Source organism: Vibrio sp. Vb1554, assembly GCF_033344235.1.
Window position 1 is genome coordinate 57,672 of record NZ_JAWPOJ010000003.1, and the last position, 115,343, is coordinate 173,014.

General features: G+C 45.5%; 92 protein-coding genes and 1 riboswitch (1 of these 93 only partly in view). Of the genes, 38 read left to right on the plus strand and 54 right to left on the minus strand.

Annotated elements, in window-relative coordinates; all coding sequences use genetic code 11:
- Positions 1 to 112 precede the first annotated feature (112 nt).
- Positions 113 to 2,863 carry a M16 family metallopeptidase gene (locus tag R8N28_RS03825; protein WP_065275530.1) on the plus strand — a complete coding sequence of 917 codons (2,751 nt, stop codon included), beginning with the start codon at positions 113 to 115 and terminating at the stop codon, positions 2,861 to 2,863.
- A gap of 87 nt (positions 2,864 to 2,950) precedes the next feature.
- Here R8N28_RS03825 and R8N28_RS03830 read toward each other — a convergent pair whose 3' ends face one another.
- Positions 2,951 to 3,403 carry a bactofilin family protein gene (locus tag R8N28_RS03830; RefSeq protein WP_080659230.1) on the minus strand — a complete coding sequence of 151 codons (453 nt, stop codon included), beginning with the start codon at positions 3,401 to 3,403 and terminating at the stop codon, positions 2,951 to 2,953.
- On the minus strand, positions 3,307 to 4,260 hold the full coding sequence (locus tag R8N28_RS03835; protein WP_005374721.1) for a M23 family metallopeptidase: 954 nt from the start codon (positions 4,258 to 4,260) through the stop codon (positions 3,307 to 3,309). The genes R8N28_RS03830 and R8N28_RS03835 overlap by 97 nt, the downstream gene beginning before the upstream one ends.
- A 427-nt stretch (positions 4,261 to 4,687) precedes the next feature.
- Here R8N28_RS03835 and R8N28_RS03840 point away from each other — a divergent pair, with 427 nt between their 5' ends.
- Positions 4,688 to 6,442 (plus strand): hypothetical protein, encoded by a 1,755-nt coding sequence (locus R8N28_RS03840; RefSeq protein WP_017634495.1) that lies wholly within the window; start codon positions 4,688 to 4,690, stop codon positions 6,440 to 6,442.
- 83 nt (positions 6,443 to 6,525) lie between these two features.
- On the opposite strand, the gene R8N28_RS03845 is transcribed toward R8N28_RS03840, so the two are convergent.
- From R8N28_RS03845 to R8N28_RS03900, 12 genes are all read right to left on the minus strand, one after another.
- On the minus strand, positions 6,526 to 7,170 hold the full coding sequence (locus R8N28_RS03845) for an START domain-containing protein (protein WP_114139543.1): 645 nt from the start codon (positions 7,168 to 7,170) through the stop codon (positions 6,526 to 6,528).
- 77 nt (positions 7,171 to 7,247) lie between these two features.
- On the minus strand, positions 7,248 to 8,432 hold the full coding sequence (locus tag R8N28_RS03850; protein WP_065275529.1) for a multidrug effflux MFS transporter: 1,185 nt from the start codon (positions 8,430 to 8,432) through the stop codon (positions 7,248 to 7,250).
- Positions 8,429 to 9,073, minus strand: coding sequence for a recombinase family protein (locus R8N28_RS03855; RefSeq protein ID WP_262635274.1), 645 nt, complete (start codon positions 9,071 to 9,073; stop codon positions 8,429 to 8,431). The genes R8N28_RS03850 and R8N28_RS03855 overlap by 4 nt, the downstream gene beginning before the upstream one ends.
- A gap of 146 nt (positions 9,074 to 9,219) precedes the next feature.
- Positions 9,220 to 10,227, minus strand: coding sequence for a LacI family DNA-binding transcriptional regulator (locus tag R8N28_RS03860; RefSeq protein ID WP_005374731.1), 1,008 nt, complete (start codon positions 10,225 to 10,227; stop codon positions 9,220 to 9,222).
- Between the two features lie 216 nt (positions 10,228 to 10,443).
- On the minus strand, positions 10,444 to 12,177 hold the full coding sequence (locus R8N28_RS03865) for a sodium:solute symporter family transporter (RefSeq protein WP_005383442.1): 1,734 nt from the start codon (positions 12,175 to 12,177) through the stop codon (positions 10,444 to 10,446).
- Entirely contained in the window at positions 12,170 to 13,165 is a 996-nt protein-coding gene (locus R8N28_RS03870; protein WP_065275527.1) for an ester cyclase, read from the minus strand. The genes R8N28_RS03865 and R8N28_RS03870 overlap by 8 nt, the downstream gene beginning before the upstream one ends.
- Before the next feature lie 49 nt (positions 13,166 to 13,214).
- Entirely contained in the window at positions 13,215 to 14,189 is a 975-nt protein-coding gene (locus R8N28_RS03875; RefSeq protein ID WP_017820104.1) for an ester cyclase, read from the minus strand.
- A 513-nt stretch (positions 14,190 to 14,702) separates the two neighbouring features.
- Positions 14,703 to 15,983, minus strand: a complete 1,281-nt coding sequence (locus tag R8N28_RS03880; RefSeq protein ID WP_065275526.1) for a TRAP transporter large permease — start codon at positions 15,981 to 15,983, stop codon at positions 14,703 to 14,705.
- A complete protein-coding gene (locus R8N28_RS03885; protein WP_065275525.1) occupies positions 15,980 to 16,543 on the minus strand; it encodes a TRAP transporter small permease in 564 nt (187 codons plus the stop codon). Before R8N28_RS03885 ends, R8N28_RS03880 begins: the two co-directional genes overlap by 4 nt.
- Before the next feature lie 58 nt (positions 16,544 to 16,601).
- A complete protein-coding gene (locus R8N28_RS03890) occupies positions 16,602 to 17,597 on the minus strand; it encodes a TRAP transporter substrate-binding protein (RefSeq protein ID WP_065275524.1) in 996 nt (331 codons plus the stop codon).
- A gap of 267 nt (positions 17,598 to 17,864) precedes the next feature.
- Positions 17,865 to 18,821, minus strand: coding sequence for a LacI family DNA-binding transcriptional regulator (locus R8N28_RS03895; RefSeq protein WP_025768661.1), 957 nt, complete (start codon positions 18,819 to 18,821; stop codon positions 17,865 to 17,867).
- A gap of 150 nt (positions 18,822 to 18,971) precedes the next feature.
- A complete protein-coding gene (locus tag R8N28_RS03900; protein ID WP_005374748.1) occupies positions 18,972 to 19,721 on the minus strand; it encodes an HpcH/HpaI aldolase family protein in 750 nt (249 codons plus the stop codon).
- A 289-nt stretch (positions 19,722 to 20,010) separates the two neighbouring features.
- On the opposite strand from R8N28_RS03900, the gene hisD reads away from it, so the two are divergent.
- The 4 genes from hisD to R8N28_RS03920 all read left to right on the plus strand — a co-directional run bounded on the left by hisD (position 20,011) and on the right by R8N28_RS03920 (position 23,847).
- A complete protein-coding gene (hisD, locus tag R8N28_RS03905) occupies positions 20,011 to 21,303 on the plus strand; it encodes a histidinol dehydrogenase (protein WP_065275523.1) in 1,293 nt (430 codons plus the stop codon).
- Position 21,304: 1 nt separating this feature from the next.
- Positions 21,305 to 22,039: an SDR family NAD(P)-dependent oxidoreductase gene (locus R8N28_RS03910; RefSeq protein WP_065275522.1), complete on the plus strand. Its 735-nt coding sequence runs from the start codon at positions 21,305 to 21,307 to the stop codon at positions 22,037 to 22,039.
- Positions 22,040 to 22,121: 82 nt separating this feature from the next.
- Positions 22,122 to 23,126, plus strand: a complete 1,005-nt coding sequence (locus R8N28_RS03915) for a cupin domain-containing protein (RefSeq protein ID WP_262635275.1) — start codon at positions 22,122 to 22,124, stop codon at positions 23,124 to 23,126.
- A gap of 1 nt (position 23,127) precedes the next feature.
- A complete protein-coding gene (locus R8N28_RS03920) occupies positions 23,128 to 23,847 on the plus strand; it encodes an alpha/beta hydrolase (protein WP_318183324.1) in 720 nt (239 codons plus the stop codon).
- A 63-nt stretch (positions 23,848 to 23,910) separates the two neighbouring features.
- On the opposite strand, the gene R8N28_RS03925 is transcribed toward R8N28_RS03920, so the two are convergent.
- The 3 genes from R8N28_RS03925 to R8N28_RS03935 all read right to left on the minus strand — a co-directional run bounded on the left by R8N28_RS03925 (position 23,911) and on the right by R8N28_RS03935 (position 27,587).
- On the minus strand, positions 23,911 to 24,996 hold the full coding sequence (locus R8N28_RS03925) for a porin (RefSeq protein WP_009706550.1): 1,086 nt from the start codon (positions 24,994 to 24,996) through the stop codon (positions 23,911 to 23,913).
- A gap of 177 nt (positions 24,997 to 25,173) precedes the next feature.
- The gene (locus tag R8N28_RS03930) at positions 25,174 to 26,190 is read right to left on the minus strand and encodes a nuclear transport factor 2 family protein (RefSeq protein WP_005374772.1); all 1,017 of its coding nucleotides are present in this window, start codon (positions 26,188 to 26,190) and stop codon (positions 25,174 to 25,176) included.
- A gap of 101 nt (positions 26,191 to 26,291) precedes the next feature.
- Positions 26,292 to 27,587, minus strand: a complete 1,296-nt coding sequence (locus tag R8N28_RS03935; protein WP_017634479.1) for an MFS transporter — start codon at positions 27,585 to 27,587, stop codon at positions 26,292 to 26,294.
- A 339-nt stretch (positions 27,588 to 27,926) separates the two neighbouring features.
- Between R8N28_RS03935 and R8N28_RS03940 the strand changes: the two genes are divergently transcribed.
- Together R8N28_RS03940 and R8N28_RS03945 are read left to right on the plus strand one after the other, a co-directional pair.
- A complete protein-coding gene (locus tag R8N28_RS03940; protein ID WP_005374777.1) occupies positions 27,927 to 29,468 on the plus strand; it encodes a sodium:solute symporter in 1,542 nt (513 codons plus the stop codon).
- An 11-nt stretch (positions 29,469 to 29,479) separates the two neighbouring features.
- Positions 29,480 to 30,850, plus strand: a complete 1,371-nt coding sequence (locus tag R8N28_RS03945; protein WP_005383410.1) for an L-serine ammonia-lyase — start codon at positions 29,480 to 29,482, stop codon at positions 30,848 to 30,850.
- Positions 30,851 to 30,928: 78 nt separating this feature from the next.
- On the opposite strand, the gene glgX is transcribed toward R8N28_RS03945, so the two are convergent.
- Positions 30,929 to 32,920 carry a glycogen debranching protein GlgX gene (gene glgX, locus R8N28_RS03950; protein WP_065275519.1) on the minus strand — a complete coding sequence of 664 codons (1,992 nt, stop codon included), beginning with the start codon at positions 32,918 to 32,920 and terminating at the stop codon, positions 30,929 to 30,931.
- A gap of 446 nt (positions 32,921 to 33,366) precedes the next feature.
- Between glgX and R8N28_RS03955 the strand changes: the two genes are divergently transcribed.
- From R8N28_RS03955 to R8N28_RS03975, 5 genes are all read left to right on the plus strand, one after another.
- Positions 33,367 to 34,638, plus strand: coding sequence for a maltoporin (locus tag R8N28_RS03955; RefSeq protein WP_005374784.1), 1,272 nt, complete (start codon positions 33,367 to 33,369; stop codon positions 34,636 to 34,638).
- Between the two features lie 101 nt (positions 34,639 to 34,739).
- Positions 34,740 to 35,549 (plus strand): MalM family protein, encoded by an 810-nt coding sequence (locus tag R8N28_RS03960; RefSeq protein ID WP_005374786.1) that lies wholly within the window; start codon positions 34,740 to 34,742, stop codon positions 35,547 to 35,549.
- 316 nt (positions 35,550 to 35,865) lie between these two features.
- Positions 35,866 to 36,372, plus strand: a complete 507-nt coding sequence (locus tag R8N28_RS03965; RefSeq protein WP_017634473.1) for a hypothetical protein — start codon at positions 35,866 to 35,868, stop codon at positions 36,370 to 36,372.
- 120 nt (positions 36,373 to 36,492) lie between these two features.
- Positions 36,493 to 38,106, plus strand: a complete 1,614-nt coding sequence (locus tag R8N28_RS03970; RefSeq protein ID WP_064354974.1) for an alpha-amylase family glycosyl hydrolase — start codon at positions 36,493 to 36,495, stop codon at positions 38,104 to 38,106.
- A gap of 331 nt (positions 38,107 to 38,437) precedes the next feature.
- A complete protein-coding gene (locus tag R8N28_RS03975; protein WP_065275518.1) occupies positions 38,438 to 40,054 on the plus strand; it encodes an endonuclease in 1,617 nt (538 codons plus the stop codon).
- A 99-nt stretch (positions 40,055 to 40,153) separates the two neighbouring features.
- Here the strand turns inward: R8N28_RS03975 and pulA are convergent, their stop codons facing one another.
- On the minus strand, positions 40,154 to 44,143 hold the full coding sequence (gene pulA, locus R8N28_RS03980) for a pullulanase-type alpha-1,6-glucosidase (protein ID WP_065275517.1): 3,990 nt from the start codon (positions 44,141 to 44,143) through the stop codon (positions 40,154 to 40,156).
- A 546-nt stretch (positions 44,144 to 44,689) separates the two neighbouring features.
- Between pulA and R8N28_RS03985 the strand changes: the two genes are divergently transcribed.
- From R8N28_RS03985 to pdxY, 3 genes are all read left to right on the plus strand, one after another.
- Complete coding sequence (locus tag R8N28_RS03985) at positions 44,690 to 45,886, plus strand: tetratricopeptide repeat protein (protein WP_065275516.1); 1,197 nt, start codon at positions 44,690 to 44,692, stop codon at positions 45,884 to 45,886.
- 140 nt (positions 45,887 to 46,026) lie between these two features.
- Complete coding sequence (locus tag R8N28_RS03990; RefSeq protein ID WP_005374817.1) at positions 46,027 to 46,215, plus strand: AbrB/MazE/SpoVT family DNA-binding domain-containing protein; 189 nt, start codon at positions 46,027 to 46,029, stop codon at positions 46,213 to 46,215.
- A 101-nt stretch (positions 46,216 to 46,316) separates the two neighbouring features.
- The gene (gene pdxY, locus R8N28_RS03995; RefSeq protein WP_042522192.1) at positions 46,317 to 47,186 is read left to right on the plus strand and encodes a pyridoxal kinase PdxY; all 870 of its coding nucleotides are present in this window, start codon (positions 46,317 to 46,319) and stop codon (positions 47,184 to 47,186) included.
- Between the two features lie 65 nt (positions 47,187 to 47,251).
- On the opposite strand, the gene sstT is transcribed toward pdxY, so the two are convergent.
- The 7 genes from sstT to malT all read right to left on the minus strand — a co-directional run bounded on the left by sstT (position 47,252) and on the right by malT (position 55,974).
- A complete protein-coding gene (gene sstT / locus R8N28_RS04000) occupies positions 47,252 to 48,469 on the minus strand; it encodes a serine/threonine transporter SstT (protein ID WP_005374821.1) in 1,218 nt (405 codons plus the stop codon).
- Between the two features lie 356 nt (positions 48,470 to 48,825).
- Positions 48,826 to 49,902, minus strand: a complete 1,077-nt coding sequence (gene rsgA, locus R8N28_RS04005) for a ribosome small subunit-dependent GTPase A (protein ID WP_005374823.1) — start codon at positions 49,900 to 49,902, stop codon at positions 48,826 to 48,828.
- 276 nt (positions 49,903 to 50,178) lie between these two features.
- Positions 50,179 to 50,487 carry a glucose PTS transporter subunit EIIB gene (locus tag R8N28_RS04010; protein ID WP_005374825.1) on the minus strand — a complete coding sequence of 103 codons (309 nt, stop codon included), beginning with the start codon at positions 50,485 to 50,487 and terminating at the stop codon, positions 50,179 to 50,181.
- Positions 50,477 to 51,091 carry an SCO family protein gene (locus R8N28_RS04015; RefSeq protein ID WP_065275515.1) on the minus strand — a complete coding sequence of 205 codons (615 nt, stop codon included), beginning with the start codon at positions 51,089 to 51,091 and terminating at the stop codon, positions 50,477 to 50,479. The genes R8N28_RS04010 and R8N28_RS04015 overlap by 11 nt, the downstream gene beginning before the upstream one ends.
- A gap of 9 nt (positions 51,092 to 51,100) precedes the next feature.
- Positions 51,101 to 51,526, minus strand: a complete 426-nt coding sequence (locus R8N28_RS04020) for a hypothetical protein (protein WP_031778871.1) — start codon at positions 51,524 to 51,526, stop codon at positions 51,101 to 51,103.
- A 243-nt stretch (positions 51,527 to 51,769) separates the two neighbouring features.
- Entirely contained in the window at positions 51,770 to 52,687 is a 918-nt protein-coding gene (locus R8N28_RS04025) for a DUF368 domain-containing protein (RefSeq protein WP_031778872.1), read from the minus strand.
- Between the two features lie 578 nt (positions 52,688 to 53,265).
- Positions 53,266 to 55,974: an HTH-type transcriptional regulator MalT gene (malT, locus tag R8N28_RS04030; protein ID WP_005374834.1), complete on the minus strand. Its 2,709-nt coding sequence runs from the start codon at positions 55,972 to 55,974 to the stop codon at positions 53,266 to 53,268.
- A 734-nt stretch (positions 55,975 to 56,708) separates the two neighbouring features.
- On the opposite strand from malT, the gene R8N28_RS04035 reads away from it, so the two are divergent.
- The 5 genes from R8N28_RS04035 (at position 56,709) to R8N28_RS04055 (ending at position 66,975) form a co-directional block, all read left to right on the plus strand.
- Positions 56,709 to 59,162, plus strand: coding sequence for a glycogen/starch/alpha-glucan phosphorylase (locus tag R8N28_RS04035; protein WP_053307964.1), 2,454 nt, complete (start codon positions 56,709 to 56,711; stop codon positions 59,160 to 59,162).
- A gap of 117 nt (positions 59,163 to 59,279) precedes the next feature.
- On the plus strand, positions 59,280 to 61,460 hold the full coding sequence (gene malQ, locus R8N28_RS04040; protein WP_017634461.1) for a 4-alpha-glucanotransferase: 2,181 nt from the start codon (positions 59,280 to 59,282) through the stop codon (positions 61,458 to 61,460).
- Positions 61,461 to 61,727: 267 nt separating this feature from the next.
- Positions 61,728 to 63,923, plus strand: a complete 2,196-nt coding sequence (gene glgB / locus R8N28_RS04045; RefSeq protein ID WP_412079904.1) for a 1,4-alpha-glucan branching protein GlgB — start codon at positions 61,728 to 61,730, stop codon at positions 63,921 to 63,923.
- A 136-nt stretch (positions 63,924 to 64,059) separates the two neighbouring features.
- A complete protein-coding gene (gene mtgA / locus R8N28_RS04050) occupies positions 64,060 to 64,734 on the plus strand; it encodes a monofunctional biosynthetic peptidoglycan transglycosylase (RefSeq protein ID WP_017820127.1) in 675 nt (224 codons plus the stop codon).
- 180 nt (positions 64,735 to 64,914) lie between these two features.
- Complete coding sequence (locus tag R8N28_RS04055; protein ID WP_065275514.1) at positions 64,915 to 66,975, plus strand: alpha-amylase; 2,061 nt, start codon at positions 64,915 to 64,917, stop codon at positions 66,973 to 66,975.
- Positions 66,976 to 67,042: 67 nt separating this feature from the next.
- Here R8N28_RS04055 and R8N28_RS04060 read toward each other — a convergent pair whose 3' ends face one another.
- Entirely contained in the window at positions 67,043 to 67,759 is a 717-nt protein-coding gene (locus R8N28_RS04060) for a DsbA family protein (RefSeq protein WP_017820129.1), read from the minus strand.
- Positions 67,760 to 67,855: 96 nt separating this feature from the next.
- Positions 67,856 to 68,143 (minus strand): hypothetical protein, encoded by a 288-nt coding sequence (locus R8N28_RS04065; RefSeq protein WP_005484669.1) that lies wholly within the window; start codon positions 68,141 to 68,143, stop codon positions 67,856 to 67,858.
- Positions 68,144 to 68,591: 448 nt separating this feature from the next.
- On the opposite strand from R8N28_RS04065, the gene R8N28_RS04070 reads away from it, so the two are divergent.
- From R8N28_RS04070 to R8N28_RS04090, 5 genes are all read left to right on the plus strand, one after another.
- The gene (locus tag R8N28_RS04070; protein ID WP_025612621.1) at positions 68,592 to 69,329 is read left to right on the plus strand and encodes a nucleoside recognition domain-containing protein; all 738 of its coding nucleotides are present in this window, start codon (positions 68,592 to 68,594) and stop codon (positions 69,327 to 69,329) included.
- Positions 69,329 to 69,796: a YjiG family protein gene (locus R8N28_RS04075; protein ID WP_005458317.1), complete on the plus strand. Its 468-nt coding sequence runs from the start codon at positions 69,329 to 69,331 to the stop codon at positions 69,794 to 69,796. The genes R8N28_RS04070 and R8N28_RS04075 overlap by 1 nt, the downstream gene beginning before the upstream one ends.
- Positions 69,797 to 69,805: 9 nt before the next feature.
- On the plus strand, positions 69,806 to 70,930 hold the full coding sequence (locus R8N28_RS04080) for a M20 family metallopeptidase (protein ID WP_017820131.1): 1,125 nt from the start codon (positions 69,806 to 69,808) through the stop codon (positions 70,928 to 70,930).
- A 237-nt stretch (positions 70,931 to 71,167) separates the two neighbouring features.
- Positions 71,168 to 71,542, plus strand: a complete 375-nt coding sequence (locus tag R8N28_RS04085; RefSeq protein WP_065275513.1) for a YkvA family protein — start codon at positions 71,168 to 71,170, stop codon at positions 71,540 to 71,542.
- A 170-nt stretch (positions 71,543 to 71,712) separates the two neighbouring features.
- Entirely contained in the window at positions 71,713 to 71,976 is a 264-nt protein-coding gene (locus R8N28_RS04090) for a DUF6795 domain-containing protein (protein ID WP_082240197.1), read from the plus strand.
- 313 nt (positions 71,977 to 72,289) lie between these two features.
- Here the strand turns inward: R8N28_RS04090 and R8N28_RS04095 are convergent, their stop codons facing one another.
- From R8N28_RS04095 to R8N28_RS04110, 4 genes are all read right to left on the minus strand, one after another.
- Positions 72,290 to 72,754, minus strand: a complete 465-nt coding sequence (locus tag R8N28_RS04095; RefSeq protein WP_237289121.1) for a DUF6795 domain-containing protein — start codon at positions 72,752 to 72,754, stop codon at positions 72,290 to 72,292.
- Positions 72,755 to 73,167: 413 nt separating this feature from the next.
- A complete protein-coding gene (locus R8N28_RS04100) occupies positions 73,168 to 74,472 on the minus strand; it encodes a dicarboxylate/amino acid:cation symporter (protein WP_054576578.1) in 1,305 nt (434 codons plus the stop codon).
- 389 nt (positions 74,473 to 74,861) lie between these two features.
- Positions 74,862 to 76,127, minus strand: a complete 1,266-nt coding sequence (locus R8N28_RS04105) for a DUF1835 domain-containing protein (protein WP_065275511.1) — start codon at positions 76,125 to 76,127, stop codon at positions 74,862 to 74,864.
- A gap of 280 nt (positions 76,128 to 76,407) precedes the next feature.
- Positions 76,408 to 77,298, minus strand: a complete 891-nt coding sequence (locus R8N28_RS04110) for a LysR family transcriptional regulator (protein WP_065275510.1) — start codon at positions 77,296 to 77,298, stop codon at positions 76,408 to 76,410.
- 109 nt (positions 77,299 to 77,407) lie between these two features.
- Between R8N28_RS04110 and R8N28_RS04115 the strand changes: the two genes are divergently transcribed.
- Both R8N28_RS04115 and R8N28_RS04120 read left to right on the plus strand, forming a co-directional pair.
- Positions 77,408 to 77,716: a monooxygenase gene (locus R8N28_RS04115; RefSeq protein ID WP_005374871.1), complete on the plus strand. Its 309-nt coding sequence runs from the start codon at positions 77,408 to 77,410 to the stop codon at positions 77,714 to 77,716.
- 7 nt (positions 77,717 to 77,723) lie between these two features.
- Entirely contained in the window at positions 77,724 to 78,095 is a 372-nt protein-coding gene (locus tag R8N28_RS04120) for a hypothetical protein (protein ID WP_065275509.1), read from the plus strand.
- A 65-nt stretch (positions 78,096 to 78,160) separates the two neighbouring features.
- Here the strand turns inward: R8N28_RS04120 and R8N28_RS04125 are convergent, their stop codons facing one another.
- The 3 genes from R8N28_RS04125 to R8N28_RS04135 form a co-directional block, all read right to left on the minus strand.
- The gene (locus R8N28_RS04125) at positions 78,161 to 80,329 is read right to left on the minus strand and encodes a polysaccharide biosynthesis tyrosine autokinase (RefSeq protein ID WP_005374875.1); all 2,169 of its coding nucleotides are present in this window, start codon (positions 80,327 to 80,329) and stop codon (positions 78,161 to 78,163) included.
- A gap of 51 nt (positions 80,330 to 80,380) precedes the next feature.
- The gene (locus tag R8N28_RS04130) at positions 80,381 to 80,821 is read right to left on the minus strand and encodes a phosphotyrosine protein phosphatase (RefSeq protein ID WP_031780905.1); all 441 of its coding nucleotides are present in this window, start codon (positions 80,819 to 80,821) and stop codon (positions 80,381 to 80,383) included.
- A 129-nt stretch (positions 80,822 to 80,950) separates the two neighbouring features.
- Positions 80,951 to 82,069, minus strand: a complete 1,119-nt coding sequence (locus R8N28_RS04135) for a polysaccharide export protein (protein WP_017820139.1) — start codon at positions 82,067 to 82,069, stop codon at positions 80,951 to 80,953.
- Between the two features lie 458 nt (positions 82,070 to 82,527).
- On the opposite strand from R8N28_RS04135, the gene R8N28_RS04140 reads away from it, so the two are divergent.
- Entirely contained in the window at positions 82,528 to 83,421 is an 894-nt protein-coding gene (locus R8N28_RS04140; RefSeq protein ID WP_065275508.1) for a hypothetical protein, read from the plus strand.
- Positions 83,422 to 83,490: 69 nt separating this feature from the next.
- Here the strand turns inward: R8N28_RS04140 and nfsA are convergent, their stop codons facing one another.
- Positions 83,491 to 84,213 (minus strand): oxygen-insensitive NADPH nitroreductase, encoded by a 723-nt coding sequence (nfsA, locus tag R8N28_RS04145; protein WP_065275507.1) that lies wholly within the window; start codon positions 84,211 to 84,213, stop codon positions 83,491 to 83,493.
- A 194-nt stretch (positions 84,214 to 84,407) separates the two neighbouring features.
- Here nfsA and R8N28_RS04150 point away from each other — a divergent pair, with 194 nt between their 5' ends.
- Both R8N28_RS04150 and R8N28_RS04155 read left to right on the plus strand, forming a co-directional pair.
- On the plus strand, positions 84,408 to 85,049 hold the full coding sequence (locus R8N28_RS04150) for a MarC family protein (RefSeq protein WP_005374889.1): 642 nt from the start codon (positions 84,408 to 84,410) through the stop codon (positions 85,047 to 85,049).
- Positions 85,050 to 85,239: 190 nt separating this feature from the next.
- On the plus strand, positions 85,240 to 86,112 hold the full coding sequence (locus tag R8N28_RS04155; protein WP_017634445.1) for a patatin family protein: 873 nt from the start codon (positions 85,240 to 85,242) through the stop codon (positions 86,110 to 86,112).
- 52 nt (positions 86,113 to 86,164) lie between these two features.
- On the opposite strand, the gene gbpA is transcribed toward R8N28_RS04155, so the two are convergent.
- The 3 genes from gbpA to R8N28_RS04170 form a co-directional block, all read right to left on the minus strand.
- Entirely contained in the window at positions 86,165 to 87,628 is a 1,464-nt protein-coding gene (gene gbpA, locus R8N28_RS04160; RefSeq protein WP_065275506.1) for an N-acetylglucosamine-binding protein GbpA, read from the minus strand.
- Positions 87,629 to 87,726: 98 nt separating this feature from the next.
- A riboswitch (cyclic di-GMP riboswitch) is annotated at positions 87,727 to 87,827 on the minus strand.
- A gap of 267 nt (positions 87,828 to 88,094) precedes the next feature.
- Complete coding sequence (locus R8N28_RS04165) at positions 88,095 to 88,595, minus strand: fasciclin domain-containing protein (protein ID WP_005384595.1); 501 nt, start codon at positions 88,593 to 88,595, stop codon at positions 88,095 to 88,097.
- 80 nt (positions 88,596 to 88,675) lie between these two features.
- Positions 88,676 to 90,157, minus strand: coding sequence for a cryptochrome/deoxyribodipyrimidine photo-lyase family protein (locus R8N28_RS04170; protein ID WP_065275505.1), 1,482 nt, complete (start codon positions 90,155 to 90,157; stop codon positions 88,676 to 88,678).
- Between the two features lie 108 nt (positions 90,158 to 90,265).
- Here R8N28_RS04170 and R8N28_RS04175 point away from each other — a divergent pair, with 108 nt between their 5' ends.
- A complete protein-coding gene (locus R8N28_RS04175; protein WP_017634442.1) occupies positions 90,266 to 90,571 on the plus strand; it encodes a DUF6482 family protein in 306 nt (101 codons plus the stop codon).
- A 68-nt stretch (positions 90,572 to 90,639) separates the two neighbouring features.
- Here the strand turns inward: R8N28_RS04175 and R8N28_RS04180 are convergent, their stop codons facing one another.
- Both R8N28_RS04180 and R8N28_RS04185 read right to left on the minus strand, forming a co-directional pair.
- The gene (locus R8N28_RS04180; protein WP_017820145.1) at positions 90,640 to 91,620 is read right to left on the minus strand and encodes a rhodanese-related sulfurtransferase; all 981 of its coding nucleotides are present in this window, start codon (positions 91,618 to 91,620) and stop codon (positions 90,640 to 90,642) included.
- Positions 91,621 to 92,075: 455 nt separating this feature from the next.
- Positions 92,076 to 93,371: an alpha/beta fold hydrolase gene (locus tag R8N28_RS04185; protein ID WP_065275504.1), complete on the minus strand. Its 1,296-nt coding sequence runs from the start codon at positions 93,369 to 93,371 to the stop codon at positions 92,076 to 92,078.
- A 210-nt stretch (positions 93,372 to 93,581) separates the two neighbouring features.
- Between R8N28_RS04185 and R8N28_RS04190 the strand changes: the two genes are divergently transcribed.
- Positions 93,582 to 94,739 carry a D-alanyl-D-alanine carboxypeptidase family protein gene (locus tag R8N28_RS04190; protein WP_029803147.1) on the plus strand — a complete coding sequence of 386 codons (1,158 nt, stop codon included), beginning with the start codon at positions 93,582 to 93,584 and terminating at the stop codon, positions 94,737 to 94,739.
- 84 nt (positions 94,740 to 94,823) lie between these two features.
- Here R8N28_RS04190 and R8N28_RS04195 read toward each other — a convergent pair whose 3' ends face one another.
- Both R8N28_RS04195 and R8N28_RS04200 read right to left on the minus strand, forming a co-directional pair.
- Positions 94,824 to 97,481 carry an alpha-amylase family glycosyl hydrolase gene (locus R8N28_RS04195; RefSeq protein ID WP_065275503.1) on the minus strand — a complete coding sequence of 886 codons (2,658 nt, stop codon included), beginning with the start codon at positions 97,479 to 97,481 and terminating at the stop codon, positions 94,824 to 94,826.
- Positions 97,482 to 97,610: 129 nt separating this feature from the next.
- A complete protein-coding gene (locus R8N28_RS04200; RefSeq protein ID WP_170960398.1) occupies positions 97,611 to 99,074 on the minus strand; it encodes a helix-turn-helix transcriptional regulator in 1,464 nt (487 codons plus the stop codon).
- A 167-nt stretch (positions 99,075 to 99,241) separates the two neighbouring features.
- On the opposite strand from R8N28_RS04200, the gene R8N28_RS04205 reads away from it, so the two are divergent.
- Both R8N28_RS04205 and R8N28_RS04210 read left to right on the plus strand, forming a co-directional pair.
- Complete coding sequence (locus tag R8N28_RS04205) at positions 99,242 to 99,895, plus strand: oxygen-insensitive NAD(P)H-dependent nitroreductase NfsB (protein WP_005384588.1); 654 nt, start codon at positions 99,242 to 99,244, stop codon at positions 99,893 to 99,895.
- A gap of 69 nt (positions 99,896 to 99,964) precedes the next feature.
- Entirely contained in the window at positions 99,965 to 100,255 is a 291-nt protein-coding gene (locus R8N28_RS04210) for a putative quinol monooxygenase (RefSeq protein ID WP_005374925.1), read from the plus strand.
- Here R8N28_RS04210 and R8N28_RS04215 read toward each other — a convergent pair.
- Positions 100,252 to 101,175 (minus strand): LysR family transcriptional regulator, encoded by a 924-nt coding sequence (locus tag R8N28_RS04215; RefSeq protein WP_005374928.1) that lies wholly within the window; start codon positions 101,173 to 101,175, stop codon positions 100,252 to 100,254. The two genes, R8N28_RS04210 and R8N28_RS04215, sit on opposite strands and share 4 nt — an antisense overlap.
- A 132-nt stretch (positions 101,176 to 101,307) precedes the next feature.
- On the opposite strand from R8N28_RS04215, the gene R8N28_RS04220 reads away from it, so the two are divergent.
- Entirely contained in the window at positions 101,308 to 101,526 is a 219-nt protein-coding gene (locus tag R8N28_RS04220; protein ID WP_005374929.1) for a VF530 family DNA-binding protein, read from the plus strand.
- A 1,861-nt stretch (positions 101,527 to 103,387) separates the two neighbouring features.
- Here R8N28_RS04220 and R8N28_RS04225 read toward each other — a convergent pair.
- The gene (locus R8N28_RS04225; protein ID WP_065275502.1) at positions 103,388 to 103,840 is read right to left on the minus strand and encodes an acyl-CoA thioesterase; all 453 of its coding nucleotides are present in this window, start codon (positions 103,838 to 103,840) and stop codon (positions 103,388 to 103,390) included.
- A 210-nt stretch (positions 103,841 to 104,050) separates the two neighbouring features.
- Here R8N28_RS04225 and R8N28_RS04230 point away from each other — a divergent pair, with 210 nt between their 5' ends.
- Together R8N28_RS04230 and R8N28_RS04235 are read left to right on the plus strand one after the other, a co-directional pair.
- Complete coding sequence (locus R8N28_RS04230) at positions 104,051 to 104,815, plus strand: ferredoxin--NADP reductase (RefSeq protein ID WP_062730902.1); 765 nt, start codon at positions 104,051 to 104,053, stop codon at positions 104,813 to 104,815.
- Between the two features lie 180 nt (positions 104,816 to 104,995).
- A complete protein-coding gene (locus R8N28_RS04235) occupies positions 104,996 to 105,442 on the plus strand; it encodes an RDD family protein (protein WP_017634410.1) in 447 nt (148 codons plus the stop codon).
- Positions 105,443 to 105,501: 59 nt separating this feature from the next.
- Here R8N28_RS04235 and R8N28_RS04240 read toward each other — a convergent pair whose 3' ends face one another.
- From R8N28_RS04240 to yidZ, 9 genes are all read right to left on the minus strand, one after another.
- A complete protein-coding gene (locus tag R8N28_RS04240) occupies positions 105,502 to 106,173 on the minus strand; it encodes a DUF2057 domain-containing protein (RefSeq protein ID WP_017634411.1) in 672 nt (223 codons plus the stop codon).
- A 216-nt stretch (positions 106,174 to 106,389) separates the two neighbouring features.
- A complete protein-coding gene (locus R8N28_RS04245) occupies positions 106,390 to 107,538 on the minus strand; it encodes an AI-2E family transporter (protein ID WP_017634412.1) in 1,149 nt (382 codons plus the stop codon).
- A complete protein-coding gene (locus R8N28_RS04250; RefSeq protein WP_017634413.1) occupies positions 107,531 to 108,217 on the minus strand; it encodes a potassium channel family protein in 687 nt (228 codons plus the stop codon). The genes R8N28_RS04245 and R8N28_RS04250 overlap by 8 nt, the downstream gene beginning before the upstream one ends.
- Positions 108,218 to 108,233: 16 nt before the next feature.
- Positions 108,234 to 109,124, minus strand: a complete 891-nt coding sequence (locus R8N28_RS04255) for an HlyD family secretion protein (RefSeq protein ID WP_065275501.1) — start codon at positions 109,122 to 109,124, stop codon at positions 108,234 to 108,236.
- Between the two features lie 12 nt (positions 109,125 to 109,136).
- On the minus strand, positions 109,137 to 109,340 hold the full coding sequence (locus R8N28_RS04260; protein ID WP_005374946.1) for a DUF1656 domain-containing protein: 204 nt from the start codon (positions 109,338 to 109,340) through the stop codon (positions 109,137 to 109,139).
- The gene (locus R8N28_RS04265) at positions 109,340 to 110,983 is read right to left on the minus strand and encodes a TolC family protein (protein ID WP_054574892.1); all 1,644 of its coding nucleotides are present in this window, start codon (positions 110,981 to 110,983) and stop codon (positions 109,340 to 109,342) included. Before R8N28_RS04265 ends, R8N28_RS04260 begins: the two co-directional genes overlap by 1 nt.
- Positions 110,984 to 110,993: 10 nt before the next feature.
- Positions 110,994 to 113,171: an FUSC family protein gene (locus tag R8N28_RS04270; RefSeq protein WP_065275500.1), complete on the minus strand. Its 2,178-nt coding sequence runs from the start codon at positions 113,169 to 113,171 to the stop codon at positions 110,994 to 110,996.
- 388 nt (positions 113,172 to 113,559) lie between these two features.
- Positions 113,560 to 114,429, minus strand: coding sequence for a DMT family transporter (locus R8N28_RS04275; RefSeq protein WP_065275499.1), 870 nt, complete (start codon positions 114,427 to 114,429; stop codon positions 113,560 to 113,562).
- A 141-nt stretch (positions 114,430 to 114,570) separates the two neighbouring features.
- On the minus strand, positions 114,571 to 115,343 hold the 3' portion of the coding sequence (gene yidZ / locus R8N28_RS04280) for an HTH-type transcriptional regulator YidZ (protein WP_065275498.1). 196 nt of this gene lie beyond the right edge of the window; only the last 773 of its 969 coding nucleotides appear in the window; its start codon lies off the right edge, out of view; its stop codon occupies positions 114,571 to 114,573.

Here is a 115,343-nt window from a genome sequence, read left to right on the forward strand (position 1 = left end):
CAATAAATGGTGATCTTTATCACATTTGCGTATTTGATAATCCATTAAAAATGTGAAGGTTATAGCACCGGATATATATTGATTAGCTTAATCATTGTTATGGGCAATCGTTATGCGCAGTATATTGTTAGTCCCCGCGTTATTAGTGTCAGGGTGTGCTCTGATACAACAGTCGACGCCGATTCAACCTGACGCCAACTGGCACGTGGACCAGTTATCGAACGGTATGAAATACCATCTTTATCCAACAGAAGACCAAGAAGTCTCGGTCCGTTTGGTGATGAATATCGGCTCATTCCAAGAAACATCCTCTCAAAAGGGTTACGCTCACTTTGTTGAGCATATGGCGTTTAATGGTAGTGAGCATTTTACCGGTAACGACGTTGTCAAACTTTTCGAGCAATCTGGTGGTAGCTTTGGCGCTGATATCAACGCTTTTACCAGTTATCAGCAAACGTCTTACCAACTTGACCTTGCGAATAATACGAAGCTAGAAGATGCCCTAAAGTGGATGAGAGATATCGGTAACGGGCTTGAGTTTGCTCCTGAGCAAGTAGAGAAAGAAAAAGGGGTGATTCTCGGGGAATGGCGACGTGCTAATCCGGATGATAAGTCCTTTTCTATGCATGCTTACCAAGCCTCGATTGAAGGCACTATGTATGGTGAGCATGACCCAATTGGTACTCGCGAAGCGATTCAAAATGCTTCCTCAAGTAAGTTAAAGGCGTTTTACGACAAATGGTACCAGCCACAAAATGCCGAGTTGATTGTGACTGGTAATATCGACGTAGATTCACTGTCCAAGATTATCAAAAGCAAGTTCTCGAACTGGGAAAGTACCTCGGATACGGTAATAGAGAAGCGCCGTGATATTCGAGTGAACAACGAAAACAGAATCTTGCCAAGTAACACGATGGAATCACCAAGTCTTCATTTAGTGATTGAACGTGGTCTAAGTGGCAGCGCGACGATTGAGCAACAACATGAAGTGTGGCGCGATGAAGTCGCAACACAACTCATTCAACAGCGTTTGATCCGTGTACTCAGTGATGCCGCTGAACCTTTTCAATACGCTTATGCAGAGCCCTATTACTCTAACTATCAGCGTATGATGTCGGCAGGGATTTCGTTTGCACCAGATCGCCGCGAACAAATGCACCAGACTTTCATTCGTACCTTGGCGTCGTTAAGAGATTATGGTGCGACTCAATCCGAGTTAGATAGCGTTATGTCAAATTGGCAAGGTGAACTTGCAAATATTGATTCAGATTGGAGTCAGCGCAAGCCAAACAGTTACGCAGAAGCACGTGTTTTTCAAATTGGACAAGACAGTGTCAGCCAATCAAAAGAGAATTACGCCCAGAGTTTGGCAGAATTCATCAACAACGAGAATTTAGAGAGCATTAACACACAATTGACGGCTTTATTATCTCAGCAGCCAAGCTTTTTTATTGGTTTGGGGAAAAGCGAAACGTCAGAGCAGTTCAACGGTGTATTTGCCGCTCTAAACAGTGCCTATCTTCAAACTGGCGAAAAACCGCTAGAGATGTATGACAAAGTGGATGGATTCTTAAAGCCTACCCAGGAAGGCAGCATCACGAGCATGCGTCAGGAAGCGGGTGGTTTTCAAGTCTATACGCTATCAAACGGTATCGAAGTGTGGTTCCAAAAAGATACTAAAGCGGGTGGTCGAGCGTATATTTACTATGCGAGCCAAGGTGGTAAAGCCGCTGTTGATCCGACGTTGTATGCCGCTTATGAAATCGCAGCAACAACGGCAATACGCAGTGGGTTAGGGGCATTTTCTGGTTCAGAGCTAGATAGCTACTTACGCAAAAACAACATTGCGCTTGGCGCGATGCTTGATGCGACCAGTCACGGAGCACAAATTACGGCGCCAAATACGCATCTAACCGATGCTTTGAATGGACTATACAACCTAGCGACGGAGATTAAAGTCGACGAGCGCCAGATGGCAGCAGCGAAGCAAGAGTTTAAACAGCAGAGCGGCGCTTTTTTTGAATCACCGATGGGAAAACTGATTCAAAAAGCAAACGGCAATTCTTATTTGCCGGGTAGTCGTCATCGTATAGTGTCCAGTGATGATGTTGAACAAGTGACTTCCGAGCAGATACTAGCGGTGCATGAGCAACTTTTCAAAACCAATGATGGTTTTAAGATGGTTATTGTTGCAAACGTAGAGCCGGAAGAAATTACACCACTTTTGCGTAAATATGTGGCCTCTATCGAAATGAAACCGAGTCGTTCGATTGATTATCACGTTGCGTTTAACCCGGAAGTGCCGGAGCGAACTGTGGTTGCGGATGGGCATGAACCTTCATCGTTGTATGTAATGCGTTTGACTAATACGAGCGATTACCAACGTACGGCAAGAGACACGGTTATCGAAGATATTTTGCAACGTATTAGTAATGCACGTGTTTTGGATATTGTGCGAGAAGAGTCTAGCCTTGATTACAGCCCGAGCATTTACACCATGACACAAGATCGCGAACCCATCTCTGATTGGCTCTTGGAGTCTCAAGTTGAGCCCGAAGACGTGGCACTTTTAGAGAGTAAACTAGGCAAAGTGTTTGATGGTTTAGCGTCAAATATTACCCAAAAAGAAGTGGATACGGCCGCGAAACAACTGGCAGTCGCGATGCAAGGATTGGATGACAACCCAGCACAGAGATCATGGGCATATACTCGTTATTTGGTGCATGATTACGGCGTCGATGTGTTACTTGACGTTGAGAAAGTGGCTAAAAGTGTGACGTTAGATGAAGTGAAAGCGCATGCAAAATCAGCTTTTGGTCCACAGGCAAAACGCTCGGTGATGGTTTTAAATCCGGCCGAATAATCACGTAGTTTCTGACGAAAATCGTGGCAATAGTAATAAAAAAGACGGCGTGAAAGCCGTCTTTTTAAGCACTTTAATCAGAGCGTTTTATGCTGATTTACGCGCAAGTCGCTTTTCATTGTTGGTGTTGTTTTCTTTTGTGTTCGCACTGTCTTGAGCCTTACCCTTTAACGTTACCACTTCCTTTTCAGGTAATTCGGCTGCTTCACCAAAGAATTTGCCACCAGGTTCAATGCTGAGGTTATTGCTCCAGATCCTACCGCTTACGCGTCCCTTGGCAAGCACTTGAATGTGTTCTGCGTGACAGTTTCCGTCCATCATGCCGTTAATGATCAGCTGTTTAGCGTAGATTTCACCGTTTACTCGCCCGCTTTCTGCGACAACGAGAGTGCCTTCCACGTTAATTTGACCATCGACGATGCCATCAATCTGGACATCGTTTTCTACTTTGAGTTCTCCGCTAAGAGAACAGCCTTTGGCGATGAGAGTTGAAGCTGCTGAGCTACTCGTTGTTCCACTGTTTTGATTAAAGATTCCCATCGTATTCTTCGCTCCTTAGTAAAAATGTCTTCGAAATCATTAAGGCTCCAATCGACAAATGGTTTCGGATTCAGTGCTCGCCCAACAAATCGCACCTCGTAATGCAGGTGAGGGCCAGAAGAGAGCCCACTGTTGCCGGAAATTGCAATCAGCTGCCCTTTTTTGACGAACTGACCACTTTTTACTTTGAACGCTTTCAAGTGCGAATAAGAACTCGAAAAACCGAAAGAATGTTGTAGCCTGAGGAAGTTACCAGAGCCTTTATTACTGCGGCGGGTAACTTCCACTACCCCATCGGCAGGGGCATAAATTTTGGTACCGATATTTACGGCAAAATCGAGCCCACGATGCATTTTGGCAACTTTTGTCACCGGATGGATACGCTTACCGAATCCGGAAGATAGCCGTACGTTGCCGACTGGAGAGCCACTTGGTATTTGGTTTAATAACACCATGCGAACGTTTGAGGTTATCGCCGCTGCATCGAGCCTAGCATCCAAGTTATTTGTCGAGGTATGTTCTCCAACCCCAAGCACTTTCTCTAATTCACCCAAACGTTCCGAAACAAGTTGTACCCGTTCTTCCCGTTCTGAAAGGTCATTTTCTAGCTCTGATTTAAGTGTTTTCAGTGTGCTGAGCTCTTCACCCATGGTGCGTGAATGCTCTGTCAATTCAGCTTGTTTTAACGCTGCATTATCAACGCGAGTGTACAAGTGATGAATTAAGATTACGGTCGCGGCCAGAGCAACAACAAAAAAAACGAAAAACGTTTTTATGTTGCGTTGCATCCTTTTACTGAAGTACCAATGTCTTGAGCCATTGATAGTTGATATAGAGATCGTCAACTGGTCTTTCATCGTCTTCTATTGCTCGTATTTGGTATACGTCTCGTCACTGAGTTAGTAGGAATGTAAGGAAAACGAGTAGGGACCGCCAGAGGCAAATTGGAAAGAAGTGTCAGGTCGTGAGGCGTTTTCAGATATTAGATAAAAGACTCAATAAAGATTTAATATTCTGCTGATTTTGGTCGTAATTACTCCAAATCGCTTCATTTAACTGAATATTATGATTTTTAAGGCGGTTATCCGAGAAATTGGATTGTGAATATTGCCAATAGCATCCGCACGCAATTCAACTTACTTCACGGTTTGCCTTATAAATGTTGGATAATTTATCAAACCGACATTCATTACATCGATAACTTGTTTATGATAGCGGTTGATATAAAGCACTATTCATTGGCTTTAAACCTAAGCGTTACATTTCGTTTAGGAACACATAACTATGACAACGGAGTTGGTCGTGAAAAAACTACTATTGGCTACAGCAGTGGTCGCAGCAGCAGGGGGCGCTGGCTACCTGTACCAAAACAATACTACCGCGAGTGATGCAGGCTCACTGTTAACGCAAGTTCCTGCAGATTCACTTATGGTGACGTATCAGACAGAACCTTTTAACCATTATAAATACATGAACGCATTCGGTACGGCGAATCAAGGCTCGATTGCAGAACTTTTTGCCGATGAACCACTGTCTCCACAACAGCAGTTTGCAGTTAACTTATTCGATGGATACCTAGAGAGTGCTGCGTCGCCAGAAACATTAAAAGCTTATTTGGGCACCGGGGAAAACATTAATCCTGTGTTGTACACAATTGGTATGGTACCGGTGTACAAAGTGGATATTGAAGACCCTGCCGCGTTATGGAAAACACTGGATCATGAAGAGCAGATGAGCGGCGCTAAGCATGAGTTGGTTAAGCTTGGTGAAGTCGAGTATCGTCGTTACGAGATGACTGATTCAATTGACCCGCAGGACGGTATTGGCTTGGTTGTAGCCGTGGTTGATAACGTGCTTACGTTAACGGTTGATGTTCCGCAACTGGGCGTTCAAAACCCGATTAAAATGGCATTAGGGCTTGAAGCACCAAGTCAAAATATTGCTGACAGTGGACGCCTTGAGGCGTTGCAAGCCAAATACGGTGAAAACAACAACTCTTTTGGTTACTTTGATCATCGCGAAGTGATTAAAGGTTTGACGACGAAAGATGGCAATATGTTTGCTCGTCAAATCAGCACGTTGGATGCAATAGATCCTGAACCAACGATTGAGGAAATGCGTTCACCAGCCTGCCATACTGAGCTTACTCAAGTTGCAGAAAACTGGCCTCAGTCCGTCGCGTTTGCAGAATACAAGATGAAAGGCGATCAGGCGTTCATTAAAGGTTCTTTTGTTGTTGAGTCCAACAATAAAGTGATTCTAGATGCGCTCAAGTCGATTCGTGGTGTATTGGCTGAGTCTAAAAGTGATAAGAGTTTCTTTAGTATGGCGCTTGGTTTAGACATTAATACTCTAGCGCCATCGATTGGTCAGATTTGGGCTGACTTGACCCAGCCTCAATATCAATGCTCTTTATTGACACAAATGCAGCAAGAGATGGGCGGCCAGAATCCAGCAGCCGCTGTAAGCATGGGGTCAGGCATGGTTAATGGCCTTAAAGGGTTAAGCCTGCAAATGTTTGATATCAAAGTAGATACTAATGCTCAGCATGGTGAAGTATTTAGCCAGCTAGATGGTATGTTGTCTCTTTCTGCCAATGATCCAATGATGCTTATTCAAACTGCGCAAATGTTCGTTCCTGAACTTGCTCAATTGCAAATTCAACCGGATAACCAACCTGTTAATGTCAGTGACCTATTAGAAATGCATACTGGCATGAAGGTGGACGTGTTTGCTCGTCTAAACGAAAACCATTTCACCCTTTACAGTGGTGATAGTGCTGCGGAAGCAAGCAAAGAAGTGATGGCGCAATCACTTTCTCCAAATGGCTTGTTCAGCTTTGATTTTGATTCAGAGCGTATTTTGGAAGTGTTAGAGAGTGCGTCGTCAATCACAGGGGAGCCGGTTCCGGATGATGTTGTCAAAAGCTTACAAGGCGAGCTTGTTGGTGGTATGACGATGGACGTGACAGACCAAGGTATTGGTTTTGAGTTTGATTACCGTGGTGCAACTAAACCTGTAACGGTTGCACAGCAGTAGCACATTGAGTAGAAAAGGCGGCGCAATGCCGCCTTTTGTTATTATTATGTACCGTATTAAAAAGCGAGTGGGAAGAACGACGCTTACTCATCTATTTGAGGATGAGAGTATTGCTGATATTCAGGTAACTCTTTTCTTAAGTTACTAAATGTCGCCCATGCACTTTCTTTTGAAAGTTTGTTGATCAGCCAGTTTGGCAATAGACCTCCGGGGTCAGCAAACGCCTTGTATTCCACGAGTGTTGTATCGTTTGTGAGTTTTTGTAACTCCCAAGTCGCATCAACCGAGCGAATTCGAACATAACCATTTTGTTCAGCAATATATGAGTCAGGTGCGCTTTTGATTTCTATCGTGAATCCCAGCTCATCGACCCAGTACTTTGAGTAGGTGACCATATCCCGATTTTTGGCAGGCCATGGTGCTTTAAACTGGGTGTAAACGATGTTCTCGGTGGCCGATATCTGATTTAAAACCCGGCTATGACTGGCATTGTCAATCCAGTTCGGGATATTGTCACTGTCTTCCAGTAGCGTTAAAAATGCACCATAGCTGGTGGGTGTGAACATCCGGGCACGGATCTCAACTAAACCGTCACTATGTTCTCGGGAGTAAATTGTGATTCCATTCTTGTCACTCTCGAACTGCCAGTTCTCGTTGGCGCTCGCATCAGTACCAGCGGATATCAATGTGGCGAGTGTTAAGGCGCCAATTATTAAATGCAACATCATGTTAGTATCCGCCAACTTTTCCTAAATTTAAGTTTATACGATTTGTTGTAACTATAAGGACAATAGTATGTTTTTTGTTATTGTTCTGAAGGTTGCTCTGCACTGAAGCCACGTTGAATGTTGGTGAAGGTAAGCGATGCAAATATTACGATAACGATCGCTAGATGCCATGCTTGACTCAATCCAAGCTGTACCAGAGTTAAGCTGACCAATGAGGAGACGACCATTTGTCCACCACCAGACATTGCCGCTGCGGCACCTGCTTGCTTTTTATAAGGTTGCATTACCATCGCTTGTGCACAAGGTAGGGCAATACCATTACCCAAGATCATTAATAGCTGTCCTAGCATCAGAAATAGAGGCTCAACAGGACAGAAAAATAGCCATATTGCGGCAGCGAGGTGAAGAAATGGGGTGCAGAGCAGCATTTTTTTATTGCCAATAATTGGCCTTACTCGGTTACAAATCGTGGTACCACATAACATACCCAAAGCGGGAATGAGCGCCCACATCGCGTATTGAGCGGAGGTCATACCAATTTGATCTTGCATGATAAATGGCATCACAGAGACTGTTGTAATCATTAAGCTGAAGTTTAACCAACTGATACTGGCGAAACTCATAAAGTAACGAGACGTAAGTAAGTTCTTGTATTGGAACAACATTTTTCGGGGTGACGGAATGACAGAACGTTTTGCGATGGTTTCTGTGAACTTAAAGGCGATGATTACCCAGGCCAGCGAGACATAGCCCAACAGAGAAATAAACACCATACTCCAACCGAAGTGGAAGTTGATAAAGCCGCCAATCACAGGTGCAATAAGTGGCGTGATTGAAGCCGCCATGGCGATGTAAGACATTGCCACTGGGAGTTCATCCCCGCTAAATCTATCTCGAGTCGACGCCCTCGCGAGTACCGCGCAGCATCCTGTACCTAACCCTTGTAAAAAGCGCCCCATCACCATCCCTGTATATGTGTCACTGAAGAAAATAATCATCAGCAGACCAGACATCGCGATGAGTAAACCGGTAAGTAATACTCTTTTTCGTCCTAAAGCATCTGACACTGGCCCGTAGATAAATTGAGAGGGGCCAAAGCCGAGCAAATAAATACTCACAAGTAGTTGAGCTTGGTCGAGGGAGATGGAAAAGTCTTTTGCTATCCATGGCAAAGAGGGCATGACTAGCCCCATGCTCAACTGGCCAACGCTAATAATAAGACAGGCGAGTAGTATAGTATGAAAGTTGATTGGGCGACTCATGACTGGTCTCCATTCAAACAACCTTTTTGGCGTCGTGATCTTAAGCCGCCTTCGTCATCCACTTCATTTAGCTTTGCTTTGACCCGCTTCACAGTCGATAGACTGACTTCGCATTTCTCTGCTACGTTTTGCAATGTGTAGCCTTCTAGCAGTAACGTTGCGATCTGTTGGTGTTTGGTTTTGTTTGCGGGGCGGCCGCGAAACTTCTGTTTCCATAATTCTGGCTGCTCTTTAATGGCCTGTCGCCCTTGCTCTGCGGCAAACAGGCGATGTTCAGTCTGCACTTTCCCATATCCAGATAACACTGTGAGTAGTGTTTGAGTTTGAACAGAACCTGGCTCAAAAGTTAGTGATTCACATACGGTTTTCAATGTTACCCCTTTATCGAGTAGCATTTTTATCGTGTTCAATGCTTGACTAAAGTCGCGACCAAATGCGGTCAGCCACCAGAGCACAATCGTATCCCCAGCTCTGACGGAATCGAACAGTTGTAAGAATGCCTCTCTCTCGGTTGGAGGCATGCAACCACGAACCTTATCCTCAAAATGCTGAGCTTCGGGCGCAAAAGCTTTTAGAGTATTAAGGTGCTCTTGGTAAGCTCGATTTTTTGGCGAATAACGAGTGTAAAAATACGTGGTCATAAGGATTATGAGCCTTTTTTTGTTTGGTTCATATAGTGTAATGGCTCATAAATATACATGGGTTCATTAATGCTTACAACACTAAATGAGCCGTTTGGGAGTCAGAGGCAAATAAAAAAGCCAACCGAATGGCTGGCTATAGCTATTTAAGCTTTTGTTGTCTGTCGCTCGATTAACTTCACTGGCACCATCATTTTTACTAGGCTGCCGTTTTTCGTATTAATTTGATCAACAATGATCTTCACGCACTCGCGAGCGAGGCGACGGAAATCCTGGCGGAATGTGGTTAGTTGATAGCTCAACCATTCAGTCTGAGGAATATTATCAAAGCCAATGACTTGTAAGTCCTGAGGAATGCTCAACCCGCATTCTATACGAGCGATATCCATGACCGCCATCGCAAGGTTATCGGTTGCACAGAACACTGCTTCAGGCCGATTTTTGTCTGCCAGTATGGCACGGACTTTATCAAGTGAGCTCGCGTAGTCATAGCTGGCTTCAATGATGCGTGGCGTCTTGCCGGTTAGGTCTTCAAATTCAGAGCAGAAGCCGCTTTGGCGTTCGTCATTCGTAAAGGTTGGCACTTCTCCCGTCAAATAAACCGCGTTCTTCACGCCACTTTTGTGCAGAAGTTGCGCGGCTTGTTGGCCTGCTTCGTAGTTGTCACTGATAACGTAGCTACTCCTAGTACCTTCAACAACTCGTGCGTATTGAACAATTGGGATATTAAACTCTTCACATTCTTCATAAAGGGACTTATTGAAGGTTGCGGAAGCAGCAATGACACCATCGACGCGATACTGGAAGATATTTGGGATTGAGTGGCCCTCTTCTTCATCCACTTGCCATGGAATCAATACGGCAGAATAACCTTTTTTCTGTAACTCACTGGAAATTAACTGCAGTGTTTTCATATGGATAGGGTAATCCGCATCAGGAAACACCAAACCTATCAATTTCGATTCGTTTGTGGTCAGGCTACGTGCAAAGGCGTTAGGGCGGTAGTTAAGGGCTTTAGCCGCTTCAAAGACTTTTTGCTTGGTCTTTTCGGATACTGAGCTACCCGGAACAAACACGCGCGATACAGTAGATTGAGAGACGCCTGCCATCTTTGCCACATCTTTTGATGTGACTACGTGTTTAATTGATTTCATGAATAAAACTTAGTTGCCAGTAATTGAGGTCATAAGACTAGCATAAATAGGTACGTATTCATAAATGTTCTAACGGGTATCCTAAGTAGAATAATGGCTTTGGAGTATTAAAAAGCAAAATGTGGGTTAACCCATTCGATTTGCTTTGAGCTAGCACTAGAGCTAGAGCGTAGATACTGTCCGTTTGTTGGACGTACAGTATCTACGTAAAGAACATTAATTTGCTTGTTTGACTGCAACTTTACGTTTCGGGGAGAGGAGTGAATACCCCATGTATCCGATGCAAGCGGTAGCGACAAGAATAGAGCAGCCACGCATAAAGTTAATCAGCATAGGAGCGTTGTCGGTAAACGCGTTGATCCCCCAAAGCATCACGAGAGAGAATACAAACATCACTAGTAAGCCATAACATGGAGCATCGATTTTGCCGGGAACGACATACCAACCATCTTCCTTGATTGGTTTATTTAGACGAGCATATTCCGCTTGCTGGCCTTTCACTGTGTAAAGATGCATTTCATCTTGTTTACCCGTCAGGAGAAGGCTAGCAATGTAAGCGACAACGGCATTCACAAGGACGCCAATCACGCAATACCAAGGCCACGCAATATCGGTCGCAACGGCTACATACCAGATCACCAAGAAGCTAGCAGCAACGCCAATTAACAAGCCTTTTTCCGTAATGTGTTTTGAGTAGAAACCAAGGACGAACATACAGAAGCTTGCACCGACAAAGTAAGAGCCTGCCTTACTCAGCACTTCCAGTACCGAGCCTGTGCTGGTGGCAAACATGATCGCTGGAATGATGACCAAAATTGCCCATGCAACTGTAAAGAAGCGCGATACCTTCAAGTAATGCTCTTCCGACTCGTTTTGCTTGTAGAAGCGTTTGTAAAAGTCAGCCACAGAAACGGTCGCCATTGAGTTAAATGCGGAATCGAGACTCGACATACTTGCCGCCAGAATCGCAGCGGCAATGATGCCCATCAAGCCTGGCATTCCATATTCACTCGCATAATGAAGAATGATGGTATTGCCGTTTTCAAACTCTTTACCGTCGTAATAAGCGTTGAACAGGACGCCAAGCAAGATAAAGACAAAGTAAATAAAGAAGGCCACGTAGCCCATCATCAACATTGCCTTTTTCGCATCGCCCATGTTTTTCGCGGCCATACAGCGTTGTACCATCATCTGGTTACCGCCATACACGGTGGTGTGGAACATCGTCATTGCGATAACGCCGGCCCATACCGTCGTTACTTGGCTTAGGTCAAAACTTGTTTGTAGGGCATCGGTCATTCCTTTCGCTTTGAGTTCTGCCATGACCTCCGTCATTGGAGCAGGCATGCCATTCCAAACGGCTTCAATGATGATGAATGCGCCAATAAATAAGATTACTGCTTGAATCACATCGGTCCAAATGACAGCCGCGATACCGCCCATTACGGTGTAGATAAGGGCAATTGCAGTGACGATCATGATGCAGTACATCACGTCGATACCAGTAATGAACTCTAAAATCATTGCTGTCGCGTAGAGTACGGCTGCCGAACTCAATGCTTGTTTGATAAGGAAGATAAACGACAAAGTCAGTCGTGAAGCCTTGCCGAAGCGTCGTTCTTGATACTCGTAGATAGAGGTTAAACCGTTGTTGTAGAAAAATGGCATAAATACAGCCACGATGAAGAAGATCACCAGCGGATAATTGAGGTGAATCGCGATAACCGACAGGCCTTCTTTGTAAGACCAAGCTGGCCCGCCAAGGAACGACATGGCACTCACGTAAGTACAAACGACAGAAATACCGATCGCCCACCAAGGGATGCTCTTATCACCCAAGGCGAATTGGCTAGCTGAAGTGACTCGCTTTCCAATTACCGCCCCCAGTACTAGCGTGAGGGCGATGTATCCCCCAAGGATGCTCCAGTTAAGTGCGCCAAACTCATGCATAATTAGGTCCTTCTAACTGTTCTTTCATTTGTGCAAACACGTCATAGCCAAGTTGCAGCAGGATATGAACGATGTCGATCGCCACCCAGTTTTCCTTCAGTAAATCGCCTTCGCGTCGCCAAATGTCCATAACGCGAAGTTCGATGTGTTTTCCTGTCGGGGCGAGACCGAGCCAGCCACTGTGACCAGTGTGAGTACCATGCATATGTGGCCAACCACCTGTGGATACGTAGTCATTTTTGGCCAAAAAATTGACCTCAATATCGACACTTCGATCTGGGAACGCAAACACAAATGGCGCTTGGTGGTGGTTACGGAAACCTTTGACACCGCGCGTCGTGCCAATACCTGCTGGGCCGTACCACATGAAGTCATTGTGCCAGTAGTTTTCTAAATCCATCGAGAAAAGATCTTTGCCATCAAAACGACCCAAGCAAGACAGCATATCTTCAACCAGCTGGGCGCTCTTTTCACTTTCTTTCAAAGACACAACAGATTGTTGAATACCGTTAGAAGTTGCAGGAGAAGGAACTAAGCCATCGTGACCTAAGCTTTTACGAAGAGGGTTGCAGCCTGCTTGATTCATCGCGTCGATGAAGTCTGGGATCATGTAAGATTCGGTGATTTGGTCGTTCTCCACACACACCATTTCGGTGTAACGCAAGTAGAGTGTTTTCCCTGTTGCTGGGATGCCAAACAGTGGTTGTTCAAATGTACCGATAAAGTAGCCGGTAGAGTTGTACCAAGTGCGGCCTTCGTATTCGCCGTGCATAACAATTATTGGTCGGCGCTCGGCGTCAGGCAAAGCATTAACAAGTGGTGAGAGGAAAGATTCGTGGGTTGCATCTGGGCCATTAAGATCGTTCACAGGGTGCGCCACGCACCATTTTACGTCAGGGTTCAAAGTTTGCAGAGCGGCCTGTTTTTGCTCGATGTCTGCGGCTTTGAAGTAGTTCTGGTAGAACTGTTCGATGATGTTGAGTGACATGTTGCTTCCTTACTGTCCGTGATTTTAATAAATAGTGTTTAGTCAGCCGTTAGCCTTGCTGAAGCAGGATTTGCTTCCAGATTGCGGTCTCGTCAAACAAAGTGAATTCGCGACGAAGACCCCAAGGGCCAAACTCAGCGTGGCTGATCCCCATGATGTAAACCTCTTTTCCTGAAGGTTTACCAAACATCCCGTATCCCTCATGCTTACCGTGCAAAGACCATCGAATTGCAGCGCGTGGTGACATCATGTCGTCATCTCGGCCAATACGATGGTGAACGGTAAATTGAGCATTTGGGAAAGACGCACGAAGTGCCATCCAAAAATGATCGACTTCCGAGTGTGATAGGGCAGTTTGACCGCCAGTGTATTCGCCGATGCAAGCGCGGTCGTACTCTTTCGGTACTATAGAGAACTCGGCATTCATAAGGCTTCTGAGAATTGCTTCATAACGCTGACCATATTCGTTGTCGTTGCCTACGCCCAAATAAGGTCCAGGAATGTCGACTTCAGGTGTGAACGGAAATGGGCTTGATTCCACGCCACCTTCAAATTCGATTTGTTGGCGTGCAAACTCTTCTGACGTCATACCCAGTTGTTTCGCGATATCGGCTTGATCGCGAACCAACCATTCGTCATTGATTTGGTTATTGATAGCGTGGCAATCTGCGATAATACGGAAACGAAGTTTGCGGTTCGAGGCTTGCCCGTAGAAGCCGTTGCCACTGTGTGTTGCAGTAGAGATGATTCGATGAGAAGAAAGCATGCCTTGCTCTGGGGTGCCTGACCAAATGACGTCTTCGCCATATAGCGTGCGATCGGGAAACTCGGCCAGTGTCGCCATTGTTGCACTGATCACCCCTTCGTTTCCTTGAACGATAGAGAGTGGAGTACGCACAACAATGTCGGGAGAGTAGTAGTGTTCTAAGGTGTTTAAACCTCGGTCTTCCCAAATCTCTTTTGTGATACCAAGAATGTAGTCGGGAAAATCACGCCACTTTTCATCGAAGCCAACCATGGCCATAAATCACCTCCGTAATTGAATAATTATGTTTTGATTACGTATTCAAAATATATCATGTTGCCATTTTGTCAACGGATTGTTTTTCGATTGTTTAAATAGCGTGCTGATGATCAGATTTTTAACAATTGAGCGGAAAATAAACTAAAAAAGTACAGGAGAGATGGAAGCTATCTCTTATCGAGACGTGTTAATAAGAAAGGAGGTCAAAGTTTTTTGTATGAATTTCCTAATATCTTATTGTTTTTTAATCGCTTAATTTATTTTTATCTGTTTGAATGGAAACAAATGATTAAGCCAAAACTGATAATCATGCAGATCAAGGCACCCAAATAGACTTTATCGCTAATATTCAGCTATTTTGGTGTCAATTATCCTTATATCTTTCAAATTTTCCTTTTGCATACGAATGCTTAAAGGCTTTTTTATTAAATCGGAAGTAAATAACGAATAAGCCACTAGAAAGGTGTTTATCTAGTGGCTATAACAGTCATAAGCGCTCTATGAGTGCAACGATCAGGATAAAAGCGCAGGTAACGATAGCGAGATGGCAGGGATGAAGGTAATCAACATCAACGCCACTATCATTGCACCAATCCAACCCATGATGGCTTTAGAGAGCGACTCTATCGGTACTTTGCCTACCTGACTTGCCATAAACAGGTTGGCACCCAGAGGAGGCGTAACAAAGCCAATGGCCAAGTTCACGATCATCACGATACCAAAATGAACGGGATCCATGCCGAGTGCTGACGTAATGGGTAACAGAATTGGCGTGAGAATAACAATGGCCGCCAGCGTTTCCATAAAGGTACCGACGAGCAACAACAGAACATTGATGCAAAGCAGTATCAGAAGTTTGTTTTCGGTAATCGATAGAATGAACTGAGCAATTTCAGTCGGCAGACGTTCTAGGGTCAATATGCGGCCAAACGTCACGGACGCACCCACAATGACGAGCACAGCGCCAACTAACAGTGACGACTCTAGAATGATTTTCACCACTTGCGCTGGTTTGAGCTCTTTATAAACAAACATGCCAAAGAATAAGCCATAGAGCACACCAATGGCGGCTGATTCGGTAGGTGTGAAGATACCAGAATAGATACCGCCGAGAATGATCACGGGTAGTAGCATTGCCCAACTGGCTTCTTTTAACGCATCAAGACGCTCTGTCCAGGTCGCTTTGCGCTCGTTACCTGTGTAGCCCCGCATTTTTGACACAATTAGACAATAGCCGATCAATACCATACCGACGACCAAGCCAGGAATGATTCCCGCCATGAACATCTTAGTGACGGAGACTTCAGCAGTGATCGCGTAGACGATCATCACCACAGAGGGTGGAATAATGACGCCAATTCCGCCGGAGGACGCGATTAAAGCACCTGCAAAGCTGCGGTCGTAGCCTTTCTTCACCATCGAAGGAATCATCGTCAGGCCGATAGCGGCAACAGTGGCAGACCCTGTACCAGAGATGGATGCGAAGAACATACACGCCACAATGGCCACGATACCAAGCCCGCCAGTAAAGTGGCCAAAGAAGACCTCCGCCACATGCAATAATCGTTTTGAGATCCCTCCTTGGCTCATAAGGTTACCTGCTAAGGTAAAAAGAACGACGGCGAGGAGAGGGAAGGAGTCGAGCCCTGTCACCAAGCCTTGTACTAAAAACTCGATGTTAAGGAATGGCAGGCTTAATATCGCGACCATACTGGCTGCCGCCAGAGCAATACCGACCGGAACGCCAATGAGCAGAAGCAGACCAAAGCTGCCAAACAAAAGTGCAGACGTCATGCGTTAAACTCCAATAGTCGGTTAGAAGTACGATACTTTGCTTTGATATGGCGATAGCGTTGGCGAGAAAAGCGAACTCGTTCATTGTTGGTGGAGCACGCGTTCACACGTTGATAAATGCTTGTCACTAGGCGCGCGCAGCTTAATAGTGCGCAAACTAAAACAGAGGCATACAAACACGCAATAGGAATTTCCATTGCGGGTGCAATCTGACCGAGTTGCAGGCTGCGGTTTATAACCTTAAATCCAAACCAGGCGACAGTGGCACTAAAGGCAAGGTAGATAAGATCAGAGACAATCAAACTGAATTGCGTCCAATTGCCCGGAAGTTTATCGATGAACACACGAATGCGGATGTGTCGATCATCTCGGATACAGTAGCTGATGCTCAGGTACATCGCCCATACGAATAAATAACGAGCCAGCTCTTCAGCCCACGCGATCGTTGCATCGAACAGGCGTAGGGCGATTTGCAAGCACAGTAAAGTTGTCATCGTTGAGATCGCGATAACGATAAGGGTAGGTTCTAGGTATTTGTCTAGTAAGCGAAACCACTTCATGTTCACCTCCAAAACGAGAAAGCACGACCTGTTGCCAGATCGTGCAAAAGAGTGGGAGTTATAGGCGTTCTATCTCGGCCATCACGTTGTCAAACAAGTCTTTACCCGTTTTACTGCGCAAGTCCTGGTACACGGCCGCATTCATTTTCTCTTTCATGATGCTGCGTACCTCGTCTGGGACGATGTTAACCGTCATGCCTCTTGCTTCGAGCTCTTTGATTACTTCTTGGTTTTGCTGCGCGGCGAGCTCACGCTGTTTTGCGATGGTTTCTTTGCTTACTTCACTGATCAGCGCTTGTTGTTCGGCCGGCAGTGAATCCCAAAACGATTTGTTCATGAACAACACGTAGTTGGTGTATATATGGTTAGTTAAAGAGAGGTACTTTTGTGCCTCGTAAAAACGTTCGGCATAAATAGAGTAGATAGCACTTTCTTGAGCGTTAATCAGGCCTTGTTGTAACGAGGTGAAAATTTCTCCCCAAGACAGAGGTGTTGGCGCAGTACCAATAGATTTCCACGCGCTTATTTGAGTGGGGTTAGATGCCGAGCGAATCTTTAGCCCTTTCAGGTCCTCAATACTATCAATTGGCTGTTTGTTGTTGGTCACGCTACGAAAGCCGACCTCCATAAAGCCAAGTCCATGAAAGCCTTTTGATTCCATAGCATTCAACAATGGTTGTCCGATCTTCTCACTGTCGAGCGCTTTGTGTGCTTGCTCTTCGCTATCAAAAAGGTAGAACACGTCGAGCACGTTAAACTCTGGGACGTAGGGAGAGAGTAAAACTGACGCACCAAACGTCATTTGTAAGTTGCCTTGCTGTACGAGTTCAGTCGTCTCACGCACATCGCCTAGTTGTCTTGCCGGATAGATTTCAACTTCTATCTCACCGTTTGAGCGAGCTTCCACTTCTTGTTCGAAATAGAGCATTGCTTTGTGTACGGGAGAGGTTTCTTGACTGTCATGAGCAAGACGAATAACACTGGTTGCAAACGTATTCATACTGCTAAATGCAAGCCCCAGTGCGGTAAGTGAAGTAAGGATTGCTTTCTTCATCGTTCTTCCTTGTTTCTAGTATGACCTGCCATTGGCATTCGTCGGCAAGTCACACAACTTTTTATGTTTTTATAAATTAGTTGAGCAATTCATATCCATTTTGCATACGAATCCAAAATAAAACATTAAAGTAACAAGTCAATAACAAGATTGATGAATTGATGAGGAATTAAATAACGATTGGTGAAAATTTAATCGCGATCACAGAAAATGCCTTACTCGAAAGCAAGGCATTTTGTTTATGAAGAATGAATAAAAATGGATTTATTAAATGGTGCTACTACGTTCGATCAAGGTGCCTTGCTCGAAAAGGTATTCGCCAGTTGCATCCAGGTTGCCGTTGATTCGATTCATCAAGTCTTCAACCGCTCGTTTAACAATTTTGTCGACTGGTTGAGCAATGGTGGTCAAATCATAGCTCGGCCATGCAGACATCGGAATGTTATCTACACCCATCACAGAGAAGTCTTGGGGGATCTTTGCTCCGGCTTGTCGCAAGCCATCCATCACACCCATGGCGAGGATGTCGTTTGCACAAAAAATTGCATCGGGTTTGCTAGTGTGCGACAAGATCGCTTTCGCCGCTTCTAAGCCTGCTTCAAAGCTGTACTTGGCTTGGATAAAGGTTGGTGACGGGGAGCCGAGTTCTTGCAATTTTGAAGAGAAACCCAGCCAACGCTCTTCACTGGTCATGGAGCCAGCATCGCCACTGATATAAGCACACTGTTTTGCGCCTTTCTGCGTTAAATACTCGGCTGCTTGTTGGCCCGCCAATCGGTTATCAATACCAGAGCTATTGGCATTAATACCCTCGGCGTAGCGGTTAATCAAGCTTAAATGAACGCCAAACTTTTCGCATTGGGCAAACGCGCGTGAGGTTAAACGGCTGGTGGCGATAACGAGTCCGTCCACTTGGTATTCAATGGCGCGTGAAATGGCGAGATCGAGGTCGTCCTTGTCGATAGGGCAAAGCACAACTTGTCCGCCTCGCTTTTGAATTTCGACAGCCAAAGCACGAGATTGCATGTCGTACATTGGGTTTGATTCGCTATCCAACGCAATCGCCACTAAGCCTGAACGATTCGAAATCAGACCTCGGGCGATGGCATTCGGTGTGTATCCGAGCTTAGCTGCGGCATCCATCACCATTTTGCGTTTCTTCTCGCTAATACTCGCAGTCGGGCTGAATGCTCTAGATACCGTCGATTGAGAGACGCCGAGCATCTTCGCGACGTCGATCGAAGTTACTTTCGCTTTAATGGTGATACTCCTTATTTAAGGCCATTGAACCTTCTCATACGTGCTGAGTGTATGGGCTAGGGGATTTCTGTGTCTAGAGCATTACATTGATAAGGCGTAAATATCAGAGAAAACTCAAGAATTCATCACATTTCTCTCTTGCTTGAAGCCATCAATGATCATTTTGTGTTCAGAGCCAACACAAAAGAAGCTAACGCCGAGTTCACGCCATTCCCGAGCTTGTTGAGCCGTCGCGACAAACATGCCAACAGGTTTATTGGCGGCTCTGGCCGCTTCGATTACTCGCATACTTGCTTGTGCGACTTTCTCATCATGAACGCTATCAGCACCATAAGCGACAGTGAGATCAACTTGGCCAATGAAGAGCGCATCAATTCCTTCAACATTGGCAATCGCTTCAACATTTTCAACCCCTTGAGGGTCTTCAATTTGTGCAATGACAATCGTATTCGCACGGCTGTCTTTTAAGTGTTCAACCATGGGCTTAGTGGCGTATTGCGCTGCTCGACTGGAACCAGCATACCCTCGGCCACCTTCTCCGTAATGGCAGATTTTCGCCAGTTGCGTCGCTTGCTCAGCAGTACAAACATGGGGAATTTGTACACCCGCCGCGCCACAGTCAAGCGCGTTCAAAATGGTTGAAGGAGCGCTGTCTTGTACTCGTACCACGCACGCGAGGTCATTCGCTCTGGCCGCCATGATGCACAGATCAAGCGAGGAACGATCGAAAGGTGCGTGCTCTGCATCCAGTACCACAAAAGGCAACTCTGCCAGTGCCAATACCTCGATAATGTGAGGATGAGGGGTTTTAACAAATGTACCTAATAGCGTTTCTTTAGTCAGACGTTGCTTAAAATTGCTCATAATTCTCTCCTTTGCAAAGGTATGCAAAAACTAACACGGTGAAATGTGAATGATGAGTAAAAATGATGTGATCTAAAACTCATTTTTGATTAAAAATTAAACTCAATCAAGGTCCTTATTACTTACTTTTATTTGTTTAAATTAATAAATACAAAGGCTTAAGGGTGGTTTTTTTGGTTTGTTGACTTAACTTGTCAAATGTTAATTAAGTGTTTAATCTGATTTTGCATTCGTATCCAAAAGCATAAAAATAACCGTTCGTCAGCCTCAATGTTCAAGGAGAAACCCAATGGCACGCATTTTAAAAAACGGAATCACTGAAGAAGCATCAGCATCAAACGACGCAAAAGTGCGTCAGATTGTTGAAAACATTCTTGCTGATATTGAATCGAAAGGTGATAGCGCTGTACGTGAGTTGTCTGAAAAGTTTGATAACTGGTCGCCGGAGCAATTCCGCCTGTCAGAAGAGCAAATCCAAGCCTGTGTGGATGCGCTTGATGAATCGACTCGTCATGATATCGAGTTCGCTCAGCAACAAGTTCGAAACTTTGCTCAAATTCAACGTGACTCAATGAAAGACGTCGAAGTAGAAACCATGCCTGGTGTGGTACTGGGGCATAAAAATATTCCAGTCAACAGCGTGGGTTGTTACATCCCTGGCGGTAAATACCCATTGGTTGCATCCGCTCACATGAGTGTATTGACGGCGAAAGTAGCGGGCGTAAAACGTGTTATTGCTTGTGCACCTCCGTTTAATGGCCAGCCGAGTGTGGCGATTGTCGCTGCGATGGCAATGGCGGGTGCGGATGAAATCTATTGCTTCGGTGGTGTTCAGGCGGTAGGTGCAATGGCTCTGGGGACGGAGACTATTGCACCGGTCGATATGATTGTAGGGCCGGGTAACGCATTTGTAGCAGAGGCAAAACGTCAGTTGTTTGGTCGCGTCGGTATCGATTTGTTTGCAGGCCCAACGGAAACCCTAGTCATTGCCGATGAGAAAGGCTGTGACCCAGAATTGGCAGCGGCGGACTTGCTTGGTCAGGCCGAGCACGGTTACAACTCTCCCGCTGTCTTGTTGACCAACAGCGAGACATTTGCACAAGAAACTATCAAAGAGATTGAACGTCAGTTAACCATTCTTCCCACGGCGGAAGTTGCGGGTAAAGCGTGGGCAGATTACGGACAAGTGATCGTGTGTGATAGTTACGAAGAAATGGTGGAAGTGGCAGACGATATCGCTTCTGAACACGTGCAAGTGATGACGGAAGATCCTAAATACTTCCTAGATAACATGACCAACTACGGTGCCTTGTTCCTAGGTCGTGAAACCAACGTTTCTTACGGCGACAAATGTATTGGTACCAACCATACACTGCCAACGAAGAAAGCGGCGCGATACACCGGTGGCCTGTGGGTAGGTAAGTTCATCAAGACCTGTACTTACCAGCGTGTCACGGAAGCTGCGTCGCTAAAAGTGGGTGAATACTGCTCTCGCTTGTGTGCACTCGAAGGTTTTGCCGGTCACAAAGAGCAAGCGGATATTCGTGTACGCCGTTACAAAGGCAAAGTGGAAGAGGCGTAATATGTCGAAACTTGCCTTAGTCACAGGCGGCAGTGGCGGACTGGGTGCCGCCATTTGTCGCAAGCTAGCTGAATCTGGATATCGCGTAATTCTGACTTACAACAGTAATCAGAAAGCAGCCGACGACGTGCTTTCTTCGCTGCCACGTAACGAACATTTGGCATTCAAACTGAACGTGGCAGATTCGGGTGAGATTGAGCAGCTTAAACATCAAGTCATTGAAATGAGCGACAAGCTGGATCTGTTGGTCAACTGTGCGGGGATGACGAAGTTCGTCGCGCATGCCGATCTGCAAAGTTTGGATGACCAACTGTTTGATCAAATTTTCCAAGTGAACGTCCGTGCGCCTTTTGCCATGGTTCGAGCTTTTGAGCCTTTGCTCAAGCAAGCCAATGGTTGTGTGGTGAACATTACTTCTATCGCGGCACAGACTGCGATGGGCAGCAACATTGCTTATTGCGCGAGTAAATCTGCCGCAGAAAACATGACTCGTTCTTTAGCTCGCGCATTGTCTCCCGAGATTCGCGTTTTGGCGGTAGCGCCTGGGCTTGTCGACACCGAATTTGTCAAAGGCTTGGACGATGCTTGGCGTAACCAACAAGAACAATCCACGCCGCTCAAGCGTTTAGCCAATGATGAAGAGGTTGCTCAAGCCGTGTACGCCGCGGCAGAGGTTCTGACCTTCTCGACAGGCAATACCATCGCGGTTGATGGCGGTCGACCTCTAGGACTGTAACTAACGCTCGGTTTGTCACTAACAGTCGGTTTGCAATTAACAATTCAAGGCTAGGTTCAAACAAGGACAACAAGGATCCCCTATGACTCTACAAACAAAAATGAATGACAATCTGGTCCGCTATATGGAGCTGATTCCGGGTACCAGTGCGTTTATCGATGCGCGTACACCTGGCAGTGATCTGAAAGATAACTTCTGCATTATCGGTGCAGGGGTAGCAGAGAGCAGTCGTCAACACGTTCACATTCGTGATACTGCGGGCTTTAACATTGGTGCGGCAGGCCAACCGCCGGGCATCAAAAATTCGTTGCACTCTCATCGTACCGCCGAGCTTTTCTTGGTGTTCAAAGGCCAATTCCGTTTTTATTGGGGGAACGATGGGGAACACGAGGCGGTGTTGTCTCATGGCGATGTCATCTCCATTCCAACCAATCTCTTCCGTGGTTTTGAGGTGGTTGGCCGTGATTACGGGTTTATGTTCTCGGTACTTGGCGGAGACGATTCAGGTGGTGGTGTTATTTGGCATCCAAACGTTATCAAAGACAGCCAAGGCCACGGTTTGTACTTGAAAGCGGATGGCACGTTGGTGGACACCATTGATGGCGATGCGGTGCCAAATGAGTCTGAGCTGATGCCACTTCTTACCAAAGAGGAACTAGCCAAGTTCGATACTTACACCACAGAAGAGATGATGCCGTTCGTCGCTCTGCAAAAAGATTATCGTGCAATCAAAGGCGACTTCAGCGCTAGCAACGTCAAGCAATACGCGGTAACTGGTCACCCTTTAGCGGGCTATGATTTCCAAGTTAAGAGTGAAGACGAAGTGAGCATCATGGCTTATGAGCTTTCTGAAGGAGGCTCGATTCCTCAACACTGCCGAGAAGAAAAACAAGTGCTGATCAACTTTGATGGTGATACGGAAGTAGTCCTCACGCATCAAGGCGAACAAGCGAATGTTGTTTTAACGCGCGGTGATGTGCTGAATGTTCCAGAAGGTGCGTCTTACTCGCTGACGAACTTGCGTGGTAATAGTTTGACGTATTGCATTCTTGGTTCTGATCAACCAAAGCCGCTGACAGGAGCATAAGATGACGCAATCCACCTCACTCGTTTGGCTGCCCGGATTACTTTGTGATGGCACATTGTTTGAGGACATCAATCAAATGATGCCAAGTTGGGTCGAGCCACAATGCCCGACACTGGCGTCAATGCCTTCAATGGAAGAGTTAGCGCAGAAAGTGTTGCAAGATGCACCGCAAGAGTTTCTGCTCGGTGGCTTATCGATGGGTGGGATTCTTGCCTTTGAGGTGTACCGCCAAGCGCCAGATAGAGTCAAAGGTTTGGTGCTAATGGACACCAATGCGGCGGATGAAAAGCCAGAGGTGACACAAAAGCGTGATGCACTGGTTAGTCGAGCGTTAAGTCGTGAGTTTGAACGCATTACGCCTGACACTCTAATGCCCGTGCTGATTCATCCAAGCCGTTTACAAGACAAAGCGTTAACTGAGCGTATAGAAGGCATGGCGGTCAATGTAGGTTTGGAGGCATTTGAAGCACATGCTAAAGCGTTAGCAACTCGCCCGGATGCTCGACCTTTATTGGCGGACATTCAAGCTCCTACGTTGGTGATAACAGGTAAAGAAGATAAGCTTTGTCCGCTAGACAATCATCTGCTCATGGAGAGATGCATCCCAAACGTGACGCTTCATGTTATCCCGGAGTGTGGGCATCTATCTACGCTGGAGCAGCCTTTAATTGTTAGTGAAGTGATGACTACTTGGCTTCAAGATAACTTTGCTTTGTGTTGATAAGAACTTCATCACTCACCACCTTAAGGCTACTTGGGTATAGGTGGTGAGCGATGAGTATTATCAGAAGTAGTAGCGAATACCTGCCGCGAATTGATCATCACGATTTTCGAATTTGCTGCCATCGTACTGATCTTTACCTAGGTCGAACTGGTATTCAGTCCAAACTAGGAATTTGTTCTTCTGGAAGTGGTATTCAAGACCAGGAATCAGCAAGTTACGCTCGTAACCTTGTGTCTCGTCACCACGATCTTCCATGTAGTTGTAGTTCAACGTTGGGCGTAGGCCGTTGTCGAAGTGGTAGTAAGTGTAGATTTCGCCACCTAGGGTATCGAACATCACGTCCGTACCGCCTTGGCTCACTGCTTCCCAGTTTTCGCCAACGTGGAAAGTCGCACCCGCGTAGAAGCCGCCGTTGCTGTAGTTTGCGCCCAATAGCATGATGCGCATGTTGTCGCCGTTTTCTACGCCAACCACGCTTGCATCTAGATCCGCAACTTCATTTTGATGGTAAGCCGCACCCAGTGTTACGCCATCAACCGGTTTGTAAGTGATCGACGCACCCATGCCGTTTTTCAGTGAGGCTGTCGCATTGCCTGCTAGAGCAACATCTTCACGCGTGGTTTGGTAAGTAAAGCCGTAGCTCACTTTTTCATTAATTGAATTACGGTACGTAATTGAGTTTTCTGCACGACCAGCACCGGATGCGATACCCCAGTCAGCTAGGTTGTAAACACCTGAGCCACGAGTACCGAATACACGACCTAAATCGGTGTACCATGCTACGTCGTAGAAGGTAGACCACTGCTTAGTACCCGCAGCAATCTTGCCGTATTTTTCGTGATCAACACCTGCGTATAGCAAGCGGTCGTAAATGTTGTCGCCGTTCGCGCCAGAGTTGTAGCCCCATTCCGCGTGACCGAAACCAGTCCAGCCGTTATCCAGACCCATTTGGCCTTTCAAACCGAAACGTGAGCTGCCGCTGTTCCATTCGCCGTTGTCATCACCGCCACGGTCTTGGTAGCGAAGATCGAAACGGCCATCGATGGTTAGGCTGTCGCCAGCGTCATTAACAAAAGTGTGTGCAGCAAAGGCTGAGCTAGAAGTAAGCGCTGCTAAAATCACTGCAGAAAGGGTCGACTTTTTCATCATCAATCTCATTATTCAGGGCGCAGAAAGCCACCGTGCGTTCATGCCCGTTTTGAATAAGGGTTCTATCTTGAGGTTGTGCCCTATCCTTGAGGCACGAGTTGGGAGCATGTCGCCTGAACCGAGAGGGGATTCAGGCAACATAAAGGCGGGTTGACAGTCCGCCCCTAGGACTTCTTATAGAGAAGGGTTTAGGATCTGTTGAGTACGCTCGAACACGTCTAGACCTTGCTGTTTTAGCCAGTAAGGTAGGTCGATCAGTACCCAGTTCTCAGATAGCTTGTCGCCATCACGGTAGTAAACGTCAACCACTTGCATGTCTGCACGTACTTCACCACCTGTCATACCTAGGAAACCACCGATTGGCGTGTTAGATAGGTTTGGCCAGCCGAAGAAACAAGAGAAGTTACCTTCTGCGAAACGACATACGTGGCCGTTAAACTTCTTGTCTTTCAGGTTGTTACGGAATGGCAATTGGTGCTGCTGTTGGTAACGAGGGATTGTGTAAGACGCACCGATACCACATGGACCGTACCAGATCATGTCTTTAGACCAGCTCTTCTCAAGAACTTCTGGTGGGCAACCCATAGCGCCACTGTCGTTTAGTGCAGATAGGTCATCAACCATCTTGTTCACTAGTGCTAGTGTTGCTACGCCTTCTTCTGGTGCTGCGTCTTCGAACAGTAGACCATCGTGGTTACGAGGACCAGGGTATACGAAGTGCTTACCTGTTGATGGTGGTAGTGGGTAACAACCCGCTTGGTCCATTGCACCTAGAAGGTCTAGGAATAGGCCAGTCTTAGTGATCTTGCCGTTTTCAACACAGTTAAATTCTGCGTAGCGGATGTTCATGATTTTGCCAGTTGGGCGCATGCCTAGGTATTCAGCGTCGAATAGACCCATGAAGTGACCCATGCTCATTACCCAGATTTCACCTGATGTTACTTCGTTCTCACCACCGATGAAGATGTCTTGACGACGCTGCATGCGAGTCATTGATTTCATCAAAGGAGCCCAGAAAACGTCAGCCGCTGCTTGAGCGCCTTGTTGCTCACGGAATGGGTAAACACCACGCCATAGGTAATCTTCTGAAGTGTGTGCTTTTAGTACTTCTGCCACGTTCTCGTGAGTTGCGTTTTCCATTGCGCTGAAGTATTCACGTACAACGCGTTTCGCTTCTTGATATTTAGACATAATAAACTCTCTTATTTGCTGTCGAGTCGGCTTTGGGAACAGGACTCGAAATTAAGTTTTTTCATCCGGCCGGGGAGCCAGCCGGAGTTTTTGAAATTCAGTTACGCTTTTGCTGCTTCGGCTTTTTTGCTCTTATCGAACACGCCGCCTTTTAGTGTCTCTGGCAGTGATAGCCATAGAAGACCAGCAAGGATCCATACGATTGGTGAACCCCACATTGCGGTTTGTAGGTCGGTACGTTCTTGGATGAAGATAAGTACCATTGGTGCCCACATACCGAGGATACGACCGCCGTGGAATAGCGCCGCGCCGTAGCTACGTAGGTGTGCTGGGAACAGTTCTGAGAAGTAACCACCCCATACCGCAGAAGAAGACAGACCGAAGTTGTAAATCAGACCAAGTAGAGCCAGCATGTTTAGGCCGCCAATCACCATGTCGCCAGGTGCAACAAAGAAGATTGAAACCATGATGCCCGCTAGGATGAAGCCAAATGCGTTCACCTTACGACCGAATTTGTCAGCTACCCAACCCCAGAACCACGCACCAAACAGTGAACCAAACGCTGAGATAGAGAAGATGAGACCGATGGTTGCACCGTCGAACATACGCACATCACGTAGGTAAGTGGTTACGAAGCCACCAAAGAATTGGAAACCGTAGAAGTTAAGGCCAGCCAGCAATAGACACGTTAGAGTGATCTTACGGTAAGGTTTACTTAACATTTCGCCCCAAGAGCCTTTTTTCGCTGGTGCATTTGATTCTTCTGCCTTTGCTTGCTCTTCTTCACCGTAAGCGATCACTTTGCTGTCGCTAGGTAATACAAAGATCATGACAACAGCTGCTGCCAATGGTGGGATACCACCTACAAGCATTAGGCTTTCCCATGGTGCATCAATGCTTGCAATAAATGCTGCATATGCACCCATTACCATCAGTGCTACAGAGAACATAGAAGACGCGAATGCCGTCAACTTACCACGTACCGTTGGCGTAAATAGGCCGATCATCAAGCTTACTGCCACGGTGAAGTAACCACCCAGTGACAAACCAATGATGAAACGCATTGCTGCCCATGTTGTGTAGTCGGTGAACATCATATTGATGATCGTTGCGCCACCGTTTAGGGCTGTGATGGTAATAAGAGTGGATTTCTTACCAAATTTTGTTGCGAACCAAGCACAGCTCAATGCACCGATAAGCGCACCAACCGACTGCCATGTATAGAACTGGGCAGTGTCTGACAGGCTAATACCATCATACGCTTCAACGATGTATGGGCGTACGTAGTCAATAATTACAAAGTTATAACAATAGAAAAAGTAACCAACCAGTATCGCTAGATAGGCAGCTACCCTTTGAATCATAGGAACTTCGCTCATGTGTCTTTTGGCATTCATGACCGATAAACCTCTATTTCACTTAGGATTTGTTGCTATTCAAACTTAAAGAACACGATCTTATTGGGATCATCTTCGATTTCGTGTCGTGGTGAATCATAGTTTTTTTAAGGTCATTAGATCCGTGATCAATATCAATTTTAAAATGAATGCGTACCCAATTAGTGGTTTTTAGTGATGGGAGTCTCATTAAATCGGTCTTTTTGGCATTTTTGAATATATAACCGTCTATATTGGTGATTGTAGTCACAGTTATGGCGGTATTATCGTTTAGATATGCTTTTTTAAAGTAATATTCAAGCACAAATAATTAGCACCCAGAATTATGGAAACCCTGAAATGGTTACGTACTCAAGTTTTGTGGTGATTGCGTTATACGTGTTAATCACCATATTAATCAGCTATTTAGTGAATAAGCGCTACAGCAATGGTGGCGACTTTTCTACGGGTGGAAAGCAATTTGGCTGGTTTACGGCAGGTGTTTCGATACTTGCGACTTACATTAGTGCGATGACGTTTGTAGGGATGCCAGGTTGGGTTTATAGCTCTGGCATGGAAGCGATGAGTATTCACCTTAACTATCCCATCGTTATTTTTTTCACCGTCATTTTCTTTGTGCCTGTTTTCTATAAGCTGGGTCTGACTTCGATTTATGAATATCTTGAGCACCGCTTTGGGGTGTATGCAAGAACCATCAACTCGATTGTGTTCATTGTGGTTCAATGTATCTCTGCGGGTGTGATTTTGTATGCCGTGGCGCTGATCTTAGTGCAAGTTCTGCCTATCAGTATTTCTGAAGCTATTATCTACATTAGTATTTTCACCGCTTGCTATACCTATGCGGGTGGGATTTCCACGGTGATCTGGACCGATATGTTGCAATCTGCAGTATTGGTTGCGGGCAGCATCGCTATCTTTGCCATTCTAATGACAGAGATTAATGCGGCAGATTACCTTTCTCGTGATCACCTGAATATCATCAACTTAGACTTTGATTTAGGCGTAGATACCACACTCTGGGCTGGCGTGGTTGCCGTGAGCTTTTTGCATTTGAGTGTGTACGGCACCAACCAATTGATCATCCAACGCACGTTAGCGACGAGATGTGAAAAGACGGCGCAGAAGTCGATGCTGTTGTGTGGTTACGGTGCATTTTTTGTGTACTTATTCTTCGCGGTACTCGGTGTTCTTTTGAGTGTTTTCTATCAAGATCAATCGTTTGAAAACAGCAACGAAGTGATTTTGGATTTCGTCTTCAACCACACTAACCCAATCGTCGTTGGTTTGATCATTTCCGCATTGGCGGCGGCCGCAATGTCGACCTTGGATTCTACCTACAACTCAATGGCGACCGTCGCAACGTTCGATATCTACAAGCGTTTCGTTCGCAAGAGTGCCGATGATGAGCACTACGAAAAAGTCGCAAGAAAGATGAGTTTGCTAGCTGCGGCTATGGTGGTAGTGCCAGCTCTTCTGGCGGTATCGAATGAATCGGTACTCAAAACCATCGCTAGCCTGACTTCCATCTTTGTTGGTATCCGTTTGGGTTCATTCGTGCTTGGTTTATTCTGGGCGAAAGCCAATGAGAAAGGCGTGATCGTTGGCAGTATCATGAGTGTGATTGCGGTGTTTACTGCGATGTATCTCGACGTGGCTTGGCCGTGGTTCGCGCCAATTGGTACATTCGTCTTCCTTTTGTTTGGTGTGTTAGTGAGCCGTCGTTGGGGCGCTGTGACTGCCGAGCAACAAATCTTTATCAATAATCAAAAACATCTTTTTGCAAAGCCAACCGCAAGCCATTACGGGCTGTTGGTGTTCGCTGTGGCGACCATCGCTGCTTGTATGGTTCTCCCTGATTGGCTTTATGCTGCATTGTCGTAATAGGTAAGTTTATGCTGTCCATCTTTGATATTTACAAGATTGGTGTGGGCCCTTCTAGCTCTCACACCAATGGTCCAATGATCGCGGGTTATCACTTCACTCGTTTGATTGAATCGAACTTGGCAAAAGTGGTTCGTATTCAAGTCGATTTATACGGCTCACTCTCGTTAACGGGGATTGGTCACCATACTGACCGTGCAACCATTTTGGGTCTGTTGGGTAACAAACCAGATACCATCAAAATCGCTTCTGCGAACAAAGCGATGCGCAAGGCGATTGAAGAGGGCATGATGTCTGTCGATGGCCGTCATGAAATCGAATTCAACTACAAAACGGACATGTTGTTCCATGAAGAGAACCTTCCTCTGCATGAGAATGGAATGACGATTACTGCGTTAGATGCGCACGGCAATCAGGTTGGGTTTGAAACTTACTACTCTATCGGTGGCGGTTTCATCGCAACGGCGGATGAACTGCAAAATGGCAGCGCGACTGCGCCCGTAGAAGTTGAGTTCCCATTCTCCAGTGCGGACGAAATGTTGGCACAGGCAGAGAAGAATGGCATGAGCCTTGGCGGCATGATTCTGAAAAACGAACAAGCGTTTCAGGATATGGAAGCCATCAATCAACGCGCAGAGCAGATCTGGCGTGTGATGACGCGTTGCATGGAGCGCGGTTTCGAGACAGAAGGTATCTTGGATGGCGGCTTGAACGTGACCCGCCGTGCGCCAAACTTGCTGAAGAAGCTTGAAGCAAATGCAGCAATCGAAAACGATCCGATGGAAATCATGGATTGGATTAACCTGTTTGCTTTTGCTGTGAGTGAAGAAAACGCGGCTGGTGGACAAGTCGTAACGTCGCCAACTAATGGTGCGGCGGGTGTGATTCCGGCGGTATTGATGTACTACCATCGCTTCATCAAAGAGCTCGATACTAAACAGCTTAAAGACTTCCTTGCTGTATCCGGTGCGATTGGCATCTTGTACAAAACCAATGCGTCTATCTCGGGTGCCGAAGTGGGTTGTCAGGGCGAAGTCGGTGTATCTTCCTCTATGGCGGCAGCTGGCTTGACCGCGCTACGTGGTGGCAGCAATGAGCAAATTTGTATTGCGGCTGAGATTGCCATGGAGCACTCACTAGGCATGACCTGTGACCCAATAGGTGGCTTAGTGCAAGTACCGTGTATTGAGCGTAATGCAATGGGCGCAATGAAAGCGATCAATGCATCTCGCATGGCATTAAAGCGTAACAGTAAATGTTTGATCTCGTTGGATAAGGTAATTGAAACCATGTACCAAACGGGCAAAGACATGAACAAGAAATACCGTGAGACGTCACTGGGTGGGTTAGCTTTGATTCACCTAGCGCCGCCTTGCGAATAATGAGTTAGGCAAATCTAACCAACAAAAAAGCCGAAGCACTGAGATGCATCGGCTTTCCTTTTTTGGAGCGTTTATAACTTAGCTATGCGTTTGCTCACCTTTTGGTGTGCTTTGGTTTGGTTGATAGTGCAAAATCACCATCGAGGTGGGTGACAGCAAGACTTCGCCTTCAGCATGTCCTGGGTTGAGGTTACGTACGTTTGTATCACAGATCGTCACCCATTCTTGCTTTCGCTCATTGGGGAGCTTAAAGCGCGCTGTGGCGTTAGTTTGGTTGATGAGGTAGACCAACTCTTGTCCTTCTTTACCGATACCAAGGTGAAGTGCGACAGAGCTTAAACGGTTCCAATCATCGTGCTCCATTAAGCGACCGTCTGTTCGGCGCCAGAAAATGCGGTTGTTATTGCGGTTTTCGCCACTGAAAGCTCGGATAAATGGCACCATGTATTGATTTCGGTTGGCGACCATTTGTGACATCCATGCTTTGAAATGTTGCTTACGTTCTGTCTCTTCCCAGTTCAGCCAACTGGTTTCGTTGTCTTGGCAATAGGCATTATTGTTACCGCCTTGGGTGTGAGACAGAACATCAGCAGTGAGAATGTGTGGGATACCGAAGGCAAACAGCAAGCTAGCAATAAGGTTGCGTTTTTGCTTCTCACGCGTGGCGATGATCATCAGATTTTCTGTCTCGCCTTCAACACCGTAGTTTTCTGAACGATTGTCACCGTGACCGTCGCGATTTTCTTCGCCATTGGCTTCGTTATGTTTGTGCTTGTAAGACACTAAATCTTGCAGTGTGAAGCCATCGTGATACGTGATGTAATTTACGGTGAGTTTGTATGGCCAGTTCGCTGCACTGTAAATGTCACGAGAGCCCATTAATCGAGTGGCAAACTCTTTTAAATAGCCTTGATCACCGCGCCAAAAACTGCGGGAAATATCACGCAGTTTGTCATTACATTCGTTCCAACCAAATGGAAAGTTACCCACTTGGTAGCCATTTGGACCAATATCCCAAGGTTCGGCAATCAATTTGGTTTCACGCAAAATTGGGTCTTGCGCAACGGCTTTAAAGAAAGCTGCTTCTGGGTTGTAATCATCGCCCTGTCGACCTAACGTTGCAGCCAAGTCAAAACGGAAGCCATCGACTTTAAATTCGCTAACCCAGTAGCGCAATGTATCCATCACAAGGTTTAAGGCTGGTTGGTAGGTGAGATCCACTGTATTTCCGCAGCCAGTGTAATTGGCGAAGTGGTTGCCATGTTTGATGTAAAAACAGGAATCGAGGGCCTTCAGGTTGAAGATTGTAGGCCCTTCACCACCTTCAGCAGTGTGGTTGTAAACCACGTCGAGAATCACCTCAATGCCGTTTTTATGCAATTCGCGAATTGTTGTTTTTAATTCCGTAACGGCGTCTTGTTCTGCGTAGCGCGGATCGGGCACCATAAAGAGATAAGGGTTGTATCCCCAATAATTGACCTTTTCCATCTCTAGTAGGTGAGGCTCATGCATGCATGCTGCGACAGGTAGCAATTGCAGCGTGTTGATGTTTTGCTGTTTGTAAAAGGCCAGCATTTCAGGTGATGCAAGACCTAAATAGCGCCCCCTCAGCTTGTCCTCAACCTCTGGGTGGCGTTGGGTAATCCCTTTGACGTGCGTCTCAAACAACACCATCTCTTCTCTGGGTATACGCGGGTGATCCGTGTTTTGCCAGTCAAAATCATCTTCGATAACGACGCACTTCGGCATATCGAAACTTTTGGCTGGAGAGTAGGGAGGATGATAGTGGAGGGCTTTATCTATTGATTTTGCGTACGGATCAGAAATTAACAGTGGCTCGTCCTTGTGGGAGACAAGATAACCGTATTTTTGCCCCGGCTTAATATCTGGAATAAAAGTATGACGTATGCCAGCGTATTCATTCGGTAAACCGCGAAGCTCGTAGCTGCCATCGTCTGCAAACAATGCCAGTTGAATGTCTTTTACGCCCGGAGCATGAATAGAGAAGTTACAGCCTTCTTTATTCAATGTTGCGCCCAGGGGGTAGGGGCGAGAGAGAAGTCGTGTCATCGGAGATACTTTATTTAATATTTATTGCTACCTTTAGGAAACTATAAGTTAAAAACTTTGTCTTACTAAGGTCAACCACCCTAAATATAAAAATATTCGTGTAATTTAATTACTTTATGTGACGGCTTAGAGTCAAAAATATGAAATGGCTATCACTTTGTAGCGGCTCAAAACCGAACAAACTTACTAATTCCTCCCTAGATTGGTGATCTGACTCGAAAAAACACCATTCGGTAAATTTTCTACTCCCTTCTCATCCCCCTTAAATTAGTTTAGGGCGGAGGAAGTCATCCTTGTACGCCTCGGGTAATCTCACAACTGTTGAAACAAACGGGGATTCGTTCCCATCTTACCTCTCTTTCTTTAGGTGTGTTTTTACTGCCTATATTCACCTAAAAGAGTGAGCAGGGAAGACAGAATTATAAATACCCTTAATGGAGTTAAGAATGAAAAAAGTAAGTGCAATTGCTGCTGCTGTAGCTGCAACTTTAGCTGCTGGTTCTGCATTCGCAGTGGATTTCCACGGTTACATGCGTGCTGGCGTTGGCGTGAACGCTGACGGTGGTCAACAATTAACATTCGAAAAGAACAAGATCGGTCGTCTAGGTAATGAAAGCGATATCTACGGCGAGATTCAACTAGGTAAAGAAGTTTACAACAACAACGGCAAAACGTTCTACGTAGACTCTATGGTTGCAATGACTTCTAATGGTTCAAACGACTGGGAAAGCACTTCTGCTAACTGTGGTTTGGATAACGGCGAAGTGAAATGTGTTGACGATGCACAATTCGCACTACGTCAATTCAACGTTCAAGCTAAAGGCCTACTAAACTTTGCTCCAGAAGCAACACTTTGGGCTGGTAAGCGCTACTACCAACGTCACGACATTCATATCTCTGACTTCTACTACTGGAATATCTCTGGCGCGGGCGCTGGTGTTGAAGGTATCGAAGCTGGTCCAGGTAAAGTTTCTTTCGCTTGGGTTCGTAATGACCGTGGCGATATCGCAGACCCAGGCAACGATGGTGGCGCAACAAACGTAAACACTCTAGACGTACGTTACGCAGGTCTTCCTCTATGGGACAACGGCTCTCTAGAAATGGGCTTGAACTACGCAATTCTTAACGAAACTGACGCTGCGCCAAACGGCACTAAAGATGCGAAAAACGGCGTAATGTTCACAGCAGAATTGACTCAAGGTCTAGACGCTGGTTTCAACAAAACAGTGCTTCAGTACGGTACTGAAGGTTACTCAAAAACAATGGCATTCTACGGCGACGGTAGCTGGTACGGCGCAGAAGCTGACAACGGTGCATCTGGTTACCGCCTAATCAACTGGGGTGTAATCGGCATGGGCGACAGCTGGGAAATGGGTCACCAGTTAGTGTACGGTGTTGGTGAAGACATGTGGGCTGGCCAAGACAAGTGGGAAACAATGTCTGTTGTTGTTCGTCCAATGTACAAATGGGATGACAACCACAAAACTATCTTCGAAGCTGGTTACGCTATCGACGATAACGACGGCGAAGAAAACAAATACGGTAAGCTAACTGTTGCTCAAGCATGGTCTGCTGGCTCTAGCTTCTGGGCTCGTCCTGAAATCCGTGTTTACGCTTCTTACCTAACGGCTGACAAAGAAGACAACTCAAACACATTTGACAACGGTCGTTCAGACGATACGTTCCAATTCGGTGTACAAGCTGAAGCTTGGTGGTAATCATCTAACCACTAAGTCCTAAATTGTCCTAGAATGATACAGCCAGAACTTATCTGGCTGTATTTATTTAAAAAAACAATAAAGAGTCGAGGTAGACAGTAATGAAAAAATGGCTTGCTCCCGTACTGCTGGGCATGTTGGCTACTGGTTGTGCGTCTGTAGAACAAGTAGAGATGAGTCCAAAAGGTCAGCAACAAGTGATCACGCAATCGGGTGATATTCAATGGGTACCGCTTAACGTGCCTGTGGTTACTGAATTCGCTTTGACTGATAAAAGCCAAATGTTGTTGGATGGTAACAGTGCTGGCGCTATTGCAGCGTTTGCTCTTCCAGGTAACCGTGGCAGTCTCGATATCAAATTAGAGACATTCGTAAGTAAAGAACTTCAATTTTATGCTCCTAATGTCGCAGTGATGAACTCGGCAGGAGAAACCATTTACCAAGCAGATTTTTCAAAGTTTAAGTATGAACCAGCAAAACTGTTGGACAACGATAAATTCGTACTTGATCTCAATGTGATTCCAGACATGACAGGTAACGATCTGCATGTGTTGGTTTACACGACTTCCGCCGATCTAAAAGGAAGTACACAAGTTTTACACCCTGCAAAAGCCTTCGCCATGGCGCGTCACACTCAGCCGCCAGATATTGCAGACCCTCTAGCGAAACATAGCCCACTCGGTCAGTTCCGCTTTTCGGTATCCGCGAATGATATTGTGAATACTAAGATTGTTGCGAAAAACGATAACATTCCCCAAGGTACGGACCTTACTAGCTACTACTACAGCTCAATTGAAGCGGCAGTCGCAGCGAATGATATTCCGAAAGCGCTCACTTTGCTTGATGAAGCAAAAGAACTGGGTATCGAAGGTGCACAACAAGTGTTTGTGAAAGCCGTAAATAGAAAATAATCAGATAAAAAAGGTCAGCGAAATGCTGACCTTTTTCATAGAAAATAAATCAATAAAAATACCCCTACATAGAGTTACCTTATTCACATAATTATTTTTATTACTTTGTTTTTTATATAGGTTGGATCAATAATTAATGGCAGTTCCTAACTTATTTTTTGTACTTAGGAAATAAACAAACTTCTCAAAGTGATTTAAATTCGCAATCTGACGATATTTATTTGGCGTTTGATATTTCCATTTTAATAACGATTAATATTTCTTTTAACCGTTGAGTTTATTTTGCTTTGGATATACTAAAAAGGAATTACGTGAAATGAACATGATGAAGACCTCTCTTGCTGCTGCCCTACTTGTTGCCTTAGTAGGTTGTCAATCGACGGCAGAACCTGAAGCGGCCACAGAGCCAGTTGTTAATATGTCTCAAGACGAAGTGGTTGCTTTCATGAAAGCGTGTGATAACCCAGACAGCACGGCGAAAGGACCTATTTCTAAACCACTATTTGTGGTGGGTACTTTTGCGGATTCCGATTGGAAACACGTGCCTCAGCGTCAATACACCTACAAAGGGAATAATTTCTACCAAGCCGTGGTTCAAGAAAAAGTAGGCTCCTACAAAATGCAGTATGCGACCGAATTATGGTTCCCACAATTTACCGCAAAAGGTAATCGAATGAACGTTGGTGAATTAACACCATTAACATTTGGTGGTTACGGTACGGATACTTCGGTTGATATTAAAGAAGATGGTAAATATGTATGGAGTCTTCAGTTTGAAGGCAAAGGCAAACCTGTTCATGTCATGGTAAATAAGTGCCAATAATATTCCATTCAATTATTTAAAATCTATTTTTATTTATTAACCCCTGCATGAAACACATGTCGGGGTTAATTTTATTACTCAAATTTCCGTAGTTTATTTGAGTAAGTTAGGGAGAATAAAATGCGTAATATCCTACGTAACCATCGCCTGTCTCGATCGTTGCTTGCGTTAAGTGTGATTGGTGCTTTATCTGCGTGTAATTCTTCTGGTGGTGGCGACACTAATAGTAGCACTCCGCTACCGGATACCAGTTATGCTTGCCAAGCCAATGTCATGGCGCAAAGTAACCAACTTCGTACTTATCAAATCATGGTAGAGAGTTTTGTAGATGGTGATGCGAGCATTGGTCACGGTACAGGTTATGGCACCAGCCATCATAACGGCGATTTGCAAGGAGTGATTGATTCACTCGATTACATCCAAGATTTAGGGATGAACGCGATTTGGTTGACGCCAGTTTTTGAATCGGAAGCGATAGCGGGCCAAGAACACTGGGCCGATCGTCTGGATGCCACGGGCTACTTTGCTACGGATTACTTCACCATTGATCCACGTTTTGGTGATTTAGAAACGGCGAGAACCTTGGTCGATGAAGCACACAAACGCGGTTTGTACGTGTTTTTTGATGGCGTATTTGGCCACCATAAGAATGGTTTGATCAAACCATCTCCCTCCGGTTTGTTGCCATCGGGATCGAGCAACCCCGTTGATTACCCAGCCAGTCTCGATTTCTACAAAGAAGTGGCAACGTATTGGATCAAAGAACTGAAGATTGACGGCTGGCGTTTAGATCAAGCCTATCAAGTTCCGACAGACGCTTGGACACAACTTCGTAAAGCCGTCGATGAAGCCTCACAAAGTGTGACGTACACCAATAGCAAAGGCGAACAAGTGAATCCGTTGGGTTACATGGTGGCAGAGATTTGGAAAGGGGAGTCTGAAATCGCGAATGAGGCGTATGGATCGAACAGCGATCCGGCACTGTGCTCTGCATTTGATTTTCCTATGCGCTATCGCATCGTTGAAACTTTGGCCGTGAATGAGAGTGGCGTGGGTGGTCGCGGTGCGGATTGGTTAGACAACGGCTACAGCACACACAACCAATATCCAACACATGCGCAGCCGAATTTGATGATCGGCAACCATGATTTAGTGCGCTTTGGTGACTTGTTACAGCGCGGAAATTTAGCGGATGTGAATGATGTGGAATATTGGTTACGCCATAAAGCCGCATTTGCTTTCCAAGCGGCGTACACCGGGCCAATCACGTTGTACTACGGTGATGAAATCGGGGATCAAGTGGATGGTTTTGCCGCAAAAGAAGACAACAGCACCTGTGCCATTCAAGGCTTGTGCGATGATCACGTTGCGCGCAGCAGTGCGAAAATTGAAGGCGTGACGGCGACGCTTGATGCAAACCAAGCCGATCTCAAATCTTATGTGACATCGCTGATGACAATGCGCGATGCGCATCCTGCACTTTATCAAGGGTCACGCACGAATTTAGTTGCGAGTAACGGCAGTTATGTGGACTTGAAACAATCTGGTTCGGACAAAGTCTTGTTTGCGCTAAATACCTTAGAGAGCGCTAGAAGCGTCACTCTTACTCAGGAGAGTGTTGGTACTGGTGAGTTGGTGGATTTGCTCACGAATGAAAAAATTACTCCGAGTAATGGTCAATATCAGATTCTAATGTCGCCACTACAAGGACGATTCTTTGCGGTAAAACCTTAAGGAATTATCCAGAATTGATGCTCACCAGTTGAGCTGACCACAAGCTTTCTTATAAACAAGCCAAGTGTTGTTGCTGACCCCCATAGGCGCACACTTGGCTTTTTTCTGTCTGTTTTACTTTTCCCTTAATGGTTTTACGACGATGTAGCCAACAAGTTGCTTCGCTTTTTGTATTGGCGTTTGTTTTCAGCAGATGGATATTTGTGAGATAAGCTGCACATTAAAAAGTAAATTAACACTTGTGCAACGTAAAAATGTGACTGAAGGATTATTTATGCCCCACTAATATGTTTATCGTGTCTGGGATTTATATAACTAATGGAAAAGTATAATGAAATCCATAACGAACTCCCTCTGTCTCCTTGCTGCTGTTAGCTCTCCGTTTGCATATAGCCAAATTATCAACGGTGACTTTGAACAGTGGAATGGCAATGTACCTACGCAGTGGTCAGAGATTGACGCGGGCATTACAGTGTCGCCAAGCAGCGAGCAAATCAAATCGGGTGGTCTGGCTGCCCAGGTCGTCGTGAATACAGGTACCCAAAGCAACACCGACTTTTTGCAAACCATTAATGTGGAGCAAGGGAAAACCTATCCGTTTTCTGTCTCGGTTTATCATACCGAAGGAAATGTAAAAGCACGTCTGGTGGTTGATGGTTATCACAATTACTCGAACCCACAACAGATAAACCAGTGGCAAGAGCTCGCGCACAACTACACAGCGAGCTCGAACAAGACCATCAACGTCGGTTTGCGTTTTTACGATGAAGCCAGTTTTGATGGCTCAGAAGTTGTCTACGTCGATAATTTTCAACCGACTGAGACGAGTACACAACCTCCTGTAGAAAGTTGTAGTGATCACCAAGTGGTCTTGACTCTCACAACCGATAATTATGGTTCAGAAACTAGCTGGACGTTAAAAAACAACCAAGCTGAAGTACTGTTTTCTGGTCAGGGATATGAGTCAGCAATCACCATTGAAAAGAGCATGTGCTTAGCTGACGGTAACTACCAATTCACGATTCAAGACGAGTATGGTGACGGCATTTGTTGTGGCAGTGGCGCGGGGTCGTACACGCTGACTGAGGGAGATAAGACTCTTGCTTCTGGCGCTGAATTCTCGAAAAGTGAAACCACCGATTTTACGTTAGGTGACTCAACCACGACCCCACCAGTGGTTGATGGTTACTATCAAGCGGCATCTGGTAAGACGGGATACGCTCTAAAAACAGCGTTGTTTAACATTATCAATAATCACTCCAGCCGAGGCTATTCTGCGGTCTGGACCTTGGTAAAAGATGCCGATATTGATCGTTATTACGAAAATGATGGCTCTATTCTCGATATGTATTCTGAAAAGCCATCTGGTAGCGATACAGTAAGCTTTACCAAAGTCACAGACCAATGTGGCCAATACAAAACGGAAGGGGATTGCTACAACCGTGAGCACTCTTTTCCGAAAAGCTGGTTTGGCGGTAAGGTTGAGCCGATGAACTCAGACGGTCATCACTTGTTTGCGACTGATGGTTATGTAAACGCGAAGCGCAGTAATTGGCCATTTGGTGAAGTGGGCACCGCGACCTACGTGTCTAGTAATGGCTCTAAACTTGGCCAAGCAAGCACTAATCTGGGCTACTCCGGTACGGTGTTTGAGCCGATTGATGAGTTTAAGGGCGACTTCGCCCGTGCTTATTTCTACATGGCAACCCGCTATGAAAATATTGTAGGTAACTGGGAAGGCAATTCAAGCAATGCGGATGCTGTCCTTGATGGTTCAAGTTCAACGGTTTTTGAACCTTGGATGTTAAACATGCTGAAACGTTGGCACAAAAATGATCCCGTTAGTGAAAAAGAACGAAATCGGAATCAACAAGTGTTTGATTTTCAGGGCAATCGTAATCCATTCATTGATCATCCTGAGTTTGTTGAACAGATTTGGGGAAACTAACGCCTTTTTGATTTTGGTATCCACCATTTAGTGACGCCAACAAAACAAAGGGGAAGCGTGATGCTTCCCCTTTTTCATTACGGATGTTTTTAAATGAAACTAGTTTTTCGTTACCGTCACGATTGGCGCCGACTTGTCAGCCGCGTTGAAGTGGAAGTTGTAGTTTCCTGCTTCTGCAATCGCAATTTTCAGGTTTGCACTACCGCCACCGACTTCCATCGTTAGCGCTTTACCAAGCTCAACACTGCCTTCGCCACCGAAGTTGGTGTCTGCTGCCCAGTCTGCGCTCGCAACTTTCATCTCGTAGTTGCCCGCCGCTAGGGTAATGTCTAGCGAATAAACGTCATTTGCAACATAGCTGAACTTCGCTGTTGAGTCTTGTGCTGGAGCATCCCATGTAGTGATAGTGCCACGTAAGTAAAGTGCTGTTTCACCGAATGTTGGTGCATCTGCTGACTTGGTCACTGACACGACCGGTTTTTCTACGCTTTCATCTTGAACATGTAGCGCGTTCAGAGTGAAGTTGTACTTACCTGTTTCAGCAACAGACAGCTTACAGTTACCTTCTGAACCTAATTCTAGTGAACCAGAAGCTATATTCGCAGCATCACAACCGATGTTTGGATTTGCCCAACCAGAGTCCGCGAATTTGAACTCGTGTTCACCAGCTTCAAGAACGCCAGTTACAGAGTACATACCGTTGCCAATAAAGGTCATCGCCCAATCACTGCTATCAGACCACTCGTTCATCGTGCCTTTCACGTAAACCACGGTTTCGCCGTAAGGAGGAATACTCGATACGTCTTTGTTATCCGTGTTTACTGGTAGGCCAGCACCTTGCGCGCCGTTTTGTGGCTGTACGAATACCGCTGTTGTCAGTGCTGGTACTGTGAACGTTTCATTGGTGAAGCTTGCACCTTTCACGATGTCATCCGCAGAGTTTTGTTGAACTTCATGTAACTCGAAACCAGTTGCGCCGGCAACTTTGAAAGATTTCTCAGTTGATGTTGAGTTCACAACGGCCACGATTGCATCGTAGTTCGAATCTAAATCGGCACCCGCTGAGGTACCATCGTCGATAGACATCACAATCAAGCCTTCCACTTGGTCTTTCCCTACGTTGCGGAAGTCAACACGGTTCATCACTTCTTGCGCGGTATCTAGGCGGAACAGTTCGCTTGTGCTACGGATTTTTAGTAGCTCTAGGAATTGTTGCTTAGTCAGCTCGATGTCGGTTGAATCTGGTTTCGCCGTGCTGTCACCAACGATGGTTTTGATCAGCTCCCAGTTTGCACCGTCTTTGTCTTCACGTGGTAGACCAACGTTCCAGTTATTGTCGCTTCCGTCGAAGAATACACGGTTGAACCAGTCACCAGAATCGTACGAGTCGCGCTGCATAGATTTAGAGCGCAATAGCTCAGAACCCATGTGGATGAATGGAATGCCTTGACCAAGCATCACCGTTGATAGGGACACAGACTGCATACGTGCACGCTCGGCAGATGAAGTGCCTGTCGCAATCTTGTAGGCGTTGTTATCCCACAATGTTTGGTTGTCGTGCTTAGACACGTAAGAGATGTTCTCTGATGGCACTTTTGTGTAGCCTGCAGGAGCACCATTGTAATCAACGTTCTTACCCAGCTTGGTTTCGCCTTTGTAATCAAGAAGGATGTAGTCAGCCAAGTTACCAGCCATACCTAGACGAACCAGATCTTGGTTGTGTAAACGACCATTCACCGACTCTGCGTCAGTTTTGGTTTCTTCGTTAGGATAAGCGGCGTTACCAAAGCCTTGGTTAAAGCGAAGTGGGTGCTTACCTTCAGAATCTACACCGCCATCAAACGGGCTTCCGCCACGAACTGCGTCACGCAGACGATCAGAGAAAGTACCGATTTCTGTCCCTGCCATGTTGACTTGTGTCGCCTGATCGAAGCGAGCGTTTTGCGCGACTTCACCAAAGTCCCAACCTTCGCCGTAGAACAAGGTATTCGGGTCAATTTCACGGACTTTTTCAAGTGCGTAAACCATCACATTTTTCGGCTGGTGGCCCATAAGGTCAAAACGGAAACCATCGACTTTATAGTCATCCGCCCATACCATCAATGAGTCAACCATTAGTTTACCCATCATCAAGTTCTCGGTTGCGGTGTTATCACAACAGGTTGAGTTTTCGACTCCGCCAGTGTTGACGTTTAGGCGGTGGTAGTACCCAGGGACAATCTTATCCAGTACTGATTTTTCGTTCACACCAGATGCATTTGTGTGATTGTACACGACGTCCATGACCAGTTTCAGATCCATTTTATGCGTCGCTTGAACCATTTCGCGGAACTCTAGAATACGCTTAGACCCGTTAGGATCGGTCGCATAACTGCCTTCTGGCACGGTGTAGTGGTAAGGGTCGTAACCCCAGTTGAAGCTGTCTAGCATGCGAAGATCGTTCATCAACGCTTGTGCTTTGCCCGTTGTTGGGTCGTAGCTATTTAATACCTCTTCAATCACTTTGCCGTCATCTTCGGTCTCACAAATGGAGGCTTCTGGCTTGATGCCACAAAGTTTACCCACGGTGTCGGTGATATCGACTCGCTTGTCAGCGTCTTCATCCACGGTTGCAATATCAAATGCTGGCAAGATATGTAGCGTTGTTAGGCCAGCATCTTTTAAAGCTTGTAAGTGAGATACAGACTCACGCTCAGGTTCTGTAAGCGCCAGATATTTGCCATCAAGACTTGGTGTGCCTTTGCTGTCGTTAAAGCTGAAATCACGAATGTGTGACTCGTAAAGGACGTGGTCTTCGTCTTTTTTAACCGTTGGGCGTGCGTAGTTTTTCCAATCTTGAGGCATTAAGCTTGGATCATCTAAATCAACCACTTGCGAGTATCGTGAGTTCTTAGACAAGCTCATTGAATATGGGTCTGTTACCAAACGCGTTTCAACGACGCCAGTTGTTGGGTGGTATACCTTAACTTGGTAGCGATAGTATTTGTTGACAACGTTGCTTTGTGCCTCAGAAACCCAGATACCTGTTGCTGGGTCTTCCGTCATGGCAACGGTCGCTTCTTCTGCTAAGTTTTCATCGTAGATTATCAGATCAACATCTTGGGCAGTTGGTGCCCATAGTTTGAAGGTTGCGGCACCGCCTTCCACAATCGCACCGAGTTCTTGACCGATCGCGTTACCTGCCTTGGAATCGGCAAACACCGCATCCAAAACGCCCGGTTTTTGCACTTCAGTTGCAGAAATGACGTCACCATTTGCGTTGTAAGCCACCATAACGATTTGTGACTTCAGGATCGTACGCAAGGTCGCGTCATCGACATCGATACCCGCAGCTTGAAGGCTAGCAAGGTGACGGAAGCGTGATTTCAGACCATCAGACAACTCACCAGCCTTTGTCAGCTCAACCGCTGTACCGCCAGAGATTTGCTTATCTTCATCCATTTTGATGTCATTGCTAAGGCTGTAGAACAGCTTCATGGAATCCGCACTGGTCGCCGCTTCCCATGCAATGGTGTTGGCGTCTAACCAATGGGCTTTTTGACCATCAATATCAACAGGGCGCTCTTCTATTGGCTCGTAGTAAAGTTCACTGCTGCCGTGGAAGCCAAACAAACCTTTCGATTCGCCGATTTTCGTCAACTCTACTTTTGAGTTTGCGCTGCCGAACGCTTTCTCATCACCTTTGTGCAGAATGAAGTTCATGCATTCGTGTGGGTCAGAGGCGTCAGGGTTTATTTTCAGTACGTAGTAAGCACCGTAGGTGTCGTTGATGCCATCGAATGGGTGTGGCGCAGACCAATCCGTTCCTGTTCCCGGAATGCCCATTGCGTCTAAATCTGTGCTGGTACAGCCCTCACCGTTCCATAGGTGCAAGCCCCAACCTTCGTAGTCGCTTGCTGTTGAAGCTGATGCTACGTCACGTTTGTAATAAATGACGACTTCGTTCTCTCCCGCAGGGTACAAGCCTGAGCCAGGGTTCGTCGTATCTTCGTTCGTGCTATCACTACCACAACCGCTGATTACCGCGACGGAAATCAAAGGCAGTACGGTTTTGGCAATTGTTGATAATTTAAATGTCTTATTGTCCACGTTTACAAATCCATTGTTATTGAATTGATATTGAGCTGCGCGCTGCCTTCGCTGACTCAATCATCAAGAAGGTTTTGCACACGCTAGAAAGGCAGATGCCAAAAAAGGAAATGTTCAATTAGATGCTAATACACTGAATCATCAGCAAAATGTGAGAGCAGGCTGTTAAGTTTTTTACAGGTGCAAATTTTCTGTCACAGTCGATTTTGTTCACAAATTAAATAATAAAACAGGCGCATAGTGAGAGATTCTGCACATCATTAAAATGTAAATTTTTATGGGATGAGTAAGGGGGGATGATAGGGGATGAGAATGTCTCAGCCCCAAAACCGTGATTAAGTTCTATAAAAATGAGGGCTATATTTTTCTTTTAAAAATAAGTTGCAGTGATGTTGAATAAAATACCGCCATTAAGTCTTCGCACGCTTCAGATTTTCGCTAAGTGGTCGTTATATAATGAAGGTAGTCGGCGTTACGTCGGCGCGTAATCATAAGATTTCCCTGAAAGGGAGTTGAATTGGGCCCTGAAACCAAAAGAGGCTATTTATGAGTAGTATGGGCATTGCCATTGCGGCAACTGGCCTTTCACTCGTCCTGATATTTGTGTGGATGATCTCGTTGTCGATGCGGAAACAGAGACTCGAGGCAGAGAGGAAAGCTCGCGAAGCCGCTTATCGAAAGGCGATGCATAAAGCGCGAGAGCAAGAGCGTAAAGAGCGAGAGTTCAAAGCCGAAACTGGGCATATCCCCACCATTTTATTTCTAGCGAAAGAAGCCGAAAAGGACAACATTCGTCAAGCGCTGTATTGGTATGATAAAGCCGCTAAACTGGACAATGTGACGGGGATGTACGGCATTGTTCGCTTAAGTGAACGCATGCGCGAAGATGTGATTTTAAAAGAGCAGGCAAACTTCTGGCGTACCGCAATTGCGGGAATGGAAGGGGATACCGAAGCGAAATTTTCGACGGGCAAGGCCTTGGTCTTTGGTCGAGGAACTGAAAAAAATATCCCAAAAGGTAACCAACTGATTGAAACTGCCGCCGAAGAAGGCTGCATTGATGCCATGATTTATATGGGGGAATGGCAGCTTTCACCAGACAATAGTGCAGGACGCAGTGCAGATGCGCTTTACTGGTTTATGAAAGCGGCGGAAAAAGACAGTGCGGATGGCAAGATCCAAGTCGGCTTATGTTACCTAAATGGCATTGGTACAGAAAAAAGCATGGTTAAAGGTTGCTACTGGCTAGAACGGGCCGCGGAAGGTGGCAGTGCTAAAGCGATGTATCATGCTGGCGAAGCGTGGAAGGATAAAGGTAAAACGGGTAATGCAATTGCTTACGTTTGGCTGTTTCTTGCTGCCAATATGGGCTACCAACCTGCGCGTACGTTACGTGATGAAGTGGCAACCAATATTGGTGTTGATGTTGTCGTTGGATTGCAGTCCATAGCGAAGCCGTTGCAAAGAAAACTGGCCTCAGGAATGGTGAGAAAGCACTCTATTATTCGAGCCCTTAACAAAGTGTACAAACGCGAAGCGTATTTTCCTGCGGAAGAGGAGCTCAATGCGGTGTTGAATGACGAGAGTAAAGAAGCCTCCGAAGCTTGGGAGGAGACATCAACACTAGATTTTCAGCCTAACATGACAACGGTAACAGCAGAAGGTCAGGCAAGCACATCGCCCAACGAAAAAAAACTCTCTAAAGAGGCGCTCGATTTCACTCAAAACTTCCTTCAGCCATAACATATCTTATCCAGAAGCCTCAAGATTGAGGCTTTTCTTTTGTCTTTAAAATGTTACGCCAAATCCAAGTCAGCTCAATGCATTTGAGGCTAGACATCCAATGACGTGAAAACTCATTTTCGACATTTGGAGGACGAAAGATGATAAGTCAACCTGTTAAAATCGGTGACGACACCGCCGTAGTCATTCCAAGCGTAATCCTGGCTCAGCTCGGGATAAGGGAAGGAGATACCCTAGAAATCGCACTGAATAAAGACAAAATGGAAATTAAGAAGATGGTGTTGAAAACCAACGCTCCAACTTACTCTGAAGATATTGAGGAGAATTGAGTTAGAGAATCTTGGTTTGTCGGATACACTACTGGTTTCGCAAAACTGGCGCTTGCCGCTGTCTTTGAACTATCGATAACTACAATAAGAGGTAAGGTACTATGCAAGGTATCCTCTCTATACAATCTCATGTTTCTTTTGGTCATGCTGGTAACAGCAGTGCCGTTTTCCCAATGCAACGCATGGGCTTCGAAGTATGGCCGATTCATACCGTTCAATTTTCTAACCACACGCAGTATCAAGAAGGCTGGACTGGGCGAGCGTTTGCGGCTGAAGACATCAGCGAGTTAGTTCGTGGACTTGGTAACATCGGCGCGCTGGAAAAGTGCCAAGCGGTATTGACGGGCTACCAAGGTAGCGCAGAGCAGTGCCTTGCTGTTGAAGATACCGTGACGAAAGTGAAGCAAGCGAACCCGAACGCACTTTACGTTTGCGACCCTGTGATGGGCGCGCCAGACAAAGGCTGCATTGTGGCTCCGGGCATTGCTGAAAATCTTCTAACGCGTTTGATGCCAATGGCGGACGTGATCGTTCCGAACCAATTCGAGCTAAGTCAATTTGCTGAGATGGAAATCCACTCATTAGACGATGCGATCACCGCATGCCAACGTGCGCTAGAGAAAGGTCCAAAAGTGGTGCTAGTTAAGCACCTTTACTGCCTAGAAAATGGCAGCTTCAACATGCTATTGGCTACGCAAGAAGGCATTTACCTTGCGAAGCGTCCTCAATTTGAGTTTGCTAAACAACCTGTTGGCGTGGGCGATCTTATTTCAGCTATCTTTACCGCGGGACTCTTAAAAGGCTGGTCTCCTAAACAAGCTTTCCAACATTGTCACGACGCGTGTTACGGGGTGTTGAGTGCAACGTACCATGCAGGCGAATGGGAGCTGCAAACTATTGCGGCGCAGCAAGAGTTTGTTGAGCCAAGCAAACACTTCCCGATTGAAGAAGTGGCTCTGGTCACCGCATAATTGAGCGCAATTAAACAAAAAAGGGGAGCCATCATCGGCTCCCCTTTCTATTTGTTCTGTCAGTCTTACTGAGCTTTTTGCTGCTCTGATTTACAAACTGCTGCCGTAAAGACAACGTCTGTTGAGCTGTTTAGTGCAGTTTCTGCAGAGTCTTGAATCACACCGATAATGAAGCCAACCGCTACAACCTGCATTGCTACGTCGTTTGAGATACCAAACAGGCCACACGCAAGTGGGATAAGTAGTAGAGAGCCACCTGCAACACCTGATGCGCCGCATGCAGAAACCGCAGCTACAATACTTAGAAGTAGCGCAGTCAGTAGATCAACTTCGATACCCATAGTGTGCACAGCTGCAAGCGTTAGTGTTGTGATAGTGATTGCAGCACCAGCCATGTTGATGGTCGCACCTAGAGGGATAGATACTGAGTATGTATCCTCGTCCAGTTTTAGCTTCTCACATAGTGCCATGTTTACTGGAATATTCGCCGCACTTGAACGAGTGAAGAACGCAGTTACACCACTTTCACGTAGACAACGGAATACAAGTGGGTAAGGGTTTTGTTTGGTTTTAACGAACACGATCGCTGGGTTTACAACGAGTGCGATGATCATCATTGCGCCAAGAAGAACCGCCAGAAGGTGTGCGTAGCTTGCTAGTGCGCTAAAGCCCGTTGTCGCAAACGTTGAAGCAACCAAGCCAAAGATACCAAATGGTGCAAGACGAATGATAAAGCGCACAATGTGAGACACGCTGTGGCTTAGATCTTCAAATACGGCCTTCGTTGTTGCCGATGCGTGGTGTAGTGCAAGACCCAGACCCACACCCCAAGCAAGAATGCCGATGTAGTTTGCTTCTACTAGTGCATTTACTGGGTTGTCGACCAGTTTAAACAACAATGTGCGTAGAATTTCAGCAATACCTTGAGGAGGCGTTGCACCTTCAGCGCCGGTGACAAGCGTTAAATTGGTCGGGAAAAGGAAGCTTAGAACCACTGCTGATAGCGCCGCGAAGAATGTACCCATCAGGTACAGTACAACGATTGGGCGCATGTAAGTGTGTTGGTTTTTCTTTTGGTTTGCAATTGAAGCGGCAACCAAAATAAACACAAGAATTGGCGCGATCGCTTTAAGCGCACCGACAAAAAGGCTACCAATTAATCCCGCGCTTTCGGCATGGCTTGGAGAAATTGTCGCGAGCAAAATACCAAAGACGATACCGACAAGGATCTGGACGACGAGGTTACCACGAGCATATCGGGCAACGAGGCTGTTGTGTTGCATACATCATTCCTGCAATTTTATGCCAGAGTGGCAGGGCAATAGTCCATCATTACACGGCGATAATGCCCTTGTATTGCAAGGGGTGAGCATTGCTTCTGGTCACTAAGACACATGATTATCAATTATCCTGTTTTTATAAATTCAGCCATTTTCTTGCTGAATATCACATATCTTAGCTTGGTAATATTTTGTGTCTAGTTTTAGTTTGTTTTTGGATTAAATGTTTGCTCAATGTTATTTAAATAAGATTTTTATGTTGAAAATTATTATTAGTTATGAGTAATGGTTTTTAATAAAGTTGTTAAAAAGGAGACTTTCGTCTCCTTTGATTTTATTGACAACTCAAACGCAACAAATTAATAACTTTGTTGGCGCCTGCGCTTATCATTCATGGCATTGCGAGCAAGTTTACCGAATTGTCGACTTTGTGCTCGTTGCTCTGCCAAAGTCGCGCCGTTAAAGGCTTGTTCTCGCGTTAGTTTTTGATAGTTATTGAAACGACGAACCTCAAGTGTGCCATTTGCAATCGCAGTTTGAACTGCGCAGCCTGGCTCAGTTTGGTGCTTACAATTGCCAAAGCGACAACGCTGAGCGAGCGCCTCAATGTCAGAAAATGCCTCACTGACCCCCGATTCACAATCTGCTAGTTGAAGCTCGCGCATTCCCGGAGTATCAATCAAGATGCCGCCATCAGGTAATAGATGGATAGAGCGCGATGTAGTTGTATGTCGCCCTTTGCTATCGTCTTCACGAATATGCCCAGTTGCCTGTTCTTGTTGCCCGAGTAATGCATTAACAAGAGTTGATTTGCCAACGCCTGAAGAACCGATAAAAGCGAGGGTTTGTCCTTCTTTGCACCAGGTCATGAGTTTAGAAGCACTCTCTATTTCTAAGCCGTTGACTGTCTCTATAGCTAATAGAGGGTCGAGCTTCTGTACTTGGCTTTTTAGTTCATCAGTATTGTCACACAAATCGGCTTTGGAAAGCACGATGACGGGTTCGACTTCGGCTTCATGAGCCAAGGAAAGATAACGTTCAATACGACTTAAATTGAAGTCGTCGTTAAGGGAACAGACGATAAACACTGTATCCACATTGGCTGCGATGAGTTGCTCTGCCACTTTGCTGCCAGCGGCTTTGCGGCTAAAGAGGCTCAAGCGATCCAGTAAGCGAACAAATTGCTGATCTTCATTTAAGATTACCCAGTCTCCGACGGTCATATTGGGTAAAGAATGGTGGGCATTAAGATGAACTTGCCCAGTTTCTGTTGCCAATAAATAACCACTTCGGTGATGCGCAATTACACGAGCAAAGATAGTGTTGTCGTAATCGTCTAATGTCAGTTGTTGCTGAAAAAATGGTTTCCAACCCAATTGTTTTAGAGGGTTTGAAGTTGAAACTAATGTGTCACAAAAAGTATGTGTTTGATTCATTATTGAATTATCCCAGACGCAACAAAGCGCCTTAATACAAATCGCATTAGGGTCTAATTCGGATAGAGTTGACCCCGGTGAAGACCGGGCAGAGAAGGGGAAGTTGTGGTTATGCCACAGAGTTGGTGCTGTTAGGGTTACCCTTGCGATGCCCAGTTAGTGTTATTCAATACAATCATCTTGTGTCCTCTTCGTTGGTTAATAAATAAGTGAGTTAATTAAGCCAAAAGAGTATAGCCGCCGTTTTTTAAAGAGGGTAGCTATACTGCAAAAATATTAACTTTGTTTTGTGATGCGCTCTTCCACAATTTGCGAATACGTGTTGGCTTTTAAGCCGTATATAATTTGGACATGACGATCATCCAATATCACGACGCCATGCGCGCCATGATTTTTGAGTGCGTTCTTATCGATGACGGACGTCTCTCTGAGGGTAAGACGCAGCCGAGTCGCACATGCACCAGTTTCTAGCAGGTTCTCTATGCCCCCAATGGCGTCAATGATCGTGTCGACGTCTTGTTCGACATTGGGGTTGGTATGAGTTAGGAAATTGAAAAATTGCTTCAGCACTGACTTAACCGTCATTTGAAGAGTCTTCGGTCGTTAGTTTTGAAATGGCTTCAACAATCGGTGCCGGTGAGAGCGTATGTGGTACTTTAGTGATTAACGTGCCATCCGGCTTCAAGAAGTAAAAGTAAGAGCTATGATCCAGCGTGTATTTTAGTTCCGAGCCTTCCAATTCTGTCTTGCGGAAAATGACACCATAGTTGTGTGCCAAAGGTGTCGTTACATCAAGTGGTGCCGATAGGCCTTCAATCATTGGATGGAAGTAATGGGCATATTTTGCTGATGCATCGGCCTCATCACGCTCTGGGTCTAAAGAAATGAACATCGGGCGTAGTTGCGCTTTTTGCGCGTAGTCAATTTGATTCAGTGCTCCTGCCAGCATTGCAAGAGAAGTTGGGCAAACGTCTGGGCAGCGAGTAAAGCCAAAATAGACGACTCGGATGCGAGGGTCATTCACATCGAAGATATTGACGGCTTGGTTATTTTCCCCAAACAATACCGTTTGTTGAGAGGTGGAACTGTCCACTTGCTCTGGCTTCGTTTTTTGATTATCTAAATAGCTCTTTACGCCAAACCCGAGTGCGAAAGCAGCTACGAGAAATAGGGACCAATTGCGGCTCATAACGATTCCTTATCTTTGCATTTTTATAGCAGGGTAAACGGTACTCTCTCCATCACTGAGTTCACCAACCCAAGTCATTGCATCCTCCGTGCAAACCGGGAGAATGATGTCACCTTGATATTGGCCAGGAGCGATTTGCTTCAGCAAAAACTTAGGCTCACCCATCTCCATTTCTCTTCCTGAAAGACTTAGGATGAGTTGCTTAGCATCGCTTGTATGCCACTCAACATTTAGAGTGGTAGGAACCAAGGGTTGAGCAGTTTCTGAGTTTAGCGTCATCGTAACATTTTCTTGGACGCAAGAGGTTGTAGAGAGAAAGCAGTATTCATCTATTGACTTGCTTTGAGTGGAAGAAGAAAAGCTTTTTATTAGAGTCGGGGCATAAAATCCCGCAACTAATGCGGCTGAAACAGCGGCGATTTGTAACAGTTTCATTAAGGTTCAGCATTTATCACTTAACATTACGAGCATCGTAGCACAGATGCGCCGCTCGCCAACTCGTGACCTCGGTAAATTGTGCGTTATACCTCGGTGACCAGCTTCTTAGTAACGCGACGGACTTTATTGCATCAAATACAGCAGAGTTTTCAATTGAGATGTTTTGCCCTTAGCCAATAGATAAAAACGGAGCCAATTGGCTCCGTTTTTATTTGGTTCAGTATGTGTTTGATACCAAAGTTATTTATCTGAATCTGCGAATTTCTCTAGACCCAAAACCAGAGCAATGGCTGCAAGCATCATCACGACAGCAAGTACTAACTGAGAAGGTTGTGATGTCACGTGTTCAAATTCAAATGGTGATAGGTTGTGCTGAAGCAATGGCACTTGTTCGCCCTTCGAATTGGTGCGCCAAGTGATGGTTTCTTTCCATGGCCAAATCTTTGGCAACGTACCAATCATTAATCCAGTCAAAAACATCAGGGTGAAATCACGGAACTTGCGTAGTAACCACGACAATAAGTGAGAGAAGGACAGTAAACCGATCACGCAGCCAGACAAAAATAGCGCTAATGTATCGACTTGAAAACCTTTCACTGCGGCTAATACAGGAGCATACATGCCAATCAGCAGCAAAATAAAACTGCCAGAGATACCCGGCAAGATCATCGCACAAATCGCGATAGCTCCAGCGAATAAGGTGTTAATGGCCGTTGGTTCCATGTGTAAAGGTTTGAGCACAGTAATACTATAAGCAAACCCGACACCAACGAGCAGAATGACAAAGCGGACAAGATCGCGTTGCTCAACCTGACGAATAATGTGATACACAGAGACCAAAATCAGACCAAAGAAAAATGACCAAAGTGGGATCGGGTGTGTGTCAAGAAGCCAAGTAATCAACTTTGCTAGCGTTGCAATACTGGTGAAAATGCCGGCAAACAGAGCGATTAGGAAGAATCCGTTGATGTGATTAAACGCGGCTTTAACCCCTTCTTTTCGCCAGATAGAGAAAAGTGAGGGGTTAATGCGTCGAATGCTTTCAAGCAGCGTATCGTAAATACCAGTGATAAACGCGATGGTGCCGCCAGATACACCAGGTACAACATCTGCTGCACCCATGGCGATTCCCTTGAAGAAAGTAATTAAGTAGTTCATTGCTCTAATGCTAAGTCGTTTCGATGGCAGAGAGTATACAAACATTGCGATGAAAAAAGTATGAAATAGTGCTGTAACTACTTGGTTTTATATCCAATCTGTTGCCTATCTTTATTACCCGCCAAGAGACAATGCCGCCGTAACGAGCTTTTAATGCTTGGTTTACATTTTTGAGATGATTAACTCTACTATCAATTATCAATCTTGGTTGCATTATGCAATTGCAATTTGCATTATAAAATTGCATTTTGATAATTTGCGCGTGAGTAAATCCAGCTTATATGAGATCTTGTGCCCAAAAATAAGTCTTTGCATTTTGGCATGATTAATGCATAATACTGCTCGACCCTTCTTAAGCCGAGGGTCACCTAGCCAACTGACGTTGTTAGTGAATACAATTTGTTCACACTAAATATAAGCCAATCGCGATTATTGCGGTTGGCTATTTTTTTATATGAACAACGTTACTTACGTGCTTTGCAAATTGCACTTCTCTTTCTGTCAGTCATAAAAAAGGGCTGACGTGTTACGTCAACCCTTGTGTTTTACTTTACGTTTTAACCCGTTTATCTAGCAGTTCAGTATCCCATTAACTGTAGCAAATTTTCAGCTGTCACAATGGCTTCTTTACGATTAGCAATATTAAGCTTTTGGTACAGGTTGCGAATGTGGGTTTTAATTGTCGTACCTGCCACATCCAGCTCTTGTGCGATTTGCTCGTTACTAAAGCCTGAATAAATCAGCCCCAGAACCTGCCATTCGCGTTGTGTTAATGGGCTAGTACGTACTAGCTCTGGCACATTAGGGTGATTCACCAACTTTTCAATAAAGTCTTCATCAAAGTGAATCGACCGGCTACGTTGATTCGATGAAATGTCCTTCATTAACTGTTGAGCACGGTGACGCTCAAGATCGCCCAGTTCATGGCGGAGGCTCAACTTCTCCAGCAGACCGCCAATGGTTGCACCATCAATCAGGAAGTTTCCGACCATGCCAGTTTGGTTCGTCATTACTAATGCTTCTTTTAACAGAGCCTTGGCTTGCTCCTCATCTTTTTGGCGAGCAGAAAGGACCGCTTCAACCACTAAGTTGCGATTAGTATCTGTGATTAGGTTAGTGCGACGAGCTTCACCTTGGAGAAAATCTAACGCAGCACGAGCGTCGGTATATTGGCCTAAGTTAATGTGGGCGCGAGCAATGTTACGCCATTGCAATTGAGAAAAGTGGTTGCATGCCGATTCAGGACGAACCGCAGTATTGAGCCATTCTTGCATTGCATCGGTATTCCCGCGCGCTTGCCAAAATAGAATCAACGATAGTGAAGCGTTTGCAGTCCAATCTACGTGATAAGTCGACTGTTTCATCAAGTGCTGTATATGCTCAATGAATTTACCTGCTTTGTCTAATTCACCGCGTCCAATCGCAATACGCGCCAACATCGAATAGCTATGTAAGTGCTTGCTTGGTGAATGGTTTTCGAGAATTTGCAGACCTTTGTACGCGCATTCTTCCGCTTCATCAAGTCGGTTCCAGCACCAAAGTACTTGCGCGCGAATACGCAGCAAAAATTCATGAAGAGGAACATGCTGAAGCTGCTGATCTTCAATCAGACGGAATGCGGAATCTTGTAGTTCAAAGGCAGCTTGCACGTAACCTTGTGCAATTAAAATCTCGCTTTGCTGCAATATTGCCCATAACGCTTGGTGATATACCTGATACTGACGAGCTAGCTTTTCAGTTTGTTGCATCATCGGCAAAGCACGGTCTAGTTTACCTAGCACGTGGTTAACTTCACCAACAACCGAAGTCGCCACAATTCGGCTACGGTAAATTGTGTTATCAAGTTGGCTAAGCGCTAACTCCGCTAATTCGAGAGCTTTTTCTGGCTGGTTACTGTTGATAGCCACTTGAGCAAGCAACGCGTTTGCTTGACCTTGATAATGAATATCTAACGCAATGTTACGCTTTTTGTGTTCCTCTTCCGCTTCTTCAAGCAGGTGGCCCACTTGGTTATAACGATGCTGACTTTGAGCCAACCATGCTCGGAGCATCGTAAGTTTTGGGTGGCTGAACAACAGATCATCGTCCAACTTGTTAATTGAGCTTTCCAGTGTGCTGAGTTCGCCTTGGTTAAACATCTTCCAGCCGAATTCGTTTAGGATCTCTACCACTAAGTCCTTATCATTCGATTTTTGTGCATGATGAATCGCTTGGTGTGGTGCTTTTTGCTGTAACCAAGCGATAGCAGCATTGCGGTGGAGATCTTTTTCTTGCTGAGGAATACGAGCTTGGCGCTCATGAGACAAAAACTCGCCAAATAAGTTATGGAACCGGAACCAGTTCTGTTCCCCTTCGAGCGGGTAAATGAATAAGCCGTAACGGTTAAGCGATTCAATCATTCCCAGTGCATCTTCGCGTTGGGTAAGGGCAAACACTAGCTCATCATTGAAGTGGTCAAGCACGGATACTTGCATTAAAAAGTGACGAGTTTCGTGATCGAGTAAGTCAAACACTTCTTCGACCAAGTAATCCCACAAGTGCGCGTGATTGAACTGCGATACCGACTCTACAGTTTGTGCCAATGTGCGGTTTTGATGTTGGGCTTGTAATGCGATCAACTGCATCGCCGATGGCCAACCTTCAACATAGGTTCTTAGGCTGTTCGCCATGTCTTCATCGATACCATCGGCGATACGCTGGTTAAAGAAGCGAGTGGTTTCTTCGGTATCGAACGCCAACATCTCGTTGCCGATTTCGATCATTAAATCACGAACACGTAAGTTTGCAGTGCCCAGAGGCGGCGCTGCACGACTGGTTACCACAACGGTGAGGTTGTCTGGCATGTGCTTTAAGAAGAAACGCATGGATTCATGGATTTCATCATTCGTGATTAAATGGTAGTCATCAAGTACCACGTAGCACTCTTGATGAAAGTCAGCCATTTCAGCGAATACTTCGCTAAATAGGGAGCGTAAAGACGAGATCTGACGTTTTTCCGCCAGTTTTTGTGCGTTAGCGCAACTGAAGTTGGTGGCTTTGTTTAATGCTTGAAGCAGATAGTTTACAAAGCGAAAGCCGTCGTTATCGCTGTCATCAATGCTGTACCAACCGACGTTTGGCTTATCGGATAGCCACTGCGCTGCCATTGTTGTTTTTCCGTAACCTGCTGGGGATCGGAATAAAACCAATTTGTAGTAAGGCGCTTGCTGTAGTAAGTCCAACACTCGTGGGCGCACGATGGCATTGTGCAGGCGTCCTGGTCGAGTAAGCTTAGATGGAATCCACATTAGTAGTTATGTCCTTATTTATGTATACCCAAATGGCAGCAACGTGATCATTCTAGTAAAGCCCCCTTGAAAGCCGTCTTACTGAATGATGTCATCAGCATCAAAAACACTGTTTGAATGCCGGATAATGTCGCTACTGTTGGGGCTTGCGTCCGTCTGAAAAACCATTCCATACGGTCACTTAGATATGAAAGCTAGCGAAAACTAGAAATAACTCACATCGCCTAATTCTAGTTTGTATAAAAAGCGTACAATCCTGTGAGCTGAGTGGGATGTTACGACATCAGAAATGTTCGTTACTTTGATCCACTTCCTAATTCTCAAGGGTTGATGGATTTACCATCAACTACGCCCTTTATTTGTGATTGTCGTCACTTAAATATCGTTTGTTTCGTTAGCGTTAAGATCGCGTTGCACATAGATTACGAAAAGTTCTTCTACGCTGACCGAGTTAATGTGACCGATATTACAATTTTCACATCATCAGATGAGTGGACTATAAAAAGCGTCATGAACGGGTTTTAACCTTTCTCACATTCCATTGTGATCAAAATCACTAAGAACTGGTGCAAAGTTCACTTTGTTGAGATTTGGATCACTAACCTAGCAATGGTACCCCCTCTACGCCCTCAGCCCTCCTCCTTCAAAGGATGAGAATTAGGAGGATGTTTATTCACAGAGGTAAATGCACGATGTATGGCAGATGAATTACCAAAAGACGTGAGAATTTCGTAATGAAACCTACTCAACAAAAACAATTTGACAAGAAGTCGTTCCAAGAAAGCGTAAAGAAACACCTATCTGTAACTTACGCTCATACGATTGAAAACGCAGACAGCCGCGCATGGTACCTAGCAATGGGGCATGCTCTGGCTGAATTTACTACTCTAGATTTGCTTGCGACAGAAGAAGATCCACGCATTAAAAGTGCGAAGAGCGTTAACTACCTTTCGCTAGAATTCCTTATCGGTCGTTTGACTGGTAACAACCTAATCAGCATGGGTCTGTACGAACAAGTAACAGAAGCAATGGCTGAACTAGGTTACAACCTAACTGATCTGCTAGAAGAAGAGCGCGACCCATCATTGGGTAACGGTGGCCTTGGTCGTCTGGCTGCGTGTTTCATGGATTCATGTGCGGCACAAGAATTCCCAACTGTCGGCTATGGTTTACATTACGAATACGGTCTATTTAAACAGTCATTCAAAGATGGTCGCCAGCAAGAAGCACCTGACGCTTGGCGCGGTGTAGAAGGCTACCCTTGGGAAATTGCGCGTCCAGAACTTGCGCAAGAGATCGGTTTCTACGGTCACGTTGAAGTGATTAACGAGAACGGTAAAGAAGTTCGCAAATGGGTACCAGGCATGACAGTAAGAGCAATGCCTTGGGATCTTCCAATTGTGGGTTACGAATCAGACACGGTTTACCCGCTACGTCTTTGGGAATGTCAGGCGATTGCACCATTCTCACTAGCAAGCTTTAACAATGGTGATTACTTCGAAGCTCAGCACGCACTGATCGACGCAGGTAACATCACTAAAGTGCTTTACCCGAACGACAACCACGAGAAAGGTAAAACACTGCGTCTAATGCAGCAGTACTTCCACTCAGCAGCGTCTGTACGTGACATCCTACGTCGCCACGAAGCTGCGGGCTACTCGCTAGCGGATCTACCTAAGCAAGAGACTATCCAGCTTAACGATACACACCCAACGATTGCGATTCCTGAACTAATGCGCATCCTGATGGATGAAAAAGGTTTAACTTGGGAAGCGGCTTGGGAAATCAGCTCTAAGACATTTGCGTACACCAACCACACGCTACTTCCAGAAGCACTAGAGACATGGCCAGAGTCGCTAATCCAGCACCTGCTACCACGTCACATGGAGATCATTTACGAGATCAACCACCGCTTCCTACAAGACGTACGTGCAATGTGGCCGGGTGATGTCGCGAAGCAACAGAAGCTTTCTATCATCGAAGAAGGTTTCCACCGCATGGTTCGCATGGCAAACCTATGTGTAATCGGCTCTTACGCAGTAAACGGTGTAGCAGCACTTCACTCTGAATTGGTTAAGAAAGACCTATTCCCAGAGTTCCACGAAATGTACCCGACACGTCTACACAACGTAACGAACGGTATTACGCCACGTCGCTGGTTGAAGTTCTGTAACCCAGGTCTGTCTCAGCTTATCACTGAGAAAGTCGGCCCAGAATGGCCAGCGAAACTAGAGCAACTTGAAGGTATTGCGAAGTACGCTACTGACGCGACATTCCAAAAAGAATTCATGGCAGTGAAGAAAGAGAACAAAGAACGCCTAGCAACTTGGGTGAAAGAGAACATGGGTATCGAGCTCGATACTAATGCAATCTTCGATGTTCAAATCAAGCGTCTGCACGAGTACAAACGTCAGCATCTAGACTTGCTACACGTACTGTCTCTGTACCACCGTATTCTTAATGAACCAGGTTTTGAGTGTACGCCACGCGTTGTGTTCTTCGCAGCAAAAGCAGCACCGGGTTACCACCTAGCGAAAGAAATCATCTTCGCAATCAACAAGATTGCAGACAAGGTGAACAACGATCCTCGCATCGGTAACAAGCTGAAAGTGGTATTCATCCCTGACTACCGCGTGAGCATGGCTGAAATCATTATCCCTGCGGCTGACGTTTCTCAACAAATCTCGCTAGCGGGTAAAGAAGCATCAGGTACAGGTAACATGAAGATGGCGCTAAACGGTGCGCTAACTATCGGTACAATGGATGGTGCAAACGTTGAGATTCGTGAAGAAGTAGGCGATGAGAACATCTATATCTTCGGTCTAGATGTTGAAGGTGTGAAAGCGCTGAAAGCTCAAGGTTACAACCCATTTGATTACTACAATGCGGATCACTTACTCAAAGCGTCAATGGACTTGCTATTGGGTGAAGAGTTCACACCAGGTCAACCAGGCTTACTGCGTGCCACATACGACAGCCTACTAGACGGCGGTGACCCGTACTTATGTCTCGCGGATTTCGCCTCTTACGTGAAAGCACACGAAGACATGAGCGAACAATATAAAGATCAAGCTGGCTGGGCGAAGAAGGCCATTCTTAATACCGCCCTTGTTGGCAAGTTCACGTCAGACCGCTCAATCCGCGACTACGTGAACAATATCTGGAAACTTGAAGCGGTGAAACGCTAATAGAACCTAGTTAAGACCAAGGTAGCCAAGCGCTACCTTTGGTCATTTTCCAAAAGAAGTTATTGATAACAATAAAACCCTACATGGAAGGTGTTGGTATTACCTTCGGAGAAAGCGATGAAAGAACAAACAGCATTAAAGAAAGTCGCGGAAATGGCGAGATTGGCTGATAGCTATGTCAGTGCTTGGGGAGATGAGGCGAAAGTGTCTGAGGAGACGCTACGCCGCTTGCTCGCTTCGCTTGGCTACGATACTAGCAGTGATGAAAAACTACTGGCTTCTGCTGAAAAGAAACATAAAAAAGACGTACTAGCCCCTGTTCTTGTTTTACGCGACGGCGAACCAGTCGAAGTGGAACTAAACCTAGGTACGAGTGCTCGTGAGAGTGAATTCAGCTGGCGTTTAGAAACAGAACAAGGAGAGGTACTTGAAGGCTATCTTCAGTCCCAAATTGTTCGTGATGAGCGTGCTGAGGGTGGCCCTCTAGTGTTTGCATTGCCAAAGAACTTGGCTTGGGGTTATCACAAACTGATCATCAGTCGTAAGCGTCGTAAAACACCTTACGAGATGTCATTGATCATTACGCCGAAAGCGTGTTTCAAACAAGACGATCTAAACCAACACAAAAAGCTATGGGGTCCTAGTATCCAGCTTTACACACTGCGTACTCAGCATAACTGGGGCATCGGTGATTTTGGCGACCTAAAACAACTGGTGAGTGATATTGCCTCTCGTGGCGGTGACTTCATTGGCTTGAACCCTATTCACTCGCTGTTCCCTGCGAATCCAGAAGGGGCAAGCCCATACAGCCCGTCTTCTCGTCGTTGGTTGAACATCATGTACATCGATGTAAGCTCTGTACCTGAGTTCGCGCTAAGTGCAGAAGCACAACAACGTGTTGGTAGCGCAGAGTTCCAACAACGTCTACAAAAAGCGCGAGACTCTCATTGGGTGAATTACACCGAAGTTTCGCAACTAAAAATGAGTGTTCTTCCGCTGCTATTCAGTGAGTTTAAAGCTCGCCATTTAGACAAGAACACCGATCGCGCTCGTGCCTTCTTGGACTTTGTTGAAAAAGGCGGCGACAGCTTGCTACACCAAGCTGCATTCGATGCACTTCATGCTGATTTACATGCAGAAGATGCAAACATGTGGGGCTGGCCAGTATTCCCTGAGAAATACCGCACATTCGACGCAGCTGGTACTCAGAAGTACATCAAGGACAACCAAGATCGCGTTCACTTGTACATGTACCTACAATGGATCGCAGACGATCAAATCAAAGAAGCGCAAGCTCTAGCAGAAGAAAAAGGCATGGCGGTTGGTCTGTACCGCGACCTTGCTGTAGGTGTTGCAGATTCTGGCAGTGAAACATGGGCGGATGAAGGCAACCTAGTGCTGGATGCAAGCATCGGTGCGCCACCAGATATTCTTGGCCCTCTAGGTCAAAACTGGGGTCTGCCACCGCTTAACCCTCAAGTGTTGGAAGCGACAGGCTACGATGCGTATATCAAGTTGCTACGTGCCAACATGAAGCATTGTGGCGCACTGCGTATCGACCACGTACTTGGCCTGCTTCGCCTTTGGTGGATTCCAAAAGGCGAGAAAGCGACAGAAGGCGCATACCTGTACTACCCAGTGGAAGACATGCTCGCAATCCTAGCGCTTGAGTCGCACCGTCATCAGTGCTCTGTGATTGGTGAAGACTTAGGTACTGTACCAGATGAAATCGTTGATATCCTACGTGATGCGGGCGTGCATTCGTACAAAGTCTTCTTCTTCGAAACCTCAAAAGAGGACGGCGGCTTTATTTCTCCGAAGCATTACGCAGAGCAGTCTATGGCGGCATTGTGTACACACGACATGCCAACCCTACGCGGTTTCTGGCACTGCGATGACTTGAAAATGGGTCGTGAGATTGGTCTGTACCCAGATGAAAAACAGTTGGAAGGCTTATTCGCTGACCGCTTGAAGTGCAAACAAGGTATCCTAGACAGTGTTCGTTGGCACGGTTACTTGCCAGAAGGTATTGGCCATGATGCGCAGTTCGTACCAATGGATTCATACCTAAGCGAAGCGCTTCAATTGCACGTTGCGGCGGGTGATTCTGCACTGCTTAGCGTTCAGCTTGAAGACTGGCTAGAAATGGATCAACCGGTCAACATTCCTGGCACGGTTGATGAGTATCCAAACTGGCGTCGTAAGCTGTCGATGAACCTAGATGAAATCTTCAGTCGTGAAGACGTGAATCGCATTTCTAAACGCCTTACAGAAGTTCGCGCACAGGCGAGCAAATAAGATGCGTAGAGTGACGTAGAAGAATGAGCGGATTACTAATTTTGTTAGCTCAGAGGTACGAAAGTTCCGTCTAGGTCACTCATTCAACCCACACAATCCGTTAGGATGAAGTACCGTTATTATGCCCGCGACAATAGCGGGCATTTTTGTATTTTGACGCCGTTTACGCGACGAACGTGAGAAGCGGAGTCTTTTGTGAGTTCACAACGTTGGCTGTGGAGAAACCAACATTCGGTTCAAACGAATATTGGCTCTAGGGAGAAAGATTTGAAAATCACCAAAACAAAGAAAATAAAGAAAAAACACGAACGCGCGTACGAACTGCTTGCTGAGGCGGCTTACTCAGATCCATTTGCGGCGTTGGGCCCATTCATTGATGACGGCGAAGGTTCGCTGCGAGTGTGGATGCCAGGCGCAAACAAGGTTGAACTGCTTGTTAATGGTGAACCTCGCGTGGCGCTTGAACGCGATGGCGACAGCGGTTTTATCTTAAAAGAGCAACGCGACTTACACCTGACCCACTACCGTTTAGCGGTCGATTGGAATGGTGTTGAACAAATTATTGATGACCCGTACCAGTACCACAATATCTACCAAGAGTACGAGCATCTGCATACGCCAAAAGACATGTATCACTACATGGGCGCGCACTTTGTCACGCTAGAACGTGGCGGTGAAAACATTTCCGGTGTTCGTTTCCTTGTCTACGCTCCACATGCATCGGCTGTTAGCCTTGTGGGTTGCTTTAACCAATGGGATGGTCGTCGTCACCCAATGCAACGTTTAGATTATGGCATTTGGGGTTTGTTCATTCCTGGTTTAGAAGAAGGCGTTCAGTACAAATTTGAGCTCAAAGGGCCAAATGGGGAAGGGCTGCCACACAAACAAGACCCTTGGGGTTTCTACTCTGAGCAATACCCATCGTTCGCATCCATTACTTACGATCACAAGCGTTACCAATGGCAAGATGCGAAGTGGCAAAACCGCGCAGTGACACAAAAGCGTGATGAAGCGCTATCGTTTTATGAGCTGCATGCTGGATCATGGAAGCGCAACGAGAAAGGTGATTTCCTCAATTACCGCGAACTTGCGGAGCAGTTGGTGCCATACCTTGTGGATATGGGCTACACCCACGTTGAACTGATGCCTGTGTCTGAGCATCCATTCTATGGTTCATGGGGCTATCAACCTGTTGGCTTGTTTGCACCAACTAGCCGCTTTGGCTCCCCTGATGATTTCAAATTCTTCGTGGATGCGTGTCACCAAGCTGGTATCGGTGTGGTGCTGGATTGGGTTCCGGCGCATTTCCCATCGGATGACCACGGTTTAGCAAACTTTGACGGCACACCGCTGTTCCACGACCCGGACCCACGTCGCGGTTGGCACCAAGACTGGAACTCCTACATTTACGATTTAGGCCGTGAACATGTGCGTCGCTTCCTTGTCTCGAATGCGCTGTACTGGTTTGAACAATTCCATATTGATGGTATTCGCGTGGACGCCGTCGCGTCGATGCTCTATCTCGATTATTCACGTAGCCACGATCAGTGGGTCCCGAACGTTGACGGTGGCAACGAAAACTACGACGCAATCGCAACCTTAAAATGGATGAACGAAGAAGTGTACAAGCACTTCCCGAATGCGATGACGATTGCGGAAGAGTCAACGGCGTTTCCGGGTGTGTCTGCGCCAACCTTTATGGGTGGTTTAGGCTTTGGCTTCAAGTGGAATATGGGGTGGATGCACGACAGTCTTTCATACATCAAAGAAGATCCTGTTCACCGCAAATACCACCACAATACCATCACATTCCCGCTAGTTTATGCGCACAGCGAGAACTACGTCTTGTCTCTCTCTCACGACGAGGTGGTGTACGGCAAAGGCTCTATTCACAACAAGATGCCAGGCGATGAATGGCAGCAAACCGCAAACCTACGAGCATACTACGGTTATATGTATGGTCAACCGGGCAAAAAGCTGAACTTTATGGGCGCGGAAATTGGCCAAACGGCGGAGTGGAACCACGATGATCAGTTGCAATGGTTCTTACTGGAATATGAGCGTCATCAAGGTGTCCAAAAGCTGATGCGAGATTTGAACCACTTGTACCGAAATGAAGCGGCGATGCACGATCAAGATTGTGTTCCTGCTGGTTTTGAGTGGCGTCTACAAGACGAAGCGGATGCGAGCATCCTAGCGCACGAGCGTATTAGTAAAGAAGGTGAGCGTATTCTGATCATCACCAACTTTACGCCCGTACCACACGAGCGCTTTCGTTTAGGCGTTCCAAATGCAGGTCAATACGAACTGCTACTGAATACAGACGACAGCAAATACGGCGGCAGCGATTTTAAAGTGCTGACCAGTGTGAAAACGGAAAAAGTTGAAAGTGAATCACTGCCTCAATCACTTGAGCTTCGTTTGCCTCCACTTTCAACCGTGTTCTACAAGCTGCACAAATAATTTAGTCTAATCAAATTCTAAGCCCGTTTTACATTGTAAATCGGGCTTTTTTTGACCAAGTTTTCACTAACGATAAACAGACTGCATACTCTATACTTGCATCATATTGTTTTATTAAATCAGGCTAGGTCGGACTTTGAGAAAGATTAAATCCCTTCTGTTCAATATCTTATTGGTGCTTTTGCTTTTACCAGTGATGCTCGTTGGCATAGTGAAATACATCGATCCACCAATTTGGGGATGGAAGATCAGCCGCATGATTTCTCCTCCTGAAGGATTTCCTGAAGAGAGTCAAAATGAATGGGTGCCTTTGAGTGATATTTCTAAACACATTCAACTGGCCGTGATTGCGACAGAAGATCAAAAGTTCCCGACCCATTACGGAGTAGATTTTGATTCCTTGTTTAAAGTGATCTCAGAGTCTGGCGAGAGCGGTCCCTCTCGCGGTGCGAGCACGATTACTCAGCAAACTGCAAAGAACGTGTTTCTGTTTCCTTCACACTCTTATGTGCGCAAAGCGTATGAGCTTTATTTTGCTCTGCTGATGGAAGCAATGTGGAGTAAAAAACGCATTCTTGAAGTGTATTTGAATGTGGTGGAGTTTGGTCCAGGTATTTATGGCGCGGAAGCCGCTGCGCAAAACTACTTTGGTATTCCTGCTAAACAACTTTCAACACGCCAAGCAGCAAGGCTTGCGGTGGTGCTGCCAAATCCGTATCGCATCAAAGTTTACCCTCAGACTTCTTACACCATCAGCCGCGTCAATTGGGCGATGAGACAAATGCGTAACCTTGGTAGCGTTCAGCTTTAAACTCCTTTTTACCCTGCTCATAAGTAGAACTACGCCCCCATAAAAGCAAAATGTGAAGCGTCACAAGCTTTAGGGCGTAGCTTTTCAGAATGATGTGCTCAGTTTTTCATCCATTTACTATTAGTGTGAATAAAACTACAACACGAATACTGCGCCTATGCGCAACCAATGGACTGAACGATGAAACTGAACCTGATTACCACTACTTTACTGCTTGCGTCGGCAAGTGCCATCGCCGAGCCTAACATCACCATTTCTACCACGACCAACAGCCGTGACTTTCCGTTAAGTGCAGAGCAGCCTTTGGTTGTGCCCTTAACCAAAGACGGATACACGCTCAAAATCACGGGTGTTGAAGGCGACTGTGTCGCGCCTGATGGCCAGAAGGTCAAATTCAACAAACCTATCGCGCTAAATTGTGGCAAGCCGACCGAACTGCCACTCAAAGTTCGCTTTACTGGCGACTATTCCTTCGCTTATGACGACGCGGCTAAGACGTTGCTGTTTAAGCGAGAGCCGAAAAAAGCAGCAAAAACCGAATTTAAACGCCCGATCCCGCAAGTACAATGTGAAGTCTACCAAGGCGGTGAAGTGACGATCGCTGTGGGGGATAGCTTTCCTGAAGGCACCAAGTTACGCGATGCTTATTCAGGTCAAATGGTTGAAGTGAAAGAGCAGAAAGTATCGCTGACGCCAAGTAAAGACTCTGGTGGCCTAGTGCTGCTAGAGCCTGTGCAGAAAACCAAAGAGGCGGTGCTATTTGATTACCGAAACGCGAACATTTACTTCGTGATGGTTGATCGTTTCAACAACGCAGACGCAAGTAACGACAACAGTTATGGGCGTAAAAAAGACGGCAAAGATGAAGTTGGCACGTTCCACGGCGGTGACCTTAAAGGTGTAATTGAGAAACTGGATTACATCAAGAGCCTAGGTACAGACGCGATTTGGTTGTCGCCAATCGTTGAACAAGTGCACGGCTTTGTCGGTGGTGGCGATAGTGGCTCATTCCCGTTTTATGCATACCACGGCTACTGGACGCGCGATTTCACCAAGATTGATGAGAACTTCGGTAACGAAGAAGATTTAAAAACGCTGGTGGAAGAGGCGCACAAGCGTGGCCTCAAAGTCTTGATGGATGCGGTTATCAACCATTCTGGTTACTCAACATTGGCAGATCTACAGTTCGACGGTATCGATGTGTTAAAGCCTAATGCCGAACTGCCCAAGAAATGGGGCGACTGGCAACCAAAAGCAGGCGAAAATTGGCATAGCTACCACCAGAACATTGATTATCAGAGTCCGAACTGGGCGAAGTGGTGGGGCGGCGATTGGGTAAGAACCGGCTTGCCGGGTTACCCAGCTCCGGGCAGTAGCGACATTACGATGTCTCTTGCTGGCTTGCCAGATTTCATCACTGAATCAGACAAAGCAGTGAAGCCCGCGCAGTGGCTATTGGATAACCCTGGCACTCGCGTAGAAGCTCGTGACAACTACACCGTGGCGGATTACTTGATTGAGTGGCAAACTGATTGGGTGAAACGCTTTGGCATTGATGGTTACCGTGTCGATACGGTGAAGCACGTTGAAGGCGATGTGTGGAAACGCTTGAAAGAAGAGGCTTCAAGCAGTCTTGAGCAGTGGCGTAAAGAGAATGGTAAGTCAGGTCAGCCGTTCTGGATGATGGGCGAAGTCTGGGGACACACTGCGTATCGTAGCCCTTATTTCGATGATGGTTTTGACGCGTTGATCAACTTCGATATGCAGAAGAAGCTAGACAAAGGCGCGGCGTGCTTTAGCCAAATGGCAGACACTTACCAAAGCTATGCGGACACTATCGCGAACGAGAAAGACTTCAACCCAGTCAGTTACATGTCTTCTCACGATACGGAGTTGTTTTTCTCACGTTTTAAAGATTACGGCATGCAACGTAACGCCGCGAACGCATTGCTCCTTAGCCCAGGAGCGGTTCAGGTTTATTATGGCGATGAAGTAGGCCGTAACATTGGCCCTTACGCGGATGATTTCCACCAAGGCACACGTTCAGACATGGTTTGGAAGCTATCTGATGATAAACAAGCTTTGCTGAAACATTGGCAAATCCTTGGTCAGTTCCGTCAAGCACACCCTGCCATTGGCGCAGGTCAGCATCGAGTGATTGAACAGGAAGGCGCGTACGTTTTCTCTCGTTCGCTTGGCAATGACAAAGTCGTCGTGGCGTTTGTTGGACGTGATAAGTAACTAAACGCTCTTTATGTCGGTAAATATAAAGCCCTTCCTTGAGTTATCAGGGAAGGGCTTTGTTGTTTTAGTTCGCCAGTTCTTGGTCGATGACTTTTTCTAGCTCGTCAAACGGCACATAACCAGGAATGATCTGATCATTAATGATCAACGCGGGCGTGCCGCGTAAACCAAGTTGCGTGAAATACTGATAGTTTTTATCAAGCAGCGCTTTGGTCTCTTTGTCGTCGACAAGCTGCGCTTCTGTCCCCGTTTTCTTCGCGATCTGTTTTAACGAACGTACATCATGTGCGCCCGGTTTTTTCACCAATAACTCATGCACTTGTTCGTACTTATCTCGCTGGTTTTGCCAAACATTTAATGCGTAACTTGCCGAGTTGTAGCCGTTTTTCTCGTATTGTTCTTTAAAAGAAACATTGAGGTTAAGCACTTTTATCTGCGGATATTCCTTACCAACTTTGACCAGTTCTCCTTCTAAACGTTTACAAAAAGGGCAACTGTAGTCCGTTACGTTAATAATGGTTAACTCAGGGGTTTCAGCACCAAAAGAGGAATGTTTGCCATCATTTAGATATTGACGAACCTCCTTCAAGGTGTCGCCAAATGACTGCTGATACGCAATGTACTCTTGCAGGTTTTGGTGCAATGAATCAAGAATTTGAGGGTTCTCTTTTAGTATCTGAGTAATTTCCTCTAGCTTTTGTTCTGAGGTCTTTTCTGATGCGAAAGATACGGCAGGTACGATAGCCATCGTTAACGCCAAAAGTGTACGAGTGAATGTCATAATATTTCCTAAAACTTTTAGATTTCGTTGTTTGTTGTGTGAAGTGAATAAAATACGTACGAAAGTCAGGCGAGCGGGTTTCTCGCCTTGCTGGGTTTATTCTCTAAACACGCAAAGTTTTAGGTGAACCCGATACTTTTCCCGTATCGGTTCTGTGTATTCCAGATAACGAATTGCTGTGGATGCCATCGGCAGCGCCACAATCAAAGCAAACAGAAAAAATGGAATAAGAATATGATCAAACTGGTGTTGGTACGCTTGAACCAGCTTCTCTGAAAGGTCGCAAGATGGTGATAAATTCACGCTTTCATTTTGCTGACTCTGTATTTGGTGAGCCTTAGGGCAGCTTTTCGAGAAGCCGGAGTTTTGGCTTAAACATACCATCACCACCCAAAACACGAGGGCGAGTGTCCACTTGGCTATTTTAGGTTGTGAGCGTAACAATGGGCTGCCTAGTCCTGTTGATTCTGGTTTAATCCGTTTGCATATGACCGGACAATCCTAACCTAAATTCCATTATGGAATGTTACTTTCGAGTTAATCGATATCGCCTCAATGCCAAAGTATGAAGTACGTCATGAATGTTGTAGAAAGCAATATTCGTTGGAATCATTGGTCGGATTAATGAAGAAGTCCTGAGGTATCGATATAGATTAATATACCTAATTGTTAGCACAAATTTTTATTATCTTTCAAATGTGATTAAAATCATAAAACAAAACTTCATAACTGAGTCGCCAGAATGTTCGGCAGGCGGATTGATTTTGATCATCTCTCTAGCACATTATTCGGGTGAGCATATGTGTCCTGTCCCACATGTGTAGGTAATGTTATGAAAAATCCTGTTCAAACCGAGCGCAAGGTTACGCTGGGGTGCTACTTTGCACTGGCGTTTGCGGTCGTCTTCTTTTCTGGTCTCATGCAATCGAACGAATGGTATGGCGTATTTGATTTCACCACGTTGAATGGCTCTTTTGGCAAGGTGGCTTATGGTGTCACCGAAACGGCTGACGGTGTGCAAGTTGCAACAACGTCGCTTCGTGGTACTGGTGGTAGCGGTGCACGTGACGGTTTCATTTTTGCACTTACTTTGATTCCTACCGTTATGTTCGCACTGGGTATGATCAATGTACTTGAGCACTATGGCGCACTAGAAGCGGCACGCAAACTGTTAACGCCGCTTCTTCGTCCAATTATGGGTATTCCGGGTAACTCTGGTTTGGCTCTTATCGCTTCGCTGCAAAGTACCGACGCGGGCGCTGCGATGACTCGTCAGCTTAAAGATGAAGGCCATCTTACCAAACGCGAAACCGATGTGTTCACTATGTTCCAGTTCACCGCTGGTGCCACCATTGTTAACTTTTTCTCCTCAGGGGCGGTGCTGTTTACGTTGACGATGGCGGATGGCTCGCTTGCCGTAACGTCTTCTATTGGTTTGGCGGTTGTGGTGATGTTCTTGTTTAAAATCGTGGGTGCGAACTTATTCCGTATCTACCTAAACATCACAGAAGGTAAAGAAGACAAGCAAGAGCAAAGCAAATCTGAGAACTTAAAAGAGGAGACGGCGTAATGAGTGACGTAAAAGTAAGTAAGCCGATGGTGACGGATATTTTCGTTGAAGGCGCTAAAAAAGGCTGGGTTATTGCGACAACATCAACCGTGCCTAACGTTCTTATGGCGTTTGTCATCATTAAGGCGTTGCAGATTACTGGCGCGTTGGATTTGATGGGCTCGGTATTTTCTCCAGTAATGGCGGTTTTTGGTTTGCCAGGTGAAGCGGCTGCGGTGCTGATTGGTGCTTGGATGTCGATGGGCGGGGCAGTTGGCGTGGTTATCACATTGTTTGACCAAGGCATCTTGAACGGTACGCACATCGCGATTCTTGCACCTGCAATTTACCTAATGGGCTCACAGGTTCAGTACATGGGTCGAATTATGGGACCTATCGGTACTGAAGGTCGTTACATCCCAATTATGATTGCGATTTCCGTATTGAACGCATTTGGCGCAATGCTAGTCATGAACTTGTTTGTTTAGGGGGCAATCATGCAGTTTTCTCTCAATGAATATCTCGAAGAACTTCGTCCTCTCATCAATGTCGATTGTGGCACGTACACCACTGATGGCATTGAGTTTATCGCTTCTCAATTTGAAGAGAAGTACCAAGCGATGTCAGGTTGGAGCGTAAAACGCATCGACTGTGGCAGAGCGGGCATCGGTCTTGAAGTTCGAAACAAGCCTGAGGCTGAGCAAGTTGACGTGATGCTGATTGGTCACATGGATACAGTGTTCCCTGTCGGCACCGCTGGATTACGTCCTATGTCTCAAGACGCTGACAAAGCGTACGGTCCGGGTGTCTCGGACATGAAATCTGGCTTGCTGAATATTGTGTACGCGATGCGTAACCTCGACCAAGCGGTGTTGGATAAACTGTCGATTTGTATCTGCATGAACCCAGACGAAGAAACCGGATCGTTAGATTCGGTCGACTGGATTCAATCTGTTGCAAAAAACGCGAAAAACGTATTGGTGGCAGAAGCAGCACGCGCAGACGGAGGTTTAGTCAAAGCGCGCAAAGGCATGGCGCGTTACAAAATCACGTTTAATGGCATTGCAGCCCACGCTGGCAACGAGCCAGAAAATGGCCGCAGTGCAATTACCGAGATGGCGAACTGGATTCTCGCAATCAATGCCATGACGAACTTCGAATCTGGCACCACATTAAACGTGGGTATTGTGTCTGGCGGTAACGGCGCAAACATCGTCCCTGAGCACGCTGAAGCGATCGTGGATGTGCGTTTCTGGAGTAATGAAGAATACGATGATGTCGATAGCAAGCTAAACGGCATGCTGGAAACACCATTCGTTGATGGCGTTAGCATCGAGTTGGTTCGTGAAGCTTACAAACCCTCTATGGTGCCAAGCACGCAAACTGAAAGCTTGATGGCATTAGTTGAAGAAGCAGCAAGTGAACTGGCTATCGACATCAACTGGAAAGAAGTGGGTGGCGGCTCTGATGCAAACAATACGGCAATTCTTGGAGTTCCAACTTTGGATGGTCTAGGACCTATCGGTGCAGGTTTCCACAGTGACCAAGAGTACTTGTTGCTTGAGTCTATCGAACCACGTATCAAAATGCTTATGCGTGTATTGGAGAAGATTGCTCAATAAGGCATTCTGCTTCTAAAGCTTGGTTCCCAAAGTTTTTGGTTTCAAAACCATTTGGCTTCCAAGACATTTGATTTCCAAAACTTTTTGTTTCCAAGGCAATAATCCCCGGACTTCGGTTTGGGGATTTTTTATCTAGCCATTTTGTTTCCTTTCTTCATTATCATTACTCGCTATTAATCCTACGTTCAGGTTCATCGTCTTAATATCTTTGCCACAGTCATAAATTTAGGAGGCACGATGACCACAAGCATGTCTGTAAATTCGGCGTCCGATGACGTCTTAGACCAAACGATGCAAGCGCCAGATGAGAAAACATTCTGGCGAAAAATGAAAGGGTCGGTTAAGAAAGCGGGTGAAGAAATTGCCGTAATGGGCATAAAATCATGGCTCGCGATGGCAGATTCCAACACCTCTGTTCGCCACAAGGCTATTTTAGGTGGCGCGCTGGCTTACTTCGTCCTACCAACAGATATGGTGCCAGACGTACTAGCTGGCGTCGGTTTTACCGATGATATGGCGGCACTTACCTTAGCCGCGAACTCAGTCGGTAATGCCATCACTAAAGAACACGAAGCACAAGCTAGAGAAAAACTGAATTCGATGGTGGAGTAGGTATGGCCCATCAAACATGTTCTATGTTTGGTTTAGCGCAAACAAGAAATTGTTATTTTTAACATTTACTCAAAGCACACGAGCTCGTCACAATACGTTTTTCCGTAGTAGATTTGCTCGATTTGAAAGGGTACTTTCAGATTCAAGTTTTTATCTAAGAGAAACCTTTCATGTACATGTATACGCCAGATATTATTGGTATGCTAACTTTGAACGGAAAACCGTTGTCATCTCAATTAGTGGTCCTCCGAGTCGATGTGCGTGGAACCATTCATGAGTTTCAAACTATTACTGATGCTAACGGATCGTTTGCCTTCCCTGCATTGGAAGAGCATGAGTCTCAAGACTTATTGAACTTAGATCAGAAATACGTGCTCGTTTTCTTGAAGACTCATCTAGCAAATGGAGAAGAGGTGACGATATGGGAGTCTTGAATTGATGGTTATGAGACTTATGAGTTTGCTAGAGAAAATATGGGAAATTTGAATTGTGAAGTAACCAATGAAGTTTACTACTTCGCTTTTTCTTATTTTGGAAATGGTGAAGATGATACTTATGTGTACAGTCAGTGCAAACTAACTGGTTATGTAGAATCAGGAGTATACGAAAGTTAAGTAGTGAATTACTTTAGAGAAATATTCTGCGAATTAGCACTTTGATTGATATGTTTAAACTTGATTGAGGCGTGCAGGTATAGCTTTTGCTTTTAAAGAACTTTGAGTTTAATAATCATCACAATCATAAACTCTATGAAAAGTGTCTTTTATATAAAAATCCATTTAAATTGCAGTTGCTAATAACCATTAGATCTCCAGCATTATCTAGATTGATATTCTTGAAAAAGTATCGAAACTCGGTATCTTCAAGCTCACAGTAAAGATTACTTAAGTTGTCCTCTATAAATATAGGTGGTGAAACGTAGTTTAACTGAGACTCCCAAATATATTTCTTTTCTTCATTTATATAGGTATATATTCCGATATATGAATATGTTTGATTCAAAGCTGATTCTTTGAACCTTTGAGCATGTATGACTGGTTTAAAGTGAAATTCACCTAACTCATTAGTACTTGAACTCCTTTTGTAATTATTTTTTAAAAAATTAGCTTCTAAGTAAACCGTTACATTTTCTAGAGGTCTTTGATCAAGAACTAAAGTACCTTTTACCTCTGGGCTTAATGTATATTTAAATTTCTTAAAAAAATCGAACATACTTTCGTTGAAACCTAATGCAAGTATTGGAAATGAGAAAATGAATAAAAAAGACTATTTTTAAACATGAAATTATGATGTATGTATCTTAGTACCAACTTAATTATCAGACTACTATCTATCGCGATTTGGTTTTGAACTTTAATTTGATAATGGAATTTGTATCTCTATATGATGAAAATGTTCCTTATATCATTTTCAAAGTGATAAACATAGGCGAGTTATCTTAACCCTCTAGATGAGCTAATATAGAATCTAACTACTTTCTAACTACTTACCGATTAGTAATTGAAACAACCTCGGGGGACGAGAATTTTATCTAAACCTTTTTGACTTCGGGTTAATTGGAAATAAAAAACCACCTTAGAGTAAGGTGGTTTTTGCTTAGACAGGATAATTTAACTTGGAAGGGTTTAAGCTTCCGCGCGTTTCAGGTGCACTTCTTCTTCGGCTACGCCTGCCATTGGGTCGTTGAAGCGAGCTTCATCCAATGCACCCTCTGATTTTGCAACGATGACGGTTACTGCACTGTCACCAGTGATATTTACCGCGGTACGAATCATATCAAGAAGACGGTCAACACCCATTATAAGTGCAATGCCCTCTAGAGGCAGACCAACTTGGTTCAATACCATAGCAAGCATGACAAGACCCACACCAGGAACACCTGCGGTACCGATAGACGCCAGAGTTGCCGTCATGATAACCATTAGGTAATCGCCCATAGTTAAATCAATATTGAAAGCTTGAGCAATAAACGCAGTTGCTACGCCCTGCATGATCGCCGTACCGTCCATGTTCACGGTTGCACCAAGTGGTACAGTGAACGATGATACACGGTTCTCAACACCCATGCGGTGCTTTGCTGTTTCCATTGTCACTGGAATCGTCGCGTTCGATGATGCTGTAGAAAAAGCAAACATGATCGCGTCTTCCATCTTACGTAGGAACGTAATTGGGTTTAGACCTGTGAAACCTTTTAACATTAAGCTGTAAGTAACTAGACCGTGTAGGACAAGCGTACCAGCCAGTACTAAGAAGTACTCTGCCAGATTGACGATCGCGCCCAGACCAAGACCAGTAAATAGCTTCGCCATTAAGAAGAACACCCCATAAGGCGCCAAGTTCATCAAAATCGCGACCAGTTTCATGATCACTTCATTCAGATCAGAGAAGAATGCTGCGATGCGTTCGCCTGGTTTACCCGCTGCACTGATCGCGATACCGAATAGCACGGCGAACACGATAACTTGCAGAGTTTTACCTTCTGCCATTGCGCTGATTGGGTTGGTCGGGAACATATCGATGATCACCTGACCTAAAGATGGCGCTTCGGCTGATTTGAATGAACTTGCTGCCGTTAGATCTGCTCCTGCCCCTGGCTGGAATAGAGTACCCATAGTTAGAGCAAGCGTAATCGCGATAGCCGTTGTCGTAACGTAGAAAGCGAGGGTTTTACCGCCCATGCGACCCAGTGTAGAGAGGTCTTTGAGAGAGCTAGTACCACAAACTAACGAAACAAATACTAGCGGTACAACAAGCATTTTTAAGCTGGCAACGAAGATCTGTCCACCAACTTCGAATAATCCATTAACAATGTATGCGTCGACAAATCCGTTGTCGGCAAAAAGTGTGCGAATTGCAAATCCTGTCAAGATACCCGCAACCATACCTAAAATTACGCGGCTGGTAAGCGACATCGGTTTCTTGGTATTCATGAGAACACTCCTTATAGTTATGCACCTTGAGTTCACTTCAAAGCGGCGAGCAGATTAGCAGCGGAGTGAGAAAATACGAAAGAATAATCCTCTAAATGGTTAATAGATGTGAACTTTATCACTAATAAAAATGGGACTTTAACCAAATATTAACGAATTGGCCGGATGAAAAGTTTGTATTTTAACACTTTTATCGAATATACAACCGATAACAAAGAGGATTTACAATAAATTTTAATAAGAGATAGAGTGCATACTCTCTTTGAGTGGATGCATTTCTGCATAACTATTTAAGTTATATTCAGGCTAGCGGTCGCTTCTTTAGCGATACTTTAGTATTGAGTGTTCATCAGAGCCAACGAACCCTTTATGCTTTCATATTTGTCAACTCAATGATGGTTGGCAAGTGTAGTTAGTTGGAGGTGATCCCAGCTCCAATAACTTTGACTGGTATTTTTAATCCCTCCAACCCAATAGCATTGTTTCGCTCGTATTAAGCCTTCCAAACACTGCTTGCCAGCCTCAGTGATACGGACGCTTTGTTCCCACCAGTGCCTTTCACGTGACTCAATCGTGATCAAAGGTGTTTGACACTGTGCTAGAGGGAGGAGTAACGCGTAAAACATCACGTCTCCTAGGTAAGGAAGATGTTCTAGTTGTTGATATTGCTCAAACCAATCTTTGATGGGAATTGAACGATTTTGCGAGCTCAAGACCTTTAGTGCGAGGTGTTGTGTCAAGCTCAATCCAGTTTGTGAATTAGGTAACTCTTGCAAATGGCGTTTAAGCACGTTGAGTATATTGGGCAAGCAATCCAGGTTATGCTGCTGAATCAAATTAACTATGGAAATAGGTGTAGGTGATGTAATAGCGTGCCAACACCGTTTAGCCTGACTGAATAATTTTGCTGTCACAGGTTTACGGTATCGCCAACAAGAACGAATAGCTTCTTCAGGCAACTGCCCAAAGCCGATGAATCGCTCAGTGCCCGGGAACTGGTTCAACTCAATGATCTCTATCACTTTATTCTCTACATTCTCTAACTGTGTTAGAGCACGAATTAGCATCAATTGATCATAACTGTCATGTTCGACCCAAAAGACGATTCGTTCAAATACATCACTTTGCAACAGATCGAGGTTTGATTGTTCCAATGTGACTATATCTTGAACCGAGTCTTCACGCTTCATCACAGGCAGCAGAGTCTCTACGACATATTGGGCCCGAATGGCAAGGAAGTTCTGCGGTGTTGCTGGTATGGGGCCAATACAAAGCGGATCGATCAGGGCTAAAAATGTCCCTTCAAATCCACTGGTTTTAAGCTGTTGTTGTATATCGTGACCGCAACGAACGTGTAGCGTTTTTACTTTCGCATCTAGGGGCGGTTTTTGTTGTTTGATGGCTAGTTTGTGCGCTTCTAGCTCTTCGACATGAGCTTTTAGTTTACTCCAACTGGATAAGCCAAGTTCTCTTGCGAGTGCATGTTGAACGTCAGCCAATTGAATTGTATTGGGAGCCAAAGATTCTGGTTTGGAGTGAAATCGCTTAACTAACTCCAACATGGCGTCATCGTATAGGCGGATAGCTTTGAGCCTTTTTTTAGCAATGGATTTTTGCTGATTGATATTGATCGAGAAGCTATTTGTAGAGTTCATATTTCACCTTTCTTATTTCTTCCACACTCGCCTATATAGAAGCTAAAAAGAAGGTAAAAACAGATTGTGCCTGCTAAACCAAGCAGGTGAGGATATTGCCGTGAACCGAGTTCTTTCCGCGAGTGTTGGGTGCTTTAGGCATGAGCAGAGTGATAGTAGGTGGTCGCTATCCTTCGTGCAACCTTTTGTGAGAGTGTAGCGTCACAAAATGGCCGTTTCTCTATATTTAGGGAGAATCAATAGCCGATAACACTAGCGATTCAACTCAATACCACTGTTGCTAGATTCGAGTTTCTACACTTTTGAGTAAAGTACGATAAAGCGCTTGAGTCGCAGGACCACTTTTGGCTCCTTTGGGCAAAGTGAGGTGCAGCGCAACTTGATATTGATGGGAGTGTTCGATCTCCAATACGTTAATTTTATCGCTCTTGCGGGTTGCGACTAAGTGCGCTGGTAGCCGACAAAATCCAGCGCCTTGCTCTACGGCGTGAAAAGCGTGGTCGAAGTTATCGACGGTAATACGCTGACGTGCGCGTAACCAACCCACATCTCTTTTCGTTTTGTCTGAATCACCTAAGTCACGGATGACAATTTGGCTGGTGGTTGCAAAATCGTCGATGGAAACATGCGGCTTTTTAGCGAGTGGATGGTGTGCTGCGATTACAGGCAGCATGGTTGTTACGCCAAATGCTTCGGCAGGGTAGTTGGTTATCGGTAAGTTGATGATTGCGATGTCAGCGAGCTCATTTACGACCATTTCGGTTGTTTTGCTCAGTGACGTTTCAACCACTTGAACGGAGGTCGTGTTGTTGTCCTCCAAAAATTGACTGAGTGGTGCATAAAGCCAACAAGGGTCACAAAGATGATCTATTGCGACCGTGATTTGAGATTCCACCCCACTTTTTAACTGCTCGCTGATGACTTCTAGTTCCCGCGCTTGTTCAAGCATGGATTGTGCACGACGCAGTATGGTTTTGCCGTGCTCTGTCAAACCCGCTTTGCGCCCTCGTACTTCGATAAGTTGAATACCAAGTTGGTCTTCTAACTTCCTCACCGAGTAGATCAATGTGGTATGGCTCTTGTTGAGCAGTAAAGCTGCGGATTGAATGCTGCCTTCTTGATTAATCGCTTGTAGCGTTTGCCATTGTTCTAAGGTCGTTTTTAGTCTCATGAGTCAATTTTTTAGACAGTTAATGGCGAAATTATGAACTTTGCTGTCAGTTTTATAAAGGTAATAATCTTGTCATCGAAAACGAGTCAATAAGAAGAGGAGACTCAAGATGGCGAAATTATTGCAAGTTGATTTTGAATTTCATGGTCCGTTTGGTGACGAGATGTCGAATGCTCTGGTCGACTTAGCTAAGTCGATTAACCAAGAGCCGGGCATGATTTGGAAAATCTGGACGGAAAGCGAAAAAGACAAACTCGGTGGTGGTATCTATCTTTTTGAAGATGAAGCCACGGCGCAAGCTTATCTCGAAATGCATGCCGCACGCTTACGAAAAATGGGCGTAGTCGAAGTACGAGGTCAAATTTTCGATATCAATGTGCCGTTAACGACGCTCAATCAAGGGCCTATTAGAGGATAAGGAGATGATGACCAACCGCACTTTTCTAACCGTTCATGGTGTCGTATATACGGTATTCGCTTTTGCGTTGTTTTTTGTACCAACCATAATGTGGCCGATCTATGGAGTACAAATTAACGACCAGTACGCGCTGTTTTTATCGCAGCATACTTCGATCTTTTTAGGTGGAATCGCTGCGGTGAGTTTGATGTTACGTAATGTGGAATCAGGGCATACAGCGAAACAGCTGTTTAAAGCATTATTGATTACTAATGGCTTAGGGGCAGTGATTACTACCTATGCCGGCATTATCGGAGTATTTGTCGGTTTTGGTTGGAGTGACCCAATATTCTTTGTCTTGCTTAGTTTGATTACGTACAAGCAATTAAGAGTGCAATAGAAAAAGCCCTGCTGTTTCTAGCAGGGCTTTGTCATATTTGGTTTAATTAGCGATCTAAATTCAAGTTATGATTCGCTTTTGTACGCGTAGTTATAGTAGCCGTATCCATAGCCGTATGAGTTAGATGCTTTTTTCTCAACTGCATTGAGAATCACACCTTTAACTTCAACGCCTGATTGCTCGAAGCGACCTTGCGCGACTTCAATCTCCTTCAAAGTCGTTTGATCAAAACGAGCGACCATCAGAGTTGTTCCTGCAAGCGCGCCAACAATGCTTGGGTCGGTAACTGCGAGTACAGGCGGCGTATCGATGATGACTAGATCGTATTGTGCAGACATCTCGTCAACAAAGCTCTTGAAGCGAGGGTGCATAAGAAGTTCTGACGGATTTGGTGGTACTTGGCCGCGAGTCACAACATCTAAATTATCAATGGATGTAGATTTAATGATGTTGCTAAGGGATGTCTTACCGCTCAAGTAATCAGAAAGACCGTTGTCCCAACGTAGACCGAAGCATTGCTGCAAATAACCTTTACGCATATCCGCATCAATAAGCAGCACTTTCTGACCGGTTTTCGCAGCGACGGCCGCAAAGTTGGTCGATACAAATGTTTTGCCGATAGATGGTGCAGGACCTGAAATCATAAGAACGTTATTCTTCGCTTCCATCATTGCAAAGTGCAAGCTAGTGCGAAGACTACGTAGAGCCTCAATGGAAAGATCGGCTGGGTTAGCTTCCGCTAGAAGGACTAGCTCATTGTTGCTGCCTTTGTTGCGCTTAAGCTTGTTTGCAAATTCCAGTTGTTGAATAGATTTTGGAACGCTTGCGTAAACTGGCATGCCAATCTGTTCAATTTGATCTGGTGTTTCCACACCACGGTGGAATGCTGCACGAATTAATACGAAAGCAACGCCTGCCATACCGCCAAGCAGTGTTGCTAGCACAACGATAAGCGCTTTTTTCGGCTTAATTGGCTTAGAGAAAGATTGAGCGTTATCTAAGATTCGAACGTTGCCAACTGTTCCGGCTTTAATAATGTTGAGCTCTTGAACCTTGTTCAATAGTTGGATGTAGATTTGTTGGTTTACTTCTACATCGCGTGTCATACGCAGAACTTCACGCTGTGTTTTCGGTAACTTTTGAACTTGTTTATTAAGACGTTCTTTCTCTTTTAATAGTGTTTCACGTTTATCAAGTAGCGACTTATAAGCTGGGTGATCCTGTGTGAAGCGTTGGCTGATCTCACTTTCTTTGAATGTAAGCTCATTTAGCTGTGCTTCTAACTCAACCATTACTTTCAGCGTTGACTGAGCTTCAAGGCCTAAGTCGATAGATTCATTTTCTTGACGGAACCGATTTAAAACGTCTTCAGAAGCGGTCAGTTTTGTTTTGATGTCTGGGAGGTGACCTTTCAAGAACTCGAGGCTTTGCTCTGCCTCTGCAGAATTTCTTTGAACGTTTTGTAAGAAGTAGTTTTGGCTAATGTCGTTCAAGATATCTTGAATCTTAGCGCGGTCTTCACCAGAGAAGCTTAAAGATATAATCCCGGTTTGCTTACCACGTTCGCTAATCGATAAGTTTTCTTGAAGTTTATTAATTGCATCTAATTTACTGATTTTGCTGACCGTGAATGAGTCACCAGTTTGAGCCACAAGTTCAGTCGCCAAAAACTGGTATCCATTCTTCTCAAGCAGTTCACCAACTTTACCTTCTAGAATGACGTTATTGTCATCTTCTAAGAGCCTGAACGTCTGTTTTTCAGAATCAATAACTTCAAGAGTTAAAGGAACGCCAACTGCGTAAGAAGGAGCATTAAATCGTGAAACGCTCAGACTGATTTGCTCACCTTGTAGTCGAGCTAGGCCTTTACCAATAATTGGCATGTAGTTTGGAGAAACGACAGTCGTTAAGTTGAACTTATCAACAGTACCGCCCAAGATCATACGAGATTTGATGATCTCTATTTCTGTTGTCGCTGATGATTCTGCTGAAAACAGCTCTCCCATATCACCAACCATCGCTGAAATACCACCTGAACTCTTACTTTCGATTTGGATAAGAGCGTCAGCTTTATAGATAGGTGTTGATAGAATGGCAACGCCGACGCCTATAATCGAAAATAGGACTACGGTACATAGAATGAGCCATTTGGCATCGAGAATGATCCCAAATAACTTTCCCAAATCGATCTCATCGTCGGCTTGACGTGATTGCTTAATAGTTTGTGTTGTCATTACTTTAACTTCTTAAATACCTTGCCATTGGCGTTTATTTAGCCTTGCGGCTTATAGTTTTTGAGACCACGCTTTTGCTGCTTTTTCTATAAGCGTATATGCATGTTCGAAAGCTTCTCTACTTTGTCTGTATGGATCAGGGATGTTTTGTTCATTTATCCACTGTCCAAACAGCATCGTTTTACCTCGTGCCTCAGGAGCGATTTTGGTTAAGGCTTCTAAATGACCTTTTTCCATAACCAATATCAGATCGTATTGAGCGCAAAGCTCAGGTGTTAATTGTCGTGCTTCGTGTCCATCTAAGCTTACGCTATGTTCGTTCGCGATAGTGGTTGCCATCTCGTCAGCAGCTTTTCCCGTTAGATGGCTCTTATCTACTGCGATTCCTGCTGATGCGACATGTTTGTTTGGTAGTAAAGACTGCAAAAGCCGCTCTCCTGTTGGAGAGCGGCAAATATTACCGACACAGACGACAAGAATATTAGAAAACAAATGCTTACCCTACTTTAAATTGTATGCTTATGATCTCAACTGAATTGCTGGCTTCTTTATATTGCGCAATTGAGCTGAGTAGCTATCGATTACGTGCCGCAAGAGATAAGTTTCTTGCGGCACGTTGTTTTACGGCCAAGTGCGTACTCGTAGTACACCTTCAGTTAGTTCATTAAAGCCGGAAATGGTTGGAACGAGCTGAGCAATCACACGATTCCAACGACTAACAGGTGCAGCCGTCACATAGACTATGTCGTAAGGGTTGAGATCAAACTCAGTACCAATCACCAAAGCAGAAGCGTCAGAAACATCTAGCTGATAAATGTCCGCCATTTTAGCTTCTTCTTTTGAACGTCTGATGACAAACACACCGGTAGCATCTGCGGAGATTTCACTGATACCACCAACGCTGCTAAGAGCCTCAGTAAGGCTCATGCCGCTACGATCAATTTTGAGTAATTTCGGATCGTTAACCTCGCCCATAACAAATACTTTTTGCGCATCGTTTCGAGGAATATGAACAATATCACCAGGCTTTAGAAGGCGGTTTTGAGTTAAATCGCCTTGTTGCATCAGAGCATACAAAGAGACGTTTTCAACAACGCCATTGCGTGTCAGTGTCGCATTACGCCAATCAGCCTCGGCAGCCAGTCCGCCAGCTCTATTCACAGCATCTAGAAGTGTAAGGGGGATGTTTGTAATTGGTTGTTGTCCTGGCTTGTTAACTTCGCCAGTTACATAAGTCTTTTTAGAGCGAAATGCCGCAACGCTTACATCGACCTGTGGGCTCTCAATGTATTTTGCAAGGCGGCTTGCAATGTCTGCACGAATCTGACGTACGTTTTTGCCTTCAACATGTACGACACCTATGTAAGGGTAGAAGATCGTGCCATCCGAATGCACCCAGTTACCCGCTTCGGCTGAGCTTCGGTATGAGCCCGCTGGGATCGTTAGCTCTGGGTGATCCCAAATAGTGATATTTAGGATATCGCCAGGTCCTACTTCGTATTCATATTTTGCGATTTCAATATCTAACTCTGGGTTTGGTTTTGAAAAAGGGTCCACTGAATTTAAAGACGTTACGCGCTCCAAAGTTAAGGGATAAACGGTAACCTGAGACTCTATATCACTCGATTCAGTGCTCATGACTGTTTTGTCACTGACCGAAAGGTGGCTACCAGGCAAAGTACACCCTGTAAGAAGGATAGGAAGTACTGATATCCCCAAAAATTTATTAAATGTGTTCATTGGTTTATAACTACCGAAAGAAAGTTTGCCGACTGAAATTGATTCATTCTAATTGAACTGCATTTCATCAATATTGATGATTTACTGCAGTTTTAAGCCTTTAGAAAGCGAGTCCATTCAGAATTATTTGTGTAATAAACACTCCAAATGGCTGCTAGCGACTTAGAGCTCTTAGTTTCATTAATGAAGGTGTGAAAATCCGACCCACAAAAAATAGTCAACTATTATCCATCTGGTTGCAATAAAGGCAACAAGTTACTTGAAAAAATACTGACGAATACATGACAAAATTGTGTCTATTTAACGTTAATGAGATGAATGCATGATTTTGCACAAGCAAACAGGCAAGAATGTGAAAAAACTCATGCCAAAGTTGTATGCATCCTATTTACACTATATGCAACTGCCGTTATGCTTCCTGTTGCGGTCGGATATAACAACAAATATTGGAGCTAATTTTGAAAATCAAACTTTTAACGGCAAGTGTGGCAGCAGTCCTACTAGCAGGTTGTGGTAGTGACAGCGATCCTGAGGTAAAAAGATACTCAGTTCAGGCTTATGACCCAGCTGTTATCGGCATGAAAGTTCAAGCAGTATGTGGTGGTGAGACATACGACGCTATTGAAAATACAACAAACTATGAAGGTATGGTTGGTAAAGCGCGTTTTGAAAATATCAACGTTGTAAATGCGCCAGGTGATTGTGCTTTCGTATTAACGCACACAGAAGATAGTAAAGACGCGTCAAATGGCAAACCTATTACATCTGACTACAAAATCCCTCAAGGCCTAGCCCAGGCGGATTCATTGGTAACAGGCTCTCCATTTACGACTTTGGTTGCTAACTCTTTAAAAGATGGTGAAGTATACTCTTCTGATATCGCTGAAAAAGTATTCGAGAATTTGGGTATCGATATCAATGCAAGTGGTAAAACAGTTGACGAAATCCTTCGTGATACAGAATCTGTAGTAGCAGGACTTGGCAGTGAGGGTGGTAACAGCGCACTTGCTACTCAGCTAGTTGCAACAGCAAACGTTGTATCAGATATCATCAAAGCGAACCCAATAGCTTCGCCTGAAGCTGTAGCTGTTGCTGCAAAAGCAATCACAGAAGATGTAATCGCGGCGAACCCAAATTATCCTGAGAATGATTCAGGTGACGTTATCTACGTAACGATTCCAGCTGAAGATACTCAGAAAGTTGTTGCTGATGTACAAGAGGCTATCGATAACGAGATTCCATTAGAAGATATCGAACCTGACGTACCACAAATTCCAGATGCGGAAGTCGGTGAGCCAATTGAACCTGAAGATCCACCGGGTCCAGGCACTGGCGCGACAGGCGGTAACTAAGCAAGTTTTTGCTGACAAATTCTAAAGGCCTCTTCAGAGGCCTTTTTTGATCCTATCGTATTGTAGTCATCACCTTTTAGTGAGCCCTTTTCTGTTTAAGTAAGGCAGGATATGCGGACGTGATTCCCCAGCCAATTTACTGGTGACTTCTTGCGACCAAGTACTCTGTTTTTGATTGCTCGAACGGTTTGCATAGTAGTTTTGCATAGTTTGGTCATACGTCTGAATATCATCCAAGTTTAGGTCTTGATACTGATTCTCATGCACCACGACATGCTTAGGTAGGCGAGGTTTTACTTCAGGGGTTTGATCTGGATGACCAAGACACATACCAAATAAAATGGCGGTATTTTTAGGTAAACCTAATAATTCGTCTACTTTTTGGGCATTGTTTCGTAAACCACCAATATACACACCTCCTAGTCCCATCGACTCCGCCGCAAGCAAGCAATTTTGTGCCATGATGCCCGAGTCTACAGCGCCTATTAGCGTTAACTCGGTAAAGTCAGCTTGAACATCTGGGTTGATACTGGCGTGGCGTTGGTAATCAATGCAAAACACCAAAAACTCAGCCGCGCTTTCAACGTACCCTTGATTTCCGGCATATTGAGCTAATAGCGTACGTTTTTCTTTGTCGGTCACGCGGATAATTGAAACGACTTGCAACATGCTTGATGAGGACGCCGCAAGGCCGGCTTGAAGAATGGCATCTAATTGTTCGCTCTCAATCGGTTGTGAGGTGAATTTTCGAATTGAGCGGTGATTGAGAATTGTTTGAATCGTGCTGTTCATGGTGACTTAACATCCCCTGTTACGTTAAAGGCTGAAGACTCACCTTAGCGACATTTGATGAGTCGGTAAACTATCTCAAAAGAAAAACAATGCTTGGCGCATAAGTGTGAAGACGATTCGAGATTACACCACTCGTTCTGTTTGAGAGCGTATATACTGTTTTTAGAATCAATAATTTAAATGCAGTGGAAAATATGAAAGAACTCATTGTTCATACAGTTACGGTGTTTATGGGCTTCTTTGCCATCATGAACCCTATCGCCAATATTCCCATCTTTTTGAGTTTAACTGCTGATGAAGATAAAGAAACCATCCGTTCCATTGCGCTCCGCTCGGTTTTTATTGCATTTATTATCATCGCGATATTTTCTATTGCCGGTAAGTTAATTTTTGATTTGTTTGGTATCACGCTTTATGCATTGCGAATAACAGGCGGTATTTTGGTGTTTTTGATAGGTTTTAACATGCTTCAAGGTGATTCGACGCATCAGAAAACCAAAGAGAAGGCGTATTCACCAGCTCAGCAACGGGCGGCATTGAGTATTGCAGTGTCTCCACTGGCGATGCCAATATTAGCTGGGCCTGGAACGATTGCTACCGCGATGAACTTTGCGACAGCGGGTGGTTTCGATCAAACCATTATTACTATCGTTTCTTTCGCTGTCCTTTGTGTGATCACCTATGTACTGTTTTTGTTTGGAGACAAATTGGTCAAAGCGGTTGGACCAAGTGCTCTAAATGTTGTGACTAAAATGATGGGCTTAATTCTAGCTGTTATTGGTACTCAAATGTTCATTGATGGCGCGGGCGAAGCCTATAAAACGGTTTTCTCCTAGATTTCTCTTAGACCTTGCCACCTTGGTTCAACCCGCAATTACATTTCTAACGGGGACGGATTTTTTGAACTTTAGTTTTCATTTTCTAAGAGAGAAATAAATAGACTTCACCTATTTCAATAATAAGAATATTCAATTGTTGTGATTGCACGAATTTCATTACTCTTTTGGCAAGGAGAATGGGGGAAATATGGCAACAAAAGCAATTGTAGTAGAAGGTGGCGCGATGCGAGGCGTCTTCGCAAGCGGAGTGTTAGATGCGTTTTTAGAGCAGAGTTATAAACCGTTTGATTTTGCAATCGGTGTATCTGCTGGTGCATCAAATTTGATTGGGTATTTGACCGACTACCCACATCGCAGTATTAACGTCATTACTAAGCTGGCCACAAGCAAACGCTTTTTTGACCCGACTCGCTTCGTTAAAGGTGGGGACCTCATCGATGTGAAGTGGTTGTTTGAAGAATCTAATCGCTTGTATCCCGTCGATGAAAATAAACTGTTTAATGGCGTTCCTTTTCTCGCAGCGACAACAAATGTAGATACAGGGCAGGCAGATTACTATCGCGTGACACGTGATAATTTTCACCATGCGATTGAAGCGACAACAGCATTACCGATTGCCTACAAGCATACCCCTTGTTTTTCTGGTGGTTGTTATACCGATGGTGGGGTCGCGGACTCTATCCCAGTGCGTGAAGCTTATCGTCGAGGGGCTCGCGACATAACCGTAGTACTCTCTCACCCGCTGAATTATGCCAAAAAGCCAGTTAAGACCACATGGCTGATGAAGAAACTTTTTGCGGAGCACCCCAAAATGGCGGATGCGATGTTAAGACGTGCAGATAACTATAATCAATCATTAGAGTTTATTCGTAACCCTCCACCAGGAACACATGTTAGGGTAATTGCCCCACCAGATAATTTTCATGTTCAGCGCTTATCAATGCGACAATCCGTTTTACTAGAAGGGTATGAAATGGGACTGATTGAGGGGCGAGCGCATCTCACTAGTTTATCTGGTGTTCATGGTTTAGACCGGGAAAATTGTCATTTTTGCGTTTGATTATAAAAGAGCCTCATAGTGAGGCTCTTTTGCGTAACGTTCAAAGGGGGATTTAGTTGACTTTATCCCAAGCCATCTCCCAGTGTGAACCTATTCCAGGCTCGTAATGGTTTGCGCTTTCTTTCCACTGCATACAGTAACCAGAGTATGGGAAAGGTTTACATTGATAAATGCCCCCGTCGCTGGCAAGCACTTTTGTGCCCGCCGTGTAGCTAGATAGTCCTTCAGGGAAGACAAAATCGTACTCACCAGATGGTGGCGGAGTAACTGACTCTTCTTTTAAGTGAAAGTCGAGTGTTTGCTGATCCACCAAGTTGCCATTTTTATCCTTAATACGTGTCACGAGCATATGGTGACCCGGCTCCGATTTACTTAAAGCGAGCGATATCGCCTCTACCGAGCCGTCTTTCATTTCGTTTGCCCAACTTGCAAGTGGTTCGCGATGGTGATTGTAAACGGTGAGTTCTGCATTTAAATCGCCTTCAGCAGTTAGTGTCAGATCCAACGTTGTCGGTGTTGACTCAATGATATATTCGTCTGCTAAGCCATCTACTGTGAGTGAGTATTCTGGAACAGGAGTTTCAATGTTATAGCCGATCTCTACTCGCTCAAGGCCGCTATTTGCTTGCAGATACACCGGATTAGTACCATAAACAGGAGTGAATTTATCCTCTGCATACTGCCCGGCTTGCAGTTTTGCTTGTTCTTGGTTTAGCTTAGTCGCGAGTGCGTAAGACCAGTTTTTCGCTTGGCCCATTGCTGCATCGGTAATTTCTAGTTCAGTTCTATACGCTATGTTTTCACCTGCTTGATCAAATACGCGCGTATAAACCGAATCCCCAATATTTAAATCCATTGTAGGAATAATTTGACCGCCTTGCTTCCAATCTGGAATAACGGGACTGTCACCATCAAATTTCACATCGATCACGTTATAAAATGAGGCTGCAGTGTCGCCAACATCCCATACTGCCAGGATGACATGGTATCCCTCGCGAGTAGGCACATTACATTGATGGCTTACCTGTTTCGGGGGTTGAACCATATTGCCGTCGACGACACAGAAAGGAGTTAGATCAAAAGAGTCTCGTGATAGTGAAGCGTTTGGGTTCCAATCAGGCTTGGTGATGTAATATTTCCAGTCGCGCGTCACGTGGTTAGCGGTAAATGTCCATTCAAAAGTTTGTGTACCTGCTTGAATAGTGCGTTTTACCCAACGGTCGGCAGTTTGCTCATCAAGGGCAGCTGCTAAAGCGGTTTCGGCACTCGCTATTTTACCATCGCGAGGCCCTGTTTCGGGAAAGCCATCAGGGCCTTCAACGCTTTGCGGTTCATATTGAATCGCACCGCAGTTATTATTTTTTTCGTTAGTATCTGGCGTTGGATACTTACATAGTGCCGAGCGACTTGCAGCGACACCACCATTGGTTTCTGATACATAACCGTGAGCCGCAGCACCTGAGCTAATGCTTGCAAGTGCTAACGCGAGTACGGATTTGGTTGGAAATGATTTCATCACATGTCCTCTGTTATGGCTGACAAACTAGTGTCACACCCCGGCGCATGCTGAGCATAAAGCAACGCTACAGAAATTGGACTTCTGTAACACTGCGTCATGGTAACCCCGCTATCATGAGCATTCTTTTAGATTTTTAAATGCTGACAGACCGGAAGCTTTGCGTCCCACCCTTTCGAATGGTTTGCCGAAATGTGATTGAGCAGCCAAAATTTAGCTTAAGAATTTACATGTGGAAAAGTAAACGTCACTGACATGGAATCCTGTTCTCAAATTGAAAGATAACGATATCTTAACCTCGTCAATATTGTGCAGTGTCGTATTGCAAGGTATTGATTTTAATTTTGTTTTTATCCTTTTTATAGTCATGGTGAATGAGTGGGGGTGGGGATAAGTGGAGAGGAATCGTGCTAAGGGTGGAAGAAGTTCTGTCTAAAGGGCGGAGTGTACCGCCCTCTGGATGGTGTTATTTCGGCATAATGACAGTATCAATCACGTGAATGACACCGTTTTTAGCTTTCACATCGGTTGCGATGACATTTGCATCGTTAACCATGACTTTATCGCCCATGGTTTTAATCATCACATCTTGCCCCTGAACCGTAGTCGCTTTGTCTAGCTTAACAACATCGGCAGCCATCACTTTCCCTGGGACGACGTGATAAGTCAAAACAGATACTAACTTGTCTTTGTTTTCCGGCATTAAGAGCATGTCGACTGTGCCGTCTGGCAGTTTTGCAAAAGCGTCATCCGTTGGTGCAAAAACAGTAAATGGGCCTTCCCCTTTGAGAGTGTCAACCAGGCCCGCTGCTTTCACCGCAGCAACAAGCGTATTGAAAGAGCCGTTTTCAGCGGCAACGTCGACAATATCGGCTTTCATCATGCCATGCTCATGAGCCTTGACGGGAAGCATAAAAGATAATGTCGCCATCAGTGTAGCCGCGATAACTAAGATACGTTTGAACATAGTGTGTTCCTTACTAGTTGAGGGTACAACGGGTTCCCTGGAGTGTGTTTGCATTTGTACGCATTGTCATTGAAAGATGATCATCGCGTCCTACTTTCTTTTGAGGGTCTAACATGTCGCGCAAGAATTCGTCTGCCTTCTTGTTTCACATCGGCTCGTTTCCGCCACGTCCATAAGCGCTCTCTTGCTGCCTTAGCTGCGTTGTCTGGTGCGATAATAGGTGCAAGGTAACGGCTATCTGGCTGCAATTGATACATGACAGCTTCCATTTGGGTCATTGTCCAGGGCTCGAATAAAAGAGGGGGAGGAACCATTTGTAACTCAGGTACCCACTTGTAGATGAACGTACCGTTAGGATCATGTTCTTGGGCTTGCTTGATCGGATTATAAATACGGATTGTGTTAGTCCCGGTTACTCCTGCTTGCATTTGGAATTGTGGGTAATGAATTCCGGGCTCAAAGTCGAGAAACAGTTGCGCTAAATGCGTTACACCTACTCGCCAATTCATGTTCATGTGGTGAGTAAGAAAGCTAACCAGCATGGCACGCATGCGAAAGTTAATGTAACCAGTGTGGTGCAAACAGCGCATGCAGGCATCAATCAAAGGTACGCCAGTATGCCCGGATTTCCATGCTGCTAACTTTTCTTCATCGAAAGTACTACTTTGTTTAATCAATGGTTCGTAAGCCCGATTAACGCAGTAAAACTCCATGTCGTATTCCGATTCGAATTTTTGGATGAAGTGACAGTGCCAATGAAGCCGTGAAGACAATGCAATTAAGCTGCGACGAAACCCAGCGACTTGCCAGTGTTTCAAAAGGTATTGATACACTTCACGCAAGGATATGTTACCCCAAGCGAGATATGGAGAAAGTCGAGTACAGGCTGTGCGTGAGGCTGTGGGACTAGAAATGCTTCGATAGTAATCACGACCTCGACGATGGAAAAAGTCCTCTAGTGTTTTCCAAGCGAGCCGGCTTCCTCCCGTTTGCATTCCTTTGCATTTTGATAGCCAGGATGATGGTGGCGAAAACGAACAGCCGAGAGCTTCTGCATCCAATGAATGCAATAAGTCGGTTTGGAGCTCAATAGGGCTTATTGAGGCTCTCATGACAGAGTCCCAATGTTTGTCCCAACCTTGCCGGTTTATTGCACCTCTGATTACAGCACCGTGTTCGAATTCAAACCAGTCGATGTTATGCTCATACAGCCAAGCGGCAACTTGTCGGTCTCGTTCAAAGGTGCAGTTGAGTCCTATTTCTTGGTGAGAAAAAACAGCGTTGATTTGATATTGCGCTTGAATTGATTGGAAACATGCTAAGGCATCGTCAAACAGCACCGTGATTCGATGCCCATACGCTTTGAGCGTCTCATCCATGTCTTGCAGTGATTGCCAAACAAATCGCCAGTGGCGCTCAGAATAGTGTGGGTTGTTCAATAGCAATGGTTCAACAATATACAAAAGCACAGTTGGGTGCTTTGTTGATAATGCTTGAGTTAGTGGTTGATGGTCAGTCAGCCTTAAATCTCGCTTTAACCACACGACATTGATTGTTTGCATCGGAATCCTCTTTGTTTCCGATGTTGTACGCAAGTAAACCGAAGAAATCTCATCCAATGATCGGTTTTATTCCACAAAACGTAGAGGTAACTTTTAGGGAGGTGACACATGGCAATAGCATTGAGTAAGTTACAAAAATACTTCTATGTGGACAAATTGGTCATTCATTCGCTTGATCTCGCATTGTATCAGGCATCTGTTGTGATTGATGGAGAAGCGCAATTTATCACTGATGACAACGGTATCTTTTTGAGGGCTCATTCCCTGATCGAGATGCAAAAGAAGTGCAGGAATATCAAAGCAAATAAGCAGGTCTTAGTGCATCAAAGTGCTTATGATGAAATGGTGGGGCTACCCGAAGGTAAAAGAGACAATCAACTAGAGGTATTGGTGAGGGATACAAAATTGTATTGAAAGAGTATTGGTGCGCAGTAAAAGCGAGCCACCTTACGGCAGCTCGCTAAATATAAGGAGAGTTAGGCTTAGTCTTGTTTACGCTGCGCTTCTTTTTGCGCGTACTTAGCGGCACGTCGAGCTTCTCTTTGCTTGGCACTTTCACCACCAACATGCTGCTCGCCTCGCTGCTCTGCAAGAACAATTTGTTTTTCACGCTCGCGGAATCGAGCAATTTGTTCTTCTGAGTGTTTGCCGTGACATTTTGGACAGCTCACGCCTTGCTCGAACAATTCTGACTGTTTGTCTTCTTCAGTGATCGGTAGACGACAAGCGTTACATAAATCGTAATCTGCTTTTTCTAGCTGGTGGTTCACGGCAACACGACCGTCAAATACGTAACAATCGCCTTCCCACATGCTCTCTTCTTGAGGAACTTCTTCAAGATATTTAAGAATGCCGCCTTCTAGGTGGTAGACCTCATCAAAGCCCTGTTCTTTCATGTAAGCCGTTGATTTTTCGCAGCGGATACCACCGGTACAGAACATCGCAACTTTCTTGTGTTTTGCCGGGTCCATGTTTTCTTTTACATAGTCTGGGAATTCACGAAAGGTTTCAGTATTTGGGTTTACAGCGCCTTTGAATGTCCCGATCTCGATTTCGTAATCATTACGTGTATCGACAACAAACACTTCAGGATCAGCAATAAGATCGTTCCACTCTTGAGGTTTCACGTAAGTACCCACTACGTGGCGAGGGTCTATACCTTCAACACCTAATGTTACGATCTCTTTTTTCAATTTCACTTTGGTGCGATTGAATGGCTGGGTCTCAGAATACGACTCTTTGTATACGGTGCCAGTCAAACGAGGTTCGTTGTTTAGCCACTCCAGTAGCGTATCAATACCTGCACGATCAGATGCAACAGTACCGTTGATACCTTCACTTGCCAGTAGTAATGTTCCGCGAATATGGTGTTTTTCCATCAACGCAAGTAATGGCTCGCGTAGCTCTTGATAGTTATTCAGCTCAACAAACTTGTACAGCGCACAAACTACATACTGACTCATGAGGTTTCCTTTAAAAATACAGGTGGTCAACGACCTTAAAATTTTAGCGGCACGAAGTATACCTGACTAAACTAGTCGGAAATACGGACAAATTATACGGATATTATGAGTAGGCGGGGCCTGGCGGTCTTTGGTAGGGGGAGCATGTCCGCAGGTGAAGCCGCTATGTGTTCAAATTATAATCATTAATTATAGTGGGTTAGGTAGGTTGGAGCCGATACTTTTGGTTTAAATTTATGCCGTTTTGGGCCCTTCAAAAAAGTTAGGCGCAAGAAGCACCAAGTAATCACCGGAGTCATTGACAAGGAAAGGACATGTCGCAGTTTTATACATGAGGTGGTGAGGGATAAAGGTTTAGGGACAAAGAGTGAATGACTGATCGCCATTGTTCATAAACCGCTATAAACGCCTTTTCATCAAATACTAAAAAGGCGTATTTCTAACGTCTGTCCTGCTTATTTCAACGCAGCTGCGGTCTGTTTACCCATGGCAATGAGCCTGTCGAGAATGCGTTCACCGTCGGCACGCAAACCGTTGTGCTCGTACTCGTTGGTGATCCACGCTTTTGAATTTGGGATTAACGCGAGCGTCTCTCGGCTGATATCCATTTCAACAAACATATCATCGGCGTAAACGGCGCAACTGACCGGCACTTTGTTCTGAGCCAGTTGTGTTTGATCGTACAGCGCAGTCCAATCTTTTTTCGCTGCCAATATTTCTGCGGCGTCTTTTAGTGGTTTGAGGTTAACGTATTGGTCGAACATCCATGGGAAGACCATTTCCCCCGTAAAGTAAAATGGCTTGCCAGATTCATAATTAAACTCTGATCGGGTTTGGCGAACGCGGTGCGCACTCCAATTCGACGCGAAGCTTTGACAGTAAATCGATTCATGCAAAATGGCGTAGATCGGGTTGGTTTGGAAGTTTTGCTGCGCCAACATATCGTTTAAGAACTCATAACGAAGTTGTGGTTTGCCGTTCACTTCAATCAACGCGCTTTCTAGCCAATAGTAAGTTGGTAAGAAAGTATCACTCACACCAAAGTTGATGCCGATTTGTTGAAATTGTTCCACCGTGAAGCGTTGACCATTTGGTAGGTACTCTTCATTTTCTAGCAAGTGATTCGCAATGTTTTGGCAAAGTTGCTGTGCATTGGGAAATTGTTGGAAGAACGCTTGGTTTTTCTCCATGGTGCGTTTGAAAGTGGCTTCATACACATCGTCGGTATGACGCGAGACTGATGGCACGCCACCTGTGATGTAGCTTTGTAGCAAGCTGTCTGGGAACAAAGACAAATAGGTGAGGGAGCAAAAACCACCAAAGCTTTGACCTAAGATCGCCCATTTTTCGACGCCAAATTGCTCACGAATGTATTCCGCGTCGCGCACGATGTTATCCGCTCGGAAGTGGCTCAAGTAGTCTGCTTGTTGCGCTGGCGTGAGGTGAGCAAGCGTCTGGTGATTAATTACGCTGCTGTTGCCCGTACCGCGCTGGTCGAGAAGCAAAACTCGGTACTCTTGCAGGGCGCGTTTTACCCAGCCGTTATTGCCGTTTTGACGCGGAGAGGGAAAGCCAGGTCCGCCCTGAAAGTAAACCAACCAAGGTTTGGTCGATTCTTCATCGCCAACTAGGCAAACCGCACGGGCGAAGACTTCAATGGTGTCTTTGCTCGCGTCTTGGTAATCCAGAGGAACGGTAAAACTGTGGGGAGTGTAATGCAATCCTGCGTCGATAAATGATTGAGCGTTCATTGTTATCTTTATTTCCTTATTGAGGGGTAGCGCTACTTTACTGCGAATGGCATGAAGAACCAATGCTATTTCCCAATTGCCTCTTCAGTTCTATACCTTGATCAAATCAATGTAAGTTCAAGAAAATGAAACGATTAGCGACTGGTGCAACTGGTTGAGTGAGCTATGCTCAATAGAGTTGCGACAAAGTAAGAGCATGGAGGAAGTCGGATGAAAGTGTCACTGGCTCGATGGACAATTGTGACTTGTTTAATAAGCGTACCTACTTTTGCCGTTGTTACGCCCAACCCACCTCAGTTACAGGCAAAAGGCTACGTATTAATGGACTTTCAATCCGGTGCCATTATTGCCGAGCATAACGGGCGAGCAGGGCTTGCTCCGGCGAGTTTAACCAAGTTGATGACCGCTTATGTAGTTGGACAAGAAATCAAAGCGGGGCGTTTGAAATGGGATGATGTTGTCACCGTGAGTGAAAACGCGTGGTCGGCCAAGTTTCCCGGTTCTTCTAAAATGTTCATCAAACCGAAAGATGAAATTAGTGTTGCGAACTTAATGCGCGGCGTGATCATCCAATCAGGAAATGACGCGTGCGTTGCACTGGCTGAGCATGTTGCAGGCAGTGAACGCGGCTTTGTCGCCTTGATGAATGGTTGGGCGGAGAAATTAGGACTGCAAGACACCTATTTTGTGAACTCCCATGGTCTTGATAGTGATGGCATCCAAACCTCACCAACCGATATGGCAAGACTCATGCAGTCGATCATCAGCGATGTTCCTGATGTGTACGCGCTATACAGTGAGAAAGTCTTCAAGTGGAACGACATTACGCAGTACAACCGCAATAAGTTGTTGTGGGACAATTCCATTGATGTCGACGGGGGAAAAACCGGCTACACCAGCAATGCCGGATACAGCTTGGTGAGCTCGGCCAAAGAAGGAAGAATGCGCCTTATCTCGGTGGTGATGGGTACGCCAAGTAAACAGGCTCGGATCAGCCAATCGAAGAATCTACTCAGCTATGGTTTTCGCTTTTATGACACCAAGCAAGTTGCTAAACAGGGGGAAGTTGAGTCTAAAGTTCGCGTTTGGAAGGGAAATGCTAATCAAGTTGAGGCGATCTTTGCTAAAGATGCCTATCTCACTCTGCCTCGTTCAATGACGGCTGGGCTTGATAAGAGTGTGGTGTTAAATGAACCGTTGATTGCGCCGATCGCGCAAGGAGATGAGATTGGTAAGGTCGTTTGGAAAAGCGATGACAGTACCGTGGCGAGTTATCCCTTGGTCAGCAGCCAAGCGGTAGAAGAGGGCTCGTGGTTTGGTCAGCTTTGGGACAGTTTGGTGCTGTGGGTGAAATCATTCTTTAGCTAGAATAAAAACGAGCAGAAGTTTCTTTCTGCATTCTTTTGTTGATGACCGCCCAGCTAAACGCTGGGCGGTGTTTTATTTAACGGTTTATTCCGACAAGGTGATGATTGGTAAATCGTCCCAAATCTTACTTTCATCCGATGCGCCACCGGAGAAGTTCCAAGGGCCTTTGTCTTGCTCTAGCGGACGGTAAGTTGCTGAAAGGCCGTCTAAGTCCCAAGTCGAGACATAGAATCGGATTCCATCGAGCGACTCTGGGCGGCCTAATGCATCGCTAGCAAAGTCCATAGAAATGGTGTTGTTGGCTTTGTCTACTGTCACTGTTGGTGCTGGAGTTACGGCTTCTCCCCATGTCGTCGCATTTGCTCCTTTGGTGCTGTAAATCGAGCTTTGCCAGCCAAAAACAACCGCATTGCGACTCCAGGTTCCGTTTGGCATAGAAGCGTTGATCTTCGGTAGCTCAGACAAGTTGGTTGCGGCTTCTTCCGGTAAATCAATGAAGATGGTGAAACCAACGTGGTCAAAGCCGTTTGGTGGCAACCAAGTATCGGTGATCTTGTCCATAGTGAAGGTCAAGCGCACGTTACTGCCGACGGTAAATACCTCAGCTTTGTTGATTGCGAGTTGGCTGTTATCTTTATCGAACGTTGGATCCGTTGGTAGCGAGTAGTTACCGTTAGGACCGCCCATGCCATCTTGCGCATCGCCTGCGTCATCAATAGTGTCGTCTGGCGTGTTTGACCAGCTTAAGTCCGACACAAAGTTTACATCTTCAATGCCAGCTTTTTTCTCAGTAGAATAAATCGCGAAGCGGTGTTGTTGTTCGCCAATTGCAAAGTGACGAGTCGACAGCGTGACACTAAACTGACCATCAGCGCCTGCAGTAATGGCTTGCGCTGTTTCTAAGTTACCATCGACGACAAGGTTCAACTTCTCGTTGGCGTTCGCACTACCCGCGATAACAATATCACCAGTGATGGTTTTTCCTTCCCAATCCTGCGCCAGTTGTATGTTGAGGTCTGGGGTATCTACCGATTGGGTATCGTTAGTTTTTGAGTAAATCACGGCAGATTTGGCTGGTAGCTCAAGGGTTACGTGACCGTTTTCATCTGCGATTAACTGCTCTGGAGCGTCTACCCAGTTCGACATGATTTGTTGTTTGAAGACGGTGCCACCAACTTGTTCTACATCGAGTTGGTTCATCAACATTGGAGAGTTAGATGTGTTCATTACCACTAAGACTTCGTCGTTATCCAAAGTGCGGGTAAAGGCGAACACACCTGCACCAGCTTTATCGCTGCCAATGACTTTCATTTCGCCGCGTGTCATGACTTTGTTTTCGGTACGTAACTTAGCAAGCTCTTGGATGAACAAGTACATCTCGCTGTTTTGGTCGAATGAATCTACGCAGTCGCCGTCTTCACGGTAACCGCCAGCAAACATCGCATCGCGCGCTGCTGGCATCGCTTGCTCTGTACCTTGGTAAATCACAGGAATACCGGGTACGCTCATCATGGTGATCAGAGCTTGCTTCATATCGTTGACACTGCCTTGCGATAGAAAACGCGGCATATCGTGGTTATCAATGAAGTTCGGCATGATGTATGGATTTGGGAACATCTCCATCATTTTCTCAAGACGGAAGCGTAAGTAATCGGTCGGTTGCCCTGCTGCAAATACGCGCGTCATGGTCGCTTGCAATGGGAAGTTCAGTACCGAGGTTAACTGCTCCGGCGAGCCGCTTTCGCCGATGTAAGTCAGCATCTTCTCTTCGCCTTCTGTGTTGTAAGGCGTAGATGTTTCGAAGACTTCACCAAAGGTCAGGAAGTTATCGCGACCAGTATCAACCGCTTGAGTCATCACACCATCGTCGGCGTGCAGGAAGTCGTTCCAGAAATCGTGCTCAACAAACTTCACCGTATCGATACGGAATCCGTCGACGCCGACTTCGCGAATCCATTTTCGGTAGCTCTCTTTTAGATAAGCGCGTACTTCAGGATCGGACGTATTAAGGTCATCCAAATCAGAGAGCTGCCAGGTTTTTTCTTGTACCGGATCGTTGTGGTCGGTGATGCTTGGCGTCCAGTGGTAGCTGCCTGTGCCATCTTCTTTACACTCATTCTTGTTGAGCGGGTAAGGCAGTTCTTGTCCTGCTGGTAGCGCATTTTCAATCAAACGGAAACCTTGGCAAGGTAGGCTAGGATCGTAATTGTATGGGTCATCGTAAGTGAAGAAGTTACCTACGTGGTTGGTCACGATGTCTTGAATCAAGAACATGTTACGAGCGTGCACTTCTCGCGCTAACGCTTGGTAGCTTTCCATGTCACCAAAGTGCTCATCCACTTTTTGGAAGTCACGCGCCCAGTAACCGTGGTAGCCACCATAGTTTTGTTCTGCATCCCACCATTGGTTTGCCACTGGCGGAGTAATCCAGATCGATGTGGCACCGAGAGTTTCGATGTAGCTTAACTTATCACTCACGCCAACGAGGTCGCCGCCGCTGAACTTTTTATCCGAAGTCGGATCGAATTCGTTTTGCCCTTGATCATTAAGAGCGCTGTCGCCGTCGTTAAAACGGTCGATCATCAGGAAGTAAATGATTTGATCTTGCCAATCAGGAGATGCCACGTGGCTGCCTGTATCGACTGGTGCGGTTTCGTCGCTTCCACAGCCAGAAAGAGCTAGAGCGATCGATAAAGGAAGTATTTTTATTTTATTCATTGAGTTAGGTAGAGTTTCAAACACGGTCTTTGCCTCCGTTATGCAGCAATGCAGAAACGATAAAGCAAAGGTTTGAAATTGAGAGTGTCATTTCACGCCAAAAAAGACGTGATATGATGTCACGAAGAGACGATTTTGATCTGACCGACAGTTTTAATTGAGAGGTTGCACAATAGGATATTGTATCGGGTAATGCTCTTTCGCGAGCTCGTTGTCGGATTCATCATAAAGGCGGAAACGGCACTGCTTTGCAGTTTGAGTGAGCGATAATTGCAGCACCCAACAAGCATAATGTAGCGAGTGTTGGGTCAAGCGCATTACGTGAGGTGTAGGGGCATCATCGACGTAACAGTCAATCCTCGCAACGTTTTCAAGTCGGCATGCCAGTTCGACAAAGAGCGTGTATTGCGCCCCAATATTAATAAGCTGCCGAGTCGGGACAATGTATTCCGTTGCGCCAATTAAAAGCCCCTTAGAAACCACGTAATCACGCTGGTGGTTATTCTCAATGTAACGTTCCCCATCGACTTCATAACAAAGGCGAAAGGTAAGGGGGTGCGCTACCGGAAGTTCGGTCGTTGCCCAGAGTTCGATGCCATGACTTAAAAAGCGCTCGAAGAAGGCGGGATAGCGCCGCCATGCACCATCACGGTCTCGACACTCAACTGAGACCACTTTTTCAAACGCAATATTATCTACTTCCATCCAGATTCTACCGACGGGTTGGTCAATGTCGTGATCGGCTAAAGTATTCGCTTTGGCGTAGTACAAGCGGATCGGTTGCTGATTTAGCTGAGTTCGGTTATCCAAACATTGTTGGCGATACTGCATGGGTGAAAACGGATACCAACGGCGAAAAGTGCGGTGAAAGTTCGATGGTTCTTCATAACCGAGTTGATATGCGATTTGCTGCGTTGTGAGTTGGGTGTCGGCAAGCAAAGTGAGTGCTTGCTTTCTTTTAGCGAAATCAACGCATTGAGAGTAGCTCATTTGCTTTTCTTGCAGTCGACGTTGCAAGGTGCGTTTGGAGACGCCCAGTTGCCTTGCCGCTTGCTCTAACTTGAGCGCGTAATTACTGTTTTTGATGAACAAGGCGTTCAAAACACTCAGCAATTCTGGCTGTTCAATTGGTTGGTGAGAAAGCAGCAAATAAACATGTTTCACCAGTTCAAACACGCTTGAACTCGTTTTAGAATCTCGCGTTTCCACTAGAAAAATATTGGCCGCGAGTGGATTGTTGGCGTGAACTTGTACCTGTATTGATTCGCTTAACTCAAGCATTTCCAACTGCATTTTGAGCAAGCCAAACACCGACTCCGCCCAATTTGGCATATCGCCCGTTCTACATTCGACTTGCAGATGGATTTGGGCATCACCATGCTGCAATGTGACGTACAAACGGCGGTCGAATAATGAGACACTTTTACTCCACCAAAGCAGCCCTTCTTGGAGGTTAGGCGCTTCTTTCAACATCATGCATTGCAAGGCCACCAACTTCTCAATGTGCCAATATTCGCCGGCAATTCGAAGGTGATTGTGACCGAGCTTTTTGCACAGAAAGGATGTAATAACGTTATCTTGAGGCAGCATGAGTTGAGTTTGGTTGCGAGCAAACATGCATTATTGCCGAAAAGATGAAGAAGTCCAGTGAGAACGCTCAAAGCCTTTCTTATCGTTTTATTTTCAAATTTATTTTGAAAATGTTTTTAATCGAAATCGGTTTTTCCCTTTATCTCATGAGGTTATGCTGTTACTCCGCTTAAACTCATTAATTGGAGAGCCTCATGGATATCGTACAAGCTGCAAAATCTCGTTACTCAACGAAAGTGTTTGACCCAACGCGCAAGCTATCTCAAGAAAAAATCGATGCAGTTAAAGAGCTGATTCGTTTTAGTCCATCGAGTGTGAACTCCCAGCCTTGGCATTTCATTCTGGCAAGCACAGAAGAAGGCAAACAGCGCATCGCTAAAGCGGCGCAAGAGAATTACGCGTTTAACGCGGCGAAGATTCTCAACGCATCTCACGTATTGGTGTTTTGTGCAAAAACAGGCATCGATAACGACTACATTGAAGCGCTAATGGTGCAAGAAGAAAAAGATGGTCGATTCCCAACTGAAGAAGCGAAAGCGGCTGTGCGCGGTGGTCGTAGCTACTTTGTGAACATGCACCGTTTTGATCTGAAAGATGCAAACCATTGGATGGAGAAACAAGTTTACCTCAACGTGGGTACGTTGCTGTTGGGTGCTTCGACGCTAGAAATTGATGCAGTACCAATTGAAGGGTTTGATCCAAAAGTGCTGGATGAAGAATTTGGCTTGCGTGAAAAAGGTTATACCAGTGTTGTGATCGTGCCGCTTGGCTACCACGCGGAAGATGACTTCAACGCGAAAACGCCAAAGTCTCGCTGGGACGCAGAAACCGTATTCACCGAGATCTAATTCGAGCTTACTTACAGGTGACGTAGAACCCCGTAATCAATATATAAATCGCAAAAGAGTGATAAAACGATGATCCACTTAGTCGCAGAAGTGAAAGCCTATCCAGATAGTAAGGATCAGGTGGTGAATTTGCTTGCTGGTTTACTAGAGCCAACTCGTAAAGAAGAAGGCTGTTGCCAATACGAGTTGTATCTCGACGAAAAAGTTGATGGCCTATTTATGTTCCAAGAAATCTGGGCGTCGCAAGAGGCCTTGGATAAGCATTTGCAAAGCCCGCATATGGCGACGTTTCTTGAAACATTGGAAGAGAATGATTGGGTTGAATATACCCAGATTCGTCCTCTTCGATTTATCGCCTAATGACAGAAGGTTGCCAGCACGTTGGCGCGTTGCTGGCAGCATTTTTGTTGGATAAAGTCGCGGAAAGTCCGAATCGTTGGCGTCAATAATCGACGATCGGCACATACCATGTAGAGCGGCACTGGGCCGCAATCCCATTCTGGTAACACTCGCACCAATCTTCCCTCGATTAAGTCTCGGCTAATGTCCATCAATGATTTATTCGCAATGCCTTTGCCTTTGATCGCTAACCGGTGTGGCAAGTCACTATCGTTGCTCAACAAGTTACCGCTGACCACGATTTGTTCTTTCTCGCTGCCACGAGTGAGCGTCCATTTGTTGTAGACCGAATCCGCGACCATGTAGCACAAGCAGTTGTGTTGCGTTAAATCGGCAGGAGAGGCGAGTTCTGGATGTGTAGCTACGTACTCTGGCGATGCACATAATATCCGTTCGTTTGACCCACACAATGCCAATACGACCAGATTGGAGTCGGCCGGTTCGCCGTAGCGAATCGCAATATCGACAGGCTTTGTGTACATATCCGTCAAGCTATCGGACAGCTCTAGTTTGATGGAAACATTTGGGTAGAGATCGATGAACTCATCCACCCAATCGAGCAACATATTGCGACCAAAATCGGAGGGTGCAGTAATGTGCAGCTGACCAGACAACTCCCCGCGCGCACTTGAGATCTGATCCAACCCCTCTTGCAATGTTGCCAACGCTTGCGTGGTTTTGTCTAAAAACAGTTCGCCCTCTGAGGTTAAACGCAGGCTTCGGGTGGAACGCACAAACAACGGGAAACCGATTTGCCCTTCAAGACGCTTAATCGATGCGCTAATGGCGGCAGGTGTCATGTCCATACTGTTAGCGGCTTTTGAAAAGCTGCCTTGGCGCGCGGTTTCGACAAAAATATTGAGGTCGTTGAGGGCTTTCATAATGAAAAGGGCTTTTAAGAAGTTTGGGCTACTATAGGGGAGAGTCGTAGGCCAATTCAAGGTTAAAACATTAGGTTGCACGGCGAGTTTGAGTTAGATTAGCGCGCAACTTCATTTTACCGGATCAATAGCATGAGCCAACAGCAGCCGAATAACCCACTTCACGGGTTGAGTTTAGAGAAAATCGTCACCCGACTAGTTGAACACTTTGGTTGGAATGGCATGTATGAGCGCGTTCGTGTGAACTGTTTCAAGAAAGATCCTTCAATCAAATCGTCGCTGAAGTTCCTGCGCAAAACGCAATGGGCGCGGGACAAAGTCGAAGCGCTGTATATTGAGACATTCTGCTAACCGCTCTATGGTCTGCAGCAGCGGTAAGTAGATTCTTAGTCTCGCTTTGGCTCGCTAGAATGACGCAGCTTTTCTTATCGCGTAGGTTGGAAGAGTCGCTCCACTGATACGTCCAAAGTGATTTTCCGGATGGTCACTTAGGCTTATCTGGAATCGCTTTTTTAGATGGTTTTGTAGAGGTCATAGCCAAACTCGAACTGTTATTCTGAACCGAGAGGAACGAGCGTGATTCAGAATTTACCCTCAGATTGTATTGAGTTTATTCATGGCTCTATGGTCTGTAGCAAGCGGCAAGTAGATTCTTAGTCTCACTTTGGCTCGCTAGAATGACGCAGCTTTTCTTATCGCGTAGGCTAGAAGAGTCGCTCTACTGATGCGTCTAAAGCGAGATTCCGGATGGTCACATAGGTTTATCTGGAATCGCTTTTTTAGATGGTTTTGTAGAGGTCATAGCCAAACTCGAACTGTCATTCTGAACCGCGAGGAACGAGCGTGATTCAGAATCTACCCTCAGATTGTATTGAGTTTATTCATAGCTCTATGGCCTGCAGCAAGCGGTAAGGTAGATTCTTAGTCTCGCTATGGCTCGCTAGAATGACGCAGCTTTTCTTATCGCGTAGGCTGGAAGAGTCGCGCTGCTGATGCGTCTCAAGCGAGATTTCGGATGGTCACTTAGGCTTGTCTGGAATCGCTTTTTTAGATGGTTTTGTAGAGCTCAGAGCCAAACTCGAACTGTTATTCTGAACCGAGAGGAACGAGCGTGATTCAGAATTTACCCTCAGATTGTATTGAGTTTATTCATGGTTCTATGGTCTGCAGCAAGCGGTAAGTAGATTCTTAGTCTCGCTTTGGCTCGTTAGAATGACGTAGCTTTTCTTATCGCGTAGGCTGAAAGAGTCGCTCTACTGTTACGTCTAAAGCGAAATTCCGGATGGTCACATAGGTTCTTCTGGAATCGCTTTTTAGATGGTTTTGTAGAGATCAGAGCCAAACTCGAACCGTCATTCTGAACCGCGAGGAACGAGCGTGATTCAGAATCTACTCTCAGATTGTATTGAGTTTATTCATGGCTTTATGGTCTGCAGCAAGCGGTAGGTAGATTCTTAGTCTCACTTTGGCTCGCTAGAATGACGTGCTTTTCTTATCGCGTAGGCTGGAAGAGTCGCTCTACTGATACGTCTAAAGCGAGATTCCGAGTGACTCACTTAGGTTCTTCTGGAATCGCTTTTTGGGATGGTTTTGTAGAGATCAGAGCCAATCTCGAACTGTTATTCTGAACCGCGAGGAACAAGCGTGATTCAAAATCTACCCTCAGATTGTATTGAGTTTATTCATGGCTTTATGGTCTGCAGCAAGCGGCAAGTAGATTCTTAGTCTCGCTTTGGCTCGTTAGAATGACGCAGCTTTTCTTATCGCGTAGGCTGGAAGAGTCGCTCTACTGATACGTCTAAAGCGATTTTCCGGATGGTCACTTAGGCTTATCTGGAAAATCGCTTTTTTAGATGGTTTTGTAGAGGTCAGAGCCAAACTCGAACCGTCATTCTAAACCGCGAGGAACGAGCGTGATTCAGAATCTACTCTCAGATTGTATTTAGTTTATTCATGGCTTTATGGTCTGCAGCAAGCGGTAAGTAGATTCTTAGTCTCGCTATGGCTCGCTAGAATGACGTAGCTTTCTTATCGCGTAGGCTGTGAGAGTCGCGCTGCTGTTACGTTTAGCGAGGTTTCGAATGATTCACTTAGGCTCATTAGAATGACTCTAGTTTTCTTATTGCGTAAGTTGGAATGGTATCTCAGCATCATTCCCGATAGCGATGAAGGAGCGCTGTCGGGAACCTCGCCTTTAATCTCTCATTTCTTGCTACTCTAAATGATGCGTGCTACCCACAGTTCCTTCCAAATCTAAAATCGACTGGCGAACGTAGTCTGGAATCGCAGCTTTAACGTTGTTCTTAAAATCAAACATCACACCAGTGGCGGTCGCGATGGTCGCAATTTTACCCCACTTCTTACTCAGCACTTGGTACTCCATTGTGATGCGATCTTCTTGCATGTCGATTACGCGAGAACCGACTAATAGCGTGTCTGGGTAAGTAACAGGCAATTTGTAGAGGCATTGAGTCTCGCTCAGTACTGGCCCAATTTGCGAGGTCTGCAGGTCGACCAGCAGGTTAATTTTGTTGAAGTAATCTAAACGCGCCGTCTCGAAGTAGCGAAAATAGACCACGTTATTAACATGTTGCAGAGCATCCATTTCACCCCATGCGACTTTTATCTCTGTGATAACGGGAAAGTCCTTTAACAGTGTGTCCATTTTTATTGCTCCTTTTTCATCTGCTTTGCCACAAATTGCGACGCGACTTATCACTTTGAGCATTTATTCTAGATGTAATCATTTAATATGTAATAAAATTGTTTTTAAAATGTGAAATGAAATGGTGGTTTGATTATGTAAACTAGAAACTTTACATAATCGAGTTGAAGGCGTAAGTTTAACTAAGAGTAACCAGATAGGAGGTGTCTCATGATTGAACTCAAAGGTTTCAACCTCGCAAGAGTTGAGAAACGCATTGATTGGACAGGTGAGCTGTTCAGTTTGAGAATATCTGGCGCGCCTCTTTCCTTTAAAGCTGGCCAATTCACCAAGCTTGCTTTGCTTGATGATGAAGGTAAGCCGATCAGCCGTGCTTACTCCGTGGTTAATGCGCCAAGCGAGCAATTCGATTGGTTGGAATTTCTAATAGTAGCCGACCCTCAAGGACAACTTTCTCCACGGCTCCAAAAGCTTAAATCTGGTGATAGTATTTATGTCGGTGCCACTGCACATGGCGATTTAACCCATGATTCTATTCCTAAACAGGCTCATGACCTGTGGCTGCTATCTACAGGTACGGGGATTGGACCGTTTTTATCGCTGCTGGATGATATAAACCTACCGCCTCACAATGAGCGCATTGTGCTGGTTCATGCCGTTCGTTTCGAAAAAGATCTGGTTTATAAATACCTAATTGAACAGCTTCAGCAACGATATGAAGGCAGATTAAAGTATATACCGATAGTCAGCAGGGAAGTGGTTGATGGTAAATTACAAGGCCGAATTCCTGAACTCATCGAATCGGGTTTACTGTCCAACGCCGCTGATGCGCCATTCTCAGCTCAGCGTAGCTTTGTCATGATGTGTGGGAATCCACAAATGATCAAAGATACCGTGCCCGTCTTACAAGAGCTAGGCTTGGAAAAGTATCGCCATCAAACAGGGGGAAATATCATTTACGAACGTTACTGGTAGCGTTTTGTTAAATTGATACGGTTATGCTCAAGATGTAATGATTACTTTTGAGATACGACCGCGATTTAGTATGTTCTTAGTTGAATATTATGTTGGCAATACCTAAACTGCGCTCACCATTGCGCGTCTGTACACCCAGTCATTCTCGCTTAACCAATTACATTGAGGTGACTGAAGTCCATGTATGCTTTTATCGCGAGCAAGCAACAGAGAATCATTGCTGGTTTTATCGACCTGCTCTTTGCGATGGTGGTCGTGTTAATCATCGCATTGAGTATTAACTCTTTTCTTAACGACTTTCAGCTCTCTTTAGCGGATAACCTCACGCTTGTTCGTGAAACTCAGGCGTTTTACTTGCTTTCTTTACCAACGGTTTTAATGATCAACTGGAATGCATTGAGTCATGGGCAAACCATTGGTATGCGCATGATTGGTATTAAAGTTGTAATGAAAAATGATAGTAAGGCAACGAAAGTTACAGCAGGGTTAAGGCTTGTTATTAGCTACTTGCTGGAGATGCTCATTCCGGGGATCCCGTTGGTAAATTTGGCATTGTTGTTCTTTCATCCGGAGCGACGTTTGTTGCATGACTTGATCGCCAATACTAAAGTTGTCCAAGTTTCCTAATTTTTGATCAAAAAAGCCACGTGAAGTGGCTTTTTTAATATCGATAAAGTTAACCAGATTTACTGTTGATTAACATATTTCTTAAAGCGAGCTTTGGTTTCTGCATCTGCTTTTTGGTACCAGAAGTGCAGCATCTCTTCAGCTGTCGAATCCGCTTTAACCGCAGTTGCTCTCACTTGCTTCATATCCGCAGGAACCTTTGCAGGAAGCGTGACTGGCTGCATGGTCGCTGCGCCAGCAAAAGCCACGGCTGCTGCACCGCCAGCCTGGTTGTAATCTTCGATTTCACGTACGTAATCACGACCGATTTGCATACCCGGTTTGAGCAGCTTGTCCTGGTCAACCGCGATTGCGTTGCCAGAATCATCAACCAGTTTCCAATCTAAGTCTTTGATCTTCTCTTCCGCATCACGTAGGTTGCGGTATTCTGGCATTTGTAGAGTGAGTTCGGCATTGGTCGCGTCAAATCGTGTAACGATAACATCGCTTTCAACACTTAAACGGTCATTACCTTGGTTGAAGTAAGGGGCGAAACGAAATACGACTTGGTTAAGGCCATCAGGTAACGTCAGTGTTCTCTCAGAGGCGAAAAAACCACCCGAAAGATCTGCTTTTTCACCGTTAGCCGCTAATACTGAAACGTTGTCAGGAACACTCACGGTTACATCTGCGAATGCCATGCCACTCATTGCGAGAGCAAGCGCACAAGTTAAAGGCTTGATCAATTTCATTGTTTTTATCCTAAGCAAATTAGTGGTCATCGAGAGTGCATCGTTCATTGCCCGATTGCAACTCCCAAGTGTAATAAGTATGAAAATTTAACAAGAACGTCATTTTTATCGCATTTATTACGACGAAACTGTGATCCAAATAGAATCAAACCGCTGAAATTCAGCGGTTTGATTCTATAAGTTATAGATTAAATTTATTTCTAACTTATTGATTTATTATATGCCTGCACCATGTCCAGGTTCTGATTGGTCATCAGAAGCGTCTTGTTGTTCTGCCATTTCTTCTTGCTGTTGTGCTTTCTCAATGCTCAACCACCAAACAAATAACTCATACCAAATTGCTAGGATAACGGCACCTAAGAACAGACCAACGATGCCGTAGAAAAGCATACCACCGATGGCACCGAGCAGAATCACAGGCATTGGCACGTCGACACCACGTCCCATCAACATTGGTTTGAACAGGTTTTCAGAAAGAGCCGCAACTACGACCCAAACAGTAAACATGGTTGCTGTTGAGGTGTCTTGGGTCATGTACATGAAGCCAATCACAGGTAGCACAGCGAGCAACGCCGGGAGCTGAGCGATACATAAGATCATTAGAAGCAGTGTGAGTAAACCTGCTGCCGGAACGCCAAATACGAAGAAACCAGCACCGATCAACAGTGCTTGAATCGCCGCTACACCGACTACGCCAAGCAGTACGCTTTTAATTGTCGCTGCGATAAGCGTGGTCCAGCTTTTTGCGTTTTCACCTGCGGTTCGAATCGCGATGGTTCTTAAGCCTGATGCCGCAGATTCAGAGTACGTCATGAAACCTGCTGCAATCGCAAGTGACAAGATTGAAAGCAGTAAACTTCCCAATACGCCCCCCAGTGTACCCAGTAAAGATGTGAGTCCTGCCTTTATTTGTGGCATAAAGGTTTGAATCGCTTGCTCAAGATTAGTAGCGAATAGGGTCCACACTTCGTAGAGCTTATCACCCACGATAGGCCAATCCGCTACGGAAGCTTTTGGCCCTGGTATTTTCACTTGTCCATTTTGTAGTACTTCAAGCGCGTGCGTTGCACCATCCACAATGGAGCCTGATACCATAACAAGTGGCGTGACAAGGAGGGCAATACCAAGTAAAGCAATGGTTGTGGCTGCCAGGCCTCTGCGACCACCATATACACGCTGCAATTTTTGGGTAAGCGGCATTAAAGCGACGGCTATAATAGCGCCCCAAATAACCGGAAGGATGAAGGGTTTGATGATGTCGTACGTAAACATCAGCAAGACAAAGATCAAGCCAATGCGTATTGCCGATTCCACCATATTACTGATGAAAAGCTTACTGTCGATTTTTACCGATTGTTTATCCATTTTTGTTTACCTGATGATCAATGTTAGAACTGACGAGACTTGAAACAACAATCGCCATATAAAAAACACCTGTGATGGCCTCTAAATACACCACGACTTGAGCCAATGGTGTTAGAGGACTAATGTCGCCATAACCGAGCGTGGTTAAGGTAACGAAACTGAAATACGCTGCATTGGAGAAGTTCTGCCCCCACGAAATTGCTTCCATACCGGTAAAGGCTTCAGGCGAAAACTCAAGCAGAATGAGGTAGGCAATCGCCCACATCAGACCAAGCAGCAAGAAAAGCGCTACCGAGCCAATGACTTTGTTGCTGTTGACATGGCCGGTGAAAAGAATCTGTCTTGCGATGGATTTAAAAGTGCCGAAAAAGAACGCAAAGGTGAGGGCAAGCATCACCACATTCATCTCTCTGATGTCGAAAACGGTCTTGATCACAATCACAAGAACCCAAACACCAAACAGGCTGTAGAGGAAACGAGACCAGGTTTTGTCAAAGCGAAGGCTCGCAAAACAGACGATAAACGTCAGAACCGTGAAAGCCTGAAGTATGTGTTCAATCGTCCCTTCACCTACGACTTGTGCCATCGCACTCCCTAGCAACAAAATCACTAGTGCTAAGGTTAGATAGAAGAAGTTGTTTTCTTCATTAATATTTTTGAGGTTTTTACCAATGACCATGGCTCTTCTCACTTAGTTATTGTTCACTTTCTGCGGATGACTCTTTCATCACCATGATGGACGCAGAAAGCCCGAATCGAAGATCAATATCTTCAGGAAGTTCTTGTAGGGAGATTCGCACCGGAATACGTTGTGCTAGGCGAATCCACTGAAAAACAGGGTTTACGTTTGGAAGAAGGTTGTAGCCGACCGTGCCGTCTTTGGGCGCAATACCCCAACCAATCGAGTCAACCGTCGCGTCAATTGGCGTGTCTGGGTGAGACATCAAAGTGACACGCGCTTGGCTGCCAGGTTCGATTTGCGCAAGTTGGTTTTCACGGAAGAAACCAAATACCCAAAAGCTGTTTTTGTCGATCAGTGCGAGCAGTGGTTGGTTTGCGACCGCTTGCGTACCGTTTCTAATATCGAGGTTAGATACAAAACCATCGACGGTCGCATAAACTTTGGTAAAGCTGAGGTTAAGGCGTGCTGATTTTAGTTGTTCTTCTGCAGATTTGATTTGCAGTAGCGATTCTTCGTAAGCGATTTCACGACGAATCAGATCCTTATGAGAAACTGCGCCACGGTCTTTGGCACGAATGTCTTTTAAGCGGTCATATTCGATTTTTTTACCGCGAGAGCTAACAATGGAGCGCTCCAGTGCTACTTCGGCTTGAGATAACGCAACCTGGTAAGTCGCAGGGTCGATTTCAAACAGTAAATCCCCCGTTTTTACTTCTTGGTTGTCTTGCACCGCGACATTTACAATTGGGCCTGATACGCGAGGAGCCACTTTGATGACGTTAGCACGCACTTGCCCATCTCGTGTCCATGGGTTATTAAAGTATTCCTCAAACTTTTGATAGCCGAGCCAAGCTGCGCCACCAAGAATGACAAGATTGAGTGCGATTACGAATAGTTTTTTCATCTTGTTTGGCACCTAAAATTGAATATAAAAGCTGTCGATGGCCACCACATAACCGACCATGATGGCAATAAACGTCAGAGACGGAAAAGCGATGAAGCGAGACAAACGTGTCTTGTTCAATATCATCACCGTTATCCACGTGGCCGTGACGGCGAGAAAGAGCACCAGTAACGTGGGAGAAAAGTAAACGTCTCCCCAAGAAAGTTCATGAGGCATTAGAGATCCTCCGTTTTGTTTTCATCACTGGTCTCAGCCGGAGTTTCGAGGCGCAAAGGCGGCAATACGCGGTTTTCTTCATTTAAATAACTTCCCCAGTCAGTGCGCTCTGTCATCTGCGTGGCAATCGATTCACTGATGAAAGGTTTGCCTGTTTGGGTTTGCCAGCCTCCCCCGAGGGCTTTGTAGAGCGCAACAACTTGGTTCGCCACGTTCCCTTTGATCGTTGCGTAGCTGTCTTCCGCACGGGTCATTTTTTCTACCGAGTTAAGCAGACGTTCGAATGAAATTTGTCCGTTTTCGTACTGTGTCATGGATATGTTGAACGCACGAATGGAAGAGTTGACCGATTGCAAGCGTAAATCTTTTTGCTGCAAATACAGGTCATACGCTTCGATTGCATTGGTGACTTCATTAACGGCTTGCAGTACCTTTTTGTTGTAGTTCGTCAGCGTTTCTTGGAAGCGAGCATCTTCGAAACGAATATTATTTTTCACGCGTCCGTATTGGAAAATATTCCAACTGAACGTTGGGCCAACCACCATGGTGAGCGAATCGCTAAAACTGAAACTGCTACCATCGGGAACCGTACTGTCGATACCGATGGAACCGAACAACGAAAAGCTTGGGTACAGAGCGGTTTCTGCCACGCCAATCTGCGCACTTTGCGCGCGAGCTTGCATCTCAGAGACTTGCAAATCCGGACGTCGCATCACTAAGTTAGCATCCACTTGCGTATCCAAAAGCGGTGGACGTGGCACAATGGAACGCTCGTCGGTGCCCGATAGCGCCGATTTTCTGCCCGTCGATTTGAACTGGGCTTCGTACTCAGCGATTTGCTTGTGCATCCCATCCGACTGTAGCAGTCGATCTACTTCTTCTGGTAACAGACCCAGTAGCAAAGCCAACACAGTACGTGATTGCTTCATTGCCACTTCGAGGCTCGGTAACGCTGCTTTGGTGGTGTAGAGTTGGTTTTTAGCTTGTTGAACGTCCAATTCTGTAACGTTGCCAGAGTCGAACTGCACCTGAGTAATACGTACGACACGCTCTTGAATCTCGATATTGCGGCGAGACAGCAAAATACGTTCTTGGAATGTGCGATAGTTGATGTAATTGCGCGCCACTTCGGCGGTTATGGTGACCATGATGTCGTGATACGATGCGATGGATGCGTAGTAACCCGCTTCTGCCGACTCAATACCGCGAGCATACTTGCCCCAAACATCCATTTCCCAAGCAGCATCAAACGACAAAGTGGCGTTATTCACGCCCTGATCATTTACGTAGGCACGCGCTAGGTTCCCTGACACGGTTTGAACTTGTGGGTATTGCAAGCCCGTCGAAATACCAAGCAATGAACGTGCTTGGACAATTCGTAGCCCTGCGGCTTCTAAATCGAGGTTTTGTTTGCTCGCCAACTCAACCAGCTGATTAAGAGTCGAGTCATTAAATTGCTGCCACCATTGTTGTAGCTGTTGCTCTGATTGCTGCGTATCTTTGGCTGCTTTTTGCACCGACCAGTCACTTGGCAGTGGCGCCTGCTTTGGATGAACATAATCTGGTCCTACCGTGGTACACGCACTGAGTCCGAGCAAAGAAAGTATGGCGAGGCTTGGTTTGGTTAGTTTTGGAAGCATCATATCCCCACCTTTAAAAACGCTTCTGTTGTAAGTTCACCCAATCGATATCCTCGTAGGTTTGCTTGCAATGCTTGATTGCTTCGAACACGTTCCGTTTTAAATTCAGCAAGATATAAAAACCGGCTATCTCTGAATAAGCGTAGTCAGATAAATCCAACTCACTAAAAAAATCTTCCAGTTTATCTTCGAATGTTTGGTAATCTTGACTGTATTGGTCGAATACGGAGTCGAGTTCTTGTGTTGCTTGATGGCTGGCTAAAGCGCCCGCCATCAAAGGAATGATGGAATCGCGGTGCTGTTGGCGAAGCTGAGTAATTAGTGGATTGGTCATCAACTTTTTCTCGGCGGCCATTAAGATGTTGATGTGATTACTGAGTACATCACACGCTTTGCTAAACGCGCCAATCGCTTCTGGCGTGGTTTTATCAAAGTGTTTGTGGTTGATTTTCGAACCCCAGACTTTGAGCTTTTTCGATGAGACATTGAGCGTCACCAAGTGCAAGGCCCGTTTGAGCGGCGTAATAACCGAGCTGGACTGCTGTTGATAGGTAGTGAACAGCTCTCGGGTATGTCGGAAGTAGCGTTCTTTTATGGTCAAAAAGAGGTGTTCTGGTCGTGAGCTAAACGGGAAGTAGTGCGCGAAAATAATCATGAACACCACCATGTAGAACAACAGCATGATCGTCATGAGGATCCCGAAGTGATAAAACATGTTGTTGTCTAAACCAAGAACAAACAAGCCAATCATATAGAAAATCGTCACTGGCCCGTTAAACAGATAAAAGCCGATAAAGGTGTAGATAAAGATGAACAGGCCAAGTTCTAACCCGAGATCCAATTGCGGAAGAATGAAGACGTAAGAAGGCACCGCGAACAAGAAGCCGAAAGTGAACAGCACAAGTAACAATATCGGGTGCACAGGCACGAACGACAGCAAAGACATAAACATGGTCGAGAAGACCACGAACGAGTAGCCGCCTGGTGGATTGAAATAAATCCAAATCAGTCCTGCAATCCAATAGGTAACAAAGGTTTTGACCGCAGTTTTAAAGTTTTCTGCGTCCCACCATAGAAACTTGCCTTTCGGTTTCGGCAGTGGCACGTCAAAGGAGACATTGTTCGTCACAGAGTCAATACAGCTAATGCTCTCCGCTAAACGCGACAAGTTTTGATGCATCAGTTCCAATAGGTGACCAAGCGTAAGCGCAGAGCCTTTCTCTAGGTGCGCTGCGTTTTCTAGCAACGCTTGGTTGTATTTGACTTTGAATTCCTGAGCACGATAAGCGGGTTCTTTTTCGTCCCAGACTTGTTGGCAGGTATCAAATAGCGCGTCAATTTCCGCCACGGCTTGATCAAAGTTGCTGATGCTTTCACGGTCTTGCTGGTGGCTAAAGTGGCTGTGCGCCGCGACGGTCAATTGTTGCGTTACCTGCTTGTTCAAATGAACTGCCAAGCGCCACTCTTTCATGTAGGCCGACACGTCACTGCATTCCACACTGACCGTGGCAAAACGCTGTTCGAGCGCATTTTGAGCGGCAAACATCTGTTCGATGAGAGTGTCCACGCTAGGAGGTTGTGGCTCTTCCGTTTCTGGATTTTCTTCTCCGCCTTCTTGAGGAGAGATTTGCCCTGCCGATTTTTGCTCGAAATTTTGCAAGATAGCGGTGAACAACGCGCGTTGTGCTTGGTTGAGTTGTTCGATGAGCTGTCTTAGGTTTTGTTCTGTTTTGGTCGGGAATAAGAAAGTCCCCACGAGTGTGTAAACCACCACCCCAAACACCGTCATATAGGCGCGGTCAACGCCATAAAGGAACGCACCTTCTGCGTCACCGCCATTGGACATCATCAACGTCATCACACCGGTCAGCATGAGTAGCGTAGGATCTTTTTGATAGGCATTACGGAAGTAAAAAATGAATGAGACCACAACCGACACGCTCAGCATGTACAACAAGCGGTCTTGAGCAAACAATCCCACCAGTAACAAGCCAACGACGGCGCCAACCAACGTACCAAACACGCGTAAGGTACCTTTGGCGAGTGATTCACGACGACTGCCTGTGGATGCAATCAGCATCACTGTGGTTGCGGCCGTCGATGCTTGCGGCCAACCCATGGCAAACGGGATCAGATAAGCCAGAGTCAGGCTAAGCGATACTTTAATAGCGAATTTTATTTTGTCGTTCATAGTGTCAAAGTTTGCTCAGGCTTATCGTTATAAGTTGATGAATTTCTTATATGAATAATCAGAATCTTGTTCTGAATAAATTCGGGGGGCGGAATATAGCGGGTGAAAAAGTGTGCTTTGTAAACCCTTTGTCAAAACAAAAAGTGCGTATTTGGCTTGATCTCGTGCTAGCCCTTGGCGTTATTGGCGAAACGCCTAAAACGAGCAAATTCGCGATCTGTGACGATTCTCATTTTTGAAACAAAATCGTTGCATTGTGTGAGCCAATTCTCACCTTATATTCTTCGCCTGGTACCAAAGCAGACCACTTGTACCATCTGCAATGAGCTTTACTGCTTTAAAAAGCATAGATGATGAATGGGTATTTGAGAGGGAAAGTTATTACTTTTTATCGGCTTGCCGATTGTTCGTTTGTTTTTTTGGATCGAGATAAAAAAACCAAAGCGATCCCACCAAGAATGATGCCGCTGGTTAAAAGAATATGCAGTGAAAGAGGCTCGTGGAGTACGATGCTGCCGAGTAGCAAAGCAATGGCTGGCACGGAAAGTTGGCTGACGGCGGCTTGAAGTAAAGAGAGCTTACGCACGACTTGGTACCAAAGTGTATAACCAAGGCCAGAGGCAATGGCACCAGATGCGATAGCGAGCAACATTCCGCTCAAAGAAAGTTGGATTGAGGACAAGATTAATGGCGAAAGGAGCACGCCAATTATTGATGCAGCGATGAATCCCCACGTGATGCCACTACTTGGAGAAGGCGCTTGTTTACCGAGCGCAGTAAACGCAGCCCAACAAACGCCAGAAATCAACATAAGAAGTGCAGAGCTAATATCGGGGCGAGTGGCAGATGGCAACATCAACCAAACAAATCCAACAATTGAAAGACCGATACCGATGATTTCGAGAAACTGAAAACGCTCACCTTGCAACCAATAGATCGCCAGTAATGTAAGTTGCACGGCACCAAACAAAAGCAAAGCACCGGTTCCTGTCGCCAGTTGTAAGTACGCGAAAGAGAAAAGGGCAGCGTAACCAAATAACGCCACGCCAGCAAAAAAGCGAAAGCGAGAAGTTGGCCGATCGGTTTTCCACTGACCTCTCACGACAAGCATTGCGATTAAGGTAATCGCGCCAGATATCAATCGAACGAGAGTGAAGCTTCCTGCATCAATTAACCCTTCGGCCAAGGCAAGTCGGCACAATAATGAATTGGCGGCGAACGCCAGCATTGCAATAGCAGTGAGTAAAAAGGTCGACATCCTTGGCCCTTAGCGTGTAAATGAACAGCTAGTGTAGATCCAAAAGAACATTTTTATTAGTTGATAAAGTGATTAGTTATAGCTATCAGAGCAAGAAAGTCATTAAAAATAACCGGAGAAAACCTGACCTTAGCCCAAGTGTTACTGTGGTTGGGAAGGTTGTTTGTACAATGACTTAATGGTGTTTTTCAACCATAGCAATTTTGGATTGTACGCATTTCGTTTATGCCAAATCATGGTAAATGGAATCAGTAACTTGTCTTGTTGAGCTTGGTCTAACGGAATTGGCAAGCACACCAAATCGAGATGCAGCTTTTCTGTGTAACTTTTGCAATAGTGCGGCGCGGTGGTGATCATGTCATGCGTCGGCTGCGCTGCCATAAAAAGAGATTGCTCAAAGTAGGACATCGTCAGCCCGATAGAGCGCTGTAGCCCTAGTTCCGTTAATACTTCATCCAACGCCCAAGTTTCACTTTTTTCCCAAACAATATTGATGTGTTGGTAGCTCAGAAAGGTCTCGAGATTCCACTCTTGCTGTAATGCCGGATGATCTTTATGTAAATACACCATCGGCAGGTCATAAAATAGAATCTCAAAATCCAAGAAATAAGGCAGAAGATCCAACGACTCTTTCGATCTAGGGTGACTTTCTCGGCCGGTAAAACCGATATCCGCCTCGCCCCGAATGATGGCGTCGAGTGAATCGTAATCCCAGTTACTGGTTTTTACTTTCGCTTCAGGGTATCGCTGGTGGATAGCGACGATGAGTCTGTCCAGCACTGTGAGCACTAATGGCGACTCAATCGTGATATCAAAACGCACTCCTTTAGGCGTAATATCGCTGCGTTTTTCTGCAATCTGGCTGCCAATTTGCAGCCATTCTGCAAGATCTTGCTCCATGCTTTGCGCCAAAG

Coding starts and splice junctions, on each gene's coding strand:
- R8N28_RS04225 (WP_065275502.1), bottom strand. CDS start 103,840: ATGGACACACTGTTAAAGGACTTTCCCGTTATCACAGAGATAAAAGTC.
- R8N28_RS04250 (WP_017634413.1), bottom strand. CDS start 108,217: ATGGTCATTGGTAAAAACCTCAAAAATATTAATGAAGAAAACAACTTC.
- R8N28_RS04240 (WP_017634411.1), bottom strand. CDS start 106,173: ATGAAATTGATCAAGCCTTTAACTTGTGCGCTTGCTCTCGCAATGAGT.
- R8N28_RS03920 (WP_318183324.1), top strand. CDS start 23,128: ATGACGCAATCCACCTCACTCGTTTGGCTGCCCGGATTACTTTGTGAT.
- R8N28_RS04275 (WP_065275499.1), bottom strand. CDS start 114,429: ATGTCGACCTTTTTACTCACTGCTATTGCAATGCTGGCGTTCGCCGCC.
- R8N28_RS04265 (WP_054574892.1), bottom strand. CDS start 110,983: ATGATGCTTCCAAAACTAACCAAACCAAGCCTCGCCATACTTTCTTTG.
- R8N28_RS04255 (WP_065275501.1), bottom strand. CDS start 109,124: ATGAAAAAACTATTCGTAATCGCACTCAATCTTGTCATTCTTGGTGGC.
- R8N28_RS04270 (WP_065275500.1), bottom strand. CDS start 113,171: ATGAACGACAAAATAAAATTCGCTATTAAAGTATCGCTTAGCCTGACT.
- gbpA (WP_065275506.1), bottom strand. CDS start 87,628: ATGAAATCATTTCCAACCAAATCCGTACTCGCGTTAGCACTTGCAAGC.
- R8N28_RS04080 (WP_017820131.1), top strand. CDS start 69,806: ATGCAGTTTTCTCTCAATGAATATCTCGAAGAACTTCGTCCTCTCATC.
- R8N28_RS03945 (WP_005383410.1), top strand. CDS start 29,480: ATGCTGTCCATCTTTGATATTTACAAGATTGGTGTGGGCCCTTCTAGC.
- R8N28_RS03895 (WP_025768661.1), bottom strand. CDS start 18,821: ATGCTCGGCGTCTCTCAATCGACGGTATCTAGAGCATTCAGCCCGACT.
- R8N28_RS03885 (WP_065275525.1), bottom strand. CDS start 16,543: ATGAAGTGGTTTCGCTTACTAGACAAATACCTAGAACCTACCCTTATC.
- R8N28_RS04060 (WP_017820129.1), bottom strand. CDS start 67,759: ATGACATTCACTCGTACACTTTTGGCGTTAACGATGGCTATCGTACCT.
- sstT (WP_005374821.1), bottom strand. CDS start 48,469: ATGCAACACAACAGCCTCGTTGCCCGATATGCTCGTGGTAACCTCGTC.
- R8N28_RS04090 (WP_082240197.1), top strand. CDS start 71,713: ATGTACATGTATACGCCAGATATTATTGGTATGCTAACTTTGAACGGA.
- R8N28_RS03935 (WP_017634479.1), bottom strand. CDS start 27,587: ATGAATGCCAAAAGACACATGAGCGAAGTTCCTATGATTCAAAGGGTA.
- R8N28_RS03825 (WP_065275530.1), top strand. CDS start 113: ATGCGCAGTATATTGTTAGTCCCCGCGTTATTAGTGTCAGGGTGTGCT.
- R8N28_RS03845 (WP_114139543.1), bottom strand. CDS start 7,170: ATGATGTTGCATTTAATAATTGGCGCCTTAACACTCGCCACATTGATA.
- R8N28_RS03865 (WP_005383442.1), bottom strand. CDS start 12,177: ATGCATGAGTTTGGCGCACTTAACTGGAGCATCCTTGGGGGATACATC.
- R8N28_RS04070 (WP_025612621.1), top strand. CDS start 68,592: ATGAAAAATCCTGTTCAAACCGAGCGCAAGGTTACGCTGGGGTGCTAC.
- R8N28_RS03875 (WP_017820104.1), bottom strand. CDS start 14,189: ATGGCCATGGTTGGCTTCGATGAAAAGTGGCGTGATTTTCCCGACTAC.
- R8N28_RS03870 (WP_065275527.1), bottom strand. CDS start 13,165: ATGTCACTCAACATCATCGAACAGTTCTACCAGAACTACTTCAAAGCC.
- hisD (WP_065275523.1), top strand. CDS start 20,011: ATGGCACGCATTTTAAAAAACGGAATCACTGAAGAAGCATCAGCATCA.
- malT (WP_005374834.1), bottom strand. CDS start 55,974: ATGTGGATTCCATCTAAGCTTACTCGACCAGGACGCCTGCACAATGCC.
- R8N28_RS04155 (WP_017634445.1), top strand. CDS start 85,240: ATGGCAACAAAAGCAATTGTAGTAGAAGGTGGCGCGATGCGAGGCGTC.
- nfsA (WP_065275507.1), bottom strand. CDS start 84,213: ATGAACAGCACGATTCAAACAATTCTCAATCACCGCTCAATTCGAAAA.
- R8N28_RS04210 (WP_005374925.1), top strand. CDS start 99,965: ATGATCCACTTAGTCGCAGAAGTGAAAGCCTATCCAGATAGTAAGGAT.
- R8N28_RS04200 (WP_170960398.1), bottom strand. CDS start 99,074: ATGTTTGCTCGCAACCAAACTCAACTCATGCTGCCTCAAGATAACGTT.
- R8N28_RS04150 (WP_005374889.1), top strand. CDS start 84,408: ATGAAAGAACTCATTGTTCATACAGTTACGGTGTTTATGGGCTTCTTT.
- R8N28_RS04085 (WP_065275513.1), top strand. CDS start 71,168: ATGACCACAAGCATGTCTGTAAATTCGGCGTCCGATGACGTCTTAGAC.
- R8N28_RS03830 (WP_080659230.1), bottom strand. CDS start 3,403: ATGGGAATCTTTAATCAAAACAGTGGAACAACGAGTAGCTCAGCAGCT.
- R8N28_RS04190 (WP_029803147.1), top strand. CDS start 93,582: ATGAAAGTGTCACTGGCTCGATGGACAATTGTGACTTGTTTAATAAGC.
- R8N28_RS03900 (WP_005374748.1), bottom strand. CDS start 19,721: ATGAGCAATTTTAAGCAACGTCTGACTAAAGAAACGCTATTAGGTACA.
- R8N28_RS03915 (WP_262635275.1), top strand. CDS start 22,122: ATGACTCTACAAACAAAAATGAATGACAATCTGGTCCGCTATATGGAG.
- pdxY (WP_042522192.1), top strand. CDS start 46,317: ATGCAAGGTATCCTCTCTATACAATCTCATGTTTCTTTTGGTCATGCT.
- R8N28_RS04115 (WP_005374871.1), top strand. CDS start 77,408: ATGGCGAAATTATTGCAAGTTGATTTTGAATTTCATGGTCCGTTTGGT.
- malQ (WP_017634461.1), top strand. CDS start 59,280: ATGAAAGAACAAACAGCATTAAAGAAAGTCGCGGAAATGGCGAGATTG.
- R8N28_RS04025 (WP_031778872.1), bottom strand. CDS start 52,687: ATGAACTACTTAATTACTTTCTTCAAGGGAATCGCCATGGGTGCAGCA.
- R8N28_RS03975 (WP_065275518.1), top strand. CDS start 38,438: ATGAAATCCATAACGAACTCCCTCTGTCTCCTTGCTGCTGTTAGCTCT.
- R8N28_RS04135 (WP_017820139.1), bottom strand. CDS start 82,069: ATGAACACATTTAATAAATTTTTGGGGATATCAGTACTTCCTATCCTT.
- R8N28_RS03835 (WP_005374721.1), bottom strand. CDS start 4,260: ATGAAAGACCAGTTGACGATCTCTATATCAACTATCAATGGCTCAAGA.
- R8N28_RS04185 (WP_065275504.1), bottom strand. CDS start 93,371: ATGAACGCTCAATCATTTATCGACGCAGGATTGCATTACACTCCCCAC.
- R8N28_RS03890 (WP_065275524.1), bottom strand. CDS start 17,597: ATGAAGAAAGCAATCCTTACTTCACTTACCGCACTGGGGCTTGCATTT.
- R8N28_RS04180 (WP_017820145.1), bottom strand. CDS start 91,620: ATGAGTCAGTATGTAGTTTGTGCGCTGTACAAGTTTGTTGAGCTGAAT.
- R8N28_RS03860 (WP_005374731.1), bottom strand. CDS start 10,227: ATGAAATCAATTAAACACGTAGTCACATCAAAAGATGTGGCAAAGATG.
- R8N28_RS04035 (WP_053307964.1), top strand. CDS start 56,709: ATGAAACCTACTCAACAAAAACAATTTGACAAGAAGTCGTTCCAAGAA.
- R8N28_RS04245 (WP_017634412.1), bottom strand. CDS start 107,538: ATGGATAAACAATCGGTAAAAATCGACAGTAAGCTTTTCATCAGTAAT.
- R8N28_RS04205 (WP_005384588.1), top strand. CDS start 99,242: ATGGATATCGTACAAGCTGCAAAATCTCGTTACTCAACGAAAGTGTTT.
- R8N28_RS03850 (WP_065275529.1), bottom strand. CDS start 8,432: ATGAGTCGCCCAATCAACTTTCATACTATACTACTCGCCTGTCTTATT.
- R8N28_RS04175 (WP_017634442.1), top strand. CDS start 90,266: ATGGCAATAGCATTGAGTAAGTTACAAAAATACTTCTATGTGGACAAA.
- R8N28_RS04105 (WP_065275511.1), bottom strand. CDS start 76,127: ATGAACTCTACAAATAGCTTCTCGATCAATATCAATCAGCAAAAATCC.
- R8N28_RS03855 (WP_262635274.1), bottom strand. CDS start 9,073: ATGACCACGTATTTTTACACTCGTTATTCGCCAAAAAATCGAGCTTAC.
- R8N28_RS03910 (WP_065275522.1), top strand. CDS start 21,305: ATGTCGAAACTTGCCTTAGTCACAGGCGGCAGTGGCGGACTGGGTGCC.
- R8N28_RS04065 (WP_005484669.1), bottom strand. CDS start 68,143: ATGGTATGTTTAAGCCAAAACTCCGGCTTCTCGAAAAGCTGCCCTAAG.
- R8N28_RS03840 (WP_017634495.1), top strand. CDS start 4,688: ATGACAACGGAGTTGGTCGTGAAAAAACTACTATTGGCTACAGCAGTG.
- R8N28_RS04055 (WP_065275514.1), top strand. CDS start 64,915: ATGAAACTGAACCTGATTACCACTACTTTACTGCTTGCGTCGGCAAGT.
- rsgA (WP_005374823.1), bottom strand. CDS start 49,902: ATGAATCAAACACATACTTTTTGTGACACATTAGTTTCAACTTCAAAC.
- R8N28_RS03930 (WP_005374772.1), bottom strand. CDS start 26,190: ATGTCTAAATATCAAGAAGCGAAACGCGTTGTACGTGAATACTTCAGC.
- R8N28_RS03955 (WP_005374784.1), top strand. CDS start 33,367: ATGAAAAAAGTAAGTGCAATTGCTGCTGCTGTAGCTGCAACTTTAGCT.
- R8N28_RS03985 (WP_065275516.1), top strand. CDS start 44,690: ATGAGTAGTATGGGCATTGCCATTGCGGCAACTGGCCTTTCACTCGTC.
- R8N28_RS04125 (WP_005374875.1), bottom strand. CDS start 80,329: ATGACAACACAAACTATTAAGCAATCACGTCAAGCCGACGATGAGATC.
- R8N28_RS04020 (WP_031778871.1), bottom strand. CDS start 51,526: ATGAAACTGTTACAAATCGCCGCTGTTTCAGCCGCATTAGTTGCGGGA.
- R8N28_RS04100 (WP_054576578.1), bottom strand. CDS start 74,472: ATGAATACCAAGAAACCGATGTCGCTTACCAGCCGCGTAATTTTAGGT.
- R8N28_RS04110 (WP_065275510.1), bottom strand. CDS start 77,298: ATGAGACTAAAAACGACCTTAGAACAATGGCAAACGCTACAAGCGATT.
- R8N28_RS04165 (WP_005384595.1), bottom strand. CDS start 88,595: ATGTTCAAACGTATCTTAGTTATCGCGGCTACACTGATGGCGACATTA.
- R8N28_RS04235 (WP_017634410.1), top strand. CDS start 104,996: ATGTATGCTTTTATCGCGAGCAAGCAACAGAGAATCATTGCTGGTTTT.
- R8N28_RS04215 (WP_005374928.1), bottom strand. CDS start 101,175: ATGAAAGCCCTCAACGACCTCAATATTTTTGTCGAAACCGCGCGCCAA.
- R8N28_RS04095 (WP_237289121.1), bottom strand. CDS start 72,754: ATGTTCGATTTTTTTAAGAAATTTAAATATACATTAAGCCCAGAGGTA.
- R8N28_RS04120 (WP_065275509.1), top strand. CDS start 77,724: ATGACCAACCGCACTTTTCTAACCGTTCATGGTGTCGTATATACGGTA.
- R8N28_RS03925 (WP_009706550.1), bottom strand. CDS start 24,996: ATGAAAAAGTCGACCCTTTCTGCAGTGATTTTAGCAGCGCTTACTTCT.
- R8N28_RS03990 (WP_005374817.1), top strand. CDS start 46,027: ATGATAAGTCAACCTGTTAAAATCGGTGACGACACCGCCGTAGTCATT.
- R8N28_RS03940 (WP_005374777.1), top strand. CDS start 27,927: ATGGTTACGTACTCAAGTTTTGTGGTGATTGCGTTATACGTGTTAATC.
- R8N28_RS04010 (WP_005374825.1), bottom strand. CDS start 50,487: ATGACGGTTAAGTCAGTGCTGAAGCAATTTTTCAATTTCCTAACTCAT.
- R8N28_RS04220 (WP_005374929.1), top strand. CDS start 101,308: ATGAGCCAACAGCAGCCGAATAACCCACTTCACGGGTTGAGTTTAGAG.
- R8N28_RS03965 (WP_017634473.1), top strand. CDS start 35,866: ATGAACATGATGAAGACCTCTCTTGCTGCTGCCCTACTTGTTGCCTTA.
- glgX (WP_065275519.1), bottom strand. CDS start 32,920: ATGACACGACTTCTCTCTCGCCCCTACCCCCTGGGCGCAACATTGAAT.
- R8N28_RS04015 (WP_065275515.1), bottom strand. CDS start 51,091: ATGAGCCGCAATTGGTCCCTATTTCTCGTAGCTGCTTTCGCACTCGGG.
- R8N28_RS04260 (WP_005374946.1), bottom strand. CDS start 109,340: ATGCCTCATGAACTTTCTTGGGGAGACGTTTACTTTTCTCCCACGTTA.
- R8N28_RS04230 (WP_062730902.1), top strand. CDS start 104,051: ATGATTGAACTCAAAGGTTTCAACCTCGCAAGAGTTGAGAAACGCATT.
- R8N28_RS03960 (WP_005374786.1), top strand. CDS start 34,740: ATGAAAAAATGGCTTGCTCCCGTACTGCTGGGCATGTTGGCTACTGGT.
- R8N28_RS03880 (WP_065275526.1), bottom strand. CDS start 15,983: ATGACGTCTGCACTTTTGTTTGGCAGCTTTGGTCTGCTTCTGCTCATT.
- R8N28_RS04075 (WP_005458317.1), top strand. CDS start 69,329: ATGAGTGACGTAAAAGTAAGTAAGCCGATGGTGACGGATATTTTCGTT.
- R8N28_RS03970 (WP_064354974.1), top strand. CDS start 36,493: ATGCGTAATATCCTACGTAACCATCGCCTGTCTCGATCGTTGCTTGCG.
- R8N28_RS04170 (WP_065275505.1), bottom strand. CDS start 90,157: ATGCAAACAATCAATGTCGTGTGGTTAAAGCGAGATTTAAGGCTGACT.